We start from the raw sequence: 112299 nt of genomic DNA, 5'->3' as shown, positions 1-112299 counted from the left end.
TCGCGTCGGCCCGCGCCCGCAGCCGGTGGACGTCGGCGCGGGCCTCGGGCGAGGTGATCCACTGACTGGTGCCGTCGGCGGCGGCCGAGCGCCCGTCGAGGGTCGCGGCGAACTTCCACGTCACGTGCGGCCTGCCCAGGCGCGCGAACGTCAGCCACTCGGCGTTGACCTGCTCCGCCTCCTCGGCGAGGGTCCCGGTCTCGACGGCGACGCCGTTCGCCCGCAGCCGGGCGGCTCCGCCGGCCGCCCGTGGCGTGGGGTCGGGCACGGCGACCACGACGCGGGCGACACCGGCGTCGAGCAGCGCCCGGCTGCACGGCCCGGTGCGGCCGGTGTGGTCGCACGGCTCCAGCGTCACGTACGCGGTGCCGCCACGCGCCCGCTCACCGGCCTGCCGCAGCGCGACGACCTCGGCGTGCGGCCCGCCGGCGCGGGCGTGGAAGCCCTCCCCCGCGATCCGTCCGGCGGCGTCGACGACGACGCAGCCCACGACGGGGTTGGGGCTGGTGGTGCCGTGCCCGCGCGCGGCCAGCTCGACGGCGCGCGCCATGAATCCGGTCTCACGGGTCAGGGGATCGGCGTCATGCGCCGCGGGATCTGTGGCGTCCGCCACGGCCCTGGTCTCCACCCCGGGTCTCCTCCTCGCCATCGGCTCTCGGCCATGGCGGGCCCCGGGGGATCGGGCGATGCGCGTACGCATCACAGAGGCGCCCGGCGATCGCCGGACACCCGCGCGCTTCCTCCCATCCGGACTTTGACCGTCGGTCCCGGAATTTCACCGGGTCAACCGGCCGATGGCATCGGCCGGGTCGCGGACTGTAACCGCCGGTTCGGAGTTTCACCGACCCCGGAGCACGCTAGCTCTGTTCTTGTACCAGTTTGCCATGCCACCGCAAGTGACAGGCGCGCACCCCCCACTATGGCAACCAAGCGGTCGCTTGGTCAAATGTCACGCGGCCATGATGCGACGGGCCTCGCGGGCCGCCGGGGAGTAGCGGACCTGGGCGGGGACGAGCCCCAGGCCGGTGTGCAGGGCGCGCAGCGTGGCCGTCGCCCACAGGTCGCCGACCGGGGTGGCGGGCAGGCCGTACAGTCTGCGGGCCCAGCGCGGCAGCGTCGCGAAGGCCAGCATCGTCAGCGCGGGCACGGCCGCGCGCAGCGGCGTGAGGATGAACGGGAGCGGGGCGTTCAGCGACAGGCGCAGCGGGTGCGCCGCCTCGGGCACGAACCGCAGGCCGGGGCGCTGCGCCTCGATGTAGTCACGCAGCTCGCCGACCGTTCCGGGGACGGTGTCCGGCGCGAGGCCGACCACCTCGGCCGCCCGCCGCCACTCGGCCACGAACGCGTCGGCCTCGTCGTCGCTGAGCTTGACCCCGCCGCGCCGCGCCACCGTCAGGTAGGAGTCCACCTCGCCGACGTGCACCCACCGCAGCGCCTCGGGCTCGTCGAGCCGGTAGTCCTCGCCGGTGTCGGGGTCGTGCGCGGTCAGGCTGGCGTGGATCTTGCGGACGCGCCGGCCGGCCCGCTCCACCTCGGCTGTCGTCCCGTACGTACGGACGCGGACGAACTCCGTGGTGCGCACGAACCGGGACCACGCCTCGGCCGGGTCCATGAGGGCGGAGTGCTGGAGGACGCCGCGCATGGCACGCGGGTGCAACCCCTGCATGAGCAGCGCGCGCAGCCCGCCGACGAGGAGGATCGGCTCCCCCATCACGCGCCAGGTCACCGACCGGGGGCCGAACAGGCCGTGATCCGTCATAAGTAAGCAGTTACCCAGGTCTGGGTGTGTTTATGTCACTTTGCCGGTATCGCGTCTGCGCTCGATTCGCGTTTCCGCATATTTCATGACCCACCAATGTGACGTACGCCATTGCGCCCGGGCCCCGGACCGCCGGATCATCATGATCGCCGTGTTCTGCCCGGCCGGTGGCCATGATGGACGTACGACGGACGGTGGAGGTTCGCGAGTGGAGTACGTGCGGGTCGGATGCGCCTGGCTGATCGCCGTCGTCTTCGCCATCACGGCCGTGTCCAAGGCACGCGACCTGCCCGGGTTCGCCCGCTCGCTGCCCGACCTCGTCCCCGTGCCCCGCGCTCTGACCCGCCCGCTGGCGGTCGTGGTGGCCGCGTTGGAGGGGCTGGTGGCGCTCCTGGTGGCCGTACCGCTGGTCGCGGGGGTGTCCGGGGTCGTGGCGTACGGCCTGGGGCTCGCCCTGCTGCTGCTGGCGGCGTTCACCGTGGCGATCGCCGTCGCGCTGCGGCGCGGACGGCGCGCTCCCTGCCGCTGCTTCGGCGCGTCCGCGGCCCCGCTCGGAGCCCGTCACCTCGTCCGCAACGGCCTGCTGATCATCGCCGCCGCGCTCGGCCTGCTGCCGCCGGCCGGGTCGCCCGCGCTCGCCGGGGTGGTGGTGGCGGGCGTCGCCGGGCTGATCGGGGCCATCCTCGTGGCCGCCTTCGACGACCTCGTGGACCTCTTCGCCGGCCCCTGACCCACGCTCGGGACCGGGCTGCACCGGAGCAGCCCGGAGAGGGAGCGAACGCGTCAGAGAGTGACGCCGGCGGCCTGGACGCGCAGGGCCTCCACGGCGGCCGAGGGGTCGCTGGCCCCGTAGACGGCGCTGCCGGCGACGAACACGTCCGCCCCCGCCTCGGCGACCCGCTCGATGGTCTCGCTCGTGACCCCGCCGTCCACCTGAATCCAGATCTGGCCGCCGTGCCGCTCGATCAGCGCGCGGGCGGTGCGGATCTTCGGCAGCACCATGTCGAGGAACTGCTGCCCCCCGAACCCCGGCTCGACCGTCATCAGCAGCAGCATGTCGATCTCGCCCAGCAGCCCCTCGTACGGCTCGACGGCGGTGCCCGGGTTGAGGGCGAGCGCCGCCCGCGCGCCCAGCGACCGGATCTGGCGCAGCGTGCGCACCGGCGCCCGCGCGGCCTCGGCGTGGATGGTGACGCTCCCGGCGCCGGCCTCGGCGTAGGCGGGCGCCCACCGGTCGGGGTCCTCGATCATGAGGTGGCAGTCGAGCGGCAGGGACGTGGCCTTGCGCAGCGACTCGACGACGGGCAGGCCGAGCGTGAGGTTGGGCACGAAGTGGTTGTCCATCACGTCGACGTGCAGCCAGTCGGCGTTGGACACCGCCGCGGCCTCGTCGGCGAGCCGCGCGAAGTCGGCGGACAGGATGCTGGGAGAGATCTGTACGGCCATGATGTGCCGAGTCTATTGAACCCGCCCCCGGTGCGCGGCCTCCGGGTCAGCCGCCCGCTCCCCGGCACGCGGCCGCCGGTTCGGGCGCCCGCTCTCCGGCACGCGTCCCGGCGTCCGCACGCGCGCCCTCGCGCGCGCACCACCGGATCATGCGGACCGCTACCCGCGCTTGCGGAGGAGGGCGAGGAACATCGCGTCGGTGCCGTGGCGGTGCGGCCAGAACTGGGCGTACGGCCCGTCCCCCAGACCCTCGACCTCGGGCAGGTACGCGCGGGCGTCGAGCTGCTCCGCGTCGTCGCGGCGCGCGAGCACGTCGCCGACCACGACCCGGGTCTCCGCCAGATGCGGGGAGCAGGTGACGTACGCGACGACCCCGCCCGGACGGGTCGCGTCGAGGGCGGTGCTCAGCAGGGCGCGCTGGAGCCGCCCCAGCTCGGCCACGCTCGCGGGGTCGCGCCGCCACCGCGCCTCGGGTCTGCGCCGCAGCGCGCCCAGCCCCGTGCAGGGGGCGTCGAGCATGACGCGGTCGAACGTCCCGGGCCGCCAGGCGGGCCGGGTGCCGTCGGCGGTGATCACGCCCGCGTCCCGGGTGGTCTGCCACACGAGCCGCGAGCGGTGCGGCTGCACGTCGGCCGCCACCAGCCGCGCTCCACCCCGGAACGCCACCGGCCCCTGCCGCTCGTGATCCGCGTCGCCCCGGCCGTCGCCGTCCGCGGGCGCGCCGGCATGAGCCGGACCGGCGGCACTCGACGGCACGCCCGTCAGATCCCCGTACGTGGCGACGGCGTCCAGGAGGCCCGCCTTGCCGCCCGGGCCGGCGCACATGTCCAGCCACAGCTCCTCGCGCCCCTCACCGGCCCCGGTTCCCGGACCGGCCGGGCCGAGGGGTACGCGCGTCAGGGCGAGGGCGACGAGCTGGCTGGCCTCGTCCTGCACGGCCGCGCGGGTCTCGGCGACCGCCGCGATCCGGCCCGGGTCGCCCTCCGTCAGGTGCGCCCCGTACGGGGAGTAGCGGGTGGGCTCGGCGCCCGCGTCGAGCAGCTCCCGCCGGGACGAGCGCCCCGGCCGGGCCACCAGTGTGACGAGCGGCCGGGCGTTGTCTGCGGCGAGCAGCTCTGCCGTCTCCTCGATCTCGCCCCCGAGCGCGTCGCGGAACGCGCTGACCACCCAGCGCGGGTGGCTGTGGACGACCGCGAGATGGCCCGACGGATCGTCGGCGAGGTCCGGCGCCACGATCGGCAGCCATTCTTCGAGCGTGCGTGAGGCGATCTTGCGCAGCACCGCGTTGACGAACTTGGCCGCTCCCGGGCCGATGCGCTGCCGTACCAGATCGACCGTGGTGCCCACGGCCGCGTGCGGCGGGACGCGCATCCGGAGGAGCTGATGGGCGCCCAGCCGCAGGGCGTCGCGCACGCCGGGGTCGGGCGCGCGGTCACTGCAGATCGCGATGATCGCGTCGTACGTGCCGAGGCCGCGCAGGGTGCCATAGGCCAGCTCGGTGGCCAGGGCCGCGTCGCGCCCCGTCAGCCCGCGTTCGCGCAGGAGGCGCGGGGTGAGCAGGTTGGCGTACGCGTCGCGTTCGTCGACGGCGCGCATGACGTCGAACGCGGCGTTACGCGCGGGGTCACGCGGTGCCCTGCCGGCTCCGCCACGCCCACGTCCGGCTTTTCCGCCCCCGGGACCGCCCGCCCGCGCCTGCCCGCCGGCGGCCCGATCCCGGCCGCGACCGCCTTGGCGGCCCGTGCCACGGTCCTCGGGCCCACGGCCCCCGCTGCTGCTCATCCCCGGATTTCCCTCATGTCTGCGATCCGTCCCGCCGCACGATTCACGCGACGGTCATGCCTCACGATCCCGCCGCCCGGCCACACGACCCGGACGCACGGCCCGGACACGCGGCCCGGACACGCGGCCCGGACACGCGGCCCGGTTCAGGCCTACCGGTACACCGACCGGTCACGCCGCCCGGCCACCTGAACGGGTCAGGCCGAGCGGCCCGCGCCACCTGGTCACGCCGCCCGGCGCCGGCCGCGTCGGCCGGCATCGGGCGGCCCGGTCACTCGAACCGGTCGCCGTTCTCGACGCGTGCCCCCCGCGCCCACTCTCCCGCGCTCATCACCCGCTTGCCCTGCGGCTGCACCGCGTCCAGCTCGACCGGGTGGGTGGCGGTGCCGACGAGGACGGAGTTCTTGCCCGCGGCGATGGCGCCCGGGGCGAGGGCGCCGGCGGACGGCGCGAGGGCGACCGGGCCGAGCTTGAGCCGCTGACCGCGGAACGTCGTCCAGGCGCCGGGGTTGGGGGTGCAGGCTCGGACGAGCCGGTCGATCCGCATAGCGGGCGCCGACCAGTCGACCTCCGCGTCCACGACGTTGATCTTGGGGGCGACGCTCACCCCGTCGGGCGGCTGCGGGCGGGCCTCCAGCGTGCCGTCCTCGACGCCGTCGAGCGTGGCCGCGAGCAGCCCGGCCCCGGACAGGGCGAGCCGGTCGAGGAGCATGCCGCTGGTGTCGTCCGGCCGCACCTCCTCGGTGAGCACGCCGTAGACGGGCCCGGCGTCCAGCTCCTTGACGATCTGGAACGTCGAGGCGCCGGTGATCTCGTCGCCGTGCAGGATCGCGTGCTGCACCGGGGCGGCGCCGCGCCAGGCGGGCAGGATCGAGAAGTGCAGGTTGATCCAGCCGTGTCGCGGCACGTCGAGCGCGGACTGCGGCAGCAGCGCGCCGTAGGCCACCACGGGGCAGCAGTCGGGCTCCAGCTCGGCCAGCTGCTTCAGGAACTCGGGGTCGCCGGCCTTGGCGGGACGGAGCACCGGGATGCCCGCCTCCTCGGCCAGCTCGGCGACCGGCGAGGGGTGGACCTTGCGGCCCCGGCCCGACTGGGCGTCGGGGCGGGTGACGACCGCCACCACGTCGTGCCGCGGCGAGTCGATCAGCGCGCGGAGCGACGGCAGCGCCGTCTCGGGCGTGCCCGCGAAGACCAGGCGCATCGGCTCAGAGCGCCCTTCCGCCGGTGGCGTGCGGGGAGAACTTGACCGTCGGCGCGGACAGCCCGCTCCACTCCGCCTCGCGGATCGCCTTCATGGCGAGCTTGCGCTGCTTGGGGTCCATCCGGTCGATGAACAGGATGCCGTCGAGGTGGTCGGTCTCGTGCTGGAAGCAGCGGGCCATCAGGTCGGTGCCTTCGAGCACGATCGGCTCGCCGTGCATGTCGAAGCCCTTGGCGACGGCGCGGACGGCGCGCGGCGTCGGGTAGGACAGCCCCGGGAAGGACAGGCAGCCCTCCTCGCCCTCCTCGTCGAGCTCGGCGGACAGGTCGAGGTCGGGGTTGATCAGGTGACCGAGCTGGTCGTCCACGTAGTAGGTGAACACGCGCAGCCCGACGCCGATCTGCGGGGCGGCCAGGCCGGCGCCCGGCGCGTCCATCATCGTGTCGGTCAGGTCCTTGACCAGCTTGCGGAGCTCCTTGTCGAAGTCGACGACAGGGGCCGCCGGGGTGCGCAGCACCGGGTCTCCGAACAGCCGGATCGACTGGATCGCCAAGGGGTCACTCCGTTTCGCTTCGGTGGGGTGAGCCCAGTTTAGTGTGCTCCAGGGATCGCGCCTTCATCGCCGCTTTGCGGGCCGCCTTGACGACGGCGGGGTCGTCGTGGGCGGAGGCGAGCATGTCGAGGACGGCGATCGTGTCGGGGTGGTCGACGGCGGGCATCGCGCCGACGAGCCGGATCAGGTCCTCGCCGGGCTCGGGCGGGTCGAGCCGCCCGGCGGCGTGGCCGGACAGGTGCATGAGCGCCGCCAGGGAGTCGACCGCGATCCAGGTGTGGTCGTCGGCGCTCAGCGCGGGGGCTTCGAGGTCGCGGATGTGCAGCCAGGACGCGGCGTAGCGGCGCATCAGCGGCAGCTCCAGCGCCCGGCGCACCGGCGCCTCGGCCTCGGGGCCGAGCTCCTCCAGGATGGCGCCGACGGCGCCGCGCTGCCCGGCCGTGCCCTGCGCCGCGATCTCGACGAGCTCGCGGGCGGCCTCCTCGGGCGGGCGGCGTTCGAGCCAGCCCGCCACGGCGCTCTGCGTCGCGGCGCCCTTCACCAGCGCCTCGACCAGCTCGGCGGCCGACAGGTCGGCGAACACCTCCACCTCGGCGGCCGTCGGCGCGTCGTGGCCCTCGCGCAGCAGGTCGCGGCGGATCGCCCACACCCCGAGGGGCGTGAGCGCCGTGCGGCCCGCGTCGGTCTGCTCGACCAGGCCGCAGTACGCGAGCAGGGCCAGCGCCTCCAGCAGCTCGGCGGGCAGCGAGGCGGCCAGCCGGCGCAGCTGCACCGTGCCCGGCCGGCAGGCGACCTCGTGGGACTGGAGGATGCCCCGCGCGAGGTTGGCGACGGCGACGCCGGAGCGCACGGAGTAGACGGTGGCCAGCATCTCGGCGAGGTGCTCGTCGACCACGGTGGAGCCGGTCAGCCCCTCGTCGGCGCGGTCGAGGACGTCCATCACCACGCCGTCCCAGAACTCCAGCGTCGCCTCGACCGTGAGCAGCTCCGGCAACGGGCCGCGCAGCGCCTGGCCGCGGATGATCTGCAGCAGGCCGGTGTTGACGGCGACGATCCAGAGGAGGCGCAGCCGCGCCGGTTCGACGCCGAGGGTCTCGGCCGCGGCGGCCGCGTCAGGCTCGGGAAGCAGCCCCTCGGGGGTGACGGGGCGGGTACCGGTCCACGCGGCGAGGCGGATGGCGTCGGCCACGAGCGGCACGGCGGGCACCAGCCGGGCCAGCTCCGCGTCGGGGAGGAGGGTCACGGGCGGGAACGTCAGGGCCTCGTGCTCCTCAGCCGTCTCCTGCGGCGAGCGCGGCGGCACGGCGGGCTGCTCATCGATCAGCTTGCGCAGCTCGGCGAGGTCGAAGACATTGTTGGCCACCCACGAAACTTACTGCACACAAGTCACAGGGACGTACTCATCGCGTGATCCCGGTCGGGGCCGTCGGGGGTCCTACCTGATCGCCCGGGAGCGCGCCTTGAACGCGGCCTTGCGCGCCGCCTTGGCGACCGTGCCGTCGGGGATGGAACGGCCGAGCAGCTCCAGCACGTCCACCACGTCGGGGTGGTCCACGCGCCACATCTCCTCGATGAGGTGGGCGGGCGGGCCGGAGGCGGCCATGTTCTCGGCGAAGATGTCGGGGTCCTCCTCGGCCGCGGGCATCGCCAGCGCCAGCATGTCGACGCTGACCCAGAGCAGCTCGTCCTGGGTGAGCGAGGGCGACGGCAGGCCGCGGGAGGCGAGCCAGTGGATCGCGTGGGGGCGCAGCTCGGTGTCGTCGAGGACGGCGCGCACCTCGGGTTCGGCCTCGGCGCCCAGGTGGTCCACGATGGTGACGGCGATGCCGCGGGCCACGGCCGGCGCGCCGGACGCGGCGGCCAGCAGCTGGGCGGCGGCCTCGCCGGGGGTGCGGCGGCTGAGCCAGCGGGCGATGTCGTCCTCGGCCACCTCGGTGGGCAAGCCGTCGAGCAGGCCCTCGACCAGCCCGGTGGCGTCGGTCTCGGCCAGGTCGGGCGCCTCGGGGGCGTCGACGCCGAGCGCGAGGTAGTGCTCACGCAGCGCCCACACGGCCAGCGGCGTCAGCCCCGCCGTGCCGCCATGGCCCGCCGTACCACCCGCCGTACCGCCATGGCCGGCCGTACCGCCCGCCGTGCCACCATGGCCCACCGTAGCACCCACCTTGTCGCCGTAGGGCTCCGAAGGCGCGCCTGAGCCGCGCCGGCCCGCGAAGCCGCGCTGGGGGCCGGGGCCGGTGTGCGGGGCGGCGCCGATGCGGCCCGCGACCGGGGCGAGCCCGCGGCCCCCCGGTGCGGCTCCGCCGTCGCCCGGCCGTGTCCCGCCCGCTCCCGGCCCGCGGGGCGGCAGGAATCCCGGCGGGCCGGGCGCCCTCTCGATCAGCCCGCACCAGGCCAGCCGCTCCAGCGTCGCCGGAACGTCCACGTCGCCGTCGTCCACGACCTCCTGGAGGTAGTCGCCGATGACGGAGACCGGCACCCCGGTCCGCAGCCGGTACAGCATGTCGAACAGGTCGTAGAGCTCCTCGTCCAGCTCGGCGCTCCCGGTGACGGCGCCGCGGGTGTCGTGGTCGACGAGGTAGGCCACCACGCGCGCCCACCGCCCCAACGCCACCTCCCCCGCGTCGTCACCTGAGCCGCCGGCGTCACCTGAGCCGCCGACGCCATCTGATTCGCCGTCGTCATCCGATTCGGCGTCGTCGAGGTGCCGCCGCAACTCGCCGACCAGTTCCTCGTACGACTGCTCCCGCGCTCCCCCGCCCCCCTGCACGGCCGTCCAGAGCGGCACGCGCTCCAGCGCCTCCAGCAGGTCCTCCGGCGGGACGAGCCGCACGCCGGGCAGCGGCGAGCACCCCGGGCAGTCGCAGGGCGCCTCACCCAGGTCGGGCAGCTCGCCGGAGGGGATCGCGATGGACTGCTCCAGGGACTCGGGCCCGATGGAGCTGAACAGGCTCTTGGCCATGCCGAAGTTGGACTCGTCGGCGAGCGCGTCGGACATCCTGGGCTCGATGTCGTCGATCCGGTCGCGCATCTCCCCCGCTACGGCGGCGCTCGCCCCGCCCGTGTCCTGGAGGTAGTCGACCAGGGTGCGGGCGGCGGCCACGGTCTGGGGGGCGCTCTCGGGCGGGGTGATGACCTTGCGCGGGTAGATGGACAGCAGCAGCTCGTCGAACGCGGCGGGGGTGAAGTCGCCCGGCGCGTTGACGTCGAGGTAGTCGCTGGCGTAGTCGCAGAGCAGGCGGACCTCGTCCGCGTCCACCTCGACTCCCCGCGCCCGTCCCCAAGCACGCAGGTCGTCGATGGCCTGGTTCACCCATTCGATCGACACAAAGGCACGCTAACGGCTGACTTACAGATGAGCGAATCGGGGAAACGGCCTAAATCAGGTCGAGCGGGTCGACACTCACCCTCACGACATCCGGCGCCTTACGCGCCGCGCGCACTCCGCTGGCCCCTTTGAGCGCCGCGGCCAGTACCGCTCCTCCCGGGCGTGGCACGCGGATCATGGCTCGCTCCTGCCCGGCCTCGTCGATCGGCACCGGGCCGAGCACCTGCGCGTCGGCGGGCAGTCGTACCTCGTCGAGCATCTGCCGCACCGCGGAGGAGACGCCCGTGAGCGTCGCCATGCGGACCGCGGGCGGGAAGCCCAGCTCGGCCCGGTCGGCCAGCTCGCGCTCGGCGTGCGTGATCGGATCCCACCGCAGCAGCGCCTGTACGGCCGGCAGCCCGGCGTCGGCCAGCACCACCAGCTCGGCGGCGGGACGGAGCAGGGCGGCGGCGTTCATCCACCGGCGCAGCGCCTCCTCGGAGGCCCGCAGGTCGGCCCGGCCGAGCAGCGACCACGCGTCGAGCAGCACCGCGGCGGCGTACCCGTCCTCCGCGACCGGCTCCGCGCCGGGCGTGGCGACGACCAGGGCCCGCGCCGCCGGCACGGTGGCCAGCACGCCGTCACGGCCGGACGTGCGCACGGGCGTGGAGGGGAAGGCGCGGCCGAGCTCCTCGGCGGTACGCCGGGCCCCGACGATCACGGCCCGCAGCCGCGCCCCTCCGCAGTGGGGGCACCGCCAGCCGGGGTCGACGCGCCCGCACCAGCGGCAGTAGGGGGCGGCGTGCCCCGCGCGCAGGGCGAGGGGGCCGTGGCAGAGCGGCTCCTCCCCCGCCACGGCCAGCATTCCGGCCTCCGGCTGCTCCCCGGCGGATCCGGCCGGTCTGGCGGGCGAGGGGGCGAGACGGGTGGGGGGCAGGGCGCAGCGGGCGGGGGCGCGGCACCGCTGGCACGCCACGGCCGGCAGGTAGCCGCGCCGGGGCACCTGCACCAGCACCGGCCCCTCCTCCAGGCCCTGGCGCAGCGCCCGCCAGGCCAGGCTGGGCAGCCGCGCCGCGCGGGCCGCCTGGTCCTTGGCCAGCTCGGCGTCCTCGCCGGCCGGCCGTACGCGCGGGGCGAGGCTCCGCACGGTCTGGCGGGAGGCGACGATCGGCCGGGCCCAGCGGGTGGCGACGAGCTGGGTGGCCTCGGCGGTGCGGGTGTAGCCGCCGACGAGCATGGCCGCGCCGGAGCGGTACGCCCGCAGCGCCAGCACCTCGCGGGCGTGCGGGTAGGGGGCTAGCCGTTCGGCGTGCAGGTCGTCGCCGTCGTCCCAGATGACCGCCAGGCCCAGATCGGCCACCGGCGCGAACATCGCCGCCCGCGTGCCCACCACCGCCCGCGCCTGGCCCCTGAGAAGGCGCAGCCAGCGGCGGTAGCGCTCGGCCGGGCCGAGGGCGGCCGTGAGCGCCACGTGCGCCCCGGGCTCCAGCGCGCGGGCCAGCGCGGCGTCGGCCAGGGCCACGTCGCGCCCGTCGGGCACGACCACGACGGCCCCCCTGCCGCCGTCCAGCGTGGCCCGTACGGCCTCCGCCACCTCGGGGGCCCACCCACGGGCGCCGGGCAGCGCCTGCCAGACGGCGCGCGGGGCCCGGCCCTCCGTGAGCGCCTTCAGGAAGGAGGCACCGGCCGGGTAGGAGTCCCACGGTCCGGCGCCCGACGCGACCGTCGAGGACTCGCCCGTGGTGGGCTCGCCCGTGGTGGGCTCGCCCGTGGTGGGCTCGGCCGCGGTGGGCTCGGCCGTGGTGGGCTCGGCCGCGCGGCCCTCCCGCTCCCCCGGCACGGCCGGGACCTCCGCCTCGGCCTTGGCGTGGCGGGGCGGGACGGCCAGGCGGAGGACGTCGGCGAACGTGCCCGCGTACCGGTCGGCGACCGCCCGGGCCAGGCCCGCGATCTCCGGCGTCAGCACCCGCTCGGGCGAGACCACCCGCTCCAGGGCGGTCAGCGGCCCGGCGTGCTCGCTGCGCTCGGCCCGTTCGAGCACGAACCCGTCGACGAGCTTGCCGGCGAACCGCACCCGCACCCGCACCCCCGGCCGGGCGCTCTCGTGCATCGTGGCGGGCACCAGGTAGTCGAACGGCCGGTCGAGGTGGGGCAGCGGGTTGTCCACCGCCACCCTGGCCACCGGGTCGGAGGGCGCGGGAACCGGGGCCCCCTTGGACGGCACCACCGCGGGCCGCACGGCGTCGAGCGGCAGCAGGGCGTCGTCGGAGTCTGTCACGGACTACGTCTACCAGAACCCCGCGACCTGCAGGACCACGCCGGCACCTCGCCCGGCGCCGCCCATGCTCTGACGTCGCCTCAGGACCCGCTTCGGGCGGGCACGAGCCTGCGCGCCGTGACCGGGCGGGCGAGGACGAGGTCCAGCACGTCACACGCGTGCCGGTACGGGGCGCCGTCCCGGTGCCGGGCGAGCGCCCCCTCGTCCTCCCACTCCTCCACGACCACCATCCGGGCGGGCCGGTTCGGGTCCGCGTACGGCTGGTAGGCCAGGCAGCCCGGCGCTTCCAGGGACGGCTCGATCAGCGCCTCCAGGGCGGTGCGGAGCCGGTCCTCCCACCCCGGCGCGGCCAGGCACTCGGTGACGACGACGAGCCCCATGCCGCCCGCCCGTGGACCGTCACGGGCGGGCCGGGCCGGAGCCCGCGCCCGTGGCCGTGATCGCGGCGGCGATCTCGTCGAGGTCCGCCGGGGTGAGCGTCACCGAGGCGGCGCCCACCCAGCCGTCCACCTGGTCCGCCCGGCGGGCGCCCACGATGGCCCCGGTGATGCCCGGCCACGCCAGCGTCCAGGCGATCGCCACCTCGGCCACGGTCGCGGAGTGCCGCTCGGCGACGGGCCGCAGAGCGGCGGCCAGGCGCAGGTTGGCCGCCAGCCCGGTGGTGAAGTCGTGGTGGGCCGAGCGCCAGTCGTCGGCGGGCAGCGCGGCGGCCCGCTCGGCGGTGAAGGCGCCGGTCAGCAGCCCCGACTGGAGCGGCGAGTAGACGATCACGCCGGTGCCGTGGGCGTGCGCCCAGGCGATCTCGGCCGCCGCCGAGCGGTTGATCGCCGAGAACGGCGGCTGGATCACGTCGACGTGGGCGATCCGCTCGGCCGCCGCCAGCTGCTCCGGCGAGTGGTTGGACAGGCCGATGGCCCGCACCTTGCCTTCGGCCTTCAGATCGGCCATGACCTGCCAGTACTCCTCCAGCGGGGTGGCGTTGGGCGACACCGCCCCGGATCCGTCACCGGCGTACTCCAGGGACTCGCCGGTGTCCGGCCAGTGGACCTGGTACAGGTCGATGCGCTCGACGCCGAGGCGCCGCAGCGAGTCCTCGACCTCGCGCCGCACGCTGTCGGGGCGCATGATCCGCCGCGGTGCGGCCTGCGGGTCGTCCGGGTCCCAGACGAGGCCGGCCTTGGTGAAGATGTACGGCCGCTCGGACTCGGGCAGGTCCGCGACGGCCTTGCCGACGAGCTCCTCGGAGTGGCCGAGGCCGTACACGGCGGCGGTGTCGATCCAGTTGACGCCGGAGGAGAGGGCGTGGCGGATCGCGGCGACGGACTGGGCGTCGTCGGTGGCGCCCCAGCCGAAGCGCCAGCCGGAGCCCGCGACGGCCCAAGAGCCGAACCCGACCCGGCTGATGTCCATGCCGGTGCGGCCGAGCGGGCTGGTGGGCAGGTGGGTGGTGGTCATCAGAGCGTTCTCCCGTGTGATGAGGTCGCCGGGTTCCTCCCGGCGGTCATCACTCTGGCCGCCCGCCGCGGCCCTACCCAGTGCCGTCGCGTGCCTGGGCACGGCGTGACCAGGCAACGGCAGCCGGCGGTCCGGGATACTGGTCCGCATGACACTGGACAGACGCGCCGAGCTGGGCGAATTCCTGCGATCCCGGCGGGCGCGGCTGCGGCCCGAGGAGCTGGGGCTGCCCGACTACGGGGGCCGGCGGCGCGTCCCCGGGCTGCGCAGGGAGGAGCTGGCCCTGCTCGCCGGGGTGAGCGTGGACCACTACGTGCGCCTGGAGCAGGGCCGCACCCTGCACTTCTCCGAGGAGGTGCTCGACGCGGTCGCCCGCGCCCTGCGGCTGGACGACGTGGAGCGCGAGCACCTCCACCGGCTGGCGCGGCCCTGGTCCGGGAGCGAGCGCGGGCCGGCGCAGCCCCAGCGGGTCCGGCCGGGACTGCGCCGCCTGCTGGACCTGGCCGACGGCGTGCCCGCGTACATCGTGGGCCGCGACACGGACGTCCTGGCCTGGAACCGGCTCGCCGCGGCACTGATCACCGACTTCGGCGCGCTGCCGCCGGAGCAGCGCAACCTGGCGCGGCTGGTGTTCCTCGACGAGGGGATGCGCGGCCTGTACGAGGACTGGCCGGGCAAGGCCGGTGACGTGGTCGCCTACCTGCGTCTCGACGCGGCCCGCCACCCGGACGACCCGCGGACCGCGGCGCTGCTGGACGAGCTGGCGGCGGCCAGCCCGGAGTTCCGGCGGGCGTGGGAGGAGCACCGGGTGAAGGACAAGACCCACGGGCGGTACGTCTACCTGCATCCCGTGGTGGGCCGGCTGGACCTCGGGTTCGAGACCATGCGGTTCCCGGACGACCCGGACCAGGCGCTGATCGCGCACACCGTGGAGCAGGGGTCGCCGTCGGAGACCGCCCTCCGGCTGCTGGCGGCCTGGGCCCGGGAGACCGTCCCCACCCCCTGACGCGCGGCTTCCGCCTCGCCTCCCGGCCGTCTCCGGACGCGCGGATGCCGGTCGTCTCCGGAGCGCCTCCCGGCCGTCTCCGGACACGCGGATGCCGCGTCTCGCCGGAGCGGGACGCGGCATCGGAGGCCGTGGGCCGGTGTGGCCGGCGAGCCGGTGAGGTCAGAGACCCGCGGCGGTGCGCAGGCTCTCGGCGCGGTCGGTGGACTCCCAGGAGAAGCCCTCGCGGCCGAAGTGGCCGTAGGCGGCCGTCTCGGAGTAGATCGGGCGCAGCAGGTCGAGGTCACGGATGATCGCGGCCGGACGCAGGTCGAACACCTGGAGGACGGCCTCCTGGATCTTCTCCACCGGCACCTTCTCGGTGCCGAAGCACTCGACGAACAGGCCGACCGGCTGGGCCTTGCCGATGGCGTAGGCGACCTGGACCTCGCAGCGGTCGGCCAGGCCGGCCGCCACGACGTTCTTGGCGACCCAGCGCATCGCGTAGGCGGCGGAGCGGTCGACCTTGGACGGGTCCTTGCCGGAGAAGGCGCCGCCACCGTGGCGGGCCATGCCGCCGTAGGTGTCGATGATGATCTTGCGGCCGGTGAGGCCGGCGTCACCCATCGGGCCGCCGATCTCGAAGCGGCCGGTCGGGTTGACGAGCAGGCGGTAGCCCTCGATGTCGATGTCGAGGCCCGCGAGCACGGGGTCGACCACGTGCTCCTTGATGTCGGGCGTCAGCATTTCCTTGAGGTCGATCTCGGCCGCGTGCTGCGTGGAGACCACCACGGTGTCGAGACGGACCGGCCGGTCGCCGTCGTACTCGATCGTGACCTGGGTCTTGCCGTCGGGACGCAGGTAGGGCACGGTGCCGGACTTGCGCACGTCGGCCAGGCGCTTGGCGAGCCGGTGGGCCAGCGTGATCGGCAGCGGCATCAGCTCGGGCGTCTCGCGGCAGGCGTAGCCGAACATGAGGCCCTGGTCGCCGGCGCCCTGGCGGTCGAGCTCGTCGGCGTCGCCGCTGACACGGTGCTCGTAGGCGTCGTCGACGCCCTGGGCGATGTCGGGCGACTGCGCGCCGATGGACACCGAGACGCCGCACGAGGCGCCGTCGAAGCCCTTGTGGGAGGCGTCGTAGCCGATCTCCAGAATCTTCTCCCGGATGACGCCGGGGATGTCGACGTAGGTCTCGGTCGTCACCTCGCCCGCGACGTGGACCTGGCCGGTGGTGATCAACGTCTCGACGGCGACCCGGCTCTTGGGGTCGTCCTTGAGCATGGTGTCGAGAATCGCGTCACTGATCTGGTCAGCGATCTTGTCCGGGTGGCCCTCGGTGACCGACTCCGAGGTGAACAGGCGGCGTGACAACTCAGTGGCTCCTCATGCAGCGGCTGCTGACGGATGTGCGGCTCCGGCTGCTGAACGGGCCAGGGCCTCGCCGAAGTCTAGCCCTACCGGCCGTCCGGTCGCGAAACCGCCACGCGAACAGGGACTTCACAAAAAGGGACTTTACAGATCGGGCAAGGGGTCGGGGGGCAACGTCTCGGGGGCGAACACCTCGGCGTCGGCCGCGGCGACGACGGCCGCGTACTCCTCGTCGAACTCGAAGGCCATGGACCCGAGCTCGATCACGGGCCCGGGAGCCTGCATGATCGGCCCGAGCCGGGTATGGCGGGGGAAGGCGGCGTAGACGGACACGGGTCGGTCGGTCCTGAGCATGCGGGTGGCGAGGACCGAGATGGCCCTGTCGGTGACGACGATGAGGAAGTTGGCGGCTCCGGGCGGGCCGATGGACAGCGCGGGGAAGACGTAGAGGATCTGCTCCTGGTCTCCCAGCAACGTCCTGCAACGATCCCTGACAGCGGAGCTCACCGGCATCGAGTCCCCCTTCGTGCCAAGTATCCGCAGCACCGGGGGGTGTAGCAACAGCCGATCCGGTAATCCACCGGTCCAGAAGAGGGCGCCCGGACGGGGTCAGGCGAGGCGGGCGGCGACCAGGTCCCAGACGGCGTCGGCGACGTCCTCCTTGGGCCCGCGCGGCACCTCGACCGGGTCTCCCCCGGCGACCAGCACCACGGCCGCGTTGTCGGGGGTGCCGAAGGCGAGGCCCGGGCCCACCTGGTTGACGACGAGCAGGTCGCAGCCCTTGCGGGCGAGCTTGGCCTGGCCGTTGGCGAGCACGTCGTGGGTCTCGGCGGCGAACCCGACGATCACCTCCGGGTACGGCGGGCGCTCCCCCGGCCCGGCTCCGGCGGGGGCCCCCGTGACGGCCCCGGTCCTGGCGCCGGCGACAGAGCCGGCCACGGTGCCGGTCACGGTGCCGGTGACAGCCCCCGTGACGGCGCCCACGGTGGCCGGGGTGGATCCGGCGGCTGAGCGGCGCAGCTCGCCCAGCTCGGCCAGGATGTCGGGGTTCTTGACCAGCGCGATCGGCTCCGGCTCCCCGTCCGTTTTCTTGATCTTGGAGTCCTGAGGGGCGGCGGGCCGGAAGTCGGCGACCGCCGCCGCCATGACCACCACATCGGCGGCGGGGGCGGCGTCGAGCACGGCGTCGCGCAGCTCGGCCGTGGACTCCACCCGCACCACCGTGGCGCCCGCGGGGTCGGGCAGGGAGACGTTGGCGGCGACCACGGTGACCTCGGCGCCCCGAGCGGCGGCCGTGCGGGCGAGGGCGTAGCCCTGGAGACCGGAGGAGCGGTTGCCGATGTAGCGGACCGGGTCGATGGCCTCGCGGGTGCCGCCGGCGGAGATCACCACCTTGCGCCCCGCCAGGTCGCGGGGGCGGCCGCGCAGCACGCGCAGGCACACCTGGAAGATCTCGGCCGGGTCGGGCAGGCGGCCGGGGCCGGTGTCGGCGCCGGTGAGCCGGCCCACGGCCGGGTCGATCACGATGGAGCCCCGCTCGCGCAGCGTCGCGACGTTGGCGCGGGTGGCGGGGTGCTGCCACATCTCGGTGTGCATCGCGGGGGCGAACACCACGGGGCACCGGGCGGTCAGCAGGGTGTTGGTGAGCAGGTCGCCGGCCAGCCCGTGGGCGGCCCTGGCGAGCACGTCGGCAGTCGCCGGCGCCACGACGACGAGGTCGGCGCCCTGTCCGATGCGGACGTGAGGCACCTCGTGGACGTCGTCCCACACCTCGGCCGACACCGGGTGGCCGGACAGGGCGGCCCAGGTGGGCTCGCCCACGAACCGCAGCGCCTCGCGGGTCGGCACGACCCGCACCTCATGCCCGGACTCGGTGAAGAGCCGGAGGAGCTCACACGCCTTGTAGGCCGCGATGCCGCCGCTGACGCCGAGGACGACCTTCATCGAAGGGGTCAGACCGCGCCTTCGATGGGCTCGGCGTTGAGCAGGCCCTCGGAGACCTCGCGCAGCGCGATGGACAGGGGCTTCTCCTGGGCGTGCGTCTCGACCAGCGGGCCGACGTACTCGAGCAGGCCCTCGCCGAGCTGCGAGTAGTAGGCGTTGATCTGGCGAGCGCGCTTGGCGCCCATGATCACCAGGGAGTACTTGCTGTCGACGATGTCGAGCAGCGCGTCGATCGGCGGGTTGGTGATGCCCTCGGCGACCGGAGCCGTGCCTGCCACGATTGTCAGACCTCTCGGTTGGTGGTTGTCGTGACCCCCAGAGGGTCGGTCATCAAATCTATCAGCCGATGGCACACGTCTTCGACATCCGTGTTCACCAGGGTGAGGTCGAACTCCTTCTCGGCCGCCATCTCGACCCGGCCGGCCTCCAGGCGGCGGGCGATGACGTCCTCGGGCTCGGTGCCGCGCCCGCGCAGCCGCTTCTCGAGCTCCTCCCAACTGGGCGGGGCGAGGAACACCAGCAGCGCGTCCGGCATGCTCCGCCGTACCTGCCTGGCGCCCTCCAGGTCGATCTCCAGCAGGGTGGGGACGCCCGCGGCGAGCCTCTCCAGCACGGCCGCGCGCGGCGTGCCGTAGCGGTTGCCCGCGAACTCCGCCCACTCCAGCAGCTCGCCGGCCTCGACGAGCCGGTCGAACTCGGGACCGTCGACGAAGAAGTAGTGGACCCCGTGCACCTCGCCGGGCCGGGGCCTGCGGGTGGTCACCGAGACCGACAGCCACACCTCGGGGTGTGCCCGCCGGATCTCGGCGACGACCGTGGACTTGCCGACGCCCGACGGCCCTGACAGGACCGTCAGACGTCTGTCACCGGAGGGGAGGAAGTCGACCTTCGTCCCGGCGCGGACGGCCTCGTGGGCCCTTGCATCGCCGGACCATGACCTCTCGGTCACCTTCCTACCCCCCGTCGAACCTGCGCTTTCGTGTGGAACAGAGACTAGCTCTCGTTGCCACCGAACTCGCGCTCGAGGGAAGCCCTCTGGTTCGCGCCGAGACCCCGCACGCGGCGGGACTCGGCGATGGCGAGCCGCTCCATGAGCTGCTTGGCGCGGACCTTGCCCACGCCGGGGAGCGATTCCAACAGAGCCGAGACCTTCATCTTGCCGATGACGTCGTCGGTCTGCCCATCCTTGAGCACCTCAGCCAGAGAAACCGCGCCGTGCTTGAGCCGGTTCTTGACCTCGGCACGCTCTTTACGGGCCTTGGCAGCCTTCTCCAGGGCTGCGGCGCGCTGCTCAGGGGTCAGGGGAGGAAGAGCCACGCCGGGTCACCTCGAATTTCTTGTCGACGTACTCGGACGGGAAGGGAAACTAGCTGGTCATCGACCCCTAAGCAACGCCAAGGCCAGTTTCTCTCCTGACAAAGTCAACTTCGTCACTTTGTGTGTCCATGACGCTACGGTGTGCTGACGAAATCGCCTTCACTTCCCGCTTCTCCCGACGCTTGGGAGGTCCGGCAACAAAGGGGACGATGATCGCATTCTCGGCGATCCTGGCGTCCGAAACCCCACGTCGAACGGCGTCCCAAACCTGTCGCAGTCGCGGTGCCGTGAGGCTTGTGCCATGATTTGATCTTGTTCGTGGGGACGCTCCCCGGCCCGGGGGACGACGGCTCCGCGCGGGCCCTGTCACGCCTTCGTGCGCGACGCGGCTCCACGCGGGTGCGCGACGTCCGGCAGGCCGCATCTCGCGGCGCGGCCTGCCGCCGGCGGGGCGGCCACCGGGGCTCGCGGGCGGCGCGCGAACGCTCCCCGCGGGACGCGGCCGGCACGCCCACGGGCGCCCTTGGGCTCGGGGCCCGCTCGGGCGCGCCCACGAGGGTCCTCGACGGCGCGGGAAGGCCTCCGGTGGCGCACGGGGCGGCCCGGAGGCACAGGCCCGCCCCGAACGGGCGCGGAGCTCGCGGAGGCAGACCCTGTGAGGTCGGGCCGCGAAAGTCGGGCCCGCGAAAGTGGCGCCCGTGCGGTCGGGCCCGCGAACGTGGAGGCCCGCGAGAATGGGGCCCGTGAAAGCCGGGCCCCCTGCGGTCAGGAGGGTGTGGTGCGGCGAAGGGCGGCGGCGATGGAGGCGGCGGCCGCGCCGGGGTCCGGGGCGGCCGTGATGGGGCGGCCGATCACCAGCAGGTCCGCGCCGTCCGCCAGCGCCTGCTCCGGCGTGGCCACCCGGGCCTGGTCCTGGACGTCCGCCCCCGCGGGCCGCACCCCCGGCGTGATGAGGGTGATGTCCGGCCCCACCTCCGCCCGGACGGCGGCGACCTCGTTGGGACTGCACACGAGGGCCGTGGCGCCCGCCTCGACCGACATGGCCGCGAGGCGGCGCACCGCGTCGTCCGCCGGGCCCTCCAGGCCGATGCGGGCCAGGTCGGCCTCGCTGAGTGAGGTGAGAACGGTCACGGAGGCGATCTGCGTGTGCGGGGCGGCCTCCACGGCCGCCTGGATCATCCTGGGGCCGCCCGCGGCGTGGACGGTCAGGATGGCCGGGCGCAGGCGGGAGACGGCCTTGGCGGCCCCGGCGACCGTGTTGGGGATGTCGTGCAGCTTCAGGTCGAGGAAGACGCGGACGCCGCTCGCCCCGCGCACGGACGCGATGACGTCCGGCCCGTAGCGCAGGTACAGCTCCAGGCCCACCTTGACGGTGCTGACATGCGGGGTCACCAGCGCGGCCCAGCGGGCGGCGGTCTCCAGGTCAGGGGCGTCGAGGGCGACGGCGATGGGTGCGGGCGTCACGGGGAGCTCTCCTCAGAGTCGACGGGCAGGTGCCGGGGAGCGCTCCCCGGCGGGCGGTGGGCCAGGCCGACGGCGTCGGCCAGCCGCTGGAAGCCGCGCGCCTGCAGCAGGTCCTCCAGCTCGCGCTCGATGCGCAGGCACGCGTACGGGTCGTGGAACAGCGCCGTGCCCACCCCGACGGCGCAGGCGCCCGCCAGGATGAGCTGGAAGGCGTCCTCGCCGCTCATGACGCCGCCGACGCCGATCAGCGGGACCCCGGGCAGCGCGGCGTGGACCTGCCACACGCACCGTACGGCCAGCGGCAGGATGGCGGGCCCCGACAGTCCTCCGGTGACGGCGGCCAGCGACGGCCGCAGCGCCATGGTGTCGATGGCCATGCCGAGCGGATTGTTGATCATGGACAGCGCGTCGGCCCCGGCGTCCACGCAGGCGCGGGCGACGGCCACGATGTCGGCCACGTCCGGGGCCAGCTTGGCCACCACCGGGACGTCGTAGCGCATGATGGAGCGCACCGAGGCGATCACCTCGGCCGCGGCGCCGCCCTCGCGGGCGAAGACCCGGCCGCGGTCCTCGATGTTGGGGCACGACAGGTTGACCTCCAGCGCGGTGACGCCGGGCGCGTCGGCGAGCCTGCGGGCCAGCTCGGAGTACTCGGCGACGGTGCCGCCGCCGATGGACACGATGGTCCTGATGCCGCGCTGGGCGAGCCAGGGCAGCTCGCGTTCGAGGAAGGCGTCGATGCCCGGCCCCTGGAGACCGACGGCGTTGAGCATGCCGGAGGCGGTCTCGGCCATGCGCGGCGTGGGGCGGCCGGCGCGCGGCGCCATCGTGATGGAGCGGGTGGTCAGCGCGCCCAGCCGGTGCAGGTCGAAGAACTGGGCCAGCTCGCGGCCGGAGGCGGCGCAGCCGGCGGCCGTGGTGACGGGGTTGGCGAGCTCCACGTGCGCGAGGAACGTGCGCATGTCGACGGGCATGTCAGCTCACCCCGGCCCGCGGGTGCACGAGGCGTCAGACGGCATGACGCGTACCGCCTCCGGGCGCGCCCAGGGCGTCGAACGGGATCGTTCCGACGTCCTCGAACCGCACCCGCTCCCCCCGGAACACCGGCCCCTCGGCGCAGGCGCGGACCATCCGGGTCACCCCGTCGTCGCCGATGATCGGCAGCACGCACGTCATGCAGACCCCGATCCCGCAGGCCATCGACTCCTCCACCGCCACCTGCACCGGGATGTCGAACTCCATCGCCACCGCCGTGACCGACCGCAGCGTGTCCATGGGGCCGCAGGCGTAGACGGCGTCGGCCCGGGTGTCGGCGATCACCGACGGCAGCGCGTCGGTGACCCTGCCGCGCAGCCCGAGCGAGCCGTCCTCGGTCGTGAGCGTGGTGGTGGCGGCCATGCGCCGGGCCCGCATGGCGCCGAACACGCGGTCGGCGCTCGCCCCGCCGAGCAGGAAGTCGACCCGGCAGCCGCGCTCCATGAGGGCGTCGGCCACCGGGAACAGCACCGCCGCGCCGTACTCGTCGCCGACGAGCACGCAGTGCACCGGGTCGCGCGGCAGCGGGAACGGCCGCCCGAGCGGCCCGACGAGGTCGAGCGTGTCGCGGGCGCGCCGCTCGGCCAGCCAGGCCGTGCCGGGGCCGCGCACGGTGAAGACGAGCTCCACCGTGCCGCCGTAGTCGGGCTTGACGTCGTGGACGGTGAAGGCACGCCGGGTGATCATGGACGTGCGGGACCCGCCCACGGCGACGGACACGAAGTGGCCGGGCCGGTGACGCTCGGCGATGCCGGGCGCCACCACCGTCAGCGCATGGTAGGCGTCGACCCGGCGCGTCGTCAGCACCGTGCCCGTCACCTGCACCGGAGTGCCGGCCAGTCTCCTTCACCTCCCGTGAGGCGCCCCGGGGCCGTGCTAGCCCCGCAGCGCCTGCGCGTGCTCCTGGAGGGACCGTACGCCCACATCACCCCGCACGATGGCCTGGATGCCCGCGGCGGCCGCCGCGAGTCCCGAGACCGTGGTGATGCACGGGACGCCGCGCAGCACCGCGGCGGTGCGGATGTCGTAGCCGTCGAGGCGCGGGCCGGACTGTCCCGGGCTGCCGAACGGCGTGTTGACGATCAGGTCGACCTCGCCGTCGAGGATGCACTGCACGATCGTCGGCTCACCTCCGGGCCCGGGCCCCTCGCTGTGCTTGCGCACGATCTTGGCATGGACGCCGTTGCGGCGCAGCACCTCGGCCGTGCCCTCGGTGGCGAGGATCTCGAAGCCGAGGTCGGCCAGCGCCCGCACCGGGAAGATCATCGCACGCTTGTCGCGGTTGGCCACGGACACGAACGCGCGTCCCTTGGTGGGCAGCTCGCCGTAGGCGCCGGCCTGGGACTTGGCGTAGGCGACGCCGAAGAACTCGTCGATGCCCATGACCTCGCCGGTGGAGCGCATCTCGGGCCCGAGCACGATGTCGACGCCGCGGAAGCGGTTGAAGGGCAGCACCGCCTCCTTGACCGCGATGGACGCCTCCATCGGCAGCGTGCCGCCGTCGCCGGTGGCGGGCAGCATGCCCTCCTCGCGCAGCGAGGCGACGGACGCGCCGAGCATCACCCGGGCCGCCGCCTTGGCCAGCGGCACCGCGGTCGCCTTGGACACGAACGGCACGGTACGGCTGGCGCGCGGGTTGGCCTCCAGGACGTACAGGACGCCGGCCGACATCGCGTACTGGACGTTGAGCAGGCCGCGCACGCCGACGCCGCGGGCGATGTCCTCGGTGGCGGAGCGGATGCGCTTGATGTCGTGGCTGCCGAGCGTGATGGGCGGCAGGGCGCACGCCGAGTCGCCGGAGTGGATGCCAGCCTCCTCGATGTGCTCCATGACGCCGCCGAGGTAGAGCTCCTCGCCGTCGTACAGCGCGTCCACGTCGATCTCGATGGCCTCGTCGAGGAACTTGTCGACCAGCACCGGGTGGCCGCCCTCCTGGGCCGCCATGTAGCCGCTCAGCGTCTCGTCGTCGTAGACGATGGCCATGCCGGCGCCGCCCAGCACGTACGAGGGCCGCACGAGCACGGGGTAGCCGATCTCGGCGGCCACGGCCAGCGCCCCGGCGACGGTGGTGGCGGTGCCGTGCTTGGGCGCGGGCAGCCCGGCCTCGGCCAGCACGCGGCCGAACGCGCCCCGCTCCTCGGCCAGGTGGATCGACTCGGGCGTGGTGCCGACGACGGGCACGCCCGCGTCCTTGAGCGCCTGGGCCAGGCCGAGCGGCGTCTGCCCGCCGAGCTGCACGATGACGCCCACGACGGGGCCGGTCTGCTGCTCGGCGTGGACGACCTCCAGGACGTCCTCCAGGGTGAGCGGCTCGAAGTAGAGCCGGTCGGAGGTGTCGTAGTCGGTCGAGACGGTCTCGGGGTTGCAGTTGACCATGACGGTCTCGAACCCGGCCCGCGACAGCTCGAAGGAGGCGTGCACGCACGCGTAGTCGAACTCGATGCCCTGCCCGATGCGGTTGGGGCCGGAGCCGAGGATGATGACCTTCTCCCGCTCGCCGGGCGGGACCTCGCTCTCCTCGTCGTAGGTGGAGTAGAGGTACGGGGTCTTGGCGGCGAACTCGGCGGCGCACGTGTCGACCGTGTTGTAGACCGGCCGGACGCCGAGGGCGTGGCGCAGGTCGCGCACGCGGGCCTCGCCCACGCCGCGGATCTCGCCGATCTGCGCGTCGCTGAAGCCGTGGCGCTTGGCCCGCTCCAGCACGCCGGGGGTCAGCTCGGGAGCCGCGCCGAGCGCGGCGGCCTCCTCGTGCAGCAGGAAGAGCTGGTCGATGAACCACGGGTCGACGTTGGTCGCCGCGTAGAGCTCCTCGGCGGTGGCGCCGGCCCGGATGGCCTGCTGCATGGTGCGCAGCCGGCCGTCGTGCGGGACGCGGCACTCGGCCAGCAGCTCCTCCTTGGGCGCCACCTCGTCGCCGGGCGCCCAGGAGAACGACGATCCGGACTTCTCCAGCGACCGCAGCGCCTTCTGCAGCGCCTCGGGGAAGGAGCGGCCGATGGCCATGGCCTCGCCCACCGACTTCATGTGGGTGGTCAGGGTCCGGTCGGCGCCGCGGAACTTCTCGAAGGCGAAGCGCGGCACCTTGACCACGATGTAGTCGAGGGTCGGCTCGAAGGAGGCCGGGGTCTCGCGGGTGATGTCGTTGGGGATCTCGTCGAGCGTGTAGCCGATGGCCAGCTTGGCGGCGATCTTCGCGATGGGGAAGCCGGTCGCCTTGGAGGCCAGCGCGGAGGAGCGCGACACGCGCGGGTTCATCTCGATGACGATCATGCGGCCGGTGCTCGGGTCCACCGCGAACTGGATGTTGCAGCCGCCGGTGTCGACGCCGACCTCGCGGATGACCGCGATGGCCACGTCGCGCATGTTCTGGTACTCGCGGTCGGTCAGGGTCAGCGCGGGCGCGACGGTGACGCTGTCGCCGGTGTGGACGCCCATCGGGTCGATGTTCTCGATGGAGCACACGATGACGACGTTGTCGGCCTTGTCGCGCATGACCTCCAGCTCGTACTCCTTCCAGCCGAGGATGGACTCCTCCAGGAGCACCTCGGTGGTCGGGGACGCGTCGAGGCCGGCGCCGGCGATGCGCCGCAGGTCGCTCTCGTCGTAGGCGAAGCCGGAGCCGACGCCGCCCATGGTGAACGACGGCCGCACCACCAGCGGGTAGCCCAGCTCGCCCACGGCGGCCAGGCACTCGTCCATGGTGTGGCAGATGACCGAGCGGGCCGACTCGGCGTTGAGGCCGTGCTCGCGGGCGACCTTGGCGACGATCTCCTTGAACCGCTCGCGGTTCTCGCCGGCCTGGATGGCGTCGAAGTCCGCGCCGATCAGCTCGACCTCGTAGCGCTCCAGCACGCCCGACTCGTGCAGCGCGACCGCGGTGTTGAGCGCGGTCTGGCCGCCCAGCGTCGGCAGCAGCGCGTCGGGCCGCTCCTTGGCGATGATCTTCTCGACGTACTCGGGAGTGATCGGCTCGACGTAGGTGGCGTCGGCGAACTCCGGGTCCGTCATGATCGTCGCGGGGTTGCTGTTGACCAGGATCACCCGGAAGCCCTCGGCCCGCAGCACGCGGCAGGCCTGGGTGCCGGAATAGTCGAACTCGCACGCCTGCCCGATGACGATCGGCCCGGAGCCGATCACCAGGACCGACCTGATGTCCTCACGCTTGGGCACGGTTCATGACCTCGCAGAACTCGTCGAAGAGATAGGCGGCGTCGTGGGGGCCGGCCGCGGCCTCCGGGTGGTACTGGACGCTGAAGGCGCGGCCGTCGAGCAGCCGCAGGCCCTCGACGCAGCGGTCGTTCAGATTGACGTGGCTGACCTCGGCCCGGCCGAACGGCGTGTCGAAGGGCCCGTCGAGCGGCGCGTCCACGGCGAACCCGTGGTTGTGCGCGGAGATCTCCACCTTGCCCGTGCGGACGTCCTGGACGGGCTGGTTGACCCCGCGGTGGCCGTAGCGCAGCTTGTACGTGGACAGGCCCAGGGCCCGGCCGAACAGCTGGTTGCCGAAGCAGATGCCGAAGAACGGGGTGCCGCTCGACAGGACCTCGCGCAGCGGCTCGACGTCGGCCGTGGCCGGGTCGCCGGGGCCGTTGGAGAAGAACACGCCGTCCGGCCGCAGGCCGAGGATCTGCTCGGCGGTGGCGGTGGCGGGCAGCACGTGCACCTCGCAGCCGCGCTCGGCCATGCGGTGCGGGGTCATGCCCTTGATGCCGAGGTCCACGGCCGCGACCGTGTACCGCTTGGCGCCGACGGCCGGCACGACGTACGGCTCGGCGGTGGCCACCTCGGCGGCCAGGTCGGCGCCCTCCATGGCGGGCGCCGAGCGCACGCGCTCGACCAGCGCCTCCACCGGCTCGGCCGGCGCGGTGAAGATGCCGGCGCGCATGGCGCCGCGCTCGCGCAGGTGGCGGGTCAGGGCGCGGGTGCCGGTGATGGCGATGCCGACGACGCCCTGCTCCTTGAGGTAGTCGTCGAGCGAGCGGTTGGCCCGCCAGCTGGAGACGACGCGGGACGGCTCGCGCACGACGTAGCCGGCCACCCAGACGCGGCCCGACTCGGGGTCCTCGTCGTTGACGCCGGTGTTGCCGATGTGCGGGGCCGTCATGGCGACGATCTGCCGATGGTAGGACGGGTCGGTCAGGGTCTCCTGGTAGCCGGTCATGCCGGTGTTGAAGACCATCTCGCCGAACGTCTCGCCCTCGGCGCCGTAGGGGGTCCCGTGGAAGACGCGGCCGTCTTCCAGTACGAGCACCGCTTGTGTCACGTCAACTTCCCTTCGAGGACGGTGGGCGTACCGCGCAGGAACGTCGCCACCACGCGGCCGGGCAGCGTCATGCCCTCGTACGGTGTGTTCCTGCTCTTGGAGGCGTAGGCCGCCGGGTCGACCGGGGTGCGGGCGGACGGGTCGTAGAGGGTGATGTTGGCCGGGGCGCCCGCCGCCAGGGGACGGCCGTGGCCGGGCAGGCGGCCGATCCGCGCCGGGGCGGCCGACATGCGGTCCGCGACGCCGGCCCAGTCGAGCAGCCCGGTGTCGACCATGGCCTCCTGGACCACGCTGAGCGCCGTCTCCAGGCCGATCATGCCCATGGCCGCGGCCGACCACTCGGTCTCCTTGTCCTCGACCGGGTGGGGGGCGTGGTCGGTGGCGACGACGTCGATCGTGCCGTCGGCCAGCGCGGCCCGCAGCGCCTCCACGTCGGCGCGGGTGCGCAGCGGCGGGTTGACCTTGTAGATGGGGTTGTAGGCGCCCACCGGGGAGTCCTCGACCAGGTCGTCGGTGAGGAGCAGGTGGTGCGGGGTCACCTCGGCCGTGACGTTCCAGCCCTTGGACTTGGCCCAGCGGATGATCTCGACCGAGCCGGCGGTGGAGACGTGGCACACGTGCAGGCGGGAGCCGACGTGCGCGGCCAGCAGGCAGTCGCGGGCGATGACCGCCTCCTCCGCGACCGCGGGCCAGCCGGTCAGGCCGAGCCGGCCGGAGACGACGCCCTCGTTCATCTGGGCGCCCTCGGTCAGCCGCGGCTCCTGGGCGTGCTGGGCGACGACGCCGTCGAACGCCTTGACGTACTCCAGGGCGCGCCGCATGAGCACGGCGTCGCCGACGCACTTGCCGTCGTCGGAGAAGACGCGGACCTGGGCCGCGGAGTCGGCCATCGCGCCGAGCTCGGCGAGCTGCCGGCCCTCCAGGCCGACGGTCACGGCGCCGACCGGCTGCACGTCGCAGTGGCCGTGCTCGCGGCCGAGCCGCCACACCTGCTCGACCACGCCGGCGGTGTCGGCGACGGGCGAGGTGTTGGCCATGGCGTGGACGGCGGTGTAGCCGCCGCGGGCGGCGGCCTGGGTGCCGGTCAGGACCGTCTCGGCGTCCTCCCGGCCGGGCTCGCGCAGGTGGGTGTGCAGGTCCACCAGGCCGGGCAGGGCGATCGCGCCGCCGCCGTCGACGACCTCGTCACCGGCGCCGCCGGTCAGGCCCGGGCCGATCTCGGCGATGAGGCCGTCCTCGACACGGATGTCCACGGGCTCTCCGCCGAGAACCCGCACATTTTTAATGATCATGCTACGGTCTCTCCCCCGAGCAGCAGGTACAGGACGGCCATGCGGATGGTCACACCGTTGGCGACCTGCTCGACGATGGTCGAGCGCGGGGAGTCGGCCACCTCGGCGGCGATCTCCATGCCCCGGTTCATCGGGCCGGGGTGCATCACGATGGCGTCGTCGGGCATCTTGGCGAACCGGTCGCGGTCCAGGCCGTAGCGGCGGGAGTACTCGCGCTCGCTCGGGAAGTAGGCGGCGTTCATCCGCTCCTTCTGCACGCGCAGCATCATCACCGCGTCGGACTTCGGCAGCACCGCGTCGAGGTCGTAGGAGACCTCGCACGGCCACGTGCCGACCGAGACCGGCAGCAGCGTGGGCGGCGCGACCAGCGTGACGTCGGCGCCGAGCGTGGCCAGCAGCAGCACGTTGGAGCGGGCGACCCGGCTGTGCAGGACGTCGCCGACGATCGTGATGCGGCGCCCGTCAAGGCCGCCCAGGCGGCGGCGCATCGAGAACGCGTCGAGCAGCGCCTGCGTGGGGTGCTCGTGGGTGCCGTCGCCGGCGTTGACGACGCTGCCGCGCACCCAGGTGGCCAGACGGTGCGGCGCGCCCGAGGAGCCGTGCCGGATGACGACCGCGTCGGCGCCCATGGCCTCCAGGGTGAGCGCGGTGTCCTTGAGCGACTCGCCCTTGGAGACGCTGGACCCCTTGGCCGAGAAGTTGATCACGTCGGCCGACAGGCGCTTGGCCGCGGCCTCGAACGAGATGCGCGTACGGGTGGAGTCCTCGAAGAACAGGTTGACCACCGTGCGGCCGCGCAGCGTGGGCAGCTTCTTGATGGAACGTTCCGAGACCCTCGCCAGCTCCTCGGCGGTGTCGAGGATGAGCAGCGCGTCGTCCTTGGTGAGGTCGCCGGCGGAGATGAGGTGGCGGTTCACTTGGCGTCCTCCTTGATGAGCAGCACGGCCTCGCGCCCGTCGATCTCCTCCAGGTAGACCTTGACCTTCTCGCTCTTCGCGGTCGGCAGGTTCTTGCCGACGTAGTCGGCGCGGATCGGCAGCTCCCGGTGTCCCCGGTCGACCAGCGTGGCGAGCTGCACCGAGGTCGGCCGGCCGAGGTCGTTGAGCGCGTCGAGGGCGGCGCGCACGGTGCGGCCGGAGTAGAGGACGTCGTCGACGAGCACGACGGTCTTGCCGTCGACGCCGTCGGGGGGCAGCTCGGTGTGGCCGAGCGGGCGGGCGGGCTTGAGCCGCAGGTCGTCGCGGTACATCGTGATGTCGATCGAGCCGACGGGGATCTTGACCCCTTCGAACTGCTCGATGCGGTCGCCGAGCCGGCGGGCCAGGGTGGCGCCGCGGGTCGGGATGCCGAGGAGGACGACTTCGCCGGCGCCCTTGGTGCGCTCGAGGATCTCGTGCGCGATGCGGGTCAGCGCCCGATGGATGTCCGGGCCCTCGAGGACGGCCCTGGATTCGGACATGGGAGATTCACCACCTTTCCCGCCTCACGGGACGGGTCTTAAAGGGTGTTGGTCGCACCCACAGTACCAGGGGCTACCAGCCACAACGGGGGGACCCCGCCCGCGTGACACGCGCTCCTCGGGGGATAGACAGACAATGACGTTCCATGTCGATTCCGAGGTGGGCAGGCTCCGTCAGGTCCTGTTGCACAAGCCGGACCTGGCCCTCAAGCGGCTCACGCCCACCAACAAGGACGATTTCCTGTTCGACGACGTCCTGTGGGTGCAGCGGGCGATGGAGGAGCACGAGGAGTTCCAGCGGGTGCTGCGCGGCCGCGGCGTCGAGGTGCACATCCTGGCCGACCTGTTGCGGGAGACCGTCGAGATCCCCGAGGCGCGCAAGCACATCCTCGACGCGATCGTGGACGAGCGGTTCATGGGCCCGCTGGCGGTGGACGACGTGCGCAACACGCTCGACGCGATGGACTCCGAGACCCTGCAGACGTACCTGACGGGCGGCATCACCAAGCGGGAGCTGGCGGAGCTGGACTGCGACCCCAAGTCGGTGGCCTACCACGCGCTCCCCTACGACGGCTTCGTCCTGCCCCCGCTGCCCAACCACCTGTTCACCCGCGACACCTCCTGCTGGGTGTACGACGGCGTCTCCATCAACGCGATGCGCAAGAAGGCCCGCATGCGCGAGACCGTGAACATGGAGGCCGTCTACCAGTTCCATCCCACGTTCGCCGACGGTTTCGGCAAGCCGCAGAAGGGCGGCTTCCACGTCTGGCTGCCCGGCCACGCGATCGCGCCGGCCACGCTGGAGGGCGGGGACGTGCTCGTCATCGGCCGCGGCGCCGTGCTCGTCGGGATGAGCGAGCGCACCCGGCCGCAGGCTGTCGAGATGTTCGCGCAGCGGCTGTTCCAGGCCGGGTCGGTGCGCACGATCGTGGCGCTGGACATGCCGAAGGCGCGCGCCTTCATGCACCTCGACACCGTCATGACCATGGTGGACGTGGGCGTGTTCACCAAGTACGCCGGGCTCGGCATGCTGCCGTCGTACACGATCGAGCCGGGCGACACCGAGAAGGAGCTGAAGGTCACCGACCATCCGCCCGAGGACATGCACCGCGCCATCGGCCGCGCGCTCGGCCTCGACGACATCGAGGTGCTCACGCCCACGCAGGACGTCTACGCCGCCGAGCGCGAGCAGTGGGACGACGGCTGCAACGCGCTGGCCGTCGAGCCCGGCGTGGTCATCGCCTACGAGCGCAACACCACGACCAACAACTTCCTGCGCGACAACGGCATCGAGGTCATCACGATCCCCGGCAGCGAGCTCGGCCGGGGCCGCGGCGGCCCCCGCTGCATGAGCTGCCCGATCGAGCGCGACGGCATCTGAGCGGGACTGCTTCTTCGAGCGGGACTGCTTCTTCGGTGGGATGGGGAGGGACCGTATGCGGGTCATCGTCGCGCTGGGCGGCAACGCGGTGCTCCAGCGGCAGCAGCAGCCGGACGCGCACACGCAGGTCGCCAACGTGGCCTCGTCCGTTCGGACGCTGGCCAAGCTGGCCGAGCGGCACGAGCTGGTCATCACGCACGGGAACGGCCCCCAGATCGGCCTGCTCGCCCTGGAGAGCGCCGCCGACCAGCACCTGACCAGGCCGTACCCCTTCGACGCGCTCGGCGCGCAGACCCAGGGCATGATCGGCTACTGGATGCTGCAGGCCCTGCAGAACGCGCTGCCCGGCCGCCAGGTCCTCGCCATGGTCACGCAGACGCTGGTGTCGGCGGTCGACCCGGCCTTCGACGACCCGACCAAGTTCGTCGGCCAGGTCTACGACCGCGAGGAGGCGGGGAAGCTGGCCGCCGAGTACGGCTGGACCGTCAAGCAGGACGGGGACTACTGGCGGCGCGTCGTCCCCTCCCCCGCGCCGCAGCGGGTCGTGGAGACCCGGCTCATCCGCCGGTTGCTGCGCGAGGAAGTCGTCGTGATCTGCGCGGGAGGCGGCGGCGTGCCGGTCATCCGCGACGAGCACGGCCGGCTGTCGGGCGTCGAGGCCGTCATCGACAAGGACGCGACCGCCTCGATGCTGGCCGAGGCGCTCGAGTGCGACGCGTTCCTCATCCTCACCGACGTGCCGCGCGTCATGCGCGGCTTCGGCACCCCCGGGCAGAGCGAGATTGGCCACACCACCCCCCACGAGCTGCGCGCCCTCGACTTCCCGGCCGGCTCCATGGGGCCGAAGGTCGAGGCCGTGTGCCGGTTCGTCGAGACGACGGGCGACATGGCCGCCATCGGCCGGCTCGACCAGGCGGAGCAGATCCTGGAGGGCTCCGCGGGCACCATCGTCACGCCCAACGCCCGCTGGCCCCTGACGAGCACGCTCTAGGCGCGGCTCCAGGTTCGGCTCTAGGTCCGAAGGAGGTTCCCGGTGACACTGGCCCAACGGCTCTTCCGCACCAAGCCGACCGCGCAGATCGTCGCGGAGGGCGGCCGGGGTGAGGGCGGCGAGCTGCGCCGCACCATGTCCCTGTGGCAGCTCACGCTCTTCAGCGTCGGCGCCACGCTCGGCACGGGCATCTTCGTCATCCTCGGCCAGGCCGTGCCCAAGGCCGGTCCGGCGGTGGTGCTGTCCTTCGTGCTCGCCGCCATCACCGCCCTGTTCTCGGCGCTGTCGTACGCCGAACTCGCCGGCACCATCCCGGTGTCCGGCTCGTCCTACTCCTACGCGTACGCGACGCTGGGCGAGCTGATCGCCTGGGTGTGCGGCTGGTGCCTCATGCTGGAGTACGCCGTCTCGGTGGCGGCGGTGGCCGTCGGCTGGGGGCAGTACCTCAACTCGTTCCTGCACGGCCTGTTCGGGTGGCAGCTGCCCGCCGCGATCATCGGCTCGCCCGGCCAGGACGGCGGCGTCATCAACCTGCCGGCCATCCTCATCGTCGTGCTCGCCACCTGGGTGCTGCTGTACGGGGCCTCCGAGAGCGCGACGGCCAACGCCGTGTTCGTCATCATCAAGATCGTCGTGCTGGCGTTCTTCTGCGTGGTGGCGTTCTCGGCGTTCGAGGCGCGCAACTTCACGCCGTTCGCGCCGCTGGGCGTGGCCGGCATCACCGCCGCCGCCTCGCAGGTGTTCTTCTCCTACATCGGCTTCGACGCCGCCTCCACGGCCGGCGAGGAGGCCAAGAACCCCAGGCGTGACCTACCGCTGGCGATCATCCTGTCGCTGGTCATCGTGACGGTCCTGTACGTGCTCGTCGCCGCCGCCGCGGTGGGGGCCATGCCGTGGACCCGGTTCAACCCGGAGAGCACCGAGGCGAGCCTGGCGCAGGTGGCCGACCTCGCCACCGGCTCCACCTGGGCCGGGATCATCATCTCCTTCGGCGCGGTCATCGCCATCGCCAGCGTCGTGCTGACCGTCATCTACGGCCAGACCCGCATCCTGTTCGCCATGTCCCGTGACGGGCTCATCCCCCACGTGTTCCAGAAGGTCAACCCGCGCCACCAGGTGCCGGTCGCCAACACGCTGATCGTCGCGGCGTTCATCTCGGTGCTCGCCGGGTTCGTCCCGCTCGGGCAGCTCGCGGAGGCCACCAGCATCGGCACGCTGTTCGCGTTCCTCATCGTGAACGTGGGCGTCCTCGTCCTCCGCTACCGCAGCCCCGAGCTGCCCCGCAGCTTCCGCACGCCGCTCTTCCCGGTCACGCCGGTGCTCGGGGCGATCTTCTGCGCCATCGTGATGGCCGGGCTCGCGGGCGTCACGTGGATCGCGTTCGGGCTGTGGATGCTGGCCGGCCTGGCCGGATACTTCTTGTACGGCTTCCGCAAGTCGCGGCTGAACGCCGAGGTGGTCTGATGCGGTTCGACAACATTCTCGCCGGAGCCATTCCCGAGCCGAGGGGCCGCGACGGGATCGTCCTGGCGGCGCTCCTGGCCAAGCAGGCCGGGGGGCGCCTCACGGTGGCGACCGTGCAGCCGCCGGCTTGGACCACGCCCGGACCGGCGCGGGCGGAGGAGACCGCCTGGCGCGCCTACCTGGAGGAGCAGGCCGAGAGCACGCTCACCCAGGCCCGGCAGATCGTGGGCGACGACGCCGACTACGTGATCCACATGCACAAGGGCAGCGGGCGCGGGCTGGTGGAGCTGGCCCGCAGGCGCGGGGCGGACGTCGTCGTGATCGGCTCGGCGCCGGGCGGCGGCAAGGGCCGCATCGAGATCGGCAGCACCGCCGACCAGCTGCTGCACTCCTCCTCGGTGCCGGTGCTGCTGGCCCCGCGCGGCTTCGCGGACGAGCCGCCGGGCGCCTTCGAGCGCATCACGGTCGCCTACCGGCGCGGCCCGTCCGCCGACGCGGCGGTCGTCTCGGCCGCCCGGGCGGCGGCCGCTCTGGAGGTGCCGCTGCGGCTGGTGACGCTGGTCGTCAGCAGCGGCAGGCGGGTCGAGGTCGAGGAGCGGATGCTCGAACGGCTGCGCGACCAGACGGCGGCCGACCTCAGGGCGGCGGCCCGGGGGCACCGGCGGCGGCTGGAGGTGGAGGTCGAGGTGCTGGAGGGGCGGAACGTGGGCCAGGCGCTCGCCACCGCGTCCTGGGTGAGCGGGGAGCTGCTCCTGTGCGCGTCGAGCACGGGTGGGCCGCTGCGCCGCGTCTTCCTCGGTGACACCTCCGTCAAGATCGTCCGGGCGGCCACGTGCCCTGTGATGATCCTCACTCGGCAGCCGTGAAACGGAAATCTCGTACTCGACAAATCGTGACGAAGTACCGTTATTGCCGGGACAACTGGGACTAATGTGGCGTAGCCTCCCGGATCGGATTCGGCATCTTTTTTCCAATCAGCTTGACCTTAGGCGTCCTCCCCTTTACCGTCACTGTGCGTAACCACACCTCGCGGCGTTTTGGGGGTAAACCCAAGGCCATGGCTACCGATGGTGCCGTATTCAGCACCAGACCCCCGGTGGCTTCGGCGTTCACCGCGAGGGAGCACAATCTACTGATAGCGATACATACGAGAGCCGGGGGGCCACACGATGCCGTCTGAGTACGCGAAGTCGCTGGGTGCACGACTGCGCGCCATCCGCACCCAGCAGGGTCTGTCCCTGCACGGGGTCGAGGAGAAGTCGCGTGGCAGGTGGAAGGCCGTGGTCGTGGGCTCGTACGAGCGTGGCGACCGCGCGGTCACGGTGCAGAAGCTTGCCGAGCTTGCCGACTTCTACGGGGTGCCCGTCTCCGAGCTCCTGCCGGGCGGTGCCGCGCCCAGCCCGCTCGGGCCGACCCCGAAGCTTGTGATCGACCTGGAGCGGCTGGCCACGCTGCCCAAGGAGAAGGCCGGAGCGCTCGCCCGCTACGCCGCCACCATCCAGAGCCAGCGTGGCGACTACAACGGCAAGGTGCTGTCGATCCGCCAGGAGGATCTGCGCTCCCTGGCCGTGATCTATGACAAGTCGCCCAGCGAGCTGACGGAGGAGCTCATCAGCTGGGGTGTCCTCGACGCGGAGGCCCGCCGGGCGGTCGAGTCGTTCTGACCCCGCCGGACCCGGGCCCGGCCCCACCGGCACCTGGCCCCACCGGCTCCCGCTCGGTCGGCTCCCGTTCCGGGGGCGATGTCCTCACCTGAGGGGCGCGCACCGCACTGCGCGCCCCTCAGGCGTGTCCGGCCCCAGTTCTGACGTACGGCTGCGTGCGCTTCGGGGCCGCCTGCGCTTCTTGGGCCGCCTGCGCTTCGGGGCCGCGGGCTGTTCCTGGCGTGCACTCGGGTGGGGCCGCGCGCTCGGCGTGCACGGGGGAGGCCGCGTACGCGTGGAAGCCGCGTGCGGGCTGCCTGGGCTTCGGGCGTACGCGGGGAAGCCGCGTGCGGGCCGGGTGGCGCTTCGGGGCGGGAGCGTGGGGCCGCCGGCGCTCGTGGGCCGGGCACCGGGAGGCCGCGTGCGGGTGGGCCGCCGCGCTTCGAGGGCGGCGGTGCGGGGGCCGTGTGCCGGCTCGGGCGAGGGGGACCCGCTGTGACGCTTCTCGTTCGCAGCGCTCCGGCAAGCTGGGCGCCGACGCGGGCATGAGCCAGAATCGCCCGCCGCGCGTGAGGGGCCCCCGGAGGTGACCGGGCGAGGCGACGCGTGCCGCGAGGGGGCGTGGCTCGCCATCTGACCGGGATGCTGCGCGCGCCCGGCGAGAGGGGCGCTAGAAGAGGGTCGGGCCCTGGGGCGGTGGGGTGCGGCGGCGGGTCACCCGGCCAAAGGAACGTCGACGGGCAACTGGGGTTGGGTAGGGACCCCCAGGCTCTCCTCCACTCGCGTCACAAAGGTGTCGGCCTCGGACAGCAGCTCGTCGGCGTCGGCCGCGGAGACGCCGCGGACCATGCCCGCCTCGGCGGCGGCGCGCTTGGCGGCGCTCACCTCGAAGTAGGCGGCCCACTCGGCGAGCTCGGGCTCCGCCTCGGGCAGCAGCTCCCACGCGCTGCGCAGGCGGCGCCTGCGGCCCTCCATCGGCCGGGGCCGGGCGGCCAGGATCGCGGCGGCCGCTCGGAGCGCCGCCAGGTGTGCTGCCACATATCGGGATGCCGGGGTGCGCGCGACCGTCGCCTCCGCCAGGCAGGAACGGGAATCCGTCAGGTGCGCCCGAACGGCGGGCGACAGCCTGGGACCCTGCGGGTCTCTTGACTGTGGTGCCATGTGCACGCCTCCTTGGGGTCGTGGGCGGCTGCCGGCGTCACCACCGGTGAAGCCAGAATCGCAGGCGCCACCGACAATTCCGCCGGGCGGGCCGGACGAGAAGCTTCCCCTCTCCCCGTCCGGCCAGGACGCGCCCCGACTCGTCTCCGCCGACGACGAGGACACGCCCTTCGCCCGTGGAGCCTGACCGCGGGTCCCGCTTGGGGGAAGCGTGGCCCGCGACCAGGTCCTTCGACGTGAGCCGCGAGCCTCACGCCACTACGTCGAACATAATTTCGATCACGCTCGGTGTCAACCCGTTTCAGAACACAGGTTCGATCGGCATGTCGGAAAGGGACTCTCGACGCACCCCTCGCGCGGCGTCAGGGGGTGACCGACAGCGCTCCCGACGGGCACAGGGTCACCGCGCGCCTGACCGCCTCCTCCAGCTCCTCGGGGGGCGCCGTCTCCAGGAGGACCACCGTGCCGTCCTCGTCGCTCTGGTCGAAGACCTGGGGCACCGTGAGCGCGCACATGCCCGCCCCGATGCACACGGTCGTGTCTGCCTTGATCTCCATGATGATCTCCCTACCACGTGACGGGGAGGCGGTGCACCCCGTAGATGCTCATGTCCGTCCGCATCGGCACCTCCTCCGGCGGCACGGCCAGGCGCAGCCCGGGGAAGCGGCGCAGCAGCGCCCGGTAGCCGATGCGCATCTCGATCCGGGCGAGCTGCTGCCCGAGGCACTGGTGGATGCCGTGCCCGAAGGTCAGGTGGCCGCCGGCGGGCCGAGTCACGTCGAGCGTATCCCCGCCGGGGAAGCGGGCGGAGTCGCGGTTGGCGACCGGCAGGGACAGGGCGACCGACTGGCCCTTCGCGATGGCGACGCCCTCGACCTCGACGTCCTCCAGCGCGGTGCGGATCGGGCCGATGTGGATGATCGTGAGGTAGCGCAGCAGTTCCTCGACGCCGTTGTCCACCACGGAGGGGTCGTCGCGCATGGCGGCGAGCTGGTCCGGGTTGCGCAGCAGCGCGTACGTGCCTAGCCCGAGCATGTTGGCGGTCGTCTCGTGCCCCGCCACGAGCAGCAGGAACGCGACGCCGGTCAGCTCGTCGTCGGCCAGCTCCCCGCCCTGGGCGAGGCCGCTGATCAGGTCGTCGCGCGGCTCGGCGCGCCTGCGCCGGATGAGCTCGCCGAGGTAGGAAGTCATGCTGGTCATGGCATCCATGACCTCCGCCGCCCCGCTCTCCAGGGCGAGCAGCGCCTTCGAGTCGCGCTGGAAGCGCTCCCTGTCCCCGTACGGCACGCCGAGCAGCTCGCAGATCACCAGCGACGGGATGGGCAGGGCGAACTGCTCGACCAGGTCGGCGGGCTTTCCCGCGGCCTCCATGGCGTCGAGGCGGGCGTGGGTGATCTCCTCGATGCGGGGTTCGAGCTGCTTCATCCGGCGGACGGTGAACTGGCCGGTGAGCAGCTTGCGGTAGCGGGTGTGCTCGGGCGCGTCCATGCGCAGGAAGAACCCGGGCGGCACGAACGCCTTCTCCCGCAGCTCCTTGGCGACGGCCGCGCGGGCCGGGATGGTGGGGTGGATGTGCTCGGGCCGGTTGCTGAAGCGGGGGTCGGCCAGGACGGCGCGCACAGCGGTGTAGCCCGTGGCCAGCCAGCCCTCGTGGCCGTCGGCGAACGTCAGCCGATGGAGAGGTGCCTCCCCGCCCAGCTCGGTGAGGCGGTCGGGAGGGTCGAAGGGGCGTTCGCGGTCGGTGGACATGGTCAGCTCGGACATCTGTGGACTCCTTCCGGGTCACCTTCCACAAAACATCAGCGAATGCAAACTTTCAACGGATGAAAAACTAAAATGCGTGCAGTACAGTTCCGCCATGGCGGGAATCCGGGAGCGCAAGAAGCAGCGCACGCGCCGGGCGCTGATCGAGGCCGCGCTCCGGCTGTTCGCCGAGAAGGGCTACGAGGAGACCACGCTCGCGGAGATCGCGGCGGAGGCCGACGTGTCGACGCGCACGTTCTTCAGCTACTTCGCGAGCAAGGAGGACGTGATCTTCCACGACATGGAGAGCCGCATGGAGCGCACGGCCGCGCTCGTGCGGGACCGGGCGCCGGACGAGCCGCTGCCCGACCTGCTGACGCGGATCGCGCGGGACGCGCTGGCCCACGCCGCCGGGGACGAGAACTACGCCGTGGAGGAGATGCCGCTGCGGATCCGGCTCATGATGACGGTCCCGGCCCTCCAGGCGCGCGCCCTCCACCTGCTCTACACCAGCCAGCTCCGGCTGGCGCGGGCGCTCCACGAGTCCTACCGCGGGCGGCTGAGCCCGGTGGAGGCCGCCGCGGCGGTGGGCGCGTTCGCGGGCGCGGCCAAGCTGGCGGTCATGGCCAGCGTCGAGCGGGGCGAGTCCATGGACCAGGCGCTGGACGCGGCCCTGGTCGCCACCGAGATCACCCTCCGCGGCCTGCGCTCGCTGGGCTGACACCCGCCCGCTGCCGCACCGTGACACCCGTCCGGCCGGCGAGTCCGAGGACCCCGCCAGGGCGGCGTGGACGCGGATGCCGCCGGCTTGACGATTCCTTTCCTAACGAAGTTAATTTGCCTCATGCTCGCACCGCTCACCACCCCCGCGTCGGCCACCGTGTTCACCATGGTCCTCACGCAGGGGCCGGTGTCCCGTGTGGAGATCGCCCGGCGGACCGGCCTGTCGTCCGCCGCGGTCACCAAGGCCGCCCGCCCGTTCATCGAGGCGGGCTACCTGGAGGAGCTCCAGGCGACCGAGCGGCCCGGCCCCGGCGCGGGACGGCCGGCGAGCCCGCTGGCCATCAGGCCCGACCGGCAGTTCTTCGCCGGGGTGAAGATCACCGACGACGAGCTCATCGGCGTGGTCACCGACCTGCGCGCCCAGGTCATGGAGTCGGCCCGCCGGCCCCTGCGCACGGCGTCCGCCGAGGAGGTGGTGGCCGAGATCGCCGCGCTGGTGTCCGAGCTGCTCGACGTCCGCCCCGCCTACCGGGAGCGGTGCCACAGGCTCGGCCTGGCCGTGTCCGGCGACGTCGACAAGGCCCACGGCGTGGTGCGCTACTCGCCGTTCCTCACCTGGCGCCAGGTGCCGCTGGCCCGGCTGGCCGCCGAGGCCACCGGCCTGACAGTGACCGTCGAGAACGACGTCAAGTCGCTCACCGTGGCCGAGCAGTGGTTCGGCGAGGGCCTCGGGGCGTCGTCGTTCGCGCTGGTCACGGTGGGGGCCGGCATAGGGTGCGGGCTGGTGGTCAACGACCGCGTGGTGGCCGGGTCGCACGGCGTCGTGGGTGAGATCGGCCACGTGCCGGTCGGCGGTGACGAGCCCGCGTGCCACTGCGGCGGGCGGGGCTGCGTCGAGGCCATCGCCGGGACCGCGCCCATCCTGGCGGCCGTCAGGTCCGCGACCGGCGACGCCGCGCTCACCGTCGACGGCGCGATCGAGCTGGCCCACGCCGGCGACCCCGCGGCGCGCGAGGGGTTCGCCCGCGCGGGGCACGCCATCGGCCTGGCCGTGGCCGCCATGGCCAACCTCGTCGGCCCCGAGCGGATCATCGTGACCGGCGACGTGCAGGGGCTGGCGGCCTACGACCTGTTCGAGGAGCAGATCCGGCGGGGCTTCACCGGGCAGGCGTTCGGCGCCGCGGCCGAGTGCCGGCTCGTCCTGCGGCCCCGCCCGTTCGAGCAGTGGGCCCGTGGCGCGGCCGCCGTCGCCATCCAGTCCCTGTTCACCCTCCAGGGCCAGCCGTGACACAGGACCAGCCGTGACGCAGGACCGACCGTGACACAGGACCCACCGTGACACAGGACCACCCGGGACGCAGGAGGAGCCGTGACGCAGGAGCGACCGACGCGGGAGCGGCCGTGAGCCTGGCCCCCGGCATCTGGCAGCCCCACGACGAGGCGTTCGCGCCGATCCGCGAGGAGCGCGTGCCGACCGGCCTGACCGCCGCCGGCGGCGCCGGGATCGTGCTGGACGCCATGGCCGCCGCCTCGCTCTCGTGGACCGTCGTCCCGGGACCGCCGGGCGTGGCCGAGATCACGGTCGTGCCCGACCGGCCGGCGCCCGTACGGGTCGGCTGGCGGTTGCCGTGCGTGGACGTGACCGCGTTCTGGGCGGCCGACGGGGGCGAGCACCGGGGGCTGCCGCCGTTCTGGCGCCGGCCGCGCACCGCCGCGCTGGAGCGGAACGCGCCCGTCGGCTGCCTCGTCGGCGCCGGCGACGTGTCGGTGTGCACGTACGCGGCGGGCGAGGTCGTCAAGCCGGTGCGCACGCGCACCGGGGTCGTGGAGGAGACCGGGGAGTTCGGGTTCTGGGTCGAGCACGACGCCTCGCCGGACGCGGGGGTGGTACTGCGGCTGGACGTCAGCGGGCGGCACTTCGCCCGCACGCTCGCGGACGTCGCCGCCTGGTGGGGCGCCGGCCGCGCCGCCCCCGTGCCCCGGGCGGCGCGCATGCCCGCCTACTCCACCTGGTACGCCATGCAGCAGCACGTGGACGCCGACGGCGTGGAGCGGCAGGCCGCCGCCTCCGCCGCGCTGGGCTGCGAGGCGGTCATCGTGGACGACGGCTGGCACAGCGACGACCGGGGCCGCGGCTACGGGTACGGGTACGCCGGCGAGTGGGAGCCGTCGCCCGCCGCGTTCCCCGACTTCGCGGGGCACGTCGCCCGGGTGCGTGACTCCGGGCAGGCGTACCTGCTCTGGTACGCGCTGCCGTTCGTGGGGCGGCACACCGCGCTAGTGGGAGCGAGTCCAGCCGTACACGCTGGCCTACAGGGAGCACATGGACGCGGCCGTCGTCGACCCGCGCCACCCGTACGTGCGCGAGCTGCTGGCCGGGCACCTGACCCGGGCGGTCGAGGAGTGGGGCGTCGACGGACTGAAGATCGACTTCATCGACCAGTTCGCCGTGGAGGACCCGCCCGAGCCGGCGCCGGGCGCCGACTGCGCGACGGTCAACGAAGGGGTGCGCAGGCTGCTGGCCATGCTGCCGCGCGACTGCCTCGTGGAGCTGCGCCAGCCGTACGTGAGCCCGGGGCTGTGGCCGTACGCGACGATGGTGCGCGCCTCCGACTGCCCGCTCAGCCCCGCCCACAACCGGCAGCGCACCGTGGACCTGCGGCTGATCGCGGGACCGCTGGCCGTCCACGCGGACATGATGATGTGGCACCCGTCGGAGTCGCCGGAGCGGGTCGCGGCGCAGCTCGTCAACGCGCTGTTCGCGGTGCCGCAGATCTCCGTGGACCTCACGGCGCAGACGCCGGAGCAGCTCGACGTGCTGCGCTTCTGGCTCGGGTTCGTCAGGCGGCACGCGGACGTGCTGCAGGAGGGCGCGTTCGAGCCGGCCCGGCCGGACCTCATGTATCCGCAGGTCACGGCGCGGGGCGACGGCGTGGTCGTCACCGCCCGCTACGCGCCGCTGCCGGTGCGGGTGCCGGAGACGGGCACGCTGCTGCTGGCCAACGCGGACGACTCGCCGGACGTGCTGCTCCGCGTGACGGACGCCGGGGGCACGGCGCGCGCCGTGGTGCGGGACTGCCGGGGGCGCGTGGTGAGCGAGCGGACGGTGAAGCTGGCGGCCGGAGCGCACGAGCTCACGGTGCCCACGGGCGGGCTCCTGACGCTGACCCGCCCGGCCTGACGCCCTGCGGGCAGCCGGGGCCGGACCAGCTCGTCCAGCCCTGGCGCGCCCCGCCCAGGCCCGTGGCGGTCCAGCCCTGCGGAGGGGCGCCCGCGTCGGGAGGCACCACGGCCGTGCAGGCGCCGGCCGGCGGCTCCTGGCGGGCTCCGTCGTACGACTCCAGCCGGGTCCACCACACCCGGTACGTCAGGGGCACCCGGACGTTCCACCGCACCCTGCCGTCCACGGCCACCCTGCCGGGGGGCGGCGGCGCGGGCAGCCAGTCGGGGCCGGCGGGCGGGGCGGCCCTGGGGGCGAGACCGGCGGCGAAGGCGACGTTCACGGCGGCCGGCACGACCACGAGTGGCGCCACCCGCCACAGCCACCGCCCCCGGCCCCGGCCCCGGCCACCGGCGGACAGTGCGGGCAGGCCGGCGGCCAGCACCAGGCAGGCCAGCAGGCCGAGGGCCGCCGCCGAGGCCCGCGCCATGTCGAGGGAGTCCCAGGTACGGCTGAGGAACGAGACCTCCGGGAAGTCGAACGCGATGAACGCGTACCGCCTGAGACGGTCACCCGCGTACCAGGCCGCCACCGCCCCGCTCACGGCCATGAGCGCGGCGGCCGCGCCCGCGTACACCGCCACCGCCCGGACGGCCCGCGGCCCCGGCATGGCGCGGCGGAGGGCGGCGGCGCGGACCGCCCGCGCCAGGACGGCCAGGCCCACCAGCGTCCACACCACCGCGACGCACGCCAGGTACCGGCCGTAGGCGTAGTTGCCCACCCGGTGCTCGTCCGGCAGCGCCGCCGAGGACGCGTACGCCACTCCCAGGGTGGCCGCCAGCAGCGTGCCCGCCAGGACGCGGCGGGCGGGCGGACCGCCCCGCCGTAACAGGTGGAAGGCCGCCGCGGCCAGGCCGAGGCCCGCGAGGCCCCAGGTGCCGGCGATCAGGTACCAGAGCTGGCCGGCGGCCCCCGAGAGCGCCCACGCCTGGCCGTCGAGGGTGGTGAGACGCGACACCAGCAGGTGGGACAGGTCGCGGGCGCCCTCCGGGTACACCGCCGAGGCCAGCCTGCCGTTGAGCGCCGCCCCCGCCGCCGCGACCAGCCCGCCGGCGCCCCAGGCGACGAGCCCGGCCCGCGGCGTGAGCCGCCTGCCCCCTCCGTCGGGCCGGCGGATCACCAGGAGCGCCGCCACCGTCACGACGTACACGGCCAGGATCACCGCGCCCCGCAGGTGCACCGCCGTCGCGAACCCCGCCGGCACGCCCGCCAGCACCCCGCTCCGGAGCGAGCCGGTGCGCGCCAGGTCGTGCGTGGCCAGCAGCCAGCCGAGCACGAGCGTCGGCAGCACCGCGTCCGCCAGCGCCAGCCCCGAGAACAGCAGCAGCGCCGGAGACAGCCCCGCCACGAACGCCAGCGCCACCGCCTCGGGCCGCCCGAGCGCCAGCCGCCGCAGCACCAGGTCCGCCAGCGGGAACGCCGTGGCCGCCGCCGCCGAGCCGATCCCGACCACCAGCCGGTAGACCGTGACGGGATCGGAGGTCACCCAGTACGCGGGCACGAGCAGCAGCGCGTAGCCGCCCTGGTAGAACGTCGAACCCGTGAAGTCCGCCCCCGGGCCGCCGGCGAGCCAGCGGGCCGCGACCAGGTAGCCCGTCTCGTCGGGGTTGGCGACGGGGCCGGTGTGGTAGCGGAACAGCCACAGCCGCAGCAGCACCTGCACCACCCAGCCGCCCGCCAGCGCCCACGCCGGCCACCTGCTCCGTCGCCTGGCCGCCGCCCTTCTGACGGGCGGCGGGACGCGTTCGGTACGGGCGACGGGCGTGGACAGCATGATCTCCCCCTGCTCGGAGCCCGGGGTTTCCCGAGCTCAGAGCAGGCAGTTCAGCAAAAGCCCGCTAACCGGGCCGTCACCTCATCTGGTTATCCGGGCGTTATGTCTGGGTGCGCGCCGTGTGGAGGAAGCGGGCCAGCAGCGGGTTCGGGTCGTCGCGGCGGTGGCAGGCGGCGACCGTCGTACGCGCCCCGCGCGGGCTGATCCCCCGGTACGTGACGCCCGCGAGCCGGATCCCCCGGACGCTCGCCGGGGCGAGCGACACCCCGAGGCCCGCGCCCACGAGCGCGCAGACCGTCTGCCACTCCACCGCGCGCTGCCCGGCCCGCGGCTCGAAGCCCGCCGCACGGCACAGCCCGGCGATCCGGTCGTGGACCGTGGGCGCCGCCTCGCGCGGCGGCAGCACGAACGGCTCACCCGCCAGCGCCGCCACCGGCACGGCCCGCCGCGCGGCCAGGGGATGCCCGGACGGCAGCACCGCCACGAACCCCTCCGACAGGATCGGCTCGGCCACCAGGCCGTCGGCCTCGGGCGGCTCGCGCAGCAGCCCCACGTCGAGCGAGCCGTCGCGCAGGGCCGCCACCTGCGGCGCCGTGGTCATCTCGCGGATCTCCACCTCCACGCCCGGATGCCCGTCGCGGTACGCCCGCAGGATGCGCGGCAGCACGGTGAGCGCGAGGGTGGCCGCGAAGCCGATCCGGAGGCGGCCCGTCTCCCCCCTGCCGGCGCGGCGGGCCGCGTCGAGGCCGCCGGCGATCTCGCCGAGGGCGCGCCGGGCGGACGGCAGCAGCTCGTGCCCGGCGGGCGTCAGCGTGACGCCGCCGGGCCCCCGGTCGAACAGCGCATGACCGACCCTGCGCTCCAGACGCCTGATCTGCTGGCTGAGCGGCGGCTGCGCGATGCCGAGCCGTTCGGCCGCCCGGCCGAAGTGCAGCTCCTCGGCGAGCACGGCGAAGGCGTGGAGCTGGTGCAGCGCGAGCTCGGGCCGGTCCATAGGCGCAGGGATATCACATCATGACAGGAGTCGTCTTGGACGTATCACCGCTGGTGGCCTACGGTTCTCAGACGTGACAGAGCGACGCGCGATCATGAGTGGGTCCGTCTTCGAGGAGCGCATCGGGTACGCCCGCGCGGTGGTGGACGGCGACCGGGTGCACGTGTCCGGCACCACCGGGTTCGACTACGCGGCCATGACCATCTCCGAGGACGTGGTGGAGCAGGCCCGGCAGTGCCTGCGCAACATCGGGGCGGCGCTGGCCGAGGCGGGCTGCACGTTCGCCGACGTCGTACGGGTGCGTTACCTGCTGCCGGAGCGGGAGGACTTCGAGCCGTGCTGGCCGGTCCTGCGGGAGTGCTTCGGCGAGGTGCGGCCGGCCGCGACCATGCTCGTCTGCGGGCTGGCCGACCCGCGCATGCGCATCGAGATCGAGGTGGACGCCCGGCTGCCCGTACGGCTCGGGGAGACGGGCTAGGGTCACGGCCCGCGCTGCGCCGACGCGGCGACGCGGGCCGTAACCGTCCTACCTGATGACGATCTTGTCGAGCTCGGGGGCGCGGGCGGTGTGGTGGAAGAACCGGATGGTGTTCACCCCGGCCACCAGGGTCACCGGCACCGTCGTGGTGGTGACCGTGTCCTTGGCGCCGGTCATCGGCACCTCGAACGAGTCGGCCCCGTTGACGCTGACCCGGAACGACTGGGAGCCGTCCACCAGCGCGTGCACCGTCATCTGCCGGACCCCGGCCGTGTCGGCCAGGACCCCCTTGACCACGGCGTAGTCGTAGATGTTGCCGCCGATGAGCAGCACCTTGCGCCCGCCGGAGCAGACGGCGCAGTAGGCGGGCTCGGCCGCGCCCTCCCAGACGTTGCCGACCCGCTCGGCCTCGTACGCGCCGGGGCTCCGGTCGGGGGCCGGCAGGGCCAGGTGCTGGAGAAGGTCGAGCCGTTCAAGGTGGGCCATGCCGCGATGTCCATCAACGGCGCCTGGAGCCTGACCGAGCTGGCCAAGCAGAAGGCGTTCCGGTGGGGCGCGGTGCCCATCCCGAAGGGCCCCGAGGGCCGCTTCACCCCGGTCATCGGCAGCGCCCTCGCGATGTACGCCAAGTCGCCGCAGAAGGACGCCGCCTGGATCTACCTCAACGAGTACCTGTCGGCCGCCGGCCAGCAGTTCCGCCGCATCAGCGCCCCCGCCCGCCAGTCGGCCTGGGAGCCGAACGCCGAGGCGCTCGGCATCCCCAAGGACGTCGTCGAGGTCGTCAAGAACGCCATGAAGGAGTACGGCACCAGCGACGGCGTGCTCAAGCTGCCCGCCAACAAGAAGGTCGTCGAGACGGCCAAGCCCATCTGGGAGCGCGTCATGATCGGCAAGACGGACCTGGCGAGCGGACTCAAGGAGATCACCGAGAAGGTCACCCCGCTGCTCGCGGAGAACAAGATCGCATGAGTGCCATCGCCGCCCGGCACTCGCGGCGCGCCCGCTCCTCCCTGGCGCGCCGCGAGGCACGGCGCTTCCACCTGTTCCTCTCGCCCTGGCTGATCGGCTTCGTGCTCTTCGGCGGCGGGCCGATCCTGGCCTCGATCGCGATCAGCTCCACCGACTGGAACCTGCTGAGCAGCCCCACCTGGGCGGGCCTGGCCAACTACGAGAAGATGACCGCCGACCCGGAGTTCTGGGACGCCGTCGGCAACACCTTCTCCTACGGCGTGGGCGCCGTGTCGCTCGGCGTGCTGTTCACCTTCGGGCTGGCGCTGCTGCTCAACCAGCCGCTGCGGTTCCAGGGCCTGTTCCGGACCGTGATGTACCTGCCGTCGGTGGTGTCGGGCGTGGCCACGGCCCTGCTGTGGCTGAACATCCTGCACCCCGACTACGGGCTGATCAACAAACTGCTCGCCCTGATCGGCGTCGAGGGCCCGCCGTGGCTCGGCTCCACCGAGTGGGCGATGCCCGCGCTGATCCTCATGAGCGTCTGGGGGGCGGGCAACACCATCGTCATCTACCTGGCCGGCCTCCAGGGCATCCCGGCCACGCTGTACGAGGCCGCCGAGATCGACGGCGCCGGCTGGTGGCGGAGGTTCTGGAGCGTCACCGTGCCGATGATGTCGCCGGTCATCTTCTTCAACGTCGTCACGGGCTTCATCGCCAGCATCCAGGCGTACACGCTGATCCTCATCATGACCGAGGGCGGCCCCGCCAACGCGACCATGGTGCTCGGCCTCTACATCTACCGGCAGGCGTTCGTGTTCTTCGACATGGGCTACGCCGCCGCGCTGTCGTGGGCGATGTTCCTCATCGTCATCGCCGTCACCCTCGTCCAGTTCGGGCTGGCCAGGCGCTGGGTCCACTACGAGTTCGCCGGGTGAGGCCCATGCACTCCACCATCGAGCACCCCACGACCCGGCGCCGCGCCGCCGGACGGCCCATGACCGCCCGGCAGGCGGAGCGGATCAGGCGCAGCCGGCGCGCGGGCGCGTACGTGCTGCTCGTCGCCGCCACCGGCGTGTTCCTGCTGCCGTTCCTGTGGATGGTCACGACGTCCCTGAAGTCGGACGCGGAGAACCTGGCCTTCCCGCCGCAGTTCCTGCCCGACGCCTTCAACTGGGACAACTACCTCAAGGGCTGGACCGGCACCCTGCCGTTCACCCGGTTCCTCGTCAACAGCGTGATCGTCACGGCCCTGTCGATGGCCGGCAACCTGATCTCCTGCGTCCTGCCCGCCTACGCCTTCGCCCGGATGCGGGCGCGGCTGGGGTCGTTCCTGTTCGCGCTCATGCTGGGCACGATGATGATCCCGCGGGAGATCACGCTCGTGCCGAAGTACATCCTGTTCGCCAAGCTGGGCTGGGTGGACACGTACCTGCCGCTGATCGTGCCCGAGTTCTTCGGCGTGGCCCTGTACATCTTCCTGCTGCGGCAGTTCTTCACCACGATCCCGCAGGAGCTCATCGACGCGGCGCGCATCGACGGCGCGGGCGAGTGGCGGATCCTGTGGAAGGTCATGCTGCCGCTGTCGAAGCCGGCGCTGGCCGCCATCATGCTGTTCTCGTTCGTCGGGAACTGGAACCAGTACCTTGAGTCGGTGATCTACCTGCGGACCACCGAGAAGTTCACCATCCCGCTGGGACTGGCGATGTTCTCGGGGCAGTACGCCACGCAGTACAACCAGATGATGGCGGTGGCGATCGTCGCGATGCTGCCCATCGTCGTCCTGTTCTTCGTCGCGCAGAAGACGTTCATCAAGGGCGTCACGCTGACCGGCATCGCGGGAAGGTGAGTCTTGGACTACGAACGCCAGCCGTACCGCCGCTGCGGCCGCAGCGGGCTGCTGCTCCCGGCCGTGTCCCTCGGCCTGTGGCACAACTTCGGTGACGGCAGGGCCCTCGACGGGCAGCGGGCCATCATCCGCAAGGCCCTCGACCTGGGCATCACCCACTTCGACATCGCCGACAGGTACGGCCCGCCGCTGGGGGCCGCCGAGTCGGCGTTCGGCGAGATCCACCGGCGCGACCTGCGCGGGCTGCGCGACGAGATCGTCGTCACCACCAAGGGCAGCAACCCCATGTGGGACGGCCCGTACGGCAAGGGCAACAGCCGCAAGCACCTGCTGGCCACGCTCGACCGGTCGCTGGAGCGGCTCGGCCTCGACTTCGTCGACATCTTCTACCTCCACCGCGACGACGGGACGCCGCTGGAGGAGCAGGTGGCGACGCTGGACCACATGGTCCGCACCGGCCGCGCCCTGTACGCCGGCGTGTCCAACTTCTCCCCCGAGCGCACGGCCGCGGCCGCCGAGCTGATGCGCGGCCTCGGCACGCCGCTGCTGGTCCACCAGCCGCCGTACTCGCTGCTCAACCGCGGCATCGAGCGCTCGCTGCTGGGCGTGCTGGAGGAGCGGGGCGTCGGCTGCGTGGTGTACTCGCCGCTGGCGCAGGGGCTGCTGACCGACCGCTACCTCGACGGCATCCCCGCGGACTCCCGCGCCGCCGAGGGGCGGTTCCTGACGGCCGACAAGGTCACCCCCGAGGTGCTGACGTTCGTCCGCGCGCTCGGCGAGCTGGCCGCCGCGCGCGGTCAGAGCGTCGCCCAGCTCGCGCTCGCCTGGGCGCTGCGCGACTCCCGGATCACCTCCGTGCTGGTCGGCGCGTCCAGCCCCGAGCAGCTGGAGGCCAACGTGGCGGCCGTGGACCGGCTGGACTTCACCGGCGAGGAGCTGGCCGCCATCGACCGGGCCGCCAAGGAGGCGGGCGTCGATGCGTAGGAGCACCCTCGCCGAGTGGGCCGGCGGCGTCTCGCTGCCCGGCTACCGGGTCGCCTCCGGCGGCGTGTCCACCCTGCCGCCCGGGAAGGTGAGCCACGACGAGGGCCGGCACGTGCATCCCGACCCGGAGATCTTCCTCATCCTCTCCGGCACCGGCCGGCTCCACCTGGACGGGGAGGAGTCCGGCTTCGCCGCCGGCGACGTGCTCGTCGTCGACCCGGGCGAGGACCATCACCTGGAGGCCGTCACGGAGGTCGTCACCACCTGGCTGCACCTGGAGCCCGTCCCCTCGCACCCGGAGCGCGTCCCATGACGCCGCCCCTCGCGCTCCCCCGGGCCGGGCTGGGCGGCGGCCCGCTCGGCAACTACCTGCACCCGATCTCCGACGAGCAGGCCCGCGCGGTCGTGGACACCGCGTGGGAGGCGGGCGTGCGCCACTTCGACACGGCCCCCTTCTACGGGCTGGGCCTGTCGGAGCGGCGCATGGGACGCGCGCTGCGTGAGCGGCCCCGCTCGGAGTTCGTCCTGTCCACGAAGGTCGGCCGGCTCGTCCGGCCCGGGCCGGGCCACGACGGCTCCTTCGCCGTGCCCGACGACCGGCACGTCGAGTGGGACTTCAGCCGCGACGGCGTGCTGCGCAGCGTCGAGGAGTCGCTGGAACGGCTCGGCCTCGACCGGGTGGACGTCCTCTACATCCACGACCCGGACCGGCACTGGCCGCAGGCGCTGGACGAGGCCTATCCCGCCCTGGCCGACCTGCGGGCGCAGGGCGTGGTGCGTGCCATCGGCGTCGGCATGAACCAGTCGGGCATGCTCCTCGACTTCGTCCGCCACGCCGACCCCGACGTCCTGCTCGCCGCGAACCAGTGCACGCTGCTGCGCCGCTCCGCCTTCGAGGAACTGCTGCCGCTGTGCCTGGAGCGCGGCATCACGGTCGTCGCGGCGGCGCTGCTGCACCGGGGCGAGCTGGTCACGCCGCCCCCGGACGCCTCCGGCGAGGTCCGCGCCGTCGCCCGGGCCTGCGCCGAGCACGGCGTGCCGCTGACGGCCGCCGCCCTGCAGTTCCCGTTCCGGCACCCGGCGGTCCGCTCGGTGCTGGTGGGCGCGCACGAGCCGGCCCAGGTCACCGCGAACCTGCGGGACCTGGAACGGGACGTGCCCGAGGCGCTCTGGCGCGCGCTGGAGACGCCCGTCCCGGCCCCCTGAGATCCGGCGCGGCGGGTCCCGTGCTCAGCCGCGCCGGAAGGCGCCCCGCACGTGCACCGGCACGCCCGTGCCGAGCATCCCGGGCAGCACCTCGGCCACGTTCATCGGCATCCGCACGCACCCGTGCGAGGCCGGGGACAGCGGCACCGACAGCGCCCCGTGGAACGCGATGCCGCCGTTGAAGAAGATCGGGTTGTACAGCCGGCCCAGGTACGAGGTGTGCCAGCCGGACTTGCGCCAGGTGGTCTTGTAGTCGCCCGTGGGCGTGCGGGCCGAGCCGCAGAAGCGCTGCTTCTTGCCCTGCCACACCGCGGTCTCGCAGTAGGCGATGCCGCTGCCCGACGAGATGTGGGTGATCAGCTTGGGCCGCCCGGCCACGTACAGGACCATGATCTGCTTCGTGAGGTCGACCTCGGCGCGGGTCGGCTTCCCGTTGGGGACGAGGACCCTGGGCGCCTTGGGGCTCTCCAGCGCCGTCCAGGTGCGCGAGGCCACGGTGCTGGTGGGGACGATGCCGTTGACCTTCTGGAACGCCCACACGGCCGTCAGCGTCGTCCCGCCGTACCGGCCGTCGGCCTTGCCCGGCTGGTAGCCCAGCTCGGCCAGGCGGCGCTGGAGCCACGCGACGGCCTCGCCCTTCGCGCCCAGCTTCAGCGTCTTGCGCGGCGCCTTGACCGTCGTGGCGGCCCCGGCCGGGGCGGTGATCGCCGGGGTGGTGATCGCCGGCGCCCCGGTGGGGGCGGCGGACGCGGGTCCCGCTCCCCAGCCGGTCAGGCCGACCACGCCGGCCGTGACGAGAGCCGCCATTCCCGGCAGACGTCGTGCCCTCACCCGAATCACCTCTTCCGCTCAACAATTGAATCAAAGGACCTTACACCACCACCATGACCAGGTAATGGCACGGTCAATCCTCGTAGAGTGGCCACATGTCCGAGAAGTCGTCCGACGCACAGCGCCCGGAACCATCAGCGCCCGCCACGGCGGCGGAGCTGGCGGCCCGCTCCACCGGGCTGCCCTCCAACGCCGTCATCGTCCAGTCCGCCCTGCGCGAGCTCGGCGCCGGAGGCGAGGTCATCGTCCTGCCGGAGAAGGCGCCCACCGCCGCCACCGCCGCCGCCCAGCTCGGCTGCGAGGTCGGCGCGATCGCCAACAGCCTCGTCTTCGACGCCGACGGCACGCCCCTGCTCGTGATGACCAGCGGCGCCCACCGCGTGGACGTCGAGCTGGTCGCCCGCACCGCCGGCGTCCGGTCGGTGCGGCGGGCCACGCCCGAGTTCGTCCGGCAGGCCACCGGCCAGCCGATCGGCGGCGTCGCCCCCGTCGGTCACCCCACCCCGATCCGCACCCTCGTCGACACCTGGCTGAGCAAGCACGACGTCGTGTGGGCCGCCGGCGGGCATCCGCACACGGTGTTCCCGACCAGCTTCGACGAGCTGGTGCGCATCACCGGGGGCACACCGGCCGACGTCGAGTAATGTGCGCAGCGTGATCGAGTTTCGCGGGGCGGGGCCGGCCGAGTTCGACGAGCGGCTGGACACGGTGATCGGCATCTACACCGCCGCCATGCGCCCGCCCGCGGAGCAGGTCACGGGCCGCCGCACCATCATGCGCAACCACGGCATGTACCCGCGCTTCCAGTGCTACTTCGCCGAGCTGCGCGACGCGGCGGTCCATCGGGGGCCCGGCCACGGGAGCCCCGCGCCGGTCGTCGGGTTCGCCTACGGCTTCCACGGCGCGCCCGGCCAGTGGTGGCACGACGTGGTCCACCGCGCCCTGGAGGAAAAGGCCGGGGCGCGGGTGGCCGACGCCTGGCTCGGCGACGCCTTCGAGCTGGCCGAGATCCACGTCCACCCCGACCACCAGGGCAAGGGCATCGGCCGGGCGATGATCACCACGTTGTGCGCGGGGCGCAGGGAGCGCTCGGCCGTGCTGTCCACCCACGACCGGCCCACCGCCGCCCGTCACCTGTACGCGAGCATGGGCTTCACGGACCTGCTGTCCCGGTTCGTCTTCCCCGGCGGTCACGAAGAGTACGCGATCGCCGGGCGGCCCCTGCCGCTGGCCTGACGGATCCCCTGGTAAAGCCTTGACCAGGCGGTTTGGCGGTCGTGACGCTGGGGCATGAATGACTACGCAAAGTAATGGACGCTCTACCGCGCGTCCACCCACCCCTGACCGTCACCCGCCGGGTCCCCCTGCGGGCGGGTGGCGGGCCCACCCGGCCACTTCCCCGGCCGGCATCTGCAGACGTGTTCGCGGCGGCGGGAATGTTCCGCGGGAAGGAGGAGTTCTACTCCACGTGGCCGGTGTGTCCAGTGTCCCCGGGCCTCATCTATCGCCTTCGCGGAATACCGTTCGGCTGGAGCCGCGTTGTGCCACTCGCCGAGAGGCGACCTGCACACCGGTACGCACACGTCGAAGCGCCCGTCCCCGTCAGGGGGCGGGCGCTTCGACGTGTGCGGAGTCGTGTGCGGAGGAACGCCTCAGACCGCGACCGGCTCCGGGCGTGACAGGAGCTGGAAGACCTCGCGCGAGGCGCTCGACCGGTTGAACGTGATGAAGTGGATGCCCGGCGCGCCCTCGTCGAGCAGCCGCTGGCACAGCTCGGCCCCGTGCTCGATGCCGAGCCGCCGCACCGCCGCCGGGTCGTCGGCGACCGCCTCGAAGCGGGCCGCGAGCTCCGGCGGGAACGGCGCGCCCGAGAGCTGCTCCGACCGGGCGATCGTGCTCATCTGGGTGACCGGCATGATGCACGGGATGATCGGCGTGTCGCAGCCCTGGGCGGCGACCCGGTCGCGCAGCCGCAGGTAGTCGTCCGCCTGGAAGAACATCTGCGTGATCGCGTAGTCGGCGCCCGCCCGGCACTTGCGGACGAAGAAGTCGGTGTCGGCCTCGATGGACGGCGAGCGCGGGTGCTTGTAGGGGAACGCCGCCACGCCCACGCAGAAGTCGCCGGCCTGCCGGATGAGCCGCACCAGGTCCTCGGCGTACTCGACGCCGTCGGGATGCCGGACCCACTCGCCGGTCGGGTCGCCGGGCGGGTCGCCCCGCACGGCCAGGATGTTGCGCACCCCCGCGTCGGCGAACCGGCCGACGAGGTGGCGCAGCTCGCGGACGGAGTGGTTGACGGCGGTGAAGTGGGCCACCGGCGTGAGCGTGGTGCCGTGGGCGACCCGCTCGACGATGTCGACCGTGCGGTCGCGCGTGGTGCCGCCCGCGCCGTACGTCACGGACACGAACGTCGGCCGCAGCGACTCCAGCTCCCTGATCGCCCGCCACAGCTGCCGCTCGCCCTCGTCGGTCTTCGGGGGGAAGAACTCGAAGGAGAACGACCGGCCACCGGAGGCGAGAAGCTCGCGCACGGTGGGGACACGATCGGGCAGGACGGAAGGTCGACCAAGCGCCATGCCCCAAGGTTACCGTGGCGGGGCCCGCACCAGCGGTCACCCTTGTCCCTGGAGAGCCGGGCGCCACCCGGCGGCCACTAGTCTCAAGGCATGAACACTGAGGCCGCGAGCATGGACACCTTGCGCGAACAGGTGGACCGTTGCCTGAGGGAGTTCGTCGACCGGCAACTGCCGCTCACGGGCGCGCCGGAGCTGGAGCCGCTCCGCCTGGCCGCCAAAGAGCTGCTGGCCGGCGGCAAGCGGCTGCGTCCCGCGTTCTGCTACTGGGGGTGGCGCGGGGCGGGCGGCGCGGACGAGCCGGGCATCTACCCGGCCGCGGCGTCGCTGGAGCTGCTCCAGGCCAGCGCGCTGGTCCACGACGACGTGATGGACAAGAGCGACCTGCGCCGCGGGATGCCGTCGGCGCACCGCCGGTTCGAGACGATGCACGCGGGGGCCGGCTGGCACGGGTCGGCCGAGCAGTTCGGCGTGGGCGCGGCGATCCTGCTGGGCAACCTGCTGCTGATCTGGTCCGGCGAGATGTGGCGCGGCAGCGGCCTGCCGCCGGAGTCGATCGCGGCGGCGCAGCCGGTCCACGACCACATGCGCACCGAGCTGATGTGCGGCCAGTACCTCGACCTGCTGGAGCAGGCCCACGGGGAGAACACGTTCGAGTCGGCGCTGCGCGTCGCCCTGTACAAGAGCGGCAAGTACTCCGTGGAGCAGCCCCTCCGGCTCGGTCTGGTCCTCGCGGCGGGCGAGCTGGCGCCGTGGATGGACGAGCTGTGCACCACGTACGGCACGCGGGTGGGGATCGCGTTCCAGATGCGCGACGACATCCTCGGCGTGTTCGGCGACCCGGCGGCCACCGGCAAGCCGGCCGGCGACGACCTGCGCGAGGGCAAGCGGACGATGCTCGTGGCGCGCACCCTGGCCGCCGCCACCCCCACGCAGGCCGCGCTGGTGCGGAGCCTGCTCGGCGACCCGGGACTCGACGACCGGGGCGTGGCGGCGCTGCGGGAGGTCATCGAGGACACGGGAGCGCTGCGGGAGTGCGAGGACCTGATCGGGGCGTACCTGCAGGAGGCCCTGGCCTGCCTGGACAAGGCGCCGATCACGGCCGGGGCGCGCTCCGCGCTGGCCGACCTGGCCGTCGCGGCCACCTCCCGCAAGGCCTGACCCTCCCCCGCGCTTCCACGGGCGCGGGGGAGCGTCGTGACCGGGTCAGCGGGCCAGGCGCTTGGCGAACTCCGCCGCCGCCGCGCCCGGGTCGTCGGCCTCGGTGATCGCCCGCACCACGACGACGCGGGTCGCCCCGCACGCCATGACCTCGTCGAGGTTGTCCAGGTCGATGCCGCCGATGGCGAACCACGGCCGGTCCGTGGCGATCGAGGCCGCGTGCCGCAGCAGCGACGGCCCCGGCGCGGGACGGCCCGGCTTGGTCGGGGTGGGCCAGGTCGGCCCGCAGCAGAAGTAGTCGACGCCCTCCTCCACCGCGGCGGCGGACGCCTCGGCGGTGGAGTGGGTGGACCTGCCGATGAGGATGTCGTCGCCGAGTATCTCCCGCGCGACGCCCACCGGAAGGTCGTCCTGCCCCAGGTGGAGCACGTCGGGCCGGGCGGCGTAGGCCACGTCCGCCCGGTCGTTGACGGCCAGCAGCCTGCCGTGCCGGTCGCAGGCGTCGCGGAAGACCTCCAGCAGCTCGAGCTCCTCCCGCGCCTCCAGGCCCTTCTCGCGGAGCTGGACGACGTCGACGCCGTTGGCGAGCACGGCGTCGAGGAACTCGGCCAGGTCACCGCGCCGGCGCCGGCCGTCGGTGCAGAGGTAGAGCCGGGCGTCAGAAAGCGAGGGCCTGGGCACGCCGCTTGACCTCGGTGTGGCGGCCCGCGCGGATCGCCTCGACGGGCGAGCCGGGCAGCGAGTCGTCCGGGGTGAACAGCCACCGCAGCGCCTCGGCGTCGTCGTAGCCCGCGTCCAGCAGCACGGTCAGCGTGCCGGGCAGGCCCTTCATCACGTCCCTTCCGTCAAGGAACACCGCGGGCACGTGCGGCCCGCCGCTGCCCCGGCGCACGCCGAGCAGCTTGTGGTCCTTGAGGAGTTGCTTGGTCCGCCCGAGCGAGAGCTGCAGGCGGTCGGCCACCTCGGGGAGAGTGAGCCACTCGTTGACGAGCTGGTCGGTCTCCCGGTCGATCTGTGCAACAGAAAGCGTCACGAAACCACAACTACCACATGGCGCGCTTGCTCAAACAACACAATCCCGTAGAGGGACATCGGGATCTACCAGGCGTTCCGGGTCCATCCGGTGCCCCGCCTCGATGATGCGGCGGCCCTGGACGAGGTCGCGGGGCCGGTCCACGGCGAGCACCGCGGCCAGCGCGCCGTCGCCGGTCAGCCAGCAGGCCGACCACTTGCCCTCCGGGGCGCCCCGGTACAGGAGGCGGTCGCCGGCCGGATGGTGGCCCGCGTACTGGACCATGTGGCCGAACTGCTCGGACCAGAAGTACGGCACCGGGTCGTAGACGGCCTCCTCGCCCAGCAGGGTGGCCGCGGCGACCTCGGGCGCGCCGAGTGCGGTGTCCCAGTGCTCCACCCGCAGGCGCGTGCCGTAGCGGCGCGACCACCAGGCGGCGCAGTCGCCCACCGCGACCACGCCCGGCAGGGAGGCGCGCAGGTGCTCGTCGGTGACGACGCCGTTGTGCAGGTCGATGTCGGCGCCCGCCAGCCACTCGACGGCCGGGCGGACCCCGATGCCGGAGACGACCACGTGCGCCTCGACGAACTCGCCGTCCACCAGCCGCACCCCGCCCTCGTCCACTGACGCGACCATGGTGTCCAGCCGCAGGTCGACGCCCTCGTACCAGCCGGTGGTGCGGGCGCCGATCCCGGCCCCGACGGCGTGGAAGAGCGGCGCGGGTCCGGCCTCGATCACGGTCACCTCGCAGCCCGCGCGGCGGGCGGCCGTGGCCACCTCGGCGCCGATCCAGCCGGCGCCGACCACGGCGACGCGGGCGCCGCGGACCAGCCGGGCGCGCAGCTCCAGGGCGTCGTCGAGGGTGCGCAGCACATGCTGCGGCCCGTCGCCGGGCAGCGTGATCGGCTCGGCGCCGGTCGCGATGACCAGCCCGTCGTACGGCAGCTCCCCCTCGCCGGTCTCGACGACGCCCGGACGCAGGCCGGTGGCGCTGACACCGGGGCGGAAGTCCACCTCCAGCGTCGCGAGGTCGGAGTCGACGAAGCTGGAGTCGCTGGTGCCCAGCAGCACCGCCTTCGACAGGGGCGGCCGGTCGTACGGGCGGTGCCGTTCCTGTCCCAGGAGGGTGATCTCGCCGCCGAACCCCCTCGCCCGCAGGGCCTCGATGCTGCGCACGCCGGCCAGGCCCGCTCCTGCCACCACGACACGGTTCACGGTCAAGACCATAACGGGGCCGCCGCCTGCGCTCCGCACCGAGGCCGTAGGCTGGAGGGGCAAGACGCGCGGGAGTCCGGCCGTGACCGGGCTGAGAGGAAGGCTTGACCGGGCCTTCGACCGCAATCCACCTGATCCGGATCATGCCGGCGAAGGGAGCGCGCATGGAGCTGGTCGTGGGCGGCGGGATCGTCGGGCTGTCGATCGCCTGGCGACTGTCGCGGGCGGGGCGGCCCGTCACCGTGGTGGACCCGGCCCCGGCCTCCGGGGCCTCGCACGCGGCCGCCGGCATGCTGGCGCCCGTCAGCGAGGTCGCCTACACGGAGGAGCCGCTGCTGCGGCTGGGGGTGGCGTCGCTGCGCCGCTGGCCGTCGTTCGCCGCCGAGCTGGCCGAGGACGCCGGCCTGCCGCCGGGCGTCCTGGCCCCGTCCCGCCCACCCGGGCCCTTCGGCGGCGCCCGTCCCGTGCCGTCGTCCCCTGCGCGGTCGGGACCCGTCCCGTCGTCCCCTGCGCGGTCGGGACCGGTCCCGTCGTACGGGCTGGACTTCCGTGCCGACGGCACCCTGGACGTGGCGTTCGGCGCGGACGACCTGGCGGCGCTGGACGAGCTGGCCGGGTTCATGGGCAAGCTGGGGCTGCCGGTGGAGCGGCTGACGGGCCGGGAGTGCCGCCGCCTGGAGCCGATGCTGGCCCCGTCGGTCCGGGGCGGGCTGCTGGCGCCGGGCGACGCGTGGGTGGACCCGCGCCGCGTCACCGCGGCCCTGCTGGCCGCCCTGGAGCGGCTGGGCGTCCCCGTGGTGCCGGCCCGGGTGTCCGAGCTCCTGCGTGCCCCCGGCGGCCCTGGTGACGGCTCCGGGCGCGGTCCGGCGGTCGTGGGCGTACGACTGGACTCTCCGGCGGACGGCGGGGACCTGCCGTCCGAGATCCGGGCCGACGGGGTGATCCTGGCCGCCGGAGCGTGGAGCGGCGAGCTGTACGACCTCCCGATCCGGCCGGTCAAGGGCCAGATCATGCGGCTGCGCTCCCCCGAGCCGCTGCTGGGCCGGTGCGTGCGCGGCATGGTCCACGGCGCCCCCGTCTACCTGGTGCCGCGGGGCGACGGCGAGCTCGTGGTGGGCGCCACGCAGGAGGAGATGGGGTTCGACACGCGGGTGACGGCCGGCGGCGTGTACGAGCTGCTGCGCGACGCCCGGGAGCTGGTGCCCGGCGTGACCGAGCTGGAGGTGGCCGAGGTGGTGGCGGGCCTGCGTCCCGGCACCCCGGACAACCTGCCGCTCATCGGCCCCGCCGGCGTCCCGGGGCTGACACTGGCGACCGGGCACCACCGCGGCGGGGTGCTCCTGGCGCCGCTCACGACGGCGATCCTCCTGGGCGAGGAGCCCGAGTCGGCGGCCCTCTGCTCCCCGGCCCGCCACCAGCCGGCCCCCGGCGCTCACGACAGGCCCTCCGGCCCCTACGACGGCAACTCCGGCTCCGAGGAGATGGGATGAGAGTGACGATCAACGGCAGCCAGCGCGAGGTGCCCGACGGCACCACCGTGGCGCAGGCCGTACGGATCCTGACCACCGCCACCACCGGCGTGGCGGTGGCCCTGAACGACGAGGTGGTGACGCGCGGCTCGTGGGACACCACGGCGCTCGGCGACAGCGACCGCGTCGAGGTGCTCACGGCGGTGCAGGGTGGATGACCTGATCATCGCCGGGGAGAAGTTCTCCTCCCGGCTCATCATGGGCACCGGCGGCGCGCCCTCGCTGGAGGTGCTGGACCAGGCCCTCGCCGCCTCCGGCACCGAGCTGACCACGGTCGCGATGCGGCGGCTCGACCCGTCGGCCCGCGGCTCGGTCCTCGACGTGCTGCGCGTGCGCGGCATCAAGGTGCTGCCCAACACCGCGGGCTGCTTCACCGCGGGCGAGGCCGTGCTGACGGCCAGGCTGGCCCGCGAAGCCCTCGGGACGAACTGGGTCAAGCTTGAGGTCATCGCCGACGAGCGGACGCTGCTGCCGGACCCGATCGAGACGTTCGACGCGGCCGAGCGGCTGGTGGCCGAGGGCTTCGTGGTGCTGCCGTACATCGGGGACGACCCGGCGCTGGCGCGCCGCCTGGAGCAGGCCGGCTGCGCGGCCGTCATGCCGCTGGGCGCGCCCATCGGCTCCGGCCTCGGCATCCGCAACCCGCACAACATCGAGCTCATCGTGGAGGCGGCCTCCGTGCCGGTGATCCTCGACGCGGGCATCGGCACGGCCAGCGACGCCGCGCTGGCGATGGAGCTGGGCTGCGACGCCGTGCTGCTGGCGACGGCGGTCACCCGCGCGCAGCGACCCGACCTGATGGCGGCGGCCATGCGGGGCGCGGTCCAGGCCGGGCGACTGGCCCGCCAGGCCGGGCGCATCCCGCGCCGCCGCTACGCCGAGGCGTCCTCCCCCATGAACCCATGAACCCGTGACCCCGTGACCCGGTGAGCTGGGCCCCCACGGATCGGGTCAAGCCGGCCCCGGCGTCACGCCGGGGCCCGCGGGGCCTCCGTGAGCCGGTGGATCCCCTGGTCCCGGAGTGGCCCGGGAGGTCAAGAGAGGGCGCGGCAGGGGCCACGGCTCCGCATCGTTTCGGGTGGTCGCACCCTGGCGGTGGCCAAACGCCCGTAAACTCGGCGGCGTGGACACGACGACGGCGGACCCCCTGGTCGGGCGACTCCTCGATGGGCGCTACCGCATCGAGTCCCGGATCGCGCGGGGCGGCATGGCGACCGTCTACCTCGCCCTGGACGTCCGGCTCGACCGCACGGTCGCGCTGAAGGTCATGCACCGCTCGCTCGCCGAGGACCCGGCGTTCGTGCGGCGCTTCATCGGCGAGGCCAAGTCCGTGGCCAGCCTCTCCCACCCCAACGTGGTGCACGTCTTCGACCAGGGCACCGACGGCGACGTCGTCTACCTGTCGATGGAGTACGTGCCGGGCCGGACGCTGCGCGAAGTACTGCACGAGCGGGGCAGGCTGCCCGCCCGCGAGGCGCTGGAGATCCTGATCCCGGTGCTCGCGGCGCTGGGCGCGGCCCACCAGGCGGGCATGGTCCACCGCGACGTCAAGCCGGAGAACGTCCTGATGACGGCCGACGGCCGGGTCAAGGTCGTGGACTTCGGGCTGGCCCGCGCCATCGAGGCGACCAACCAGACCCGTACCGGCGTGATGATCGGCACGATCGGCTACATGTCGCCCGAGCAGGTGACCACCGGCCGCGCCGACGTCCGCACCGACGTCTACGCGGCCGGGATCATGCTGTTCGAGCTGGTGACCGGCCAGCAGCCGTACGACGGCGAGACGCCCATGTCCGTGGCCTACCGCCACGTGCACGACACCGTCCCGGCGCCGTCGTCGCTGACCCCCGACGTGCCTCCGGTGGTCGACGCGCTGGTGGCGCACGCCACGGCGCGCGAGCCGGACGCCCGGCCCGCGGACGCGACCGCGATGCTGGTGGCGGCCGTCGAGGTGCACCGCCAGCTTCCCCGGCTGACCGCGCCGGGCCTCTCCCACTCCCCGGCGCAGCACTCGATGCCGGGCACCGGCTCGTACGCCCCCTCGGGGCCGCTGGCGGCGCCCACGGCACAGCCGTCGTCCGGCGCCCACCCCTTGCCCCCGGGACCCCGCACAGGGGCACACACGGGGGCGCACACAGGGGCACACACGGGGGCTCGCACCGGGCCGCAGAGCGGCGCCCGGCCCACCGGCCCGGCGGCCGGCGGCTACGGCTCGCAGCCCGCCTCCCAGCCGGGCCTGCCTCCCGGGTCGCCCGCGATGACGCTGGCCATGCCGCAGGTCCCGCCCGGCGGGGCGGCCGGCCCCAGCCCCACGGTCGTGCAGCCCCGGATCGAGGGGCCGGCCGAGCACACGGGCGGGCGGCGCGGCGGGTTCCGGCCGAGCTGGATCATCATCGGCCTGGCCGTCGTCATGGTGGCGGCGATCGGGCTGACCGCCTGGTACGTCTCCCGTCCCCAGTACGTGGCCGTGCCCGCCGACCTGGTCGGCAAGGACGTCTCGATCGTGGAGCAGAAGCTCACCTCCGGCGGCTTCAAGGTGCGCCTGGCGCCGGGCGAGTACAACGACAAGGTGAACGAGGGCCTGGTGCTCCGCATCGACCCCGTGACCGGGCAGCAGGTCCTGGCCGGCGCGACCGTCACCCTGGTGCCCTCCCTCGGTCCCAAGCTGGTGCTGGTGCCCAAGGTGGCGGGCATGTCGGCCGACGACGCCCGCGCCACCATCGCCAAGGCGGGCCTGACGGTCGGCAGCGTCCGCCGGCTGGCCAGCCCTGACGTGGCCCGCAACACGGTGATCCGCACCTCGCCGCTGGTGGGCGAGAAGCTCAAGGAAGGCTCAAAGGTCTCCATCTACGTGAGCGCCGGGCTGACCATGCCGGACGTCAGCCACATGCCCAAGGACCAGGCCGCCGCCTACCTGCAGGAGCAGGGCTTCCAGGTGCAGGTCAACGAGGTGGATGACGACGCCGAGCCGTGCACGGTCATCGCCCAGGCGCCCAAGGCCGACGCCGAGGTGGACCGGGGCGCGGTGGCGATGGTCACGGTGGCGCGCTGCCAGACCGACATCGGCGAGTGGTTCCGCAGGGGCGACAACGAGGCCCGCGAGGACCAGCAGTTCCAGATGATCCCGCAGGTGATGGGCAAGAACATCAACGACGCCCGCCAGGAGCTCCAGCAGCTGGGCTGGAGGGTCAAGGTCCGCAAGCTGGGGCGCGGCAGCGGTGTCGTCCGCTTCCAGCAGCCCCTGCCCAACAGCGAGCGCCCGCCGGGCTCCGAGGTCACCCTCTGGCACTGACGTCCCCCGCGCGGGGGACGCCGGTCCGGGGGCCGGCCGCTCAGCCCGTGAGGTGGCCGTGCAGGCGCACGCGGGCCAGGCCGCCGTCGGGGTGGATGTCGACCCGCACGTGCGTCACCGGATCGGCGTGGCCGAGGCGGAAGCGGTGCGGCGTGTCCGGCTGCAGCCGCGTCCGGGGCAGCAGCTCGACCTCGCGGTCCCCGTCGAGGCCGGTGAGCGTCACGGCGGCGGGCGCGTTGAAGATCAGGTTCGTGGTGTCGATCTCGGCGAGCCTGACGACGCCCCGCCCGGCCAGCCGGATGACCAGCCACTCGTTGCCCTCCTCGCGGCGGCGGGCGGTCTCCCAGCCCTCCGCCTGGTGGCGGGCCAGGCCGGGGGCGATGACGTTGTCGGGGGCGGAGTAGTACGCGTTGGAGCAGGCGGTGACCCGGCCGCCGTTCTGCAGCGCCGCCAGGTCGAGGCTCAGGCCGTCGTACACCGACAGGTCGGGGCGCGCCTCGCCGTGGACGCGCAGCCGGGCGATGCCGCCGTCGGGGAACATGTTCAGCCGCACGTGCGTGTAGCGGCCGTCGTCGGCCACCTCCACCGGGTGCTCGGCGTCGCCGCGCAGCGGCAGCCGGGGCACGATCTCCACCCAGCGGGCGCCGGCCAGCTCGGCGGGCGACGGGTGTCCGTCCACGGCCGCCGCCTCGACCGACGCGTGGGTCGGGTGGTTGCCGGTGAACCAGGCCGTGTCGATGACCACGCCCCGGACGGCGCCGGGCAGCCCGAGCCGGACGATCGCCCAGTCGTGCCCCGGCTCGCGCCGCCGCCGCGTCTCCCACCCGTCGTACACCTGGCCCCTGCCGCCGAACGTCTCCGGCCGGAACGCCGGCCGGCCGGGCCGGATCAGGCTCTCCTTCTCGGCGAACGACTCGTCGCTGGCGGCGACGACCGAGCCGCCCAGCGTGCGCAGCGCCAGGTCGGGCAGCGTGGTGAAGCCGGCGGTGGGCCGCTGCGACATCATCTACTTCTCTCCCAGCAGGAAGGTCCCGTACGGCTCTCCGTCGACGGGTCGGCCCCGGAGCCACGTGGTGAGCACCACGCCCTTCAGGGTGCGGCCGTGGTACGGGGTGACGGGATTGCGGTGGTGGAGGCGGCCGGCGTCCACGAGGTTCGGGGCGTCGGGGTCGAAGGCCACCAGGTCGGCGTCATTGCCCGGCTTTATCGCGCCTTTTCGCGAAATTTCGGCTATTGCGGCTGGATGGGTGGACATCCAGCGGGCCACGTCCGCCAGCCCGTACCCCCTGCGGGACGCCTCCGTCCAGACGGCGGACAGCCCGAGCTGGAGGGAGGCGACGCCGCCCCAGGCGGCGGCGAAGTCGGGCGCCTTGAGGTCGGCGGTGGACGGCGAGTGGTCGGAGACGACGCAGTCGAGCACGCCGCGCGCCAGGCCGTCCCAGAGCAGGTCGCGGTTGGCCCCGTCGCGGATCGGCGGGCAGCACTTGAAGCTCGTGTCGCCCTCCGGCACCTGCTCGGCCGTGAGCGTGAGGTAGTGGGGGCAGGTCTCGGCGGTGACCGGCACGCCCCGCGCCCGGGCGGCCTCCAGGGGTTCGAGGCAGGCGGCGCTGGAGACGTGCAGCACGTGCACCCGCGCGCCGGTCTCCTCGGCCAGCCGGATCACCTGCTCCACGGCGCTCCGCTCGGCCGCGCCGGGCCGCGACTCCAGGAAGTCCCGGTACGTGGGTCCGGCGGGCTCGGCCAGCAGCGCCGGGTCCTCGGCGTGCACCACCAGGAGCCCGCCGAACCCGGCGATCTCGACCATCGCCCGCCGCGCCTCGCCGGGGCCGAGCGGCGGGAACTCGTCCACCCCGGAGGGCGACAGGAAGCACTTGAACCCGCGCACCCCGCGCTCGTGCAGCGGCCGGAGCTGCTCCACGTTGCCCGGGACGGCGCCGCCCCAGAAGCCGGTGTCCACGTGGCAGCGGCCCTCGGCGGCGCGCAGCTTCGCGTCCAGGGCGTCGGGGCTGACGGTGGGCGGGATGGAGTTGAGCGGCATGTCCACGATCGTGGTGACGCCTCCGGCCGCCGCCGCCCGGGTCGCCGACGCGAACCCTTCCCAGTGGGCGCGGCCCGGCTCGTTCACGTGGACGTGGGTGTCGACCAGGCCCGGCAGGAGGGGCAGGTCGCGCAGGTCGACGTCCTCGGCGGCCTCGACGGGGGCGGCGTACGCGTGCAGCGCCGTGATCCTCCCCCCGCGCACGGCGACGGCGGCGGGCCGCACGCCTTCGGGGGTGACCACCCTCCGCGACCGCACCACCAGCTCGTCCATGACCGTCTCCTTCCCCCGTCCCTTCATCGCGTGCCGCATGCGCCGGGAGTCAGAGGCGATCGGCGGCCAGGCGGGCCGCCAGGCGTTCGAGGAGGGCGGCGGCGTCCGTCATGCAGCGCTCGGGGTCGGGCTCCAGGTCGGTGAGCGCGTACGCGGCCTCGATGCCCGCCGCCTTCAGGTCGGCGTCGGACAGCGTGCGGCGCCCGCAGACGGCGACCACGGGCACGCCCGCCCTGGCCGCCGCCTGAGCGACCCCGACGGGGGCCTTGCCCCGCAGCGACTGCTCGTCCAGCGATCCCTCCCCCGTGACCACCAGCCGGGCGCCCTTCACCAGCTCACCGAACCCCAGCAGGTCGAGCAGGTACTCGATGCCGGGACGGATCTCCGCCCCCAGGAACGCCAGGGCGGCGAAGCCCACCCCGCCGGCCGCCCCCGCGCCGGGCGCGCCCGCGACGCCCATGGGCCGCGGCCGGTCGTCGTGCTCGACCGCGCCCACGAGCCCGTGCGTCCTGGTGGCCACGGCGGCCAGCCTGGTCAGAGCGGCCTCCAGCACCTTGACCTGCGCCGGGTCGGCGCCCTTCTGCGGGGCGTAGACGGCCGCGGCGCCGTGCGGGCCGAGGAGGGGGTTGTCGACGTCACTGGCCACCACGAACTCGATGCCCGAGAGGTCGGCGAAGTCGCTGATGTCGATGCGGTCGAGCCCGGTGAGCGCCGCCCCGCCGGGCTCCAGCTCCTTGCCGTCCGCGTCGAGGAACCGCGCGCCGAGGGCCCGCGCCATGCCCGCCCCGCCGTCGGTGGACGCGCTGCCGCCCAGGCCCAGCACGACCCGCCGGGCGCCCCGGGCCACGGCGTCGGCGACGAGCTCGCCCGTGCCGTGGCTGGTGGCGGTCAGGGGCTCGCGGCCGCCGGGCAGCCGGCGCAGCCCGGACGCCTCGGCCAGCTCGACCACCGCGGTCGGGACTCCGCCGTCCCCGGCGCCGGAGGGCGTCCCGGTGGGATGCCAGGCGTAGGAGGCCCGTACGGGCAGGCCGGTAGGGCCGGTCACCTCCAGCGTGACCCGGGTGAAGCCGCAGGCCACCACCGCGTCCACCGTGCCGTCGCCGCCGTCGGCCACCGGCAGCTCCACCACCGGGACGCCCAGTCCGGCCGACACCCTGGCGGCGACCTCCGCGGCCGTCAGCGAACCCTTGAACTTGTCCGGGGCGACAAGCACGTGCTCAACCACTGCGAACTCCCACGCGACGACGAACGTTGCCCGGCCCTCCCACCCCGCCCGGCCGGTCGAGCGGTCGGAGCGGCGGCGTGCCGGCGTGGGACTCATCATCACACTTCCCCCGCCTCCGCCCGGCGGGGGTTCCCGGTGAGCCGGCGACGGGTCAGCGGCCGCGGCGGGTGGAGGCGGAGGCGCCGGTGCGCGTCCGATCCTCGATCCACCGGGTGAGGGCGTCGAGGTGGCGGGGGGCCGGGCGGGCGCCGCCGTCCGTACGGACACGGTGGTCGGCGCCGGGGAACACCTCCACGGTCAGCGTCGCGCGGGGATGGCGGCCCGGACGGCAGGCCGCGCCCGCGAGCAGGCGGACGCTGTCGGCCACCGGGACCAGCTCGTCGGCGCCGCCGAAGAGCGCGAGGTGGGGGCAGCGCAGGCGGTGGACGTCCGGGAGGGGGGCGTGGTCCTGCTTGCGGCTGAGGAAGCCCCAGAGGCGCTCGTCCATGCCGGCCCAGTGGTCGCCGAGCGTCGACGGCCCGCCGCCCGCCTCCACGAGCCGTGCCGCCGCGGCGAAGCCGGCGCCGCGGCGTCCCGCGTCCACGAGGGCGTCGTACAGGGCGAGGGCCGTGTCGGCGTCCCGGGGGGCCGCGCCGGCTTGGCGCAGGCGGTTGAGCAGCGCGTGGCGTTCCTGGACCGCCGGAGTCGTCGCGGGGCCGCTGTTGGTGACCACCCAGGGCAGGTCGTCGCGGGCCGTGGCGGCGCGCAGGACGACCCAGCCGCCCTCGCTGTGCCCGAACAGTCCCACCGCGTCGGCGCGCACGCCGGGTCGCGTACGCAGGAAGTCCAGCGCGGCCACGGCGTCGGCGGCCAGGTCGTCGACGGTCGCGTCGCGCCAGTCGCCGGACGACGCGCCGACGCCGCGCTTGTCGTAGGACAGCACCGCGATGCCGGCCTCGACGAGGTGCCGGCGGATCGGGGGGAAGTAGGTGTCGTTGTCCCGGTCGGTCGGGCCTGACCCGCCGACCATCACCACGCCCGCGCCGCCCGCCGCGGTGCCGGGGACCGCCAGGGAGCCGGCCAGCGCCACCTCGCCGCTCGCGAAGGTGACGTCGTGCGCGTTCGGACGGGTCGGCATGCCCACCAGCCTACGGATCAAGGCGCGGGCGGAGGCCGGACGCCCGGCCGACGGCGTCAAGGGGCCCGTCGCGGCTCCGGGGTGACCGGGACGCCCCGTTCCCGCGCCAGCCGGGTCAGCCGGCGGTGCGCCCGGGCGCCCGCCTCCCCCGCCGTGTCGTGGGGCACGGTCCGCAGCTCTCCGTCCTCCACGACCGTCTCGCCGCCCACGAGCAGGCGGGCCAGCGGCGGCTGCGCGGTGGCGAGGACCAGCGCGCACACCGGGGCCTCCACCGCCGAGGCGAACGGCCCGTCCACCCGCCACAGCGCCACGTCGGCCAGCTTGCCGGGCTCCAGGGGGCCGAGCTCGTGACCACGGCCGAGGTTGCGGGCCCCGCCCAGGGGGGCCAGCTCCAGCGCCTGGCGGGCGGTCAGCGCCGTGGGCCCGTTCAGCGCCCGCTGGAACAGCAGGGCCTGCCGCATCTCCCCCGCCAGGCCGGTCAGCTCGGCGGAGGCGCTGCCGTCGACGCCGAGGCCCACGTTCGCGCCGCGCCGCAGCATCTCGGACACCCGGGCGACGCCCGCGCCGAGCCGGCCGTTGGACGACGGGCAGTGCGCGGAGCCGGTGCCGGTCGCGGCGAACCGGTCGATGTCGGCGTCGCTCAGGTGGACGGCGTGCGCCACCCACACGTCCTCGCCGAGCCAGCCGAGCTTCTCCATGTGATCGACCGGCCGCACACCCGTCTGCTCCAGGCAGAGCTCCTCCTCGTCGAGCGTCTCGGCCAGGTGGGTGTGCAGGCGCACGCCCTTGGACCTGGCCAGCGCCGCCGCCGCGGTCATGAGGTCGGAGCTGACCGAGAACGGCGAGCACGGCGCCACCGCGATCCGCAGCTTCGAGGAGAACGACGGGTCGTGGTAGGTGTCCACGGCCTCGGCGGTGGCGTCGAGGATGGCGTCCAGCGGCTCGACCACCTCGTCCGGCGGCAGGCCGCCCCGTGACCGGCCGCGGTCCATGGAGCCGCGCGCGGGGTGGAAGCGCAGGCCCACCGCGCGGGCGGCGTCGATCTCGGCCGCCAGCAGGTCGCCGCGGCCCCGGGGGAAGAGATAGTGATGATCGCTGGAGGTCGTGCACCCGGACAGCGCGAGGTGGCCGAGCCCCGCCGTCGCCGCGCCGTGGACCACCTCGGCGTCCATGGCCGCCCACACGGGGTAGAGCGTCACCAGCCACTCGAACAGCGTCGCGTCCTGGGCCAGTCCCTGGGAGGCCCACTGGTACAGGTGGTGGTGGGTGTTGACGAGGCCGGGCGTCACCAGGCAGCCGGTGCCGTCGATCCGCTCCGCGCCGGCCGCCCCGGGGACCTCGCTCATGGGGCCGAGGGCGGCGATCCGGTCGCCCTCGACGAGGACGTACCCGCGGCGGATCTCGGGCCCGGCGACGGGCGCCACGTACGCGTTCTCGATGAGCAGCGCGCTCAAGCGCCTCCCTCCCCCCGTGGCGAGCCGGCCGTCGCCCTGCGGCCGGCGGCGAGGCGTACGGCGTCGAGGATCTTCTCGTAGCCGGTGCAGCGGCACAGGTTGCCCGCCAGCGCCTCGCGGATCTCCGCGTCGGAGGGCCGCTCGACGCGGCTCAGCAGGTCGTGGGCCTGCACGATCAGGCCGGGCGTGCAGAAGCCGCACTGGACGGCGCCGCACTCCACGAACGCCTCCTGGACGGGATCCAGCCGGCCGGCCTCGGCCAGGCCCTCGACGGTCCGCACGCGGCGGCCGTCGGCCTGCCCGGCGGCGACCAGGCAGGCGCAGACCGGCGTGCCGTCGAGGTACACGGTGCAGGAGCCGCACTCGCCCTGCTCGCAGGCGTTCTTGGAGCCGGGCAGCCCCAGCCGCTCGCGCAGCACGTACAGGAGGCTCTCGCCCTCCCAGACGTCGTCGGCGGTCTCCTCGCGGCCGTTGACGGTGAGCGTGACGCGCATCAGGCGGCCCTCCTTCCCACGTGGTCGTGCCAGGCCCAGGTCAGCGTCCGCCGGGCCATCACGGCGACGGCGTGCCTGCGGTAGGCGGCGGTGCCGCGCACGTCGTCGATCGGCGAGGCGGCGGCCGAGCACAGCTCGCCGAAGCGCCGCAGCAGCCCCGCGCCGAGCGGCGCCCCGGGCGGCGCGTCCCAGTCGAGCTCGCGGGCCAGGAAGTCCTCGGCCTCCGTCGCGCGCAGCGGCGTGGGCCCGGCCGAGCCGATGCCGGTGCCGGCCCGCCGCTGCGCCGGGTGCAGCGCCAGGGCGAACGAGCAGACCGCGATGACCATGGCGTTACGGGTGCCGACCTTGGAGAAGTACTGCGGCCCGGCGGCGACGCCGGCGCGCACGGCCCGGATCAGCTCGTCCGGCTCCAGCGCCGGCCGCTTCACGCCCAGGTAGAAGGCGTGGGCCGGGATCACCCTGACTCCCCGGTCGCGCGACTCGACCTCGACGACGGCGCCCGCGGCCAGCAGCGGCGGGTGGCTGTCGCCGGCGGGGGAGGCCGCGCCGAGGTTGCCGCCGACCGTCCCGCGGTTGCGGATCTGCGGCGAGCCGACGGTCCGCGACGCCTGCGCCAGCCCCGGCAGCACGCCGCCCAGCTCCTCGACCACGGTCGTGTACGGCACGCCCGCGCCGAGCCGGCACACGCCGTCCGCCACGGACCACTCCCGCAGCTCCGCCACCCGGGTGAGGTCCAGCAGCGCCTCGGGCCTGCGCACGCCGAAGTTGATCTCCACCATCACGTCGGTGCCGCCCTGGAGGGGCAGCGCCTCGGGCCGGTCCGCCTTGGCGGCCAGCGCCTCCTCCCACGTCGTGGGGCGCAAGAAGTCCATCGTCACTCCCAACCGTCACTCCCAGGCGAATCCGGGCTCGGGCGCGTCGTCCCGCAGCACGGTCCCCTCGATGAGGCCGTAGGGGCGGTCGGCGGCATGGAACACCTCGTTGTCGTTGTCGAGGCCGAACGGCGACAGGTCCACGGCGACGTGGTGCCGGTTCGGCAGCGCGAGCCTGATCTCGCAGATCCCGGGGCACTCCGACAGGGCCCGCTCCCCCATGGCGTACAGGGTCTGCTGGAGCGACAGGCTGTGCGTGCCGGCGAACGCCTCCAGCAGGCAGGACCGCACCCGCTCGTACGAGTCGCCGTAGGAGGGGGTGTCGCCGGCGTGCCGCCACCGGGCGGTGACGGCGGTGGCGAGCACGCGGTCGGTGGCGGGCGGGAGGGTCGTGTACTCGTCGACGGCGTAGCCGTGGAACTCCGAGCCGGTGGTGTTGAGGACGACGAGGTCCGTCAGCCCCGACACGACGGTGGCCCGGCCGTCGCGGTCGTGGTGGACGACGCAGGTGCGTACCTCGCCGCCCCGGCGTACGAACGAGTGGCCGGTGACGGGGATCCGGTCCCAGGCGTACTCCTCGACCTCCACGCGGGCGTGGCGGATCGCCTGCTGCGCGGTGGTGAAGTGGCGGGCCAGCAGCAGCGCGAAGTCCTCGACCTGGTCCACGCCGTGCTTCCTGGCCAGGGCGTACACGGTGTTCTTCTGCGTGTCGGTGGGCAGCACGGCGGTGTTGTCGCCGGTCAGGTGCACGGCCTCCATGTCGCCCGACAGGGAGGTGCTGACGTTGACGTCCTTGAGGTGGTGGGTCGCTCCGTCCCTCGTGACGCGCACGAGCCTGGTCTCCGCCTTGCCGTAGCGGTTGGGCCCCAGGATGATCGCCATCTAGCTCCCTCGGTAGGTGGAGTACGCGTACGGGCTGAGCAGCAGCGGCACGTGGTGGTGCGCCGAGGGGTCGGTGACGGTGAAGGCGACGACGACCTCCGGGTAGAAGGTCTCGGCCAGGTAGCCGCCGGTGTCGAAGACGACGCGGTTGACGCCGGGGCCGGGCGTCCAGCCGGTGATCCGGCCGTCCTCGTCGGTGCGGCCCTCGGCCAGCACCCCGCCGTCGTGCTCCAGCCGTACGAGGACGCCGGCGGCGGGACGGCCGCTCACCGCGTCGAGGACGTGCGTCGAGAAGCTCACGGCCTCTCACCCTGACTCACTGTGCCTCCCCGAGGAGCCTGCCGACGCGCAGCCGGGTGATCTCGGCCAGCTCGTGGCGGACGACGGCCCGCTCGGCGGCCTCGTCGTTGCCCAGGCGCTCGCGCAGCCTCGCCAGCATCTGGGTCCCCGTCAGGCCGGCGGCGCAGACCAGGTAGACGTGGCCGAACCGGTCCTCGTAGGCGTGGTTGCCCTCGGCCAGCTCCCGCCGCGTCCGGTCCTCCACGCCCGCCTGCTCCCGGCGCGACCAGGCCGCCTCGCGGGCGGCGCCCGCCGGGCGCTCGCCGATGCGCGGGTGCGCGGCCAGCGCCTCCAGCACGTCCGGCCAGTCCAGGCCGCGCACGGCCGCCTCGGCCGCGCCCGCGAGCCGTTCCGGGTCCTCGTACGGCCGGCCGGCCGCGACGGCGGTGGCGAACGCGCGGGAGGCGCAGCAGGACAGCAGCTCCCGCTCCGCCTCGGCGTCCGCCGCCGCGTTGAACCGGTCCAGGGCGGTGAGCGTCTCGGGCATGCCAGCAGTACACACATGCCCGTCATTCCCGGTCCATCCCCGAGAACTCCGAACCGCGCGCCCCGTTGGCCAGGTCTTTTCGTGGCATGCTCCAAGGCGCGTGCGCGGCGGGAACGGTCGGCGGCGCCTCCTAAACTGAGAGCATCATGACCTCACGCTCTCTCATCGGCGCCCACGTCTTCGTCTCCGGCGGCCTGGCCAAGGGCGGCCTCGCCTACATGGCCGAGATCGGCGCCGAGATGATCCAGGTGTTCGTCACCAACCCGCGCGGCTGGGCGCTCACCGAAGGCAGGTCCGACGAGGACGCCAAGCTCGCCGAGTCGGGCGTCGAGACCTTCGTCCACGTGCCGTACCTCGTCAACTTCGGCTCGCCCAGCCCCGAGACGCTCGCCAACTCGGTCGCGGTCCTGCGCCACACGCTGCGGCGCGGCGCCGAGATCGGCGCCAAGGGCGTCGTGGTCCACACCGGCTCGGCCGTGACGCAGCCGCGCGACGACGCGATGCGCCAGCTCCACGAGCACCTGCTGCCGCTGCTCGAAGAGATCCCCGACGGCGGGCCCGACGTGCTGCTGGAGCCGATGGCCGGGCAGGGCGCGATGCTGTGCGCGACGGTCGAGGACGTGGAGCCCTACCTGGCGGCCCTCGACTGGCACCCCCGGGCCGGGGTGTGCCTCGACACCTGCCACGCCTTCGCCGCCGGCCACGACCTCACGAGCGAGGAGGGACTGCGGGAGACGTTCGACACGCTGCACAAGGTGGCGGAGGGACGGCTCGGGCTCATCCACGCCAACGACTCCAAGGACGCGTGCGGCTCCAAGAAGGACCGCCACGAGAACATCGGGGCCGGCCTGATCGGCAGCGCGCCGTTCGGCGCGCTGATGCGTCACCCGGCGGTGGCGGGCGTGCCCATCTGCATCGAGACGCCCGGCAAGGCCGACCAGCACCGCGCCGACCTCGACCTGTTGAAGAGCCTGCGCGACCAGATCTGAGCCGGCCCTTCCGGGGAGGAAGGCTCGTGTGGGGCGCCCGCTGGCGCGATCCAGCGCCCCCGATTGGCGGATCGCGGCCAGAGGCTCGCGGCCCTGGCGGGCGCCCCTACACGTGGCCGGCGGACGGGCCCTACCCCCCGGCAGGGGCCCGGCGGCCGTGGTGACCTGGGCGGTCACCTGCGGATCCGGCGCATCAGGCGTGCGGTGAGCCCCCCCGGCTCGTCCCCCGATGCGCCGGGGTGGCTGGTCCGATGCCGAAACACTACGGTCGCGATCTTCCGGCCGACACCCGGTTTCCGCACAGCTCGATGAACGGTCTGTAGTCATCGCCATACGGAGCGTCGCCGTAGGACGAGCGGTCATTCCGGCGCGACGAGCGGTCTCCCAAGGGGCTCGCGCACCGGCGCGAGGGGTGTGAACGGCGAGTGAACGGAGCGCGGACACCCGGGGACGGCGAGGCAGAGCCCGACTACCCCGCTGTGACCAGCGGAAACCACCGCGCGTCACAGAACCTGGTCAGGCGGGAGGGGGCAGGCACGCGGGCAGGTCGACGCACGGCTTTCACACCCGCCTGGTCCCCGCGCGAGCGTACCCCTCACGCCCCCTGGGTGCTGCCCCGAGCCTCCAGGTCCGGGCAGGGCCGGGCGAGGGGGCCGGACGAGGGGGCCGGGGATCAGGTGCAGGCGCCCCTGTGCTGGTGGACGAGCGCCTCACGGACCTGCCGGCTGTGGCGGCGGCTGACCCTGAGGATCTCCGTGCCGACGGTCAGGGTCACCCTGCCGCCCTCGAAGCGCATCTCGCTCACGTGCCGCGCCGACACGAGCGTGCTGCGGTGGACCCTGATGAAGCCCGCCTCGGCCCAGCGCCGCTCCAGCGCGGCCAGCGACATGCGGACGAGGTAGCTCCCGTCGACCGTGTGCAGCCGCACGTAGTCGCCCTTGGCCTCGGCGAACCAGATCGACTGCTGCGGCACGAAGCGGGTGCGCCCGCCCAGCTCGACCGGGATCACGTCCTCGTGGCCGGGCTCGGCCGCCGGACCGGCGGCGGCCTGGAGCCGGCGGACGGCCTCCGACAGGCGCTCGGCGCGGACGGGCTTGAGGAGGTAGTCGACGGCCTCCAGCTCGAACGCCTGTACCGCGCACCGCTCGTGGGCGGTGACGAAGACGAGCTTGGGCGGGCTCGGGAAGCCGCCGACCAGGCGGGCCAGGTCGAGCCCGCTCAGGCCGGGCATCTCGATGTCGAGGAACACCCCGTCGAGCCGGTCGCCCGCCCCGATCATCTGGACCATGTCCTGGAGGGCAGCGACGCCGTCGGACGCGGTCAGCACCTGCTCGACCCGCGCGTCCTGGCGGAGCAGGTATGCCAGCTCCTCCAGTGCGGGCAGTTCGTCGTCAACGGCCAGGAGACGCAGCATGGCATCTACGCTGACGCAAGAACGCCAAGGTCACAAGCGATACGCAAACCCACAGTAAAGATTTGGCCACAAAGAGCCAGATCCTCTCCTGGTTTGCCCCGATCAAGAGTTACTCGGGCCCTTCGCCCGGCTCCTCCTGATACGAGTAACGCTGCTCGCCCCACGGGTCGGCGATGTTGTGGTAGCCCCGGTCCTCCCAGAAGCCCCGCCGGTCCTCTAACAGGTACTCCACGGCCCGCACCCATTTGACGCTCTTCCACGCGTACAGGTGGGGCACCACGAGGCGCACCGGGAGGCCGTGCTCCGCGACGAGGGGCTTGCCGTCGAGCTCCAGCGCGAACAGCGTGTCGGCGGCCGTGAAGTCGGACATCCGGATGTTGGCGCTGTAGCCGTACTCGGCCCAGATCATCACGTGCCGCACCCGGGGGTCGGGCGGCGCGGCCTCCAGGATGGCGGCCGGACTCACACCGCGCCACTCGCTGCCCATGATCGACCACTTGGTGACGCAGTGGAGGTCGGCCAGCACGCTGCTGCGGGGCAGCCGCTCGAACTCGGGCCAGGTGACGCAGTGCTCCTCTCCGGAGGCGGTCGCGCCGAAGACGCGGAAGTCCCAGCTCTCCGGCTTGAAGGCGGGCACCCTGCCGTAGTGGATCACGGGCCGGCCGCGCGGCACGTACTGGCCTGGCGGCAGGCGCGACTGCTCCACGGGCACTCCCCTCGCACGGTGTCGTGGTCCGGAGCCATCCTCCCACCCGGGCCGCGGGGGATCCGCGTCCGGGTGCGATACGTGTTCCCCGGCGGTGCGCTACTATGACGGGACTATGCGCACCGCGATCCAGTTTTGGTATGGCGACGGACCCGAGTCCGTTCGCCATCTGACGCTGCGCTAGCAGACAGGCGAACGAAAGGCCCCGGGTCCGTCAGGACCCGGGGCCTTTCGCGTTGTCCGGACACTTTTCCCTTCCCGAACTTCACTTCCAGCGGCATCACTTCAAGGAGGCACAGATGGTGATCGTGATGGGCCAGGAGGCCACGCGTGAGGACGTCGAGTCGATCGTGGCGGTCGCCACGGCGGCCGGGGTCGAGGCGTTCGTGAGCAGGGGCGTGCAGCGCACGATCGTCGGCCTGGTGGGCGACGTGGCCCAGCTCGACGCCGCGGGGCTGCGCGGCATGGACGGCGTGCGGGACGTGATGCGCGTGTCGACCCCGTACAAGCTGGTGAGCAGGGAGAACCATCCCGAGCGTTCGACCGTCCACGTGGGCGGCGTGCCGATCGGGCCCGGCACCGTGACGCTGATCGCGGGCCCGTGCGCGGTGGAGACGCCCGAGCAGACACTGGGGGCGGCCCGGATGGCCCAGGCGGCGGGCGCGACGCTGCTGCGCGGCGGCGCCTACAAGCCGCGCACGTCGCCGTACGCCTTCCAGGGACTGGGCGAGCAGGGGCTGCGCATCCTGGCCGACGTGCGGGAGGAGACGGGCCTGCCGATCGTGACCGAGGTGGTCGACGCCCACGACGTGGCGCTCGTCGCCTCGTACGCCGACATGCTCCAGGTCGGCACCCGCAACGCGCAGAACTTCGCGCTGCTCCAGGCGGTCGGCGCGGCGGGCCGGCCGGTCATGCTCAAGCGCGGCATGAACGCCACGATCGAGGAGTGGCTGATGGCCGCCGAGTACATCGCGCAGCGCGGCAACCTCGACATCGTGCTGTGCGAGCGGGGCGTCAGGACGTTCGAGACCGCCACCCGCAACACGCTGGACATCTCGGCGGTGCCGGTCGCGCAGCGCCTGTCGCACCTGCCGGTGATCGTGGACCCGTCGCACTCGGGCGGGCGGCGTGACCTGGTGCTGCCGCTCACCCGCGCGGCCGTGGCCGTGGGCGCCGACGGTGTGATCATCGACGTGCACCCGCAGCCGGAGCTGGCGCTGTGCGACGGCCCGCAGGCGCTGGTGGACGGCGACCTGGACGAGCTGGCCACGGTGATGCGGGACCTGCCGCCGCTGCTCGGCAAGACCGCCGCGGCGGCGCTGACCGTCTGACGCGCCCGCGGATGTGCCCGCGGATGTGCCCGTCCCGCCACGAGCGACCTGCCGTGGTACGGCGGCCCGGCCACGAGCCCGCCGCCGTACCGCCCCGCACGGGCTCTACAGGGTGTACTCCTGGATGGAGTCGGCGAGCTGGACGGCCAGCTCCTCGGCGTCGAGGCGCTTCTCGATCTGCTTGAGGTCCTCGATCTTGGCGCGGGTCTCGGCCCGCTTGGGGGCGAGGAGGCTGCAGCAGTCCTCGTCGGGCAGCTCGGAGATCTCCAGCGTGCCGATGCGCCGGGCCTCGGCCATGATCTCGGTCTTGTCCCAGCCGACCAGCGGGCGCAGGATCGGCAGCTCGACGGCGTGGTCCTGGGCGGTGATGTTGGTCAGCGTCTGGGAGGAGACCTGGCCGAGCGCGTCGCCGGTGATCAGCGCCGCGGCGCGGATGCGGTGGGCGACCTCCTCGGCGGTCTTGAGCATGAGCCGCCGCTGGGTGATCACCGCGAGCCGGTCCTGGCCGGAGGTGCGGATCGACTGCTGCGCCTTGCCGAACGGCACCACCCACAGCCGCGACTGGCCCTGGAAGCGGTCCAGCTTGCGGACCAGCGCGTACGCCTTGTAGATCGACTCCGAGGTGGTGAACGGGATGCCGGAGAAGTGCAGGAAGTCGACGTGGAGGCCGCGCCGCATCATGCGGTAGGCGGCCACCGGCGAGTCGATGCCGCCCGACATGAGGACGAGCGCCCGGCCGCTGCTGCCGACCGGCAGCCCGCCCTGGCCGGGCAGCCCGCCGGTGAAGACGAACACCTCGTCGCGGTCGACCTCGATGTGCACGGTCAGCTCGGGACGCCGCAGGTCGACCGGCAGGCCGTACTCGTCGTTGATGGCGCCGCCGACGAGCCGGTCGAGCTCGTTGGAGCGCAGCGGGAAGCGCTTGTCGCGGCGGCGGGACCGGACCGCGAACGGCGCCTTGCGCCGAACCTCGTCGGTGTCGCGCACGAGCTCGATGCCGGCCTTCAGGACGGTGTCGGGGTCCTTGGCGACGCGCCAGGCGGGGTGGATCCAGACCAGGCCGGGGACGTCGGCGACCCGCCGGGCCACGGTCTCGGCCTGCTCGGGGGTCGAGCCCGCGGGCAGGAAGATCGCGATGACGCCGTGCCTCTTGCGCACGTCGAGCTCCAGGCCGAGCTCCTTGAGGGCGTGGCGGATGTTGGCGATCAGGCGCCGCTCGAACAGCTCGCGATTCTTGCCCTTGAGGACGATCTCGCCCAGCTTGAGCAGAACGCACGGCTCGCCCAGGGCGGACATCGTCATGGTGGAACCTCCGGGGAAGACAGGGATGCGCGCCGCGGGCAACGCCGCGACCCATCGAGTTTAGTCCGCCCGCGGCCTCACAGCTCCGCCCGGGCAGCTGTGAGCAGTTCTCATGTTCCCGACACGCCCACTTGACAGATAGTCCGGTTATCCATGCGTATGGGACAGGACAACTGGCACAATCCGGTGACCCCTATTGCAAGGAACTCCACCGTATGTCTTCCGCTGTTAACCACTTCACCCATGGGCTCATCACGCCGGTCCTCGCCTACGTGATGTCGTGCATGGGCTCGATGCTCGGACTGCGGCTGACCGCTCAGGCTCGCGCCTCGCGCGGCGCCTCGCGGGTGCGCTGGCTGCTCGGGGCGGCCGTCTCCATCGGAGGCACGGGCATCTGGGTCATGCACTTCATCGCGATGATGGGATTCCAGGTCGAGGGCACCCAGATCAGGTTCGACGTACCCCTCACCGCCGCCTCCGCGCTGGTCGCCATCGTGGTCGTCGGCACCGGCCTGTTCCTCGTGTCGTACGGCCGCGGCCGGGTGCTCGCGCTGCTCGGCGGCGGTCTGCTGACCGGCCTCGGCGTGGCGAGCATGCACTACCTCGGCATGTACGCGATGAACATGTCCGCGCACGTCTCCTACGACCGCACGTTCGTCGCCGCCTCGGTGGTCATCGCCGTGGTGGCCGCCACCGCCGCCCTCTGGTTCACCATGCGGGTCCAGAGCCCCGTCTGGATCGCCGGCGCGGCCCTGGTCATGGGCGTGGCCGTCTCCGGCATGCACTACACCGGCATGTACGCGCTCATGGTCACGGTCGACCCCGAGCCCGGCGTGGTGGGCGGCGCCGACGCGCTCGACTTCCTGGTGCCCCTGATGACCGTGATCAGCCTGATCACGTTGACCATGCTGCTCATGGTGATCCTGTCGCCCTCGGAGCAGGAGCTGAACGAGGACGCGGAGCTGACGGCCCGCCTGGAGCAGCGCAGGCGCACCCGGCAGCAGCTCACCGACACCCCGCTCGCCGAGGCCGCGCCCATCACCGGCACCGGCCGGCGCCAGCGGGGCGGCCCGCTGTTCGCCGCGCCCGTCCCCGACCAGCCCTTCGCTCCCGGCGCCCACGCTCCCGGGACTCACCCGCACGGCTCCCCCGCGCCCGATTCCTTCACCCCCGGACCGCAGCAGGCCCCTTACTCCGGCCGTCCGTATCCCGACGCCCGCGCGGAGCCCGGACAGGGCGCGCCCGTCATCCCGTTCCCCGGCACGCCCGCCGGGCAGCACCAATCGCCCGAGCCCGCCGCCGACCCCCGGCAGCAGCCTTCCGGAAAGAGATCACGATCTCGCCGTAGGTAGTTGATTTCGGTCGAGCCGAGCCCGATACTCCAGGCATTGCCGAGGGGGGCTCACGTTGCCGATCGACCAGTTCTCGTACGGGTTACTCACGCCCGTTCTCGCCTACGCCATGTCCAGCGTCGGCTCGCTGCTCGGCCTGCTGCTGGCGTCACGGGCGCGCCTGATCGGCGGGCGGGAGAGCCGGTTCTGGCTGGCCGGCGCGGCGCTCGCCATCGGCGGCACCGGGATCTGGACCATGCACTTCATCGCGATGATCGGCTTCGCCGTGGAGGGCACGGAGATCCACTACGACGTCCCGCTGACCGCCGCCTCCGCGCTGCTCGCCGTGGCGGTGGTGGGCGCGGGGCTGTTCCTCGTCTTCCGCGGCGGCGAGCAGGGCTCGCGTCCGATCGCGGGTGGCGAGCAGGGCTCGCACGTCGCCGCGGGTGATCGGCAGGGCTCGCACCTGATCGCGGGCGGCGTCCTGACGGGCCTCGGTGTGGCCGGCATGCACTACCTGGGCATGACCGGGATGCGCCTGGACGGCCACATCTCCTACGACCCCGTCACCGTGATCCTGTCGGTGGCGATCGCGATCGCGGCGGCGACGGCCGCGCTGTGGTTCTCGCTGCGCGTCCGGGGCGCCCTGCGTACCGGCGGCGCGGCCCTGGTCATGGGTGCGGCCGTCTCCGGCATGCACTACACCGGCATGTACGCCATGGCCGTGGAGGTGCACTCCGGCGGGACGACCGTCGGGGGCACCGAGCCGATCGACTTCCTGGTGCCGCTCGTCGTCGGCGTCAGCGTGGTGACCGTGGGCCTGCTGCTGGCCGTGCTGCTGTCGCCGTCGGAGCGGGAGGTGCGCGCCGAGCGGGAGTTCCAGGACCGCATGCTGGGACGTGAAAGGGGCGCGCCGGAACCAGATCTGTTCGGCACGCCCCGTGGATGACGCCGCCCGTGGCCGCCCCCGTGACCTTCCGGGCGGGCGTCTCCTGGGTACGGCTCGCGTCGCGTAGTGGGCCGCCAACTCGCCGCGGCGCAAGCCGTACCCCGAAGGGGATCGTCGGTGACCCCTCGGCTCCGAAGGTACGGCCCGCCGCTTGCAGGCGGCTTACAGGTCGCTTCCGGCCCGCGTGCCCGCCCGGGCGCCGCTATCCGAAGAAGACCTCGGCCTCGGCGTACCTCTCCACCGGCACGGTCTTCAGCTCGGAGGTGGCCTCGTCGAGGCTGACGCGGACGATGTCGGTGCCGCGCAGCGCGACCATCGTGCCGTGGTCCCCCTCGTGGGCCGCGTCGATGGCCTGGAGCCCGAACCGGGTGGCCAGGACGCGGTCGAACGCGGTGGGCGTGCCGCCGCGCTGGATGTGGCCGAGCACGGTGGTGCGGGCCTCCTTGCCGGTGCGCTTCTCGATCTCCTTGGCCAGCACCTCGCCGATGCCGCCCAGCCGTACGTGGCCGAACGCGTCGAGCTCGCCGGCCTGGAGCGCCATCTGTCCCTCGATCGGGTGGGCGCCCTCGGCGACCACGAGGATGGGCGAGTAGCGGGTGCGGAAGCGGGACTCGACGTACTCGCAGACCCGGTCGATGTCGAACGGCTTCTCCGGGATGAGGATGACGTTGGCGCCGCCCGCCATGCCGGCGTGCAGCGCGATCCATCCGGCGTGGCGGCCCATGACCTCGCAGATCAGCGCGCGATGGTGGGACTCGGCGGTCGTGTGCAGCCGGTCGATGGCCTCGGTGGCGATGTTGACGGCCGTGTCGAAGCCGAAGGTGTAGTCGGTGCCGGACAGGTCGTTGTCGATGGTCTTGGGCACGCCCACGACCTTGACGCCGCGCTCGAACAGCTGCCGGGCGACCCCCAGCGTGTCCTCGCCGCCGATGGCGATCAGCGCGTCGACGCCGCCCGACGCGAGGTTCTCCTTGATCCGGTCGACGCCGCCCTCGATCTTGATGGGGTTGGTGCGCGAGGACCCGAGGATCGTGCCGCCGCGCGGCAGGATGCCCCGCACGGCCTGGATGTCCAGCGGCATCGTGTCGCCTTCGAGGGGCCCGCGCCAGCCGTCGCGGAACCCGACGAACTCGTGGCCGTAGACGCTGACTCCCTTGCGGACGACGGCCCTGATGACAGCGTTGAGACCAGGGCAGTCGCCGCCCCCGGTCAGCACTCCAATACGCATGACGGGTTCCTCCCGTTGGGCTTCACACGGCCAGAACCGCATTGTGCCCACATCCGCGGGCACTGGTCTAGACCAAACGCGGGGCGTAGTGATCGCCAGGCCCTCAGGACTTCGCCTGCCGCTTCCCTACCCGGGTCGCGCGCGGCACAATCCGGGAAGACGATCTTCGCCGTGGGTCGTGCCGGCTCGTGCGCCGTCACGGGTGCCGCTCGTCCAAGGAGAAGCCCTGATGGCTGTGCACCGCTCCCCCGAGGGCGATGATCGGCTGTCGCACCGCGAAGAATGGGAGCCGCCGTGGGAGTTGTGCTGGTGACCGGAGCCACCGGAGGGATCGGGACGGCGCTGGTCGGCGCGCTCATGGGCGCCGGGCATCAGGTGATCGCCGTGGGGCGCGACGTCGGGCGGCTGGACGTGCGCGGGATCGAGGCGGACCTGGCCGAACCCGGGACGCTGGCCGCCGCCGTGGGCACGCTGGAGGAGGCGGGCGAGCTGGCGGACGTGCGGGCGGTGGTGCACTGCGCGGGGATCTCCCCCGTCGAGGCCGTCGCCGAGGCCGGCCCCGAGACGTGGCGGCGGACGATGGCGGTGAACGTGGCCTCCGCCGCCGAGCTGGTACGGCTGACGCTGCCCGCGTTGCGGCGGTCCAGGGGACATGTGATCTTCGTCAACGCCTCACCCGGGATGACCGGCGTCCCCCGCTGGTCGGCGTTCGTCGCCAGCAAGGCGGCACTGCGCGAACTGGCCGATTCGCTGCGCGAGGAGGAGGCCGTCCATGGGATACGCGTCACCACGATCTATCCCGCGGCGACGGCCACCGACCTGCTGGGTGAGGTCAGGAGCGCCTTCGGGCGCCCGTACGACCCCGAGGCGTGCATCCGGCCGCAGACGCTGGCCGCGATGATCGTCTGGGCGCTGAGCGCACCGGCCGACGCCTACGCCTGCGAGCTGTCCGTCCTGCCATCCCCGCGCTGACCCTCTCGCCGCGAGCGACCCGCCGCCCGCGCACCAGGTCTGTACGTCCACGCGTCCATGCCCATGGAGGGCGTTGAAGAAGACGTCAACCTTCGGTTGACGCCCAGCTATCGTCAACCTATGGTTGACGTATGGATGGAACCGTTCGCCTCGACGAACTCATCAACGCGATCAAGAGCCGTCACCCCGACGGCGACCCGCTGGGGCAGCTCGCCGACGCCGTCGTGCTGGGTGAGCAGCTCGGTGAGGTGGCCGACCACCTGATCGGCCACTTCGTGGACCGGGCCCGGCACTCCGGCGCCTCGTGGACCGAGATCGGGCGCAGCATGGGCGTGACCAAGCAGGCCGCCCAGAAGCGCTTCGTGCCCAAGGAGACCTCGCTGGCCGAGGACCTGCGCTCGTACGGGCGCTTCACCGAGCGGACCCGGGCCGTCATCGTGGCCGCGCAGACGGGAGCCCGGGAGGCAGGGGCGCGGCACATCGAGCCGGAGCATCTGGTCCTCGGGCTGCTGAGCGAGCCGGACTGCCTGGCCGTGAAGGCGATGGACAAGCTCGGCGCGCCACCCGGCACGGTGCGTGAGGCCATGGAGACCCTCACCTCCGCGCGGCCCGGCGAAGGCTCCGGCGACGGCCCCGGGGACGACTCCCCCGCTGGGGCGGAGCCGGGTGCCGGGGGGCCGCCGTTCTCGCCGCAGTCCAGGAAGGCGCTGGAGCTCACACTGCGCGAGGCGCTGCGGCTCGGTCACAACTACGTCGGCACGGAGCACGTGCTGCTGGGCGTGCTCTCGCTGGGCGAAGGCCCGGCGGCGCACCCGGTCGCGACCGTGCTGGAAGGGCTCGGCGTGACCAAGGAGGCGGCGGAGCGGGAGATCAGGGAGGCACTCGCCGCCATCCTCCGCGACCGCGGCTAGCCGGCCTCGTTCCTGGCCGGCGGGGACGGGAGGAGGCGCGGGCCTGGCGTGCGGTCGCGGGCGATCCGTCGCAGCAGCTCGTGCAGGCCGAGGGGCGTCCGCGCCGGTCCCGGCGCCTTCCAGCGCGGGCACGGGCCCTCGCAGCGGATCAGCCGCCCGTACAGGCCGACGCGGGTACGGCCGGGGCCGGGGTGGAGGAAGGCGAGGGGCGCGCCGCTCCGGCCGGCACGCGTGAGGGCGGCGCGCATGTCCGGCGACCAGTACGCGTCCCATCCGGGGGACACCACGGCCCGCGCGCCGCGCAACGCGCCCGGCGTCAGGTCCACGCTGGTCAGGTACGCCAGCGGCACCCCGCTCCGCTCGGCCACGGCGACGGCGTGCCGCTCGTAGGCGGTGAAGAAGTCCGCGCCCGTCCCGTCGTACGGCCGGTCGAAGGTGACCTTCGGCGCGGGACCGCCGCCGGTCGCGAGGTCCCGGCCGCCCCAGGTGTTGTGCGCCTGCCAGGTGGTGACCGCGTTGACGAGGACCACGCGGCCGCGCGCGGAGGCGGAGCGGACGGTGATCGGCACGTACCGGCCGCCCCCGGTGGACGCGTCGAGCCGCACCAGGTAGACGCCCTCCCGCCAGCCGGTGGTGTCCACGGTCAGGGAGGGCCGCCAGTGGGCGGCGGTCACCATGCCGCCGACGGTGATGGGCGCCGCCTGCCGTACCCCCGGAACGGCCTCGGACCGCCAGACCGGCTCGGGACGCGCGCCCATGCGGAAGGCCTGCGCGGTGAAGGTGGGCGCGGTCGTGGACACCAGCAGCCGGAACCGCTCGCCCGGCAGCACGCTGACGCGGTCCGCGTAGCCCTCGATCTCGTGCTCGCCGCCCTGCTCGCCGACGCGCCACGCGGCCCGCGCGCCGCGCGCCCCCTGCCGCTCGCGTCCCGGACCGGCCGGCCCGGCCGCCCGTCCACCGCCACCCGGCCCCTCGACGCCCGGGCCCGCCCCGCTCTCCGAAGGCCGGCCGGAGACGGCTGGGGTGGGCAGCGGCGAGGGGCTCGGGGGCGGGGCGAGGCCGGGCGGCGGGGCGGCGCCGCACCCGGCGGCGAGCACGAGCGCCAGCCCGGCGACCATGATCCTGAACGCCGGGAGACCGGACGCGGGGACACCGAACGCGGGAACGCCGAACGCGGGAACGCCGACGGGGAAGCCCCGCGACGACGCCTTGGCGGCGGGAGACGTACGCACGGGACCCCATCGTCACGACCCCGGACCGGCCCGGCCGCCACTTGACCCACTCCTTAAGACCCCCGTACCCGGCCGCGACCCTCACACCGGCAGCACGCAGCCCGGGCTCTCCACCTCGTACGCCTCCCCCGTCGGCACCGGCACCCCGTCCTCCAGCGCGAACACCGTCACCCCGCCCGCGTGCTGGTTGGCCACGTACATCCGGTCGCCGTCGATGGCGAAGTGGCGCGGCCAGGCGCCGCCGGAGGGCACCTCCGCCACCAGGGTCAGGTCGTCGGCCCGCAGCACCGAGACGGTGTCCGGGCCCCGGTTGGCCACGTACACGAAGTCTCCCGCCACCTCCAGGTGGGACGGCTGGTTGCCGGCGGCCGCCCGCGAGGCGGAGCCGGTCACGCGGCTGCCGCCGTCGATGGCGGTGACGACGCCGTCCAGCTCGCCCACGACGTACAGGCGCGACCCGGCGAAGGCCATGTGGCGTGGGCCGGTGCCGGGCGGCAGGCGCAGCGGCTCCAGCGGCTCCCCGTCGAGCGTGTAGCGGCGGATCTCGTCCGTGCCGAGGTCGCTGACGTGCAGGACGTCCTCGTGGAAGACCGCCTGGTGGGCGTGCGGGCCCTCCTGGCGGTCGGCCACGGGGCCGGAGCCCTCGTGGCGCAGGGCGACCGCCGCGCCGGTGAAGACCCCGCGTTCGTCGAGCCGGTGCAGGGAGAGGGTGCCGTCGCCGTAGTTGGCGACCGCGAGGAGCGTGCCGGACGGGTGGACGGCCACGTGACACGGGAACCGGCCCTCGCTGGGACGCTCGGCCAGCGGCGACAGGCCGTCCTCGGCCCGGAACGCCGTGAGCCAGCCCTGCTCCAGCTCCCCCACCGCGTACAGCACCGGCAGATCGGGATGGGCGGCCAGGAATGACGGCGAGGCGATGCGGGTCAGCTCGCCGTCACCCGTGACGATGCCCGGGCCGTATCCGCCGATGTACAGGTGCTTCACGACAAGCGTCCTCTCATGGTTGACTGGAGCAATGAATTCGTTGACCCAAGCAAGGGTTTCTGAGATCAGAGCCTTCAACCGGTTCTATACGAAGGTCATCGGGGTTCTCCAGGCGGGGATGCACGACTCGGCGTACTCCCTCACGGAGGCGCGGGTGCTGTACGAGCTGGCGCACGCCGAGCCGATGGAGACCGGGGAACTGCGCGGGCTGCTGGGGCTCGACGCGGGCTACCTGAGCCGGATCCTCACCCGGCTGGAGGGCGACGGGCTGCTGTCGCGTGAGCGGTCGGCCGCCGACGCGCGCAAGCAGGTCGTACGGCTCAGCGAGGCGGGCACGACCACGTTCCGCACGCTTGACGCCCGGTCCGCCGAGGAGATCGAGAGGATGCTCGGCGGCATGGCCGAGAGCGACCAGGAGCGGCTGATGACCGCCATGGCGGCGATCAGGCGGCTGCTCGGCGACACCCCGGCGCGCGAACCGTTCGTGATCCGGCCGCCGCGCACCGGCGACCTCGGCTGGGCCGTCCAGCGGCACGCCGACGTCTACAGCCGCGAGTACGGCTGGGGCATCGCGTTCGAGCGGACCGTGGCCGGGCTCATGGGGAAGCTGGACTTCTCCTCCCGCGACGCAGGCTGGATCGCCGAGGCGGGCGGCCAGCGGCTGGGCTGCGTGTTCTTCGAGCACGTCGACGACCGCACCGCCAAGCTGCGGATGCTGCTGGTCGAGCCGTCCGCCCGGGGGCTGGGCCTCGGGCGACGGCTCGTCGAGGAGTGCGTGCGCCACGCCGCGGACTCCGGCCACGAGCGGATCACGCTGTGGACCCGCGACTGCCTGGTGAGCGCCCGGCGCATCTACGCGGCGGTGGGATTCGTCCTGGAGTCCAGCGAGAAGGGCCGGGAGAACGGCGTCGAGGTGGTCGACGAGATCTGGTCCCGCGACCTGTGACGGACCCGGCCCGCCGGCGCCGCCTGCCCCGCCACCGGCAGGCCCGGCCCGTCATCGTCGCCTGCCCGGCCACCAGTTGAGCGGCCCGGCCAGCCGCATCAGGCTGGGCACCAGCACCGCCCTGATCACCGTCGCGTCCACCAGCACGGCGACCGCCATGCCGACGCCGAGCATCTGCACGAACGTCACCCTGGCGGTGGCGTACGCGGCGAAGGACAGCGCCAGGATGCCGCCCGCCGCGGTGATCAGCGGCGCACCCCGCTGGAGGCCGGCCGCCACGGCCTCCGTGGTGTCGCCCGTCCTGGTGTACTCTTCCTCGATCCTGGACAGCAGGAACACCTCGTAGTCCATGGACAGGCCGTACGCGATGCACAGCATGAGGATGGGGATGCTGGGGTCGAGGCTGCCCGTGGGCGTGAACCCGAGCAGGCCGGACAGGTGCCCGTCCTGGTAGACCCAGACGAGCGCGCCGAACATGACGCCGAGGCTGAGCAGGTTGAGCACGGTCGCCTTGACCGGGATGAGCAGGCTGCGGGTCATGGCGAACAGCAGGACGAACGTGACGCCCAGCATCAGCCCGAGGACCAGTGGCAGCCGGTCCACGACCGAGGCCCGGTAGTCCGCCAGCTCCGCCGGATAGCCGCCCACCAGCACGGGGAACGGCGGCTCGACGGCCCGCACGGCCGTCACCAGCCGCACCGGGTCGCCGGCCAGCGCCTCGGCCGAGGGCACCACCGACAGCCACGTGCCCTCCTTGCCGGTGAAGCGGGCCGGGTCTCCGGCGCCGGTCCGCCGGCCTTCCGCGTACGAGCCGGCCGCCGAGTCGACCTGGGCCACGCCGGGCAGCCGCGACAGCGCCACGGCGTAGGCGTCCACCGGCCCGCCGGCGCCCGCGGAGGCGGCCCGGCCCCTTGAGATGATCTGGATGGCGTCGGTCTCCTCGGCGGGGAAGCCCTGCCGGATGACCTCCTGAGTCTGCCGGGCCGGGGCGTCGGCCGGCAGGACGCGGTCGTCGGCCACGCCGAACCGCAGCCCCAGTAACGGCGACGCGAGCAGGAGCAGCAGCGCGGTCGCCAGGCCCCCGAAGACCAGTGGCCGGCGCATCACCCGGCCGGCGAGCGCGTGCCAGAAGCCGCCGGCCCCCTCCCGCCCGCCCCGCCGGGGCAGCATCGCGCCGCCGACGTAGGCGAGGACGGCCGGCAGCACGAGCACGGCCGCGACCACCCCTCCGGCGACGACGGCGATGCCCGCGTACGCGAACGAGCGCAGGACCCCGAACGGCAGCACGAACAGCACCGCCAGCGAGGCGGCCACGGTCAGCCCGCTGAAGAGCACGGTCCGCCCCGCGTGCTCGACGGCCGCGGCGACCGCCTCCACCCGGTCCAGCCCGCGCCGCGCCTCCTCGCGGAAACGGGCGATCATGAACAGGCAGTAGTCGACGCCGAGCCCGAGGCCCATCGCCAGCGTGAGATTGAGGGCGAACGTGGAGATCTCCGCGAACGCGAGCACCCCGCGCAGCAGCGCCAGCCCGACGACCATGGCGAACACCCCGGCCAGGATCGGCACCAGGGCCGCGGCGACCCGCCGCTGGTAGAGCCAGAGCAGGACGAACACCAGCGGGAAGATGACCAGCTCGGCGCGGACGAAGTCCTGGCGGGCCAGCGGCACGGTCTGGCGGAACACCTCCTCCCCTCCCCCGGCCCGCACCTGGAGGAGCGCGTCGCCCCGGGTGATCTCGGGGACCAGGCGGGGCAGCACGTCCTGCCTGACGTGGCCGGCGTCCCCGGGGACGCGCGCGACGATCAGCGCGTGCCGGCCGTCCTCGCTGCGCAGGGTCGCCGAGTCGCCGCGGGTCCAGTACGACGCGGCCTCGGCCACGCCGTACGAGCGGGCGACGCGGGCGGTGAGCGCCCGGCCCGCCTCGGCGACGGCGGGATCGTCCACGGTCCCGGTCCTGGGACTGACCAGGAAGATCAGGTCGGGGCTGCCGGTGGCGAACCGCGCGGTCAGCTCGGCCTGCGCCTGGTCGGACTCGGAGCCGGGCGCCTCGAACCTGGCCAGCGACAGGCGTGGCACCGTGCCGGCCGCGAGGGCGGCGGCGGCCACCAGCAGGGCAAGGGCCAGCGCGAGCACCGTGCCGCGCCGCCGGGCGAGGAGGCGACCGAGCCGGCGCAGGGGCGGCCCGCCCTCGCGTTCGGACGGCGGAGGACCGGTGTCCGGGACCACGGGCGCGGTCGGGTTGGTCATGCGGGCCCCCCGAAAAAGTCGGTAATCTACTCGTGTTTCATTCGTCGAGGCTCAGAAATACAAGTAAATGCTCGCATTTGTCAACGGGGAGGGCCGCCATGACTGAGCGCGTGGTGCGCAGGCAGGCGCGCGGACTGAGGCGCATGGCGGAGATCCTGGACGCGGCGGAGCTGGTGATCGCCGACGTGGGGTACCCGGAGCTGACGACCAACCAGGTCGCGGCCCGGGCCGGGCTGTCACCGGGGTCGCTGTACCAGTTCTTCCGCAACAAGGAGGAGATCCTCGACGGGCTGGTGGCGCGCTACACCGACGAGCGGGAGGAGTTCTGGGCGGCCAGGCTGGCGGAGGTCACGCCGGAGGTGCCGCTGGAGGCACTGGTCGGCCGGCTCGTGGACGAGAGCGTGGCGTTCAAGACGCGCTCGCCCGCGTACTGGGCCCTGCTGTACGGCTCGGCGACCGGCGACAAGCTCGCCGCCGCGGCGGCGCGGCTGCACGAGGCGATCGCCGGGCAGGTCGCGGCCATGCTGCGGCGCCGCTCCCCCGGCCTGGAGCCGGCCCGGGCGCTCACGCTCGGCACGATGGCGGTGGCGGCCGTGAAGGCGGTCATGCCGCTCGTCACCACGGCTGCGCCGCAGCGGGCGGAGGAGCTCGTGGCCGAGCTGAAGGTCATGCTCGTGCGCTACCTGAGCGGAGATCAGTGACGGAAGGGGCCGGCCACCTCGAAGGTGTGGCCGTCCGCCGGGTCGCCCGCCGGGCCTCGCCGGGAGGAGAAGTACAGCCGCGAGCCGTCGGGCGAGAACGCGGGCCCGGCCGGTTTGGACGCGCCGTGGCCCTCCAGCAGCAGGAACGGGCTGATCGTCCGGTCGGGGGTGATGACGTCGATCTGCATGGTGTCCCTGGCCACGTACAGGTCACCGGACGGGGCGGCGGTGACGGCCCGCACGCCCTCGCACAGCCGCTCGATCGTGGACGTCTGCGCGTCGTAGGCCCACAGGCCGCGGTCGCCCTTGGTGGTGAAGTAGCAGACGCCGCCGGCGTAGTGGCAGCCCTCGGCGCCGTCGAACCGGCGCGCCTCCTCCACCTGGTGGCGCGCGGCCTTCAGCAGCGCGGCGGGTGACGGCACCGGCCGCCACTCGCCCGAGACGCACAGCACCTCCAGCCGGCCCTCGGTCAGGTCGCCCCAGTCGCCCGGCACGAACCGGTAGAAGCACCCGTCGGCCTCCCCCTCCGTGAGGTAGACGACCTCCCGGTCGGGGTCGCACGCGGCGGCCTCGTGCTTGAAGCGGCCCATGGCCAGGCGGGGGCGGGCGGCGCGGGTGCCGTACGGGTCGCACTCGAAGACCCGCCCGCGGTGGCCGAGCTCGCACGACAGCCACGTGTTCCAGGGGGTGGCGCCGCCCGCGCGGTTGAGGTCGGTGCCGGACAGGATGCGGTAGGCGTCGGCCACCGCCCCGCCGGGCCCGAACCTGATCGCCGCGGCGCCGCCGAGCAGCGGCAGGTCGGAGTTGGAGACGTAGATCCAGCCGCTGCCGTCGGGGAAGCAGGCGCCGCCGTCGGGCGCCGCGTGCCACGTCAGGCCGGCCACCCTCCGGCCCGTGCGCGCCACCACCCGGCCGGTGAACCCGGCGGGCAGGACCAGCCCGTCGCCGCCGTACGGTGCGAGCGGGCCGTACGGGCCCACCGCCTCCCGGCGGAGCGGGCCCGTGCGGAGGAGAGTCTTGCGGGACATGGTCAGGCCTCCCTCTGGGTCCACGCTAGTCGACCGCATGGACATGAATGGCGGGATCCCGGACACCGAACAGCACGCGAACCCCGGCCCACCGGCCCCTCGCAACCGTGCATATCGCCCACGTCCCCCCGCCCTCCGGCAGCAGAAGCCCGGGGGCCGCGCGGGCTCCCGGGCTTCGCCGACGCGACGCGGTCAGCGCTGGGCCTGGAACATCCAGCGTTCCTTGTCGATGTCCTGCGCGATCGCGATGAGCACGTCCTGGGTGACCGGGTCGGGCTCCTCCGTCTGCTCGATCCGCTCCCGCATACGCCGTCCGACCCCGTCGAGGATGTCGGTGATCGTGGCGATGACCTTGCCGTCCTCGATCCAGCCGCTCTCCGGCTGCGCCAGCTTGGTGCTCTTGGCCAGGGTGGAGGAGCGGCCGTCGGGGTTGATCCCCAGCGCCGCCGCGCGCTCGGCCACGGTGTCGGCGTGCTCGCGCGCCAGTGAGACCAGCTCGTCGAGCTGGAGGTGGATCGAGCGGAAGTTCGGCCCGACGATGTTCCAGTGCATCTGCTTGGCGACGAGCGACAGGTCGACGAGGTCGACCAGGGCGCCCTGCAGGCACTCGGCCACCGTGCTCTTCGCCTCGCCCGAGAGCGGTCCGGTGATCTGCACCATGATGTTCTTCCTCCCCCTAGTAGGACATCTCTCCTTCTTCTGAACCATTTCGCCGGCTTTAATCCTGCACATTGACACTGCAACAGTGACAGTGTCATTGTGGAGGCATGGACGAGACCTGGACCATCGGCGAGCTGGCGGAGCGGGCGGCCGGCCTGCTGCGGGCCGGCGGGCCGAACGGCAACGGCCGGGTGCGTGAGGTCCCGGGCGAGCGTCTGATCAGGTGGTACACGACGATCGGCCTGGTGGACCCGCCGCTGTCCCGGCGCGGCAGGGTCGCCCGGTACGGCCGGCGCCACCTGCTGCAGCTCGTCGCCGTCAAGCGCCTGCAGGCCGCCGGGCTGTCGATCGCCGACATCCAGGTGGCCCTCGCGGGCGCCACGGACGCCATGCTGGAGACGGCGGGTCACCCGGACACCGCCGTGCCTCCGGGCGGGCGCCCGGAAAGCCTCCCGGCGGCCCGGCCGGCCGCGAAGGCCGTCCCCGCGCCCCGTCCCGATGGCGTCTCTGCTCCGGACCCCCGGGGCGGCGCTTCCCCGGAGGGCGAGGAGGCCCGCTTCTGGACGCGCCCCCCGAGCGGCCGCACCCCGACCCCGACCCCGGTCGTGACACCGGCCACGACCTCCGCCGACGACGACGCGGCGACGGCGGCCGGTGGGCTGGTGCGCGGGATCAGGATCGCGCCCGGCGTGACGCTGGTGCTCGACGGCGCGGGCCGCGTCCCTTCCACCGACGACGTCCAGGCCGTGCTCGGCGCGGCCGCCCCGCTGCTGGCGGTGCTCGAAGAGAGGAAGCTCGCATGAAGATCGTTCCACTCGAGGCCGAACGGTGCCGGCCCGTCCCGGACGCCGGGTTCGGCGCCCTGCGCACCGACCGGGGCAACCTGCCGCTGGAGAGCGTGGACGTCTCGGCCGCGATCTCCGGTCTGGTCGCCGGGGTGGAGGTGGCCCAGGGCTTCCGGAACCCGTTCGACGTCACGCTGGAGGCCACGTACGTCTTCCCGCTCCCCGACCGGGCGGCCGTGACGGCGTTCCGGATGGAGGCCGACGACCGGGTGATCGAGGGCGTGCTCAAGGAGCGCGGCCAGGCGCGGGCCGACTACGACCGGGCGCTGCGCGAGGGCAGGCGGGCGGCGATCGCCGAGGAGGAGCGGCCGGACGTGTTCACGATCCGGGTGGGCAACATCCTGCCCGGCGAGCGGGTCACCGTCCGGATGTCGCTCAGCCAGCCGCTGCCGTACGAGGACGGCGCGGCCACGTTCCGCTTCCCGCTGGTGGTGGCGCCCCGCTACATCCCGGGGACACCGCTCGACGGCGCGCCCGCCGGGGACGGCACGGCGCCCGACACCGGCGCGGTCCCCGACGCCTCGCGGATCACCCCGCCGGTGCTCCTGCCCGGCTTCCCCTCGCCGGTGCGGCTGTCGCTGGCCGTGACCCTCGACCCCGCCGGGCTGGACCTGCGCGACGTCTCCTCCAGCCTGCACGTCGTGGAGGAGGACGCCCACACGGTACGGCTGCGCCCCGGCGAGCGGCTGGACCGGGACTTCATCCTCAGGCTGGCGTTCGACGCCTCGACCTCGCTCCAGCTCGACACCGGCGAGAGCACCGGCGAGACCTCCGGCGGCGAGGGGACGTTCGCGCTGACCGTCGTCCCGCCCGCGCTGGAGGCGCCGCGCGCCCCCCGTGACCTGGTGCTGCTGCTGGACCGTTCGGGCAGCATGGCGGGCTGGAAGATGGTCGCCGCCCGGCGGGCCGCCGCCCGCATCGTCGACACCCTCACCTCCGCGGACCGGTTCGCGGTGCTGACGTTCGACTCGGTGGTGGAGCAGCCGTTCGAGGGGCTCGTGGAGGCGTCGGACCGCAACCGGTACCGCGCCGTCGAGCACCTGTCCCGCGTGGACGCCCGGGGCGGCACCGAGCTGCTGGAGCCGCTGCGCGAGGCCGTGTCGCTGCTGCCGCCCGCCGAGGGCCGCGAGCGGGTGCTCGTCCTCGTCACCGACGGCCAGGTGGGCAACGAGGACCAGATCCTGGAGCAGGCCGGCGGCGCGCTGTCGGCCATGCGCGTCCACGCCGTCGGCATCGACCGCGCCGTGAACGCCGGCTTCCTGGGCAGGCTCGCCGGGCTCGGCGCGGGCCGGTGCGAGCTGGTCGAGTCGGAGGACCGGCTCGACGCCGCCATGGAGCAGATCCACCGGCGCATCGGCGCGCCCCTGGTCACGGACCTGGAGCTCAAGGGTCTTGACGTGGTGCCGGGCACGCTCACGCATCTGGGCTCGATCTTCCCGGGCGTGCCGCTGCGGGTGTACGGGCGTCACCGGGGCGGCGGGCCGGTGACCGTGCGCGGCCTGGCGGCGGGCGAGCCGTGGGAGCGGCAGGTCGCCGGGACGGCCGTGGACAACCCGGCCCTGCGCGCCGTCTGGGCCCGCGCGCACCTGCGCGAGCTGGAGGACCGGTACGCGATGGGCGAGCACGAGCTGGAGGCGCGGATCGTCCGCGTCTCGCTGGAGCACGGCGTGCTGTGCAGGTTCACGGCGTACGTGGCGGTGGACAGCAGGACGGTGGCCGAGGGCGGGCCGGAGCACCGGGTCATCCAGCCGGTCGAGCCGCCGAGCGGCTGGGAGATGCCGTCGGCGCCGCCGATGCCCGGGTTCATGGCGCAGGCCGCGGTGATGTCGGCGCCGAGCCCGATGCGGGCGTCCTCGCCGACGTTCGAGGCGGCGTTGGACCAGGGAATCCCGATGAGCCCGGGCCCCGCTCCGGGCGCCCCCGCGGGCGGCGCCGGAGGGTACGGAGGTTCCTCGGGCGGTTCGGTGGGACCGCGGGGCCCGATGTTCGGGCGGCCGGGGGCCGCGCCGCGTCCCGCCCGGCGCGCCCCGCGCGAGCTGGGGTCGGTACGGGAACAGCTCGTGGCGGAGCTCGACCGGCTCAGGGCGCTGCACACGGCCGACGCCCTCTACCTGGCCGACCTCGGCTCCCGGCTGGCGGCCCTGTCGGCGTACCTGGGCGGTCACACGGAGCTGTCGGACCTGGCGCGCGAGCTGGAGGCGGCCGAGCGGCCGGGCACGGACCTGACGGCACTGCGGCGGCACGCCATCGAGGTCCTCACGTCCCTGACGGGCGGCGGCCCCGGCGGCGGCTCGGGCGGCGGCTCCGGGGAGAAGCCGCCGCGCGCTCCCTTCTGGAAGCGCGCCTGACGAGCCGGTCCCGTCCTGACCGTGACACGGCCAGGACGGGACCGGTGCTCCGGCGATCATTCAACGTGCGCGGGCCATGCGGAGAGAACCGGCGAAATCGCGCAGCGTGCCGAATGCGTTCCGCCCTCGTGACGGCACCGTCCGGTACGACAGAAAGGGCCCGAATCACTCCCGAGAGCGTCGTGAGGGAATGTCACGACTCGAGCCCTCAGTGTGACGCGACCCTGTGTGACTCCTTCTCCATGCCCTGTGACCTGCCACCGCGCCTCCCGGGCCGGACCTCAGGCAGGTGCAACCACAATCACCGGAAATCCGGCGATAAATACGGACCAGGAACGACGGTCGCATTTTCCGGTAAACGGGGAAACCCCGCGCCCACCGGCGTCCCCGAAATACCGCGCACCGTCCGGTCCGGTACGGCGCGGCCCATAGGCTGGAGCGTGTGAGCACTCTTGTCCTGGACGGCGGCCTGGCCACCCACCTCGAAACGCTCGGCGCCGACCTGAGCGACGAGCTGTGGTCGGCGCGGCTGCTGATGGAAGACCCGGACCTGATCCGGCGCGTCCACGCCGACTACTTCGCGGCGGGCGCCCACGTGGCGACGACGGCCAGCTACCAGGCGTCGATCCCCGGCTTCCTGCGACGCGGCGCGAGCGTGGCGCAGGCCGAGCGCCTCATCAGGCTCTCGGTCGAGCTGGCCGCGCAGGCGCGCGACGAGGCCGGGGGTGGGCTGGTGGCGGCCAGCGTGGGCCCGTACGGGGCCTACCTGGCCAACGGCGCCGAGTACACCGGCGACTACGACCTCGGCGAGGAGGGGCTGCTGGCCTGGCACCGGCCCCGCTGGGAGATCCTCGCCTCGGCCGGCGCCGACCTGCTGGCCTGCGAGACCATCCCGTCGTACGCCGAGGCGCGGGCGCTGGCGCGGCTGCTGAAGGAGACGCCGGGGCTCAAGGCGTGGGTGAGCTTCTCCTGCCGGGACGGCGAGCACATCAGCGACGGCACGCCCATCCGTGAGGCGGCCGCCCTGTTCACCGGCGACCCGCAGGTGGTGGCGGTGGGCGCGAACTGCACCGCGCCGCGCCACGTGCCCGGCGTGATCGCGGCCCTGTCCGGAGGGCTGCCGGTGGTCGTCTACCCCAACTCGGGCGAGACGTGGGACGCGGAGGGCCGCCGCTGGCTCGGGCTGACCGATCCGGTGGAGTACGGCCAGGCGGCCAAGGAGTGGGAGCGCGCGGGGGCGTCCCTGATCGGCGGCTGCTGCCGCTCCACCCCCGACCACATCAGGCAGATCCGCACCCACCTGTCCTGACCCCGGCCTGTCCTGACCCCGGCCTGTCCTGACCCGCGGCCTGGCCTGAGCCCCTGGCCGTCCAGCCCCGGCCTGGCGTGGAGTGAAGCGGGCGGCGCCCTCCGGGCGCGGCCCGCCCCTGGTCAGGCCGAGGCGCCCACCGGTGTGTCGCGGCGGCGGCGCAGCAGTGTGTCCACCGCCAGGGCGCCGCCCCCGGTGAACCCGACCGCCAGCGCCCCGGCGGCGAGCGACAGGACGAACTCGTATCCGCCCTTGTCCGCGCCGAACCCGCTGGCCCCGTGGACGAACACGATCGCGCCCACCATGTCGAGCGCCAGCAGCGTGCCCGCGATGGGCAGCGCCGCGCCGAGGATCAGCGCCAGGCCGCCGGCCACCTCCAGCACCGCGATGGCCGGAGCGGCGACGCCGGCGAGCGGTACGCCGATCGACTCGAAGAACTTCGTGGTGCCCGCGATGCCCATGACGGCGAACTTCTGGTAGCCGTGCACGAGGAAGATGACGCCGAGCGCCACCCGGGCGAGCAGCAGGGCGACGGGGCGCGCCTGGTCGATCATGCTGTCTCCTCAGACAAGTGGTTCGTTCAGTTTTGAACGACTGTAGCAGGATGGTTCAAATCTGAACAACGCGTACACTTGGGCCGTGACGGACACCCGGTGGCTAGACGACACGGAAATGGCGGCGTGGCGCGCCTTCCTGTCCACCTCTCACCTGCTGGAACGGCGCATCGAGGAGCAGCTCAAGGCCGCGGCCGGGCTGACGCACCCGCAGTACGAGATCCTGGTGCGGCTGGCCGACGCCCCCGGCCGCCAGTTGCGCATGACGGAGCTGGCCCGGGACGTGGTGGTGTCGAAGAGCGCGCTGACGTACCAGGTCACCCGCCTGGAGAGGGCGGGCCTGGTGGAGCGCACCACGTGCCCGTCGGACGACCGCGGCGTGCTGGCCGGGATCACCGAGGCCGGCCTGCGCTGCCTCGAACGCGTGGCGCCGGGCCATCTCGATGTCGTGCGCTCCTACCTCATCGACCGGCTCACCCGCGACGAGCTGGAGGTCATGACCACGGCCATGGCGAAGACGGAGCAGGCCCTGAGGCGGTGAGGAGCGAAGGTCAGTGCTTGGCGGCGGCCCGGGCCGCACGCTCCATCTCGACCTTGGCGCTGGCCGCGTACTTGTCGACGTACTCCTGGCCCGACAGCTCCATGAGCGCGTACATGATCTCGTCCGTCACCGCCCGCAGGACCAGCCGGTCGTCCTCCATCCCGTAGTAGCGGGAGAAGTCGAGCGGCTTGCCGAACCGGACGCCCGGCCGGATGCCCAGCTTGGGCAGCGGGTGGCCGGGGGGCATCATCTCGAAGGTGTTGACCATGGCCCACGGGATGACCGGGGTCCGTGACTCCAGCGCGAGCCGGGCGACGCCTGTCTTGCCCTTGTAGAGGCGGCCGTCGGGCGAGCGGGTTCCCTCGGGGTAGATGCCGAGGATGTGGCCCTCGCGCAGCACCCGCAGGCCGGTGCGCAGCGCCGCCTCGCTGGCCTTGCCGCCGGAGCGGTCGATCGGCACGGTGCCCACGCCGCTGAAGAACAGCCGCGTGAAGAAGCCCTTGACGCCCCGGCCGGTGAAGTAGTCCGACTTGCCCAGCGAGATGACCTTACGGCGCAGCTGCAGCGGGCCGAAGAAGTGGTCGGCGAACGACAGATGGTTGCCGGCGAGGATGACCGGCCCCTGTTTGGGCACGTTGTCCGCGCCCTCGGTCCAGGGCCGGAACACGAGACGGAGGAACGGCCCCAAGATGGCCTTGACCACCCAGTAGAACACCCGGCCACCTCTTCCTCTGCGCTTCATCTGTGAGCAACGTCATCTTCGCATCTCAGACTCGATGCTCCTACCCACCTCTCGCACAAAGGGCCTGGATCGTGCGACGATCGGGCAATTCCGGGATGAAATCCCTTCGAGGAGCTGTTATGCCGCTCATGCCAGGCGCGGAGCCGTACCATCACGAAGCAGGCCAGATCGGCGTGCTGCTCTGCCACGGGTTCACCGGCACGCCGCAGTCGCTGCGGCCGTGGGCGGAGTTCCTCGCGGAGCACGGCCTGAGCGTCTCGCTGCCCCGCCAGCCGGGCCACGGCACGACCTGGCAGGAGATGAACCACACCCGCTGGGAGGACTGGTACGCCGAGGTGGAGAAGGCGTTCGAGGATCTCCAGGGGCGCTGCGCCGAGGTGTTCGTGGCCGGCCTGTCGCTGGGCGGCTGCCTGGCGCTGCGGCTGGCCGAGGTGCACGGCGACGCGATCAAGGGGGTGGTGGTGGTCAACCCGTCGATCGCGAACGACGTGCCGCTGATGAGGCTGGCCCCGCTGCTCAAGTGGTTCGTGCCGTCGGTGCCCGGGGTGGCGAACGACGTGAAGAAGCCGGGCGTGACCGAGCTGGCGTACACGCGCACCCCCGTGAAGGCGGCCGCCTCACTGCCGGGACTGTGGTCGCTGGTGCAGGCCGACCTCGCCCGGGTGACACAGCCGCTGCTGGTGTTCCACAGCACCGACGACCACGTGGTGAAACCCACCAGCGTGGCCGTCATCCGGCAGAAGGTCCCGCAGGCCACGATCGAGGAGCTTACGGATAGCTACCATGTTGCGACGCTCGACAACGATGCCGACAGGATCTTTGCCGGTAGCCTCGGCTTCATCAGGACACATGCCTCGGTACCCTTGCAGAGGGACTGATCGCACCCAGGGGGAAGTCGCGATCGCTGCGGAGAGGCCCATCTAGGTGACGCCCCAGAGTGACGAGGACGAGGTCTGGCGGCAGATCGTCGCGTCCTTCAACGACACCGCCGAGCGCGACTCGGCCGATCAGCCGTGGCCGGACAGCGAGAACGTCCCCCTCGACCAGACGCACCGGGTGATCCAGCCCGCGGAGCCCGCGCCGGCCGAGGAAGCGGAGCCGGAGCGGGACGAGCACGACGATGAGGACGACGAGGGCCATTTCGAGCCGCCGCCCCCTCCCCCGCTGCCCAAGCTCGACCTGACCACCAAGCTGGCCTGGGCGGGGCTGTTCGGCGGGCCCGCCTACCTGCTGCTGGCCGCGATGGCCGACTGGCGGATGGAGGGCTGGGCGCTGTTCACGGCGGTGGCGGCGTTCATCGGCGGCTTCGTGGCGCTGGTGGTCCGCATGGGGGACGGCCCGCCGAACGACTCCGGCTGGGACGACGGAGCCGTCCTCTAGCTCCGGTCAGAAGGGGCGGAACGCGGTTCAGGAGTCCTTCGGCGACGAGCCGCCCGGGCCGAAGGTCTCCACCACGTCGGTGTAGCGGTCGGCCGCGTCGACGGCGTGGCCCACGGCCCACACCGCGCCCTTGCCGGGCAGGTAGGTGACGGCCTGCAGCCGCACGCTGTTCCTGCCCTCCGCGGCCGCGCCCCGGATGATCTCGCAATCACCCTTCTCGCAGCGCATCATGAACGGCTCCGTCTCATGGGACGGGTCGTAGCCGGAGATCCAGTAGCGGCCCTTGCCGTCGCCGGTCACCCCGTACAGGCGGGCGTCGGTGCCGGGCAGCGGCACGCGCCGCCAGTGCTTGCCGTCCCACGACATCACGAGCGGCTCGACGTCGCTGGGCCCGTGGTAGACGCCGCCGACGGCCATGGCCCGCTTGCCGCCGTCGACCTGGACGTCGCGCAGGTAGCCGCCGGGCACGTCGGGCACCGGCATGGCCTTCCAGGTCTCGCCAACCTCGTGCATGATCAGCGGCTGGCTGCCGGTGTCGCCCACCGCGAAGCCCTCGGACACCGCGTAGAGGGCGCCCTCGATGTCGGTCTCCTGGACGGTCCACCTGCCGCCCTGCCCGGTGACGATGAGCCCGACCGTCCAGTCCTTCTTCTTCGGGTCGGGGTCGCGGGTCTTGCCGCGGCCCACGGCCACCACCCGGCCGGGCCGGGCGTCGACCCCGCCGAGCCAGTCGCCGGCCCACAGGCCCGGGGCCCGTACCCGGTCGAAGCCGTTGACGTCGCCGTGCGCGATGTACGGGACGCCGTCGTGGCCGTCGCCCACGGCCCACACGTCGGAGGACGAGGCGGCGGCGACGCCGCGCAGGTTTCCCGCGCCGCTGGCGTCGCGGATCGCCACCTCGGCCCAGCGGGCGCCGTCCCAGTGGCGGATCGTGCCGCGGTTCTTCCAGACGTCCCAGATCTCCTGCTGGCCCACCGCCCACACGTCGTCGGCGGACAGGGCGGCCACGTCGGACAGCGAGCCGTCGGCGATCAGGCGCGCGCTCGTCGAGTGCTGCCACGCCTCCACGGAGGCGGGGCGTGGCTCGGCATGCGCGGCGGGCGTGACCTGGGACCAGGCCAAGGGCGTCGCCATGATCAAGGAAAGCGCACACCGCCGGAAGCGACGGGTCATGAGCAAATGCTACGGGTTCATGACAGGTCCCCGGAGCCCAGCCCCCGATTCCAGCTCCGCGACCACCGGCAGGTGGTCCGAGGCCGCGGCCAGGTCGGCCGGGGCGGCCTCGGCCCCTCCGCAGGCGTGAACCCGCAGGTCAGGAGAGGCGAAGACCGCGTCGATGCGCGCCTGGGGGTGCCGGGCGGTGAAGGTCGGCCCGTCGCCCCGCGGCGCCGCCGGGTAGCAGTCGGTGAGGCGGGCGGCGGCGTAGCGCCAGGCCGGCTGGTGGTCGCGCTCGTTGAAGTCGCCGCACAGGACCGGCGCCGCGCCGAACCGGGCCGCCGCCGCCTCCAGCAGCGCCATCGCCTCGGTGACGTGGCGCAGCCGGGCCGCGCCGTTCAGGTCGAGGTGCGTGGAGCCGACGGCCAGCCGCGCCCCCTCCACCTCGACGACGGCGATGGCCAGGCCACGCGCCTCCAGACCGGCGAAGATCCGCAGTACGTGGCTCTCGGCGTCGATCAGCCGTACCCGGGGCGCGGCGAACACGGCCACGCCGCCGAGCCGCCGCCCGGCCACGACCCGCAGCCCGCACGACCCCGCCAGCGCCTCCCGCCGGCTCCGCCAGCCGAGCAGCCGCGGCGCCTCCTGGACGCACAGCAGGTCGGCGCGGAGCGCGCCGATCACCCGGGTGAGCGCGGGGACGTTGTCCTTCATCCCCCGGACGTTGTAGGTCGCCAGCCTGACCGTCACGGACGGACCGTCATCCCGTCAGCGATGCCGGGCCAGGTCGGCGGCGCCCACCATCCCGGCGGCGGCGCCCAGCTCGGCCAGGCGGATCTCGGGGAGCGGCCGGTGCCCGCGGCCGGTCAGCCGCCGGGCGAACGTCTCGCGGGCGCGGTCGAGGAACAGGTCGGCGGCGCGGGACACGCCACCGCCCACGATGAAGCAGCCCGGGTCGAGGACGGCGGCGAGGTCGGCCATGCCCTGGCCGAGCCAGTCGGCGAGGGTGGCGAACGCCGCCAGCGACGCCTCGTCGCCGCGCCGGGCCGCCTCGGTGACCTCCTCGCCCTCGATCTTGCCGCCGGCCAGGCCGAGCAGGATCTCGGCGCGCTCGGGCTGCTCCTCGGCGATGCGCCTGGCCTCCATGACCAGCGCGTTGCCGCTGGCGTACTGCTCCCAGCAGCCGTGCTGGCCGCAGCCGCACTGCCGCCCCTCGGGCACGACCTGCATGTGGCCGAGCTCGGCCGCCATGCCCCAGTGGCCGCGGAACAGGACGCCGTCGAAGACCAGGCCGCCGCCGATGCCGGTGCCGACCGTGAGGCAGACGATGTGGGACTGCCCGCGGCCCGCGCCGAACCGCGTCTCGCCCCAGGCCATCGCGTTGGCGTCGTTCTCGATCACCACGGGCAGGCCGACCATGCCGCTGATCTTCTTCTGCAGCGGCTCCTCGCGCCAGGCGAGGTTGGGCGCGAAGCGGACGACGGACCGGGTCTCGTCCACGAACCCGGCGGCGCCGACGCCGACGGCCTCGATCTCCCGGCCCTCGGCCAGCTCGCGGACCACATCCGCGACCGTCTCGGCGATGAGGTCGGGCCGGTCGGCCGGTGTCTTGCGCAACGCCTGCTCGACGATCGTGCCGTTCTCGTCGACGACACCCGCCGCGACTTTCGTGCCGCCGATGTCCACGCCGATCGTGAGCATTGCCGCAGCCCCCTATCCCAGGTCGATGTGCTGCACGGTATCGTGCCCGCGCTCGCTGTCGTCGCGCGACCTACGGGGGGAGGCCGGCTTGCTGAACGCGTCCAGCGTCTGCCGGAAGGCGGCGAACAGCTCGCCGCCCGCCGCCACGAGGTGGCCGGTCACGTCGCCGCCGGACTCGCGCTGGGCCGCGATGGCCCGGCACACCGGGCAGGCGCGGCAGATGTACTCGTCGTGCGGCTCGGAGACGGCCTCGCCCCACACGTCCTTCTCCTTGCGCCCGCCGCCGCCGAACGAGCCGCCGGCGAAAGAGTTGAGCACGGTCCGGCCGACCTGGCGGGTGGCGCGTCCCTGGATCGTGTCGAACAGCTTGCGCGCCTCGTCCGCGACCGTGCCGATCGGGTCACGGCCCAGCGGGTCCCGGCCGCCCGCGTCCCGGCCGGTCCCGTCCCGGTTGCCCGCGTCGCGGTCGCGCGCGTCGCGGCCGGTCCCGTCGCGGTCGCGCGCCTCGCGGAGCGGGTCCCCGTGGGGGTCGGTGGCGCCGGCGTCTCTGTCGCGGGAGTCCCTCTCGCGGGGGTCCCTGTCGTTGTTCTCGGTCATCTGGCCCTCCCTGGCTCCGGAGCGTCCGCCCGTCTCGCTCACGTGGCGGCCGGCCCCTCGTCGTGGCCGCCGGATCCGCTCGTCGCGCCGGATCGGGCTCCCGAGCTGAACCGTACCCGCAGGACGCCGTCGAGGAGCACCGCGCCGGCGATCTCCCTGCGGGCCAGCGCCACCGGCAGCGCCAGGATCCTCCGGTACGGCCCCGCGGTGACGATCAGCTCGTCGCCCTTGCGCGCCAGGTCGACGTCGTCGCGGTCGGCGCCGGGCAGGTCGAGCTCCAGCTCGTCGGCGGCCAGCCGCAGCGGCGGGCGCACGCGGGGCGGCCCGAACGGGTCGGCGTCGCCGTACAGGCGCTCGCCGACGGCCGCCAGCGCGTCGACGCCCACGGGCTCGGCCGGCAGGTACGGCACGGCGTGCACGGGCAGCGGCGCGAACGACTCCTCGGCCTCGGCCAGCAGCCTCGTCTGGGCGTCCACCCACTGGGCCCGCCACTCGTCGGCGCCGCCGGCCGGGAACACCCGGTTGGCGATGACCGCGTCGACGCGGTAGCCGTACAGGTTGAGCGAGGTGAGGGTGCGCCGCGCCTCGGCGAGCACCACGGCCTCCGGCGTGAGCACGAGCCGCACGGACGCGCCGTCGCCGGTGAGCAGCTCGCGCACCTCCAGCAGGGCGCGGTGCAGGCGCTCACCCGCGCCGACCACCTCGTCGCCGGGGGTGCTGACGCGCGCGACGCTCCGCACGAACGGCGACGCGAGCTTCATGATCTTCCGGCCGACGGGGAGCAGCCTGCTCACGTGCCAGTCGAGCGCCTCGGGCAGGGCGAGCAGCCGCAGCGTCTCGGCGGTGGGCGCGCAGTCGACCACGATGACGTCCCAGACGCCGGACCGGGCGTGCTCGCGCAGCTCCAGCAGCGCGATGATCTCCTCGGCGCCCGGCAGGACCGTCACCTCCTCGGAGGTGATCTCGTCCAGGCCGAGCTCGGTGAGCAGGCCGCGGGCGTAGTCGCGCAGCTCGCCCCAGTGGCGTTCGAGGGACTTCTGCGTGTCGACCTGGTGCAGGTGCAGGCCGGGAGCGACCTCGCCGGGCTCGACGGCGAGCGCGTCGGCCAGCGAGTGGGCCGTGTCGGTGGACACCACCAGTGTCTTGAGGCCGCGCCGGGCGGCGAGCGTGGCGGTCGCCGCGGCGGCCGTGGTCTTGCCCACGCCGCCCTTCCCGGTGAACAGCAGGACCCGGGGCCCCACCTCAGCGGCCTTCGACACGCTTCTTCAGGCCCTTGAGGGCGGTGTCCACGATGACCTTCTCGGCCTTGCGCCGCAGCATGCCGATCATCGGCACCTTCAGCTCGGCCGCCAGTTCGTACGTCACCTCGGTGCCCGTGCCCGCCTCGGCCAGGAGGTAACTTCCGGCCAGCTCGGCGACCATCTTGCCCGGCTCGGCCACCCGCCAGGAGACGCTCTCGTCGTCGTGCCAGGTGTAGCCGAGGGTGTAGGTGTCGCTGATCACGCCGGCGTCGAGGACGAAGCGCACGGTCTCGGCCCTGCCGTCGGCGCCCGTGGTCAGGACCTCTGCGCTCTTCACCTGGCCCGCCCACTCGGGGTAGGCGGGGAAGTCGGCGATGATCGCCATGACGCGGGCCCGGCCGGCGTCGATGACGATGCTCGAAGTCGTGCGATCAGCCATGCGACCACCGTAATGCAGAATCCGCTCCTTGCGGCGGACCGCCGGACCCCGCTGATCACCATTCGCCGATCACCATTCGAGGACGTACGGAACGCCGGTTCCCCGGAAGTGGCCGACGTTCACGCACTCGGTGCGGCCGATGCGGGTGCGCCGGTACAGCGGGTGGTGGACGTGGCCGAAGAGCGCGTAGCGGGGCTGGGTGCGGCGGATCGCCTCCAGCGTGGCCTCGCTGCCCCGCTCGAAGCGCCGGGCGACCACGTCGTACAGGAGCTGGGGCACCGCGGGCGGGATGTGGCAGCACAGCACGTCGACCTCGCCGACGGCCTCCACCTTCGCGGCGTACTCCTCGTCGCTGATCTCGTACGGCGTGCGGTAGCGGGTGCGCAGGCCGCCGCCGACGAACCCGAACCGCAGGCCGCCGATCTCCACGCTCTCGCCGTCGAGCACCCGGTGGCCGTCGCGCGTGTAGTCGGCCCACAGGCGCGGGATGTCGACGTTGCCGTAGGTGAGGTAGGCGGGCGTGGGCATGGCCGCGAACAGGCGCTCGTACTGGGCCCGCACCCGGCCCTCGATGTGCTCGCGCGGGTCGCCGCCGAGGCTCGCCCACAGGCGGGCGGACAGGGCGCGGGCCTCGTCGAAGCGCCCGGCGGTGCGCAGGCCGATGAACTCCGCGGCCCGCTCGGCGCCGAACAGCTCGGCGAAGATGCCCCGCGCGTGGTCGGCGTAGTCGACGAACAGGATCAGGTCGCCCAGGCAGACGAGCGCGTCCGCGCCCGCTCCGGCGGCGGCCAGCGCGTCGGCCCGGCCGTGCACATCGCTGATGACGTGAACCCGCATGCGGAAGATCCTAGGCGCGCCTTCGGCGGACCGCCGGAGGGAATCCCGGGCGGCTGCGAACGGGCTGCCGCACGATCGACGGCTGCTAGCGTGAGAAATTGCTTCATAACGCCTGGATGACGAGACTACCGATGGGTAACTTATCCCGGTAACGTCCAGGCCGTCCCCGAAGCGTGCACCTGGAGGAGTTGGTCCGTGCGCGAGTACAGCGTTCCCGTGCTGGTGGATGTTCCTGCCACCGCGAGCCTGCCCGACACGGTGTTCGACAGGGCCGAGCGGGAGCCTGGCAGGGTCGTCATGCGGCGCAAGGTGGACGGCGCGTGGGCCGCCGTCACCGCCGCGGAGCTGCGGGACCAGGTCGTCGCCCTGGCCAAGGGGCTCATCGCGGCGGGCGTCGAGCACGGCGACCGCGTCGCGCTCGTGTCGCGCACCCGCTACGAGTGGACGCTGATCGACTACGCCGTCTGGTCGGTGGGCGCGGTCCTCGTGCCCGTCTACGAGACGTCCTCGACCGAGCAGGTCCGGTGGATCCTGACCGACAGCGCCGCCCGGGCGGCGTTCGTCGAGCTCGACGCGCACGAGGAGACCGTGCGCGAGGCCGCGCCCGGACTGAAGGACCTGTGGCGGGTCGAGGCCGCGCTCGACGGCCTGCCCGGCGCCTCCGAGATCTCCGACGAGGACGTGGCCGAGCGCCGCCGGCGGGTGTGCGGAGCCGACCTCGCCACCGTCGTCTACACCTCGGGCACCACCGGCCGCCCCAAGGGCTGCCGGATCACCCACGACAATCTGCTCTACACCGGGCGCAACGTGGTGCGCGGGCCGCTGGAGCCGCTGTTCACCGGCGAGGCCCCGGCCGCGCTGCTGTTCCTGCCGCTGGCGCACATCTTCGCCCGCATGATCCAGGTCGCGCTGGTCGAGGCCGGCGCGGTCCTGGCCCACACCCCGAACATGAAGAACGTGGCACCCGACCTGGTCGAGTTCGGGCCGACGTTCCTGCTGGGCGTGCCCCGGGTGTTCGAGAAGGTCTACAACGGCGCCGAGCAGAAGGCCATCGCGGGCGGCAAGGGCGCGATCTTCGCCCGCGCCGTCGACACGGCGGTGGCCTGGAGCCGCGCCGAGAGCTCGGGCGGCGCGCCCCTCGGGCTGCGCCTGCGGCACGCCCTGTTCGACCGGCTCGTGTACGGCAAGCTGCGCGCGGCCACCGGCGGGCGCCTGTCGGCGGCCGTGAGCGGCGGCGGCGCGCTCGGCGAGCGGCTCGGCCACTTCTTCCGCGGCGCCGGCATCGAGGTCTTCGAGGGGTACGGCCTGACCGAGACCTCCGCCCCCTGCACCGTCAACATGCCCGGAGCCAACAAGGTCGGCACGGTCGGCAAGCCGCTGCCCGGGGTGACGATCCGCATCGGCGACGACGGCGAGATCCTGGCCAAGGGCCGCCACGTCTTCCGCGGCTACTGGAACAACGACGAGGCCACCAGCGAGGTGCTCGACGGCGACGGCTGGTTCCACACCGGCGACGTGGGCGAGCTGGACGCCGACGGCTATCTGCGGATCACCGGGCGCAAGAAGGAGATCCTGGTGACGGCGGCCGGCAAGAACGTCGCTCCGGGGCCGCTGGAGGACGCGCTGCGGGCCCACCCGCTCGTCTCGCAGGCCGTGGTCGTCGGCGACGGCCGCCCGTTCGTGGGTGCCCTGGTCACGCTGGACCCCGAGGCGCTGGAGCACTGGCGGTCCACGCGCGGAGGGACCGGCAAGGCGGCAAAGCCGAGCGCCGACCCGGAGCTGCGCGCCGAGATCCAGCAGGCGGTCGACCGGGCCAACGCCACGGTGTCGAAGGCGGAGCAGATCAAGAAGTTCGCGATCCTGGACGCCGACATCACCGAGGAGAGCGGGCACCTGACGCCGACCCTCAAGATCAAGCGCAACATCGTCCTGCGTGACTTCGCCGCCGACGTGGAGCGCCTGTACGGCTCCTGACCCATGACGTCGTCGTCGAGCCCGCTCAGCCGGCCCCCAGGTGGATGAGCGTGCAGGCGGCGACCTGCTCGCCGCCGTCCCGCCCTGCACGACACTGGCCTGAGCTTCTGTCCGGTATCGCGACGGGATGGCCCCCGACGCCTGGTGACATTTTCCGGATATCTCGGTGTTTGCCCAGGTAGACGCCTCGAAAATGTCGAATCGGCGCCGGGAAAAGGCGCTCGGATTCCTCATTCGCCTGAGTACTCTTGCCCCAAGAAATCGGGACCGGAGATCTAGTACATCCCCGGTCCCTACCGACGAAGGTAGGGGAGATTCTCTTGAGCATCAAGGACGCGGCGCTTCAGTTCGGCACGGCGATCGAGAACCAGCTGATCCAGGTCCGCGCCGACCAGATGGAGCTCGGCCAGCAACTGACCGAGCGGATCAACGGCGTCGCCAACTACGTCAAGGTCCTCGACGGCAAGCTGACCGTCCTGGACGGCAAGGTGGCCGTTCTGGACGGCAAGGTGGCCGCCCTGGACAGCAAGGTGACCGCCCTGGACACCAAGGTCGACACCCTCCAGCACCAAATGACGGTCCTGCAGGACACTCAGCGCACGATGCAGCAGACCCAGTTCGCCATGATGGACATCCTCGTCACCATCCAGGACAAGCTCAACTAGCCTCCGGCTCGCGGGAGGCGTCAGCCCTTGGTGGCGCCTCCCGTGAGGCCCTTGACGAACTGCTTCTGCAGCAGCAGGTAGAACACCAGGACTGGCAACGTGGCCAGGAACATCAGGGCGAACATGCCGCCGAAGTCCGCCGCGTACTGCCCGAGCGACTTGTAGATCCCGGTCATGATGGTGGTGCCCTCGCGGGGCCCGTAGATGATGAGCGGGTTGATGAAGTCGTTCCAGATCCACACTCCGAGGAAGATGAGCACGCTGGCCGTGGCGGGACGCAGCAGCGGGAAGACGATCCGCCAGAACGTCTGCCACCGCGTGGCCCCGTCGATGGCGGCGGCCTCCTCCAACTCCCTCGGGACGCCCTTCATGAACCCCGAGAAGACGAAGACCCCGAACGGCACGTAGTAGCCGACGTTGAACAGCACGAGCCCCGGCAGCGTGGACATGAGGCCGAGGGCCCGCAGCACCTGCGTCATGGGGATGAGGATGACCTGCGGCGGGATCATCAGCCCGCACAGCAGCAGCACCATGATGGCCCTGGACCACCAGGCCGAGCGCCGGGCCAGGTAGTGGCCGAGCATGGCCGACAGCAGGGTCAGGATGACGATCGACAGCCCGGTGACGAGCACGCTGGTGCGCAGCGACGACCAGAAGAGGCTGTCGGGGCCGGTCAGGACGCGCCACAGGTTGTCCAGGGTGGGCGGCGCGGGCAGCGACATGGCGCCGCCGGCGACCTGCCGGCTGTCCTTGAAGACGTTGATCAGCGCGATGTAGAGCGGGATGAAGAAGACGCCGCCGACGGCCAGCGCGACGAGGGGGCGCAGCCACGGCGCGCGCGATCCGGTCACAGCTGCACCTCCCGTCGTTGCAGGAACCGCAGGGTGACGACCGACAGGGCGGCGATGAGGACGAGCATGACGATGGCCTCGGCGGAGGCGTAGCCGGTGCGGTTCTCCACGAACCCCTCCTGGAGGACGACGAACGCCACGGTGGCTGTGGTGCCGGTGCCGGGGCCGCCGTTGGTGATGACCTTGACGTGGTCGAAGATCTTGAACGCGGAGATCAGCAGCACGACGGTGTTGATGGTGAGCGCGGGCGCGAGCAGCGGCCAGGTGACGCTGCGGAAGCGCCGCACCGGGCCGGCGCCGTCGATCGCGGCGGCCTCGGCCAGCTCCTGCGGCACGCCCTGGAGGCCGGCGAGGTAGACGACGACGCAGAAGCCGAGCATCTGCCAGCAGACGATGGACGACAGGGAGTAGAGCGCGAGGCCGGGGTCGGACAGCCAGCCGGGCGGCTCGGCCACGCCCAGGCCGCGCAGCGCCTGGTTCACGGGGCCGTCGTCGGCGAGGATGCGGGTCCAGATGACGCTGATGACCACGGAGCTGATCACCATGGGGGTGAAGAACACGCTGCGCAGCGCGTTGTAGAGCCAGCCGCGCCGGTCGAGCAGCACGGCGATGGCGACGCCGAGCACGTTCGGCACGATGACCACGATGAGCGTCAGGATCGAGGTGACCCGCAGCGACTCGAGGAACGTCTCGTCCTGCAGCAGCAGCCGGTAGTTGCGCAGCCCGACGAACTGCGTGTCGGGCCGCAGCAGCGCCTGGTTGGTGAGGCTGTAGCCGAAGCTGAGCCCGATGGGCAGGACCACCAGGCACAGGTAGATGAGCGTGCCGGGCGCGGCGAAGGTCAGGAAGTGCCACAGTCCCGGCCCGGCCGGCCGCCGGGGTGCGCTCCGGCGGCCGGGGCTCCCCGAGGTGGCGCGGCCGGGCCCGCGCCTGGTGGTGTCGACGGCCGTCAAGAGATCGTCACCCGGTCTTCTCCCATTCGGTGTCGAGGAACGCGAGCGCCTGGTCGACGTTCTTCCTGCCGCTGACGAGGTCCTGGGCGGTGGACCAGAACGTGCCCTGCATGCCGGGCAGCATGGCCGCGTCGCCGGCCTCCCAGCCGAACGCGGGCACGGTGGCCTTCTCGGTGACCGCCTTCTGCCACAGGTCGTACACGGCCTTGAAGACGGGTCCGGTGTCGGAGGGCGGGGTGTAGCCCTTGACGGCGGGGAAGAGCGCGTCGGCCTTGACCGAGGCGTCGAGGTTCTCCTTGGTGAGCTGGAAGGCGAGCGCGAACTCCTTGGCGGCGGCCGGGTTGCGGGCGTCGGCGCTGACGGACAGGCCGCCGCCGGTGAAGGCGGGCAGGTGCAGGCTCCCGTCGTCGCCGGGCCAGGCGAACACGCCGATGTCGTCCTTCATGTCCGACTGGTCGGCCGCGGCGGCGAACCAGCTGCCCATGGGGTACATCGCGCCCTTGCCGCCGAGGAAGGCCTCCTGGGTCTTGGGGTAGTCCTGGCCGATCTGCCGCTTGTCGAGGTAGCCCTTGGCGGCGAGGTCGGCGAACTTCTGGGTGGCGGCCTTCATGGCCGGGTCGGCGGCGAACGTCGTCTGGCCGCCGCGCCGCCTGGCCATCCAGTCGGGCGTCCTGGCGTACAGGTCGGTGGCGAGGATCGCCGTCCACGGCTGGGAGGTGACGAACGCGCCGCCGCCGACGAACGGGGCGATGCCCTTGGCCTTGAGCTTCTCGGCGGCGGCGAGCAGCTCGGCGTAGGTCCTGGGCGGCTCGGCGATGCCGGCCTGCGCGAACAGCTTCTTGTTGTAGAAGACGTTCGGGATGGTCTGCGTGTTGGTCGGCAGCTGGAGGACCTTGCCGTTGACCGCGCCGCAGGTGGGGCAGAGGAAGTCCTTGAGCTCGGCCTCGGTCCAGGGGGCGAGGTGCGACTCCAGCGCGACGAGGTCCTGCATGCCGATCTGCACGTCGGGAAGCTGCCCGGAGGCGGCGAGCTGCTTGGCGTAGTCGTTGCGCTCCGACTCCGACGGCGCGGCGACCAGTTCGACGTCCAGGTCGGGGTGGGCCTTGGTGACCAGCTCGACCTGGGCCTTCCAGTACGACTCGGGCAGGTTGGGCGAGGGGAAGACGAGGAAGGAGACCTTCTGTTTCCCGCCCTCCGAGGAGGGCGCCGAGGACCGGTCGGTCCCGGAGGTGCCGCTGGAGCAGCCGCTGGATGTCAGGGCCACGGCGACCGTGATCGCACCGGCCGCTAAGAGCTTGTTCACTCGTGCCACCCTTCCGAGGGAGACCACGACTCATCCGACCATTGTGGGAGAGCACCGCGTCGCCGGACGAGCGACAGCCGCCTGTTTCGCGCAATAGGTAGGATCACTTGTACGTGCGCCCGCGCTCCGCTGTCAAGGCACATCGGTGATTCGCCGAGCCTGAATGCGCCAAAGGTAGGATCACTGGCCGCCAGGGCATGCGGACAGTGGTCGGAGTGGTCACGCGACGCCGGCGTACGCGCGGCGCCACCCGGGGGTGACCGGCTCAGAGGAGCGTCTGGAAACGGGTGGCGACCAGGTCCCAGGACCACTCGTGGGTGGTCCAGTCGCGGCCGGCGGCGCCCAGCTTGCGGGCCCGTTCGGGGTCACCGAGCAGCTCCGCCAGGGCCGCGGCCACCTCACCGGTGTCCTGCCCGTCGACGAGCAGGCCGGTCTCGCCGTGGCGCACCGCGTCGGGCGCCCCGCCGGAGGCGCCCGCCACCACGGGCAGCCCGGTCGCCGACGCCTCCAGGAACACGATGCCGAGCCCCTCCACGTCCACCCCGCCCCACCGGGTACGGCACGGCATGGCGAACACGTCGCCGGCCGCGTAGTAGCCGGGCAGCGCCGAGGCCGGGACCGTGCCGGTGAAGCGGATCGACTCCCGCCCGGCGGCCATCCGTTCCAGCCGGCGACGGTACGGGCCGCCGCCCACCAGCAGCAGCACGGCGTCCGGAACCGCCGCGACCACCTCCGGCCAGGCCGCGATCAGCAGGTCCTGCCCCTTGCGCGGGACCAGCCTGGACACGCACACCACCACCGGCCGGCCGGCCAGGCCGAGCTCCTCCTTGGCCCGGCCGGGCACCGCCTCGGGACGGAACCGGCCGGTGTCCACACCCGGGGCCAGCCGTACGAGCTTGGCCGGGGGGATGGCGGCGGCCAGCCGGGCGCGCGTGTACTCCCCCAGGTAGGTGACCACGTCGGCGTGCTCCCCGATGCGGCGCAGCACCGAGCGGAACCCGGGCCCGGCCGCCCACGCCGCCTCGTGGCCGTGGGTGAGCATCACTACCCGCCGCGCCCCGGCGGCGCGCAGCCGCGGCGCCAGCAGCCCGAGCGGGGCCGCCGCGCCGAACACCACCGTCCGTGCCCCGTGCTCGGCCACCAGCCGGGCCGTCGCGCGCGCGACGGCGGGCGTCGGCAGCATGAGCGAGGTCGGGTGACGCACGATCGGGTACGGCTGGTGGCGGTCGAACTCGGCGCAGCCCGGCCAGGAGGGCGCGTAGACGGCCACGCCGGGGGTGCGCACGGCCAGGCCGTGGACGAAGGACTGGATGCCGCCGGGGCGCGGCGGGAAGTCGTTGGTGACGATGACGACGCGTGGGGTCACGGCGTGGGCACGCCGTTCAGCCGCGCCCACGCGCGCGCCAGGGCGATGCGCTCCGGGGTCGAGGGATGGGACGCGTAGAGCACGTACTCCACGGCATCGGGTGACAGGTCGGAGATGTTGGTGAGCGCCAGGCGTTTCTGCATGGCGACGAAGGTGGCCGGGTCCCTCGTCAGGTCGAGGGCGTGGACGTCGGCGCGGGCCTCGACGTGGCGGCCGACGACGTTCTGGGCGGGGCCGGACAGCACGGTGGCCAGGCTCATCAGGCCGAGCAGCGCGCCCACGGCCTTGGGGTCGGCCACCGAGGCGACTCCGGTGCGCCGCCGTACGAGCTGGAAGGCCAGGTACAGCAGCACGGTGCCGGCGGCGGCGCCGAGCCCGCCGACGAGCGTCCCGCTGAGCACGTCGCCGTTCTTGGCGTGGCCGAGCTCGTGCGCGACCACCAGCTCCACCTGCGGGCCCGGGGCGCGCAGCAGCGTGTCGTAGACGACGATCCGGCGGGTGGCGCCGAAGCCCGAGACGTACGCGTTGAGTGCGGTGGTGCGGCGGGAGGCGTCAGCGACGAGCACGTCCTCCACCGGCACGCCGTCGCGCTCGGCCATCCGCAGCAGGCTCGTGCGCAGCGGGCCCTGCGGCATGGGGCGGAAGTCGTTGAACAGCGGCTCGACCACCACGGGGTAGACGAACGAGAGCGCCACGGTCAGCGCGAACGCGCCCACGGCGGCCGGGATCCACCACCGCCGGACCCTGCGCGCCAGCCAGACCAGGACCACCATCGTGAGGGACAGCACGGCGGCGTTGACGCCGATGCTCTTGAGGCGGTCGCCCGTCCAGGACGCCCAGTCCTGCGTGGACAGGCCGTACGCGCGCAGCTCGGTCTCGAACCACATGCCGAGCGGCCACCTGACCGCCTCGACGATCGCGGTGAGCAGCAGCACGCCCAGGACGACGCGCAGCCACCACGGGCCCCTGAGCCGTCCGAGCAGCCGGCCGCCGAGCGGGGTGAGGACGAGCAGGCCGGCGAAGAGCAGGCTCAGGCCGAGCGACAGGTAGCCGGGCGCGCCGGTGGCGGCGTCGAACGCGGCGGCGTGCGCGATCTGGGCGGCGCTGAAGTCACGGGCGGGGTCGGGGGCCACGTGCGGCGCGGAGGGCGGCAGCGCCCGCCACGGCGTCGTGGCGGCCACCACGGCCAGGGTCGCGATCCCGAGCCCGCGAACGGAACAGTGGTGTGTAGGGGAAAAGGTGTAAGCCGTGTGGACAGCCCAGCGGGTCGCTGCACCATCTTTTAACCACAGCCTCTCCATAGCTCGCT

110 protein-coding genes and 2 riboswitches (1 of these 112 only partly in view) are annotated in these 112299 nt (G+C 73.4%); of the genes, 40 read left to right on the top strand and 70 right to left on the bottom strand.

All coding sequences use genetic code 11. From position 1 onward, the window contains the following. Both ribD and MTP10_RS32780 read right to left on the bottom strand, forming a co-directional pair. Positions 1-628 carry the 5' portion of a bifunctional diaminohydroxyphosphoribosylaminopyrimidine deaminase/5-amino-6-(5-phosphoribosylamino)uracil reductase RibD gene (gene ribD, locus MTP10_RS32785; RefSeq protein ID WP_310714393.1) on the bottom strand. The gene continues 548 nt to the left of window position 1, outside the view, so only the first 628 of its 1176 coding nucleotides appear in the window; its start codon is at positions 626-628; its stop codon lies off the left edge, out of view. A 101-nt stretch (positions 629-729) separates the two neighbouring features. Beyond that, positions 730-860, bottom strand: a riboswitch (FMN riboswitch). Positions 861-949: 89 nt separating this feature from the next. Further along, positions 950-1759, bottom strand: a complete 810-nt coding sequence (locus MTP10_RS32780) for an oxygenase MpaB family protein (protein ID WP_310714390.1) — start codon at positions 1757-1759, stop codon at positions 950-952. A 208-nt stretch (positions 1760-1967) separates the two neighbouring features. Between MTP10_RS32780 and MTP10_RS32775 the strand changes: the two genes are divergently transcribed. Beyond that, on the top strand, positions 1968-2489 hold the full coding sequence (locus MTP10_RS32775; protein ID WP_310714388.1) for a MauE/DoxX family redox-associated membrane protein: 522 nt from the start codon (positions 1968-1970) through the stop codon (positions 2487-2489). Positions 2490-2542: 53 nt separating this feature from the next. Here the strand turns inward: MTP10_RS32775 and rpe are convergent, their stop codons facing one another. The 9 genes from rpe to MTP10_RS32730 form a co-directional block, all read right to left on the bottom strand. Then, entirely contained in the window at positions 2543-3205 is a 663-nt protein-coding gene (gene rpe / locus MTP10_RS32770) for a ribulose-phosphate 3-epimerase (RefSeq protein WP_310714387.1), read from the bottom strand. A 159-nt stretch (positions 3206-3364) separates the two neighbouring features. Beyond that, complete coding sequence (locus MTP10_RS32765; RefSeq protein ID WP_310714385.1) at positions 3365-4987, bottom strand: transcription antitermination factor NusB; 1623 nt, start codon at positions 4985-4987, stop codon at positions 3365-3367. 271 nt (positions 4988-5258) lie between these two features. Then, a complete protein-coding gene (fmt, locus tag MTP10_RS32760; RefSeq protein WP_310714384.1) occupies positions 5259-6188 on the bottom strand; it encodes a methionyl-tRNA formyltransferase in 930 nt (309 codons plus the stop codon). A gap of 4 nt (positions 6189-6192) precedes the next feature. Then, entirely contained in the window at positions 6193-6741 is a 549-nt protein-coding gene (gene def / locus MTP10_RS32755) for a peptide deformylase (protein ID WP_310714383.1), read from the bottom strand. Between the two features lie 4 nt (positions 6742-6745). Beyond that, positions 6746-8104, bottom strand: coding sequence for a hypothetical protein (locus MTP10_RS32750; RefSeq protein ID WP_310714381.1), 1359 nt, complete (start codon positions 8102-8104; stop codon positions 6746-6748). Positions 8105-8176: 72 nt separating this feature from the next. Continuing rightward, positions 8177-10066 (bottom strand): hypothetical protein, encoded by a 1890-nt coding sequence (locus tag MTP10_RS32745; protein WP_310714379.1) that lies wholly within the window; start codon positions 10064-10066, stop codon positions 8177-8179. Between the two features lie 49 nt (positions 10067-10115). Next, positions 10116-12323, bottom strand: coding sequence for a primosomal protein N' (locus tag MTP10_RS32740; protein ID WP_310714377.1), 2208 nt, complete (start codon positions 12321-12323; stop codon positions 10116-10118). Positions 12324-12403: 80 nt separating this feature from the next. Next, positions 12404-12703 carry a putative quinol monooxygenase gene (locus MTP10_RS32735; RefSeq protein WP_310714374.1) on the bottom strand — a complete coding sequence of 100 codons (300 nt, stop codon included), beginning with the start codon at positions 12701-12703 and terminating at the stop codon, positions 12404-12406. A 19-nt stretch (positions 12704-12722) separates the two neighbouring features. Continuing rightward, the gene (locus MTP10_RS32730; RefSeq protein ID WP_310714372.1) at positions 12723-13778 is read right to left on the bottom strand and encodes an aldo/keto reductase; all 1056 of its coding nucleotides are present in this window, start codon (positions 13776-13778) and stop codon (positions 12723-12725) included. Between the two features lie 148 nt (positions 13779-13926). On the opposite strand from MTP10_RS32730, the gene MTP10_RS32725 reads away from it, so the two are divergent. Next, positions 13927-14784, top strand: coding sequence for a helix-turn-helix transcriptional regulator (locus MTP10_RS32725; protein ID WP_310714369.1), 858 nt, complete (start codon positions 13927-13929; stop codon positions 14782-14784). Positions 14785-14946: 162 nt separating this feature from the next. On the opposite strand, the gene metK is transcribed toward MTP10_RS32725, so the two are convergent. The 14 genes from metK to pyrR all read right to left on the bottom strand — a co-directional run bounded on the left by metK (position 14947) and on the right by pyrR (position 29905). Then, positions 14947-16134, bottom strand: coding sequence for a methionine adenosyltransferase (gene metK, locus MTP10_RS32720; RefSeq protein WP_310714367.1), 1188 nt, complete (start codon positions 16132-16134; stop codon positions 14947-14949). Positions 16135-16275: 141 nt separating this feature from the next. After that, a complete protein-coding gene (locus tag MTP10_RS32715) occupies positions 16276-16605 on the bottom strand; it encodes a hypothetical protein (protein ID WP_310714365.1) in 330 nt (109 codons plus the stop codon). Positions 16606-16740: 135 nt separating this feature from the next. Next, positions 16741-18075 (bottom strand): bifunctional phosphopantothenoylcysteine decarboxylase/phosphopantothenate--cysteine ligase CoaBC, encoded by a 1335-nt coding sequence (gene coaBC, locus MTP10_RS32710; RefSeq protein WP_310714363.1) that lies wholly within the window; start codon positions 18073-18075, stop codon positions 16741-16743. Positions 18076-18083: 8 nt separating this feature from the next. Then, on the bottom strand, positions 18084-18353 hold the full coding sequence (gene rpoZ, locus MTP10_RS32705) for a DNA-directed RNA polymerase subunit omega (RefSeq protein ID WP_310714360.1): 270 nt from the start codon (positions 18351-18353) through the stop codon (positions 18084-18086). A 5-nt stretch (positions 18354-18358) separates the two neighbouring features. After that, positions 18359-18931 (bottom strand): guanylate kinase, encoded by a 573-nt coding sequence (gene gmk / locus MTP10_RS32700; protein ID WP_310714420.1) that lies wholly within the window; start codon positions 18929-18931, stop codon positions 18359-18361. A gap of 137 nt (positions 18932-19068) precedes the next feature. Beyond that, positions 19069-19392, bottom strand: a complete 324-nt coding sequence (gene mihF, locus MTP10_RS32695) for an integration host factor, actinobacterial type (protein WP_020541698.1) — start codon at positions 19390-19392, stop codon at positions 19069-19071. 765 nt (positions 19393-20157) lie between these two features. Beyond that, positions 20158-20856, bottom strand: coding sequence for an orotidine-5'-phosphate decarboxylase (gene pyrF / locus MTP10_RS32690; RefSeq protein ID WP_310714354.1), 699 nt, complete (start codon positions 20854-20856; stop codon positions 20158-20160). Then, complete coding sequence (locus tag MTP10_RS32685; protein ID WP_310714351.1) at positions 20853-21830, bottom strand: dihydroorotate dehydrogenase; 978 nt, start codon at positions 21828-21830, stop codon at positions 20853-20855. The genes pyrF and MTP10_RS32685 overlap by 4 nt, the downstream gene beginning before the upstream one ends. Positions 21831-21864: 34 nt before the next feature. Next, entirely contained in the window at positions 21865-22731 is an 867-nt protein-coding gene (locus MTP10_RS32680) for a dihydroorotate dehydrogenase electron transfer subunit (RefSeq protein ID WP_397200695.1), read from the bottom strand. Positions 22732-22767: 36 nt separating this feature from the next. Then, complete coding sequence (gene carB / locus MTP10_RS32675; RefSeq protein ID WP_310714348.1) at positions 22768-26061, bottom strand: carbamoyl-phosphate synthase large subunit; 3294 nt, start codon at positions 26059-26061, stop codon at positions 22768-22770. Further along, positions 26048-27154 carry a glutamine-hydrolyzing carbamoyl-phosphate synthase small subunit gene (gene carA, locus MTP10_RS32670; RefSeq protein ID WP_310714345.1) on the bottom strand — a complete coding sequence of 369 codons (1107 nt, stop codon included), beginning with the start codon at positions 27152-27154 and terminating at the stop codon, positions 26048-26050. The genes carB and carA overlap by 14 nt, the downstream gene beginning before the upstream one ends. Continuing rightward, on the bottom strand, positions 27151-28446 hold the full coding sequence (locus MTP10_RS32665; RefSeq protein ID WP_310714343.1) for a dihydroorotase: 1296 nt from the start codon (positions 28444-28446) through the stop codon (positions 27151-27153). The genes carA and MTP10_RS32665 overlap by 4 nt, the downstream gene beginning before the upstream one ends. Beyond that, the gene (locus MTP10_RS32660) at positions 28443-29363 is read right to left on the bottom strand and encodes an aspartate carbamoyltransferase catalytic subunit (protein ID WP_310714342.1); all 921 of its coding nucleotides are present in this window, start codon (positions 29361-29363) and stop codon (positions 28443-28445) included. Before MTP10_RS32660 ends, MTP10_RS32665 begins: the two co-directional genes overlap by 4 nt. Further along, positions 29360-29905 carry a bifunctional pyr operon transcriptional regulator/uracil phosphoribosyltransferase PyrR gene (gene pyrR / locus MTP10_RS32655; protein WP_310714340.1) on the bottom strand — a complete coding sequence of 182 codons (546 nt, stop codon included), beginning with the start codon at positions 29903-29905 and terminating at the stop codon, positions 29360-29362. The genes MTP10_RS32660 and pyrR overlap by 4 nt, the downstream gene beginning before the upstream one ends. A 136-nt stretch (positions 29906-30041) precedes the next feature. On the opposite strand from pyrR, the gene MTP10_RS32650 reads away from it, so the two are divergent. The 5 genes from MTP10_RS32650 to MTP10_RS32630 all read left to right on the top strand — a co-directional run bounded on the left by MTP10_RS32650 (position 30042) and on the right by MTP10_RS32630 (position 35405). Next, entirely contained in the window at positions 30042-31286 is a 1245-nt protein-coding gene (locus MTP10_RS32650) for an arginine deiminase (protein WP_310714337.1), read from the top strand. Positions 31287-31341: 55 nt separating this feature from the next. Then, the gene (gene arcC, locus MTP10_RS32645) at positions 31342-32277 is read left to right on the top strand and encodes a carbamate kinase (RefSeq protein ID WP_310714335.1); all 936 of its coding nucleotides are present in this window, start codon (positions 31342-31344) and stop codon (positions 32275-32277) included. A gap of 42 nt (positions 32278-32319) precedes the next feature. Continuing rightward, a complete protein-coding gene (locus tag MTP10_RS32640) occupies positions 32320-33741 on the top strand; it encodes an amino acid permease (protein ID WP_310714333.1) in 1422 nt (473 codons plus the stop codon). Beyond that, positions 33741-34607 carry a universal stress protein gene (locus MTP10_RS32635; RefSeq protein ID WP_310714331.1) on the top strand — a complete coding sequence of 289 codons (867 nt, stop codon included), beginning with the start codon at positions 33741-33743 and terminating at the stop codon, positions 34605-34607. The genes MTP10_RS32640 and MTP10_RS32635 overlap by 1 nt, the downstream gene beginning before the upstream one ends. 303 nt (positions 34608-34910) lie before the next feature. Beyond that, entirely contained in the window at positions 34911-35405 is a 495-nt protein-coding gene (locus tag MTP10_RS32630) for a transcriptional regulator (protein ID WP_026214021.1), read from the top strand. Positions 35406-36098: 693 nt separating this feature from the next. Here MTP10_RS32630 and MTP10_RS32625 read toward each other — a convergent pair. The 3 genes from MTP10_RS32625 to MTP10_RS32615 form a co-directional block, all read right to left on the bottom strand. After that, a complete protein-coding gene (locus tag MTP10_RS32625) occupies positions 36099-36545 on the bottom strand; it encodes an SAV_6107 family HEPN domain-containing protein (protein ID WP_310714318.1) in 447 nt (148 codons plus the stop codon). 362 nt (positions 36546-36907) lie between these two features. After that, positions 36908-37102 (bottom strand): (4Fe-4S)-binding protein, encoded by a 195-nt coding sequence (locus MTP10_RS32620; protein ID WP_310714316.1) that lies wholly within the window; start codon positions 37100-37102, stop codon positions 36908-36910. A 10-nt stretch (positions 37103-37112) separates the two neighbouring features. Continuing rightward, positions 37113-38309, bottom strand: coding sequence for a cytochrome P450 (locus MTP10_RS32615; protein WP_310714313.1), 1197 nt, complete (start codon positions 38307-38309; stop codon positions 37113-37115). 94 nt (positions 38310-38403) lie between these two features. Between MTP10_RS32615 and MTP10_RS32610 the strand changes: the two genes are divergently transcribed. Both MTP10_RS32610 and MTP10_RS32605 read left to right on the top strand, forming a co-directional pair. Next, positions 38404-39009, top strand: a complete 606-nt coding sequence (locus MTP10_RS32610) for a helix-turn-helix domain-containing protein (RefSeq protein WP_310714311.1) — start codon at positions 38404-38406, stop codon at positions 39007-39009. A gap of 123 nt (positions 39010-39132) precedes the next feature. Further along, entirely contained in the window at positions 39133-40299 is a 1167-nt protein-coding gene (locus MTP10_RS32605; RefSeq protein ID WP_310714309.1) for an ROK family transcriptional regulator, read from the top strand. Here the strand turns inward: MTP10_RS32605 and MTP10_RS32600 are convergent. Beyond that, the gene (locus MTP10_RS32600; protein WP_310714307.1) at positions 40277-41005 is read right to left on the bottom strand and encodes a hypothetical protein; all 729 of its coding nucleotides are present in this window, start codon (positions 41003-41005) and stop codon (positions 40277-40279) included. The two genes, MTP10_RS32605 and MTP10_RS32600, sit on opposite strands and share 23 nt — an antisense overlap. A gap of 329 nt (positions 41006-41334) precedes the next feature. Between MTP10_RS32600 and MTP10_RS32595 the strand changes: the two genes are divergently transcribed. Then, complete coding sequence (locus tag MTP10_RS32595) at positions 41335-42192, top strand: hypothetical protein (RefSeq protein WP_310714306.1); 858 nt, start codon at positions 41335-41337, stop codon at positions 42190-42192. Here the strand turns inward: MTP10_RS32595 and MTP10_RS32590 are convergent. After that, entirely contained in the window at positions 42146-44005 is a 1860-nt protein-coding gene (locus MTP10_RS32590) for a hypothetical protein (RefSeq protein ID WP_310714304.1), read from the bottom strand. The two genes, MTP10_RS32595 and MTP10_RS32590, sit on opposite strands and share 47 nt — an antisense overlap. 100 nt (positions 44006-44105) lie before the next feature. After that, positions 44106-44999, bottom strand: coding sequence for a LysR family transcriptional regulator (locus MTP10_RS32585; protein WP_310714303.1), 894 nt, complete (start codon positions 44997-44999; stop codon positions 44106-44108). A gap of 73 nt (positions 45000-45072) precedes the next feature. Between MTP10_RS32585 and MTP10_RS32580 the strand changes: the two genes are divergently transcribed. Further along, a complete protein-coding gene (locus MTP10_RS32580; protein ID WP_310714301.1) occupies positions 45073-45477 on the top strand; it encodes a RidA family protein in 405 nt (134 codons plus the stop codon). 48 nt (positions 45478-45525) lie between these two features. Here MTP10_RS32580 and MTP10_RS32575 read toward each other — a convergent pair whose 3' ends face one another. After that, positions 45526-45963 carry a hypothetical protein gene (locus MTP10_RS32575; protein ID WP_310714299.1) on the bottom strand — a complete coding sequence of 146 codons (438 nt, stop codon included), beginning with the start codon at positions 45961-45963 and terminating at the stop codon, positions 45526-45528. A 6-nt stretch (positions 45964-45969) separates the two neighbouring features. On the opposite strand from MTP10_RS32575, the gene MTP10_RS32570 reads away from it, so the two are divergent. From MTP10_RS32570 to MTP10_RS32545, 6 genes are read left to right on the top strand one after another with little or no spacing between them, the layout of a single operon-like run. Continuing rightward, a complete protein-coding gene (locus tag MTP10_RS32570; protein ID WP_310714298.1) occupies positions 45970-46446 on the top strand; it encodes a hypothetical protein in 477 nt (158 codons plus the stop codon). Further along, positions 46443-47363: a sugar ABC transporter permease gene (locus tag MTP10_RS32565; RefSeq protein ID WP_310714296.1), complete on the top strand. Its 921-nt coding sequence runs from the start codon at positions 46443-46445 to the stop codon at positions 47361-47363. Before MTP10_RS32570 ends, MTP10_RS32565 begins: the two co-directional genes overlap by 4 nt. 5 nt (positions 47364-47368) lie before the next feature. Next, a complete protein-coding gene (locus MTP10_RS32560) occupies positions 47369-48274 on the top strand; it encodes a carbohydrate ABC transporter permease (protein WP_310714293.1) in 906 nt (301 codons plus the stop codon). Between the two features lie 3 nt (positions 48275-48277). Beyond that, positions 48278-49258, top strand: a complete 981-nt coding sequence (locus tag MTP10_RS32555; RefSeq protein ID WP_310714291.1) for an aldo/keto reductase — start codon at positions 48278-48280, stop codon at positions 49256-49258. Further along, positions 49251-49571 (top strand): cupin domain-containing protein, encoded by a 321-nt coding sequence (locus MTP10_RS32550; protein WP_310714288.1) that lies wholly within the window; start codon positions 49251-49253, stop codon positions 49569-49571. Before MTP10_RS32555 ends, MTP10_RS32550 begins: the two co-directional genes overlap by 8 nt. Next, complete coding sequence (locus tag MTP10_RS32545; RefSeq protein WP_310714285.1) at positions 49568-50464, top strand: aldo/keto reductase; 897 nt, start codon at positions 49568-49570, stop codon at positions 50462-50464. The genes MTP10_RS32550 and MTP10_RS32545 overlap by 4 nt, the downstream gene beginning before the upstream one ends. A gap of 24 nt (positions 50465-50488) precedes the next feature. Here the strand turns inward: MTP10_RS32545 and MTP10_RS32540 are convergent, their stop codons facing one another. Further along, positions 50489-51295, bottom strand: coding sequence for a L,D-transpeptidase family protein (locus MTP10_RS32540; RefSeq protein WP_310714284.1), 807 nt, complete (start codon positions 51293-51295; stop codon positions 50489-50491). Positions 51296-51390: 95 nt separating this feature from the next. Here MTP10_RS32540 and MTP10_RS32535 point away from each other — a divergent pair, with 95 nt between their 5' ends. Together MTP10_RS32535 and MTP10_RS32530 are read left to right on the top strand one after the other, a co-directional pair. Beyond that, positions 51391-51939, top strand: coding sequence for a YbaK/EbsC family protein (locus MTP10_RS32535; RefSeq protein ID WP_310714282.1), 549 nt, complete (start codon positions 51391-51393; stop codon positions 51937-51939). Positions 51940-51949: 10 nt separating this feature from the next. Further along, positions 51950-52531 (top strand): GNAT family N-acetyltransferase, encoded by a 582-nt coding sequence (locus MTP10_RS32530; protein ID WP_310714280.1) that lies wholly within the window; start codon positions 51950-51952, stop codon positions 52529-52531. 416 nt (positions 52532-52947) lie between these two features. Here the strand turns inward: MTP10_RS32530 and metF are convergent, their stop codons facing one another. Continuing rightward, positions 52948-53871: a methylenetetrahydrofolate reductase [NAD(P)H] gene (metF, locus tag MTP10_RS32525; RefSeq protein WP_310714279.1), complete on the bottom strand. Its 924-nt coding sequence runs from the start codon at positions 53869-53871 to the stop codon at positions 52948-52950. A 90-nt stretch (positions 53872-53961) separates the two neighbouring features. On the opposite strand from metF, the gene MTP10_RS32520 reads away from it, so the two are divergent. Further along, on the top strand, positions 53962-55029 hold the full coding sequence (locus tag MTP10_RS32520; RefSeq protein WP_310714276.1) for a polyprenyl synthetase family protein: 1068 nt from the start codon (positions 53962-53964) through the stop codon (positions 55027-55029). Between the two features lie 45 nt (positions 55030-55074). On the opposite strand, the gene thiE is transcribed toward MTP10_RS32520, so the two are convergent. The 3 genes from thiE to MTP10_RS32505 are packed head-to-tail and all read right to left on the bottom strand — an operon-like array spanning position 55075 to position 57256. After that, positions 55075-55710, bottom strand: a complete 636-nt coding sequence (thiE, locus tag MTP10_RS32515) for a thiamine phosphate synthase (protein WP_310714273.1) — start codon at positions 55708-55710, stop codon at positions 55075-55077. Then, entirely contained in the window at positions 55688-56062 is a 375-nt protein-coding gene (locus MTP10_RS32510) for an Rv2175c family DNA-binding protein (protein WP_310714270.1), read from the bottom strand. The genes thiE and MTP10_RS32510 overlap by 23 nt, the downstream gene beginning before the upstream one ends. 30 nt (positions 56063-56092) lie before the next feature. Beyond that, a complete protein-coding gene (locus tag MTP10_RS32505) occupies positions 56093-57256 on the bottom strand; it encodes an FAD-dependent oxidoreductase (protein WP_310714268.1) in 1164 nt (387 codons plus the stop codon). A gap of 58 nt (positions 57257-57314) precedes the next feature. After that, positions 57315-57431: riboswitch (TPP riboswitch) on the top strand. Between MTP10_RS32505 and MTP10_RS32500 the strand changes: the two genes are divergently transcribed. From MTP10_RS32500 to MTP10_RS32485, 4 genes are all read left to right on the top strand, one after another. Continuing rightward, positions 57421-58746 carry an FAD-dependent oxidoreductase gene (locus MTP10_RS32500; RefSeq protein ID WP_310714265.1) on the top strand — a complete coding sequence of 442 codons (1326 nt, stop codon included), beginning with the start codon at positions 57421-57423 and terminating at the stop codon, positions 58744-58746. It overlaps the preceding riboswitch by 11 nt. Further along, complete coding sequence (gene thiS / locus MTP10_RS32495; protein WP_310714264.1) at positions 58743-58943, top strand: sulfur carrier protein ThiS; 201 nt, start codon at positions 58743-58745, stop codon at positions 58941-58943. The genes MTP10_RS32500 and thiS overlap by 4 nt, the downstream gene beginning before the upstream one ends. Then, positions 58936-59691: a thiazole synthase gene (locus tag MTP10_RS32490; RefSeq protein ID WP_310714263.1), complete on the top strand. Its 756-nt coding sequence runs from the start codon at positions 58936-58938 to the stop codon at positions 59689-59691. Before thiS ends, MTP10_RS32490 begins: the two co-directional genes overlap by 8 nt. Before the next feature lie 217 nt (positions 59692-59908). After that, positions 59909-62077, top strand: a complete 2169-nt coding sequence (locus MTP10_RS32485; RefSeq protein WP_310714262.1) for a protein kinase domain-containing protein — start codon at positions 59909-59911, stop codon at positions 62075-62077. Between the two features lie 40 nt (positions 62078-62117). On the opposite strand, the gene alc is transcribed toward MTP10_RS32485, so the two are convergent. From alc to uraD, 10 genes are read right to left on the bottom strand one after another with little or no spacing between them, the layout of a single operon-like run. Then, entirely contained in the window at positions 62118-63083 is a 966-nt protein-coding gene (alc, locus tag MTP10_RS32480; RefSeq protein WP_310714260.1) for an allantoicase, read from the bottom strand. Then, complete coding sequence (gene allB / locus MTP10_RS32475) at positions 63084-64388, bottom strand: allantoinase AllB (protein WP_310714258.1); 1305 nt, start codon at positions 64386-64388, stop codon at positions 63084-63086. A 49-nt stretch (positions 64389-64437) separates the two neighbouring features. Continuing rightward, a complete protein-coding gene (locus tag MTP10_RS32470; RefSeq protein WP_310714256.1) occupies positions 64438-65712 on the bottom strand; it encodes a glycerate kinase in 1275 nt (424 codons plus the stop codon). 52 nt (positions 65713-65764) lie between these two features. Further along, a complete protein-coding gene (locus MTP10_RS32465) occupies positions 65765-66730 on the bottom strand; it encodes an alpha/beta hydrolase (RefSeq protein WP_310714254.1) in 966 nt (321 codons plus the stop codon). Positions 66731-66786: 56 nt separating this feature from the next. After that, a complete protein-coding gene (locus MTP10_RS32460; protein WP_310714252.1) occupies positions 66787-68184 on the bottom strand; it encodes an 8-oxoguanine deaminase in 1398 nt (465 codons plus the stop codon). Then, positions 68181-68678 carry a 2Fe-2S iron-sulfur cluster-binding protein gene (locus MTP10_RS32455; protein ID WP_310714250.1) on the bottom strand — a complete coding sequence of 166 codons (498 nt, stop codon included), beginning with the start codon at positions 68676-68678 and terminating at the stop codon, positions 68181-68183. The genes MTP10_RS32460 and MTP10_RS32455 overlap by 4 nt, the downstream gene beginning before the upstream one ends. Then, positions 68678-69550, bottom strand: coding sequence for an FAD binding domain-containing protein (locus tag MTP10_RS32450; RefSeq protein ID WP_310714248.1), 873 nt, complete (start codon positions 69548-69550; stop codon positions 68678-68680). The genes MTP10_RS32455 and MTP10_RS32450 overlap by 1 nt, the downstream gene beginning before the upstream one ends. A gap of 15 nt (positions 69551-69565) precedes the next feature. Next, the gene (gene pucL, locus MTP10_RS32445; protein WP_310714246.1) at positions 69566-70432 is read right to left on the bottom strand and encodes a factor-independent urate hydroxylase; all 867 of its coding nucleotides are present in this window, start codon (positions 70430-70432) and stop codon (positions 69566-69568) included. Further along, positions 70433-70732, bottom strand: a complete 300-nt coding sequence (gene uraH, locus MTP10_RS32440; RefSeq protein WP_310714244.1) for a hydroxyisourate hydrolase — start codon at positions 70730-70732, stop codon at positions 70433-70435. A gap of 16 nt (positions 70733-70748) precedes the next feature. Then, positions 70749-71258: a 2-oxo-4-hydroxy-4-carboxy-5-ureidoimidazoline decarboxylase gene (uraD, locus tag MTP10_RS32435; protein WP_310714241.1), complete on the bottom strand. Its 510-nt coding sequence runs from the start codon at positions 71256-71258 to the stop codon at positions 70749-70751. 146 nt (positions 71259-71404) lie between these two features. Between uraD and MTP10_RS32430 the strand changes: the two genes are divergently transcribed. Then, positions 71405-72247, top strand: coding sequence for a deoxyribonuclease IV (locus MTP10_RS32430; protein WP_310714239.1), 843 nt, complete (start codon positions 71405-71407; stop codon positions 72245-72247). Between the two features lie 673 nt (positions 72248-72920). On the opposite strand, the gene MTP10_RS32425 is transcribed toward MTP10_RS32430, so the two are convergent. Together MTP10_RS32425 and MTP10_RS32420 are read right to left on the bottom strand one after the other, a co-directional pair. Then, positions 72921-73661: a LytTR family DNA-binding domain-containing protein gene (locus MTP10_RS32425; RefSeq protein WP_310714238.1), complete on the bottom strand. Its 741-nt coding sequence runs from the start codon at positions 73659-73661 to the stop codon at positions 72921-72923. A gap of 109 nt (positions 73662-73770) precedes the next feature. Beyond that, a complete protein-coding gene (locus MTP10_RS32420) occupies positions 73771-74367 on the bottom strand; it encodes a molybdopterin-dependent oxidoreductase (RefSeq protein WP_310714235.1) in 597 nt (198 codons plus the stop codon). Between the two features lie 299 nt (positions 74368-74666). Between MTP10_RS32420 and aroF the strand changes: the two genes are divergently transcribed. Then, complete coding sequence (gene aroF / locus MTP10_RS32415) at positions 74667-75698, top strand: 3-deoxy-7-phosphoheptulonate synthase (RefSeq protein ID WP_310714233.1); 1032 nt, start codon at positions 74667-74669, stop codon at positions 75696-75698. A gap of 105 nt (positions 75699-75803) precedes the next feature. Here the strand turns inward: aroF and thiI are convergent, their stop codons facing one another. Then, positions 75804-77000, bottom strand: a complete 1197-nt coding sequence (thiI, locus tag MTP10_RS32410; RefSeq protein ID WP_310714232.1) for a tRNA uracil 4-sulfurtransferase ThiI — start codon at positions 76998-77000, stop codon at positions 75804-75806. A 215-nt stretch (positions 77001-77215) separates the two neighbouring features. On the opposite strand from thiI, the gene MTP10_RS32405 reads away from it, so the two are divergent. Further along, a complete protein-coding gene (locus MTP10_RS32405; protein WP_310714230.1) occupies positions 77216-78352 on the top strand; it encodes an MHYT domain-containing protein in 1137 nt (378 codons plus the stop codon). 55 nt (positions 78353-78407) lie between these two features. Continuing rightward, complete coding sequence (locus MTP10_RS32400; RefSeq protein ID WP_310714228.1) at positions 78408-79280, top strand: MHYT domain-containing protein; 873 nt, start codon at positions 78408-78410, stop codon at positions 79278-79280. A 202-nt stretch (positions 79281-79482) separates the two neighbouring features. On the opposite strand, the gene MTP10_RS32395 is transcribed toward MTP10_RS32400, so the two are convergent. Next, a complete protein-coding gene (locus MTP10_RS32395; protein WP_310714226.1) occupies positions 79483-80508 on the bottom strand; it encodes a 6-phosphofructokinase in 1026 nt (341 codons plus the stop codon). A gap of 294 nt (positions 80509-80802) precedes the next feature. Here MTP10_RS32395 and MTP10_RS32390 point away from each other — a divergent pair, with 294 nt between their 5' ends. Then, positions 80803-81480, top strand: coding sequence for an SDR family NAD(P)-dependent oxidoreductase (locus MTP10_RS32390; protein WP_310714224.1), 678 nt, complete (start codon positions 80803-80805; stop codon positions 81478-81480). A 131-nt stretch (positions 81481-81611) separates the two neighbouring features. Beyond that, on the top strand, positions 81612-82391 hold the full coding sequence (locus MTP10_RS32385; protein WP_310714223.1) for a Clp protease N-terminal domain-containing protein: 780 nt from the start codon (positions 81612-81614) through the stop codon (positions 82389-82391). Here MTP10_RS32385 and MTP10_RS32380 read toward each other — a convergent pair. Continuing rightward, entirely contained in the window at positions 82388-83623 is a 1236-nt protein-coding gene (locus MTP10_RS32380; protein WP_310714221.1) for a N,N-dimethylformamidase beta subunit family domain-containing protein, read from the bottom strand. The genes MTP10_RS32385 and MTP10_RS32380 overlap by 4 nt on opposite strands. A gap of 81 nt (positions 83624-83704) precedes the next feature. Then, complete coding sequence (locus tag MTP10_RS32375) at positions 83705-84607, bottom strand: beta-propeller fold lactonase family protein (RefSeq protein ID WP_310714219.1); 903 nt, start codon at positions 84605-84607, stop codon at positions 83705-83707. Positions 84608-84725: 118 nt separating this feature from the next. Between MTP10_RS32375 and MTP10_RS32370 the strand changes: the two genes are divergently transcribed. Further along, on the top strand, positions 84726-85553 hold the full coding sequence (locus MTP10_RS32370; RefSeq protein ID WP_310714217.1) for a helix-turn-helix domain-containing GNAT family N-acetyltransferase: 828 nt from the start codon (positions 84726-84728) through the stop codon (positions 85551-85553). 51 nt (positions 85554-85604) lie between these two features. Here MTP10_RS32370 and MTP10_RS32365 read toward each other — a convergent pair whose 3' ends face one another. Continuing rightward, entirely contained in the window at positions 85605-87800 is a 2196-nt protein-coding gene (locus MTP10_RS32365; RefSeq protein WP_310714215.1) for an MMPL family transporter, read from the bottom strand. Positions 87801-87898: 98 nt separating this feature from the next. Here MTP10_RS32365 and MTP10_RS32360 point away from each other — a divergent pair, with 98 nt between their 5' ends. Then, a complete protein-coding gene (locus MTP10_RS32360) occupies positions 87899-88501 on the top strand; it encodes a TetR/AcrR family transcriptional regulator (RefSeq protein ID WP_310714212.1) in 603 nt (200 codons plus the stop codon). Here MTP10_RS32360 and MTP10_RS32355 read toward each other — a convergent pair. Next, on the bottom strand, positions 88495-89529 hold the full coding sequence (locus MTP10_RS32355) for an alkaline phosphatase PhoX (protein WP_310714209.1): 1035 nt from the start codon (positions 89527-89529) through the stop codon (positions 88495-88497). The genes MTP10_RS32360 and MTP10_RS32355 overlap by 7 nt on opposite strands. Before the next feature lie 192 nt (positions 89530-89721). Beyond that, positions 89722-90189 carry a DNA starvation/stationary phase protection protein gene (locus MTP10_RS32350; RefSeq protein ID WP_310714207.1) on the bottom strand — a complete coding sequence of 156 codons (468 nt, stop codon included), beginning with the start codon at positions 90187-90189 and terminating at the stop codon, positions 89722-89724. A 107-nt stretch (positions 90190-90296) separates the two neighbouring features. Here MTP10_RS32350 and MTP10_RS32345 point away from each other — a divergent pair, with 107 nt between their 5' ends. The 3 genes from MTP10_RS32345 (at position 90297) to mmuM (ending at position 94691) form a co-directional block, all read left to right on the top strand. Beyond that, entirely contained in the window at positions 90297-90992 is a 696-nt protein-coding gene (locus MTP10_RS32345) for a helix-turn-helix domain-containing protein (protein ID WP_310714205.1), read from the top strand. Further along, entirely contained in the window at positions 90989-93382 is a 2394-nt protein-coding gene (locus MTP10_RS32340) for a VIT domain-containing protein (protein WP_310714203.1), read from the top strand. The genes MTP10_RS32345 and MTP10_RS32340 overlap by 4 nt, the downstream gene beginning before the upstream one ends. A gap of 433 nt (positions 93383-93815) precedes the next feature. Beyond that, positions 93816-94691, top strand: coding sequence for a homocysteine S-methyltransferase (gene mmuM, locus MTP10_RS32335; protein ID WP_310714419.1), 876 nt, complete (start codon positions 93816-93818; stop codon positions 94689-94691). A 122-nt stretch (positions 94692-94813) separates the two neighbouring features. Here the strand turns inward: mmuM and MTP10_RS32330 are convergent, their stop codons facing one another. Next, positions 94814-95245: a DoxX family protein gene (locus MTP10_RS32330; RefSeq protein WP_310714200.1), complete on the bottom strand. Its 432-nt coding sequence runs from the start codon at positions 95243-95245 to the stop codon at positions 94814-94816. An 85-nt stretch (positions 95246-95330) separates the two neighbouring features. On the opposite strand from MTP10_RS32330, the gene MTP10_RS32325 reads away from it, so the two are divergent. Further along, on the top strand, positions 95331-95786 hold the full coding sequence (locus tag MTP10_RS32325) for a MarR family transcriptional regulator (RefSeq protein ID WP_310714198.1): 456 nt from the start codon (positions 95331-95333) through the stop codon (positions 95784-95786). 10 nt (positions 95787-95796) lie between these two features. On the opposite strand, the gene MTP10_RS32320 is transcribed toward MTP10_RS32325, so the two are convergent. Beyond that, entirely contained in the window at positions 95797-96501 is a 705-nt protein-coding gene (locus tag MTP10_RS32320; RefSeq protein ID WP_310714417.1) for a lysophospholipid acyltransferase family protein, read from the bottom strand. 146 nt (positions 96502-96647) lie between these two features. Between MTP10_RS32320 and MTP10_RS32315 the strand changes: the two genes are divergently transcribed. Both MTP10_RS32315 and MTP10_RS32310 read left to right on the top strand, forming a co-directional pair. Further along, positions 96648-97406, top strand: coding sequence for an alpha/beta fold hydrolase (locus MTP10_RS32315; RefSeq protein ID WP_310714195.1), 759 nt, complete (start codon positions 96648-96650; stop codon positions 97404-97406). A gap of 46 nt (positions 97407-97452) precedes the next feature. Then, positions 97453-97908, top strand: a complete 456-nt coding sequence (locus MTP10_RS32310) for a hypothetical protein (RefSeq protein WP_310714193.1) — start codon at positions 97453-97455, stop codon at positions 97906-97908. A 27-nt stretch (positions 97909-97935) separates the two neighbouring features. Here MTP10_RS32310 and MTP10_RS32305 read toward each other — a convergent pair whose 3' ends face one another. The 7 genes from MTP10_RS32305 to MTP10_RS32275 all read right to left on the bottom strand — a co-directional run bounded on the left by MTP10_RS32305 (position 97936) and on the right by MTP10_RS32275 (position 103878). Next, positions 97936-99042 (bottom strand): hypothetical protein, encoded by a 1107-nt coding sequence (locus MTP10_RS32305; protein WP_310714191.1) that lies wholly within the window; start codon positions 99040-99042, stop codon positions 97936-97938. 48 nt (positions 99043-99090) lie between these two features. Then, a complete protein-coding gene (locus MTP10_RS32300) occupies positions 99091-99813 on the bottom strand; it encodes an endonuclease/exonuclease/phosphatase family protein (RefSeq protein WP_310714190.1) in 723 nt (240 codons plus the stop codon). A gap of 18 nt (positions 99814-99831) precedes the next feature. After that, positions 99832-100764 (bottom strand): ROK family glucokinase, encoded by a 933-nt coding sequence (locus MTP10_RS32295; RefSeq protein WP_310714189.1) that lies wholly within the window; start codon positions 100762-100764, stop codon positions 99832-99834. Positions 100765-100776: 12 nt separating this feature from the next. Next, a complete protein-coding gene (locus MTP10_RS32290) occupies positions 100777-101361 on the bottom strand; it encodes a hypothetical protein (RefSeq protein ID WP_310714188.1) in 585 nt (194 codons plus the stop codon). Positions 101362-101399: 38 nt separating this feature from the next. After that, complete coding sequence (locus tag MTP10_RS32285) at positions 101400-102620, bottom strand: ArsA family ATPase (protein WP_310714186.1); 1221 nt, start codon at positions 102618-102620, stop codon at positions 101400-101402. Next, entirely contained in the window at positions 102604-103041 is a 438-nt protein-coding gene (locus MTP10_RS32280; protein ID WP_310714184.1) for an SRPBCC family protein, read from the bottom strand. The genes MTP10_RS32285 and MTP10_RS32280 overlap by 17 nt, the downstream gene beginning before the upstream one ends. Positions 103042-103110: 69 nt before the next feature. Further along, positions 103111-103878, bottom strand: coding sequence for a metallophosphoesterase (locus MTP10_RS32275; protein ID WP_310714182.1), 768 nt, complete (start codon positions 103876-103878; stop codon positions 103111-103113). A 195-nt stretch (positions 103879-104073) separates the two neighbouring features. Here MTP10_RS32275 and MTP10_RS32270 point away from each other — a divergent pair, with 195 nt between their 5' ends. Together MTP10_RS32270 and MTP10_RS32265 are read left to right on the top strand one after the other, a co-directional pair. Then, complete coding sequence (locus MTP10_RS32270) at positions 104074-105852, top strand: AMP-dependent synthetase/ligase (protein WP_310714180.1); 1779 nt, start codon at positions 104074-104076, stop codon at positions 105850-105852. Between the two features lie 320 nt (positions 105853-106172). Beyond that, positions 106173-106517: a hypothetical protein gene (locus MTP10_RS32265; RefSeq protein ID WP_310714177.1), complete on the top strand. Its 345-nt coding sequence runs from the start codon at positions 106173-106175 to the stop codon at positions 106515-106517. A 20-nt stretch (positions 106518-106537) separates the two neighbouring features. Here MTP10_RS32265 and MTP10_RS32260 read toward each other — a convergent pair whose 3' ends face one another. The 5 genes from MTP10_RS32260 to MTP10_RS32240 form a co-directional block, all read right to left on the bottom strand. Continuing rightward, positions 106538-107368: a carbohydrate ABC transporter permease gene (locus MTP10_RS32260; protein WP_310714175.1), complete on the bottom strand. Its 831-nt coding sequence runs from the start codon at positions 107366-107368 to the stop codon at positions 106538-106540. Next, positions 107365-108321, bottom strand: coding sequence for a sugar ABC transporter permease (locus MTP10_RS32255; RefSeq protein ID WP_310714173.1), 957 nt, complete (start codon positions 108319-108321; stop codon positions 107365-107367). Before MTP10_RS32255 ends, MTP10_RS32260 begins: the two co-directional genes overlap by 4 nt. A gap of 7 nt (positions 108322-108328) precedes the next feature. After that, the gene (locus tag MTP10_RS32250; protein ID WP_310714171.1) at positions 108329-109624 is read right to left on the bottom strand and encodes an extracellular solute-binding protein; all 1296 of its coding nucleotides are present in this window, start codon (positions 109622-109624) and stop codon (positions 108329-108331) included. Positions 109625-109889: 265 nt separating this feature from the next. Further along, complete coding sequence (locus tag MTP10_RS32245; protein WP_310714168.1) at positions 109890-110990, bottom strand: glycosyltransferase family 4 protein; 1101 nt, start codon at positions 110988-110990, stop codon at positions 109890-109892. Continuing rightward, a complete protein-coding gene (locus MTP10_RS32240; protein ID WP_310714166.1) occupies positions 110987-112171 on the bottom strand; it encodes a M48 family metallopeptidase in 1185 nt (394 codons plus the stop codon). The genes MTP10_RS32245 and MTP10_RS32240 overlap by 4 nt, the downstream gene beginning before the upstream one ends. Positions 112172-112299: the final 128 nt, after the last annotated feature.

Origin of the sequence: Nonomuraea sp. 3-1Str (assembly GCF_031570565.1) — a bacterium.
Taxonomy (GTDB): Bacteria; Actinomycetota; Actinomycetes; order Streptosporangiales; family Streptosporangiaceae; genus Nonomuraea.
Note: the sequence above shows the minus strand (reverse complement) of the source record. Positions and strands in the feature narration are given on the sequence as shown.

What these genes read in the sequence shown, in the direction of transcription:
- MTP10_RS32330 (WP_310714200.1), bottom strand. Translation starts at nt 95,245, where the DNA reads ATGATCGACCAGGCGCGCCCCGTCGCCCTGCTGCTCGCCCGGGTGGCG.
- MTP10_RS32295 (WP_310714189.1), bottom strand. Translation starts at nt 100,764, where the DNA reads ATGCTCACGATCGGCGTGGACATCGGCGGCACGAAAGTCGCGGCGGGT.
- MTP10_RS32455 (WP_310714250.1), bottom strand. Translation starts at nt 68,678, where the DNA reads ATGCGCGTCACGCTCACCGTCAACGGCCGCGAGGAGACCGCCGACGAC.
- MTP10_RS32565 (WP_310714296.1), top strand. Translation starts at nt 46,443, where the DNA reads ATGAGTGCCATCGCCGCCCGGCACTCGCGGCGCGCCCGCTCCTCCCTG.
- MTP10_RS32365 (WP_310714215.1), bottom strand. Translation starts at nt 87,800, where the DNA reads ATGACCAACCCGACCGCGCCCGTGGTCCCGGACACCGGTCCTCCGCCG.
- thiI (WP_310714232.1), bottom strand. Translation starts at nt 77,000, where the DNA reads ATGACGATGTCCGCCCTGGGCGAGCCGTGCGTTCTGCTCAAGCTGGGC.
- uraD (WP_310714241.1), bottom strand. Translation starts at nt 71,258, where the DNA reads ATGCCCGAGACGCTCACCGCCCTGGACCGGTTCAACGCGGCGGCGGAC.
- MTP10_RS32685 (WP_310714351.1), bottom strand. Translation starts at nt 21,830, where the DNA reads ATGCCCGTCGACATGCGCACGTTCCTCGCGCACGTGGAGCTCGCCAAC.
- MTP10_RS32275 (WP_310714182.1), bottom strand. Translation starts at nt 103,878, where the DNA reads ATGCGGGTTCACGTCATCAGCGATGTGCACGGCCGGGCCGACGCGCTG.
- arcC (WP_310714335.1), top strand. Translation starts at nt 31,342, where the DNA reads ATGCGGGTCATCGTCGCGCTGGGCGGCAACGCGGTGCTCCAGCGGCAG.
- pucL (WP_310714246.1), bottom strand. Translation starts at nt 70,432, where the DNA reads ATGGCGATCATCCTGGGGCCCAACCGCTACGGCAAGGCGGAGACCAGG.
- MTP10_RS32570 (WP_310714298.1), top strand. Translation starts at nt 45,970, where the DNA reads ATGTCCATCAACGGCGCCTGGAGCCTGACCGAGCTGGCCAAGCAGAAG.
- MTP10_RS32315 (WP_310714195.1), top strand. Translation starts at nt 96,648, where the DNA reads ATGCCGCTCATGCCAGGCGCGGAGCCGTACCATCACGAAGCAGGCCAG.
- MTP10_RS32360 (WP_310714212.1), top strand. Translation starts at nt 87,899, where the DNA reads ATGACTGAGCGCGTGGTGCGCAGGCAGGCGCGCGGACTGAGGCGCATG.
- aroF (WP_310714233.1), top strand. Translation starts at nt 74,667, where the DNA reads ATGGTGATCGTGATGGGCCAGGAGGCCACGCGTGAGGACGTCGAGTCG.
- thiS (WP_310714264.1), top strand. Translation starts at nt 58,743, where the DNA reads ATGAGAGTGACGATCAACGGCAGCCAGCGCGAGGTGCCCGACGGCACC.
- MTP10_RS32345 (WP_310714205.1), top strand. Translation starts at nt 90,297, where the DNA reads ATGGACGAGACCTGGACCATCGGCGAGCTGGCGGAGCGGGCGGCCGGC.
- MTP10_RS32590 (WP_310714304.1), bottom strand. Translation starts at nt 44,005, where the DNA reads ATGCTGTCCACGCCCGTCGCCCGTACCGAACGCGTCCCGCCGCCCGTC.
- MTP10_RS32535 (WP_310714282.1), top strand. Translation starts at nt 51,391, where the DNA reads ATGTCCGAGAAGTCGTCCGACGCACAGCGCCCGGAACCATCAGCGCCC.
- MTP10_RS32520 (WP_310714276.1), top strand. Translation starts at nt 53,962, where the DNA reads ATGAACACTGAGGCCGCGAGCATGGACACCTTGCGCGAACAGGTGGAC.
- MTP10_RS32465 (WP_310714254.1), bottom strand. Translation starts at nt 66,730, where the DNA reads ATGCCGACCCGTCCGAACGCGCACGACGTCACCTTCGCGAGCGGCGAG.
- MTP10_RS32630 (WP_026214021.1), top strand. Translation starts at nt 34,911, where the DNA reads ATGCCGTCTGAGTACGCGAAGTCGCTGGGTGCACGACTGCGCGCCATC.
- MTP10_RS32625 (WP_310714318.1), bottom strand. Translation starts at nt 36,545, where the DNA reads ATGGCACCACAGTCAAGAGACCCGCAGGGTCCCAGGCTGTCGCCCGCC.
- alc (WP_310714260.1), bottom strand. Translation starts at nt 63,083, where the DNA reads ATGATGTCGCAGCGGCCCACCGCCGGCTTCACCACGCTGCCCGACCTG.
- MTP10_RS32600 (WP_310714307.1), bottom strand. Translation starts at nt 41,005, where the DNA reads ATGCGCGCCGCCCGGGGCACGGGGGCGGCGCGGCCGGCGCCCCACCAG.
- MTP10_RS32425 (WP_310714238.1), bottom strand. Translation starts at nt 73,661, where the DNA reads ATGCTGCGTCTCCTGGCCGTTGACGACGAACTGCCCGCACTGGAGGAG.
- MTP10_RS32560 (WP_310714293.1), top strand. Translation starts at nt 47,369, where the DNA reads ATGCACTCCACCATCGAGCACCCCACGACCCGGCGCCGCGCCGCCGGA.
- rpe (WP_310714387.1), bottom strand. Translation starts at nt 3,205, where the DNA reads ATGGCCGTACAGATCTCTCCCAGCATCCTGTCCGCCGACTTCGCGCGG.
- MTP10_RS32395 (WP_310714226.1), bottom strand. Translation starts at nt 80,508, where the DNA reads ATGCGTATTGGAGTGCTGACCGGGGGCGGCGACTGCCCTGGTCTCAAC.
- pyrR (WP_310714340.1), bottom strand. Translation starts at nt 29,905, where the DNA reads ATGTCCGAATCCAGGGCCGTCCTCGAGGGCCCGGACATCCATCGGGCG.
- MTP10_RS32615 (WP_310714313.1), bottom strand. Translation starts at nt 38,309, where the DNA reads ATGTCCGAGCTGACCATGTCCACCGACCGCGAACGCCCCTTCGACCCT.
- MTP10_RS32405 (WP_310714230.1), top strand. Translation starts at nt 77,216, where the DNA reads ATGTCTTCCGCTGTTAACCACTTCACCCATGGGCTCATCACGCCGGTC.
- MTP10_RS32575 (WP_310714299.1), bottom strand. Translation starts at nt 45,963, where the DNA reads ATGGCCCACCTTGAACGGCTCGACCTTCTCCAGCACCTGGCCCTGCCG.
- MTP10_RS32735 (WP_310714374.1), bottom strand. Translation starts at nt 12,703, where the DNA reads ATGGGGCTCGTCGTCGTCACCGAGTGCCTGGCCGCGCCGGGGTGGGAG.
- MTP10_RS32550 (WP_310714288.1), top strand. Translation starts at nt 49,251, where the DNA reads ATGCGTAGGAGCACCCTCGCCGAGTGGGCCGGCGGCGTCTCGCTGCCC.
- MTP10_RS32585 (WP_310714303.1), bottom strand. Translation starts at nt 44,999, where the DNA reads ATGGACCGGCCCGAGCTCGCGCTGCACCAGCTCCACGCCTTCGCCGTG.
- MTP10_RS32605 (WP_310714309.1), top strand. Translation starts at nt 39,133, where the DNA reads ATGCTCGCACCGCTCACCACCCCCGCGTCGGCCACCGTGTTCACCATG.
- MTP10_RS32545 (WP_310714285.1), top strand. Translation starts at nt 49,568, where the DNA reads ATGACGCCGCCCCTCGCGCTCCCCCGGGCCGGGCTGGGCGGCGGCCCG.
- MTP10_RS32450 (WP_310714248.1), bottom strand. Translation starts at nt 69,550, where the DNA reads ATGGACTTCTTGCGCCCCACGACGTGGGAGGAGGCGCTGGCCGCCAAG.
- MTP10_RS32430 (WP_310714239.1), top strand. Translation starts at nt 71,405, where the DNA reads ATGACCTCACGCTCTCTCATCGGCGCCCACGTCTTCGTCTCCGGCGGC.
- fmt (WP_310714384.1), bottom strand. Translation starts at nt 6,188, where the DNA reads ATGCGCCTGGTCTTCGCGGGCACGCCCGAGACGGCGCTGCCGTCGCTC.
- MTP10_RS32665 (WP_310714343.1), bottom strand. Translation starts at nt 28,446, where the DNA reads ATGATCATTAAAAATGTGCGGGTTCTCGGCGGAGAGCCCGTGGACATC.
- MTP10_RS32780 (WP_310714390.1), bottom strand. Translation starts at nt 1,759, where the DNA reads ATGACGGATCACGGCCTGTTCGGCCCCCGGTCGGTGACCTGGCGCGTG.
- MTP10_RS32610 (WP_310714311.1), top strand. Translation starts at nt 38,404, where the DNA reads ATGGCGGGAATCCGGGAGCGCAAGAAGCAGCGCACGCGCCGGGCGCTG.
- MTP10_RS32725 (WP_310714369.1), top strand. Translation starts at nt 13,927, where the DNA reads ATGACACTGGACAGACGCGCCGAGCTGGGCGAATTCCTGCGATCCCGG.
- MTP10_RS32620 (WP_310714316.1), bottom strand. Translation starts at nt 37,102, where the DNA reads ATGGAGATCAAGGCAGACACGACCGTGTGCATCGGGGCGGGCATGTGC.
- MTP10_RS32635 (WP_310714331.1), top strand. Translation starts at nt 33,741, where the DNA reads ATGCGGTTCGACAACATTCTCGCCGGAGCCATTCCCGAGCCGAGGGGC.
- MTP10_RS32500 (WP_310714265.1), top strand. Translation starts at nt 57,421, where the DNA reads ATGGAGCTGGTCGTGGGCGGCGGGATCGTCGGGCTGTCGATCGCCTGG.
- coaBC (WP_310714363.1), bottom strand. Translation starts at nt 18,075, where the DNA reads ATGAAGGTCGTCCTCGGCGTCAGCGGCGGCATCGCGGCCTACAAGGCG.
- MTP10_RS32340 (WP_310714203.1), top strand. Translation starts at nt 90,989, where the DNA reads ATGAAGATCGTTCCACTCGAGGCCGAACGGTGCCGGCCCGTCCCGGAC.
- MTP10_RS32350 (WP_310714207.1), bottom strand. Translation starts at nt 90,189, where the DNA reads ATGGTGCAGATCACCGGACCGCTCTCGGGCGAGGCGAAGAGCACGGTG.
- MTP10_RS32730 (WP_310714372.1), bottom strand. Translation starts at nt 13,778, where the DNA reads ATGACCACCACCCACCTGCCCACCAGCCCGCTCGGCCGCACCGGCATG.
- metF (WP_310714279.1), bottom strand. Translation starts at nt 53,871, where the DNA reads ATGGCGCTTGGTCGACCTTCCGTCCTGCCCGATCGTGTCCCCACCGTG.
- MTP10_RS32305 (WP_310714191.1), bottom strand. Translation starts at nt 99,042, where the DNA reads ATGGCGACGCCCTTGGCCTGGTCCCAGGTCACGCCCGCCGCGCATGCC.
- MTP10_RS32470 (WP_310714256.1), bottom strand. Translation starts at nt 65,712, where the DNA reads ATGATGAGTCCCACGCCGGCACGCCGCCGCTCCGACCGCTCGACCGGC.
- MTP10_RS32370 (WP_310714217.1), top strand. Translation starts at nt 84,726, where the DNA reads ATGCACGACTCGGCGTACTCCCTCACGGAGGCGCGGGTGCTGTACGAG.
- MTP10_RS32290 (WP_310714188.1), bottom strand. Translation starts at nt 101,361, where the DNA reads ATGACCGAGAACAACGACAGGGACCCCCGCGAGAGGGACTCCCGCGAC.
- MTP10_RS32765 (WP_310714385.1), bottom strand. Translation starts at nt 4,987, where the DNA reads ATGAGCAGCAGCGGGGGCCGTGGGCCCGAGGACCGTGGCACGGGCCGC.
- MTP10_RS32385 (WP_310714223.1), top strand. Translation starts at nt 81,612, where the DNA reads ATGGATGGAACCGTTCGCCTCGACGAACTCATCAACGCGATCAAGAGC.
- MTP10_RS32280 (WP_310714184.1), bottom strand. Translation starts at nt 103,041, where the DNA reads ATGGCTGATCGCACGACTTCGAGCATCGTCATCGACGCCGGCCGGGCC.
- MTP10_RS32595 (WP_310714306.1), top strand. Translation starts at nt 41,335, where the DNA reads ATGGACGCGGCCGTCGTCGACCCGCGCCACCCGTACGTGCGCGAGCTG.
- allB (WP_310714258.1), bottom strand. Translation starts at nt 64,388, where the DNA reads ATGGACGAGCTGGTGGTGCGGTCGCGGAGGGTGGTCACCCCCGAAGGC.
- MTP10_RS32650 (WP_310714337.1), top strand. Translation starts at nt 30,042, where the DNA reads ATGACGTTCCATGTCGATTCCGAGGTGGGCAGGCTCCGTCAGGTCCTG.
- MTP10_RS32355 (WP_310714209.1), bottom strand. Translation starts at nt 89,529, where the DNA reads ATGTCCCGCAAGACTCTCCTCCGCACGGGCCCGCTCCGCCGGGAGGCG.